85 protein-coding genes, 3 tRNA genes, 1 pseudogene and 1 riboswitch are annotated in these 96,322 nt (G+C 71.3%); of the genes and pseudogenes, 50 read left to right on the top strand and 39 right to left on the bottom strand.

Annotation, left to right across the window (positions count from 1 at the left end):
- Positions 1 to 141: 141 nt before the first annotated feature.
- The 8 genes from AAD528_RS07890 to AAD528_RS07925 all read left to right on the top strand — a co-directional run bounded on the left by AAD528_RS07890 (position 142) and on the right by AAD528_RS07925 (position 5,408).
- Positions 142 to 1,158, top strand: a complete 1,017-nt coding sequence (locus AAD528_RS07890; RefSeq protein ID WP_345751525.1) for a hypothetical protein — start codon at positions 142 to 144, stop codon at positions 1,156 to 1,158.
- A gap of 45 nt (positions 1,159 to 1,203) precedes the next feature.
- On the top strand, positions 1,204 to 1,995 hold the full coding sequence (locus AAD528_RS07895; RefSeq protein WP_345751526.1) for an inositol monophosphatase family protein: 792 nt from the start codon (positions 1,204 to 1,206) through the stop codon (positions 1,993 to 1,995).
- A gap of 257 nt (positions 1,996 to 2,252) precedes the next feature.
- Complete coding sequence (locus AAD528_RS07900; protein ID WP_345751527.1) at positions 2,253 to 3,458, top strand: M23 family metallopeptidase; 1,206 nt, start codon at positions 2,253 to 2,255, stop codon at positions 3,456 to 3,458.
- 81 nt (positions 3,459 to 3,539) lie between these two features.
- A tRNA-Thr gene (locus tag AAD528_RS07905) sits at positions 3,540 to 3,611 on the top strand.
- Positions 3,612 to 3,638: 27 nt separating this feature from the next.
- Positions 3,639 to 3,712 (top strand) — tRNA-Met (locus AAD528_RS07910).
- Between the two features lie 393 nt (positions 3,713 to 4,105).
- The gene (locus AAD528_RS07915; protein ID WP_345751528.1) at positions 4,106 to 4,375 is read left to right on the top strand and encodes a hypothetical protein; all 270 of its coding nucleotides are present in this window, start codon (positions 4,106 to 4,108) and stop codon (positions 4,373 to 4,375) included.
- Positions 4,372 to 4,602 carry a hypothetical protein gene (locus AAD528_RS07920; RefSeq protein ID WP_345751529.1) on the top strand — a complete coding sequence of 77 codons (231 nt, stop codon included), beginning with the start codon at positions 4,372 to 4,374 and terminating at the stop codon, positions 4,600 to 4,602. Before AAD528_RS07915 ends, AAD528_RS07920 begins: the two co-directional genes overlap by 4 nt.
- Before the next feature lie 26 nt (positions 4,603 to 4,628).
- The gene (locus AAD528_RS07925) at positions 4,629 to 5,408 is read left to right on the top strand and encodes a thioesterase family protein (protein WP_345751530.1); all 780 of its coding nucleotides are present in this window, start codon (positions 4,629 to 4,631) and stop codon (positions 5,406 to 5,408) included.
- Between the two features lie 16 nt (positions 5,409 to 5,424).
- Here AAD528_RS07925 and AAD528_RS07930 read toward each other — a convergent pair whose 3' ends face one another.
- A complete protein-coding gene (locus AAD528_RS07930; protein WP_345751531.1) occupies positions 5,425 to 5,991 on the bottom strand; it encodes a hypothetical protein in 567 nt (188 codons plus the stop codon).
- A gap of 12 nt (positions 5,992 to 6,003) precedes the next feature.
- Entirely contained in the window at positions 6,004 to 7,152 is a 1,149-nt protein-coding gene (locus AAD528_RS07935) for a zinc-dependent alcohol dehydrogenase (RefSeq protein ID WP_345751532.1), read from the bottom strand.
- Between the two features lie 147 nt (positions 7,153 to 7,299).
- Between AAD528_RS07935 and AAD528_RS07940 the strand changes: the two genes are divergently transcribed.
- The 7 genes from AAD528_RS07940 to AAD528_RS07970 all read left to right on the top strand — a co-directional run bounded on the left by AAD528_RS07940 (position 7,300) and on the right by AAD528_RS07970 (position 18,703).
- Entirely contained in the window at positions 7,300 to 9,924 is a 2,625-nt protein-coding gene (locus AAD528_RS07940) for a helix-turn-helix transcriptional regulator (protein WP_345751533.1), read from the top strand.
- A gap of 192 nt (positions 9,925 to 10,116) precedes the next feature.
- The gene (locus AAD528_RS07945; RefSeq protein WP_345751534.1) at positions 10,117 to 13,038 is read left to right on the top strand and encodes a right-handed parallel beta-helix repeat-containing protein; all 2,922 of its coding nucleotides are present in this window, start codon (positions 10,117 to 10,119) and stop codon (positions 13,036 to 13,038) included.
- Between the two features lie 30 nt (positions 13,039 to 13,068).
- The gene (locus tag AAD528_RS07950) at positions 13,069 to 13,716 is read left to right on the top strand and encodes a hypothetical protein (protein WP_345751535.1); all 648 of its coding nucleotides are present in this window, start codon (positions 13,069 to 13,071) and stop codon (positions 13,714 to 13,716) included.
- The gene (locus tag AAD528_RS07955) at positions 13,716 to 14,696 is read left to right on the top strand and encodes a hypothetical protein (RefSeq protein WP_345751536.1); all 981 of its coding nucleotides are present in this window, start codon (positions 13,716 to 13,718) and stop codon (positions 14,694 to 14,696) included. Before AAD528_RS07950 ends, AAD528_RS07955 begins: the two co-directional genes overlap by 1 nt.
- A 385-nt stretch (positions 14,697 to 15,081) precedes the next feature.
- Positions 15,082 to 15,804, top strand: coding sequence for an alternate-type signal peptide domain-containing protein (locus AAD528_RS07960; protein WP_345751537.1), 723 nt, complete (start codon positions 15,082 to 15,084; stop codon positions 15,802 to 15,804).
- A gap of 118 nt (positions 15,805 to 15,922) precedes the next feature.
- Positions 15,923 to 17,857, top strand: coding sequence for a signal peptidase I (locus AAD528_RS07965; RefSeq protein WP_345751538.1), 1,935 nt, complete (start codon positions 15,923 to 15,925; stop codon positions 17,855 to 17,857).
- Between the two features lie 42 nt (positions 17,858 to 17,899).
- Positions 17,900 to 18,703, top strand: coding sequence for a sulfite exporter TauE/SafE family protein (locus AAD528_RS07970; RefSeq protein ID WP_345751539.1), 804 nt, complete (start codon positions 17,900 to 17,902; stop codon positions 18,701 to 18,703).
- Positions 18,704 to 18,740: 37 nt separating this feature from the next.
- On the opposite strand, the gene AAD528_RS07975 is transcribed toward AAD528_RS07970, so the two are convergent.
- Complete coding sequence (locus tag AAD528_RS07975) at positions 18,741 to 19,220, bottom strand: FBP domain-containing protein (RefSeq protein ID WP_345751540.1); 480 nt, start codon at positions 19,218 to 19,220, stop codon at positions 18,741 to 18,743.
- Positions 19,221 to 19,420: 200 nt separating this feature from the next.
- On the opposite strand from AAD528_RS07975, the gene AAD528_RS07980 reads away from it, so the two are divergent.
- The 4 genes from AAD528_RS07980 to AAD528_RS07995 are packed head-to-tail and all read left to right on the top strand — an operon-like array spanning position 19,421 to position 21,821.
- A complete protein-coding gene (locus tag AAD528_RS07980) occupies positions 19,421 to 19,867 on the top strand; it encodes an FAS1-like dehydratase domain-containing protein (RefSeq protein WP_345751541.1) in 447 nt (148 codons plus the stop codon).
- Complete coding sequence (locus AAD528_RS07985) at positions 19,864 to 20,268, top strand: MaoC/PaaZ C-terminal domain-containing protein (RefSeq protein ID WP_345751542.1); 405 nt, start codon at positions 19,864 to 19,866, stop codon at positions 20,266 to 20,268. The genes AAD528_RS07980 and AAD528_RS07985 overlap by 4 nt, the downstream gene beginning before the upstream one ends.
- On the top strand, positions 20,268 to 21,407 hold the full coding sequence (locus tag AAD528_RS07990) for a UDP-N-acetylmuramate dehydrogenase (protein WP_345751543.1): 1,140 nt from the start codon (positions 20,268 to 20,270) through the stop codon (positions 21,405 to 21,407). Before AAD528_RS07985 ends, AAD528_RS07990 begins: the two co-directional genes overlap by 1 nt.
- 18 nt (positions 21,408 to 21,425) lie before the next feature.
- Positions 21,426 to 21,821: a VOC family protein gene (locus AAD528_RS07995; protein ID WP_345751544.1), complete on the top strand. Its 396-nt coding sequence runs from the start codon at positions 21,426 to 21,428 to the stop codon at positions 21,819 to 21,821.
- A gap of 1 nt (position 21,822) precedes the next feature.
- Here the strand turns inward: AAD528_RS07995 and AAD528_RS08000 are convergent, their stop codons facing one another.
- Both AAD528_RS08000 and AAD528_RS08005 read right to left on the bottom strand, forming a co-directional pair.
- Positions 21,823 to 23,292, bottom strand: coding sequence for an MATE family efflux transporter (locus tag AAD528_RS08000; RefSeq protein WP_345751545.1), 1,470 nt, complete (start codon positions 23,290 to 23,292; stop codon positions 21,823 to 21,825).
- Positions 23,293 to 23,452: 160 nt separating this feature from the next.
- Entirely contained in the window at positions 23,453 to 24,652 is a 1,200-nt protein-coding gene (locus AAD528_RS08005) for a pyridoxal phosphate-dependent aminotransferase (protein WP_345751546.1), read from the bottom strand.
- A gap of 242 nt (positions 24,653 to 24,894) precedes the next feature.
- Between AAD528_RS08005 and AAD528_RS08010 the strand changes: the two genes are divergently transcribed.
- The 5 genes from AAD528_RS08010 to nusG all read left to right on the top strand — a co-directional run bounded on the left by AAD528_RS08010 (position 24,895) and on the right by nusG (position 33,688).
- Positions 24,895 to 26,358, top strand: coding sequence for an NAD-dependent succinate-semialdehyde dehydrogenase (locus tag AAD528_RS08010; RefSeq protein ID WP_345751547.1), 1,464 nt, complete (start codon positions 24,895 to 24,897; stop codon positions 26,356 to 26,358).
- Positions 26,359 to 26,599: 241 nt separating this feature from the next.
- On the top strand, positions 26,600 to 31,966 hold the full coding sequence (locus tag AAD528_RS08015; RefSeq protein ID WP_345751548.1) for a carboxypeptidase regulatory-like domain-containing protein: 5,367 nt from the start codon (positions 26,600 to 26,602) through the stop codon (positions 31,964 to 31,966).
- 224 nt (positions 31,967 to 32,190) lie between these two features.
- Positions 32,191 to 32,263: transfer RNA gene (locus AAD528_RS08020), tRNA-Trp, on the top strand.
- A 35-nt stretch (positions 32,264 to 32,298) separates the two neighbouring features.
- A complete protein-coding gene (gene secE / locus AAD528_RS08025) occupies positions 32,299 to 32,559 on the top strand; it encodes a preprotein translocase subunit SecE (RefSeq protein WP_345751549.1) in 261 nt (86 codons plus the stop codon).
- A 94-nt stretch (positions 32,560 to 32,653) separates the two neighbouring features.
- The gene (gene nusG, locus AAD528_RS08030) at positions 32,654 to 33,688 is read left to right on the top strand and encodes a transcription termination/antitermination protein NusG (protein WP_345751550.1); all 1,035 of its coding nucleotides are present in this window, start codon (positions 32,654 to 32,656) and stop codon (positions 33,686 to 33,688) included.
- 88 nt (positions 33,689 to 33,776) lie between these two features.
- Here nusG and AAD528_RS08035 read toward each other — a convergent pair whose 3' ends face one another.
- Entirely contained in the window at positions 33,777 to 34,394 is a 618-nt protein-coding gene (locus AAD528_RS08035; protein ID WP_345751551.1) for a TetR/AcrR family transcriptional regulator, read from the bottom strand.
- A gap of 526 nt (positions 34,395 to 34,920) precedes the next feature.
- Here AAD528_RS08035 and rplK point away from each other — a divergent pair.
- Together rplK and rplA are read left to right on the top strand one after the other, a co-directional pair.
- Positions 34,921 to 35,352, top strand: a complete 432-nt coding sequence (gene rplK, locus AAD528_RS08040; protein ID WP_345751552.1) for a 50S ribosomal protein L11 — start codon at positions 34,921 to 34,923, stop codon at positions 35,350 to 35,352.
- A 14-nt stretch (positions 35,353 to 35,366) separates the two neighbouring features.
- Positions 35,367 to 36,059, top strand: coding sequence for a 50S ribosomal protein L1 (gene rplA / locus AAD528_RS08045; RefSeq protein WP_345751553.1), 693 nt, complete (start codon positions 35,367 to 35,369; stop codon positions 36,057 to 36,059).
- A 58-nt stretch (positions 36,060 to 36,117) separates the two neighbouring features.
- Here rplA and yccX read toward each other — a convergent pair whose 3' ends face one another.
- Positions 36,118 to 36,393: an acylphosphatase gene (yccX, locus tag AAD528_RS08050; protein ID WP_345751554.1), complete on the bottom strand. Its 276-nt coding sequence runs from the start codon at positions 36,391 to 36,393 to the stop codon at positions 36,118 to 36,120.
- 58 nt (positions 36,394 to 36,451) lie between these two features.
- Entirely contained in the window at positions 36,452 to 37,132 is a 681-nt protein-coding gene (locus tag AAD528_RS08055) for a LysE/ArgO family amino acid transporter (protein WP_345751555.1), read from the bottom strand.
- Positions 37,133 to 37,211: 79 nt separating this feature from the next.
- Between AAD528_RS08055 and AAD528_RS08060 the strand changes: the two genes are divergently transcribed.
- The gene (locus tag AAD528_RS08060) at positions 37,212 to 38,099 is read left to right on the top strand and encodes a LysR family transcriptional regulator ArgP (protein WP_345751556.1); all 888 of its coding nucleotides are present in this window, start codon (positions 37,212 to 37,214) and stop codon (positions 38,097 to 38,099) included.
- Here AAD528_RS08060 and AAD528_RS08065 read toward each other — a convergent pair whose 3' ends face one another.
- Complete coding sequence (locus tag AAD528_RS08065; RefSeq protein ID WP_345751557.1) at positions 38,100 to 39,125, bottom strand: NADP-dependent oxidoreductase; 1,026 nt, start codon at positions 39,123 to 39,125, stop codon at positions 38,100 to 38,102.
- A 183-nt stretch (positions 39,126 to 39,308) separates the two neighbouring features.
- On the opposite strand from AAD528_RS08065, the gene AAD528_RS08070 reads away from it, so the two are divergent.
- The 6 genes from AAD528_RS08070 to AAD528_RS08095 all read left to right on the top strand — a co-directional run bounded on the left by AAD528_RS08070 (position 39,309) and on the right by AAD528_RS08095 (position 44,847).
- On the top strand, positions 39,309 to 39,986 hold the full coding sequence (locus tag AAD528_RS08070; RefSeq protein ID WP_345751558.1) for a YqaJ viral recombinase family protein: 678 nt from the start codon (positions 39,309 to 39,311) through the stop codon (positions 39,984 to 39,986).
- A gap of 249 nt (positions 39,987 to 40,235) precedes the next feature.
- Complete coding sequence (gene rplJ / locus AAD528_RS08075) at positions 40,236 to 40,724, top strand: 50S ribosomal protein L10 (protein ID WP_345751559.1); 489 nt, start codon at positions 40,236 to 40,238, stop codon at positions 40,722 to 40,724.
- Between the two features lie 50 nt (positions 40,725 to 40,774).
- On the top strand, positions 40,775 to 41,155 hold the full coding sequence (rplL, locus tag AAD528_RS08080; RefSeq protein WP_344001073.1) for a 50S ribosomal protein L7/L12: 381 nt from the start codon (positions 40,775 to 40,777) through the stop codon (positions 41,153 to 41,155).
- 261 nt (positions 41,156 to 41,416) lie between these two features.
- Positions 41,417 to 42,751 carry an ABC transporter substrate-binding protein gene (locus tag AAD528_RS08085; protein ID WP_345751560.1) on the top strand — a complete coding sequence of 445 codons (1,335 nt, stop codon included), beginning with the start codon at positions 41,417 to 41,419 and terminating at the stop codon, positions 42,749 to 42,751.
- Between the two features lie 9 nt (positions 42,752 to 42,760).
- Complete coding sequence (locus AAD528_RS08090) at positions 42,761 to 43,894, top strand: carbohydrate ABC transporter permease (protein ID WP_345751561.1); 1,134 nt, start codon at positions 42,761 to 42,763, stop codon at positions 43,892 to 43,894.
- On the top strand, positions 43,894 to 44,847 hold the full coding sequence (locus tag AAD528_RS08095; RefSeq protein WP_345751562.1) for a carbohydrate ABC transporter permease: 954 nt from the start codon (positions 43,894 to 43,896) through the stop codon (positions 44,845 to 44,847). Before AAD528_RS08090 ends, AAD528_RS08095 begins: the two co-directional genes overlap by 1 nt.
- Before the next feature lie 29 nt (positions 44,848 to 44,876).
- Here the strand turns inward: AAD528_RS08095 and AAD528_RS08100 are convergent, their stop codons facing one another.
- Both AAD528_RS08100 and AAD528_RS08105 read right to left on the bottom strand, forming a co-directional pair.
- Complete coding sequence (locus AAD528_RS08100) at positions 44,877 to 45,536, bottom strand: DUF305 domain-containing protein (protein ID WP_345751563.1); 660 nt, start codon at positions 45,534 to 45,536, stop codon at positions 44,877 to 44,879.
- A gap of 3 nt (positions 45,537 to 45,539) precedes the next feature.
- Positions 45,540 to 46,223 carry a thioredoxin-like domain-containing protein gene (locus AAD528_RS08105; protein ID WP_345751564.1) on the bottom strand — a complete coding sequence of 228 codons (684 nt, stop codon included), beginning with the start codon at positions 46,221 to 46,223 and terminating at the stop codon, positions 45,540 to 45,542.
- A 122-nt stretch (positions 46,224 to 46,345) separates the two neighbouring features.
- On the opposite strand from AAD528_RS08105, the gene AAD528_RS08110 reads away from it, so the two are divergent.
- Positions 46,346 to 46,990, top strand: coding sequence for a phosphatase PAP2 family protein (locus tag AAD528_RS08110; RefSeq protein ID WP_345751565.1), 645 nt, complete (start codon positions 46,346 to 46,348; stop codon positions 46,988 to 46,990).
- Positions 46,991 to 47,023: 33 nt separating this feature from the next.
- Positions 47,024 to 48,916, top strand: a complete 1,893-nt coding sequence (locus AAD528_RS08115) for a helicase HerA-like domain-containing protein (protein WP_345751566.1) — start codon at positions 47,024 to 47,026, stop codon at positions 48,914 to 48,916.
- A gap of 14 nt (positions 48,917 to 48,930) precedes the next feature.
- Here AAD528_RS08115 and AAD528_RS08120 read toward each other — a convergent pair whose 3' ends face one another.
- The 3 genes from AAD528_RS08120 to AAD528_RS08130 all read right to left on the bottom strand — a co-directional run bounded on the left by AAD528_RS08120 (position 48,931) and on the right by AAD528_RS08130 (position 53,574).
- Positions 48,931 to 49,734 (bottom strand): alpha/beta fold hydrolase, encoded by an 804-nt coding sequence (locus AAD528_RS08120; RefSeq protein WP_345751567.1) that lies wholly within the window; start codon positions 49,732 to 49,734, stop codon positions 48,931 to 48,933.
- Complete coding sequence (locus tag AAD528_RS08125) at positions 49,734 to 51,692, bottom strand: sigma-70 family RNA polymerase sigma factor (RefSeq protein WP_345751568.1); 1,959 nt, start codon at positions 51,690 to 51,692, stop codon at positions 49,734 to 49,736. Before AAD528_RS08125 ends, AAD528_RS08120 begins: the two co-directional genes overlap by 1 nt.
- Positions 51,693 to 51,924: 232 nt before the next feature.
- Positions 51,925 to 53,574 (bottom strand): sigma-70 family RNA polymerase sigma factor, encoded by a 1,650-nt coding sequence (locus AAD528_RS08130; protein WP_345751569.1) that lies wholly within the window; start codon positions 53,572 to 53,574, stop codon positions 51,925 to 51,927.
- Positions 53,575 to 53,774: 200 nt separating this feature from the next.
- Positions 53,775 to 53,858, top strand: a riboswitch (ZMP/ZTP riboswitch).
- A gap of 34 nt (positions 53,859 to 53,892) precedes the next feature.
- Here AAD528_RS08130 and glyA point away from each other — a divergent pair.
- Positions 53,893 to 55,161, top strand: coding sequence for a serine hydroxymethyltransferase (gene glyA / locus AAD528_RS08135; protein WP_345751570.1), 1,269 nt, complete (start codon positions 53,893 to 53,895; stop codon positions 55,159 to 55,161).
- Between the two features lie 17 nt (positions 55,162 to 55,178).
- Positions 55,179 to 56,060, top strand: a complete 882-nt coding sequence (locus tag AAD528_RS08140; protein WP_345751571.1) for a bifunctional methylenetetrahydrofolate dehydrogenase/methenyltetrahydrofolate cyclohydrolase — start codon at positions 55,179 to 55,181, stop codon at positions 56,058 to 56,060.
- 131 nt (positions 56,061 to 56,191) lie between these two features.
- On the opposite strand, the gene AAD528_RS08145 is transcribed toward AAD528_RS08140, so the two are convergent.
- Complete coding sequence (locus AAD528_RS08145) at positions 56,192 to 57,649, bottom strand: helix-turn-helix domain-containing protein (RefSeq protein ID WP_345751572.1); 1,458 nt, start codon at positions 57,647 to 57,649, stop codon at positions 56,192 to 56,194.
- 126 nt (positions 57,650 to 57,775) lie between these two features.
- On the opposite strand from AAD528_RS08145, the gene AAD528_RS08150 reads away from it, so the two are divergent.
- Positions 57,776 to 59,623 carry a phosphoenolpyruvate carboxykinase (GTP) gene (locus tag AAD528_RS08150; RefSeq protein WP_345751573.1) on the top strand — a complete coding sequence of 616 codons (1,848 nt, stop codon included), beginning with the start codon at positions 57,776 to 57,778 and terminating at the stop codon, positions 59,621 to 59,623.
- A gap of 380 nt (positions 59,624 to 60,003) precedes the next feature.
- Positions 60,004 to 61,176 carry a 4-hydroxybenzoate 3-monooxygenase gene (locus AAD528_RS08155; protein ID WP_345751574.1) on the top strand — a complete coding sequence of 391 codons (1,173 nt, stop codon included), beginning with the start codon at positions 60,004 to 60,006 and terminating at the stop codon, positions 61,174 to 61,176.
- Between the two features lie 229 nt (positions 61,177 to 61,405).
- Here the strand turns inward: AAD528_RS08155 and AAD528_RS08160 are convergent, their stop codons facing one another.
- From AAD528_RS08160 to AAD528_RS08175, 4 genes are read right to left on the bottom strand one after another with little or no spacing between them, the layout of a single operon-like run.
- The gene (locus AAD528_RS08160; protein ID WP_345751575.1) at positions 61,406 to 62,164 is read right to left on the bottom strand and encodes an alpha/beta hydrolase family protein; all 759 of its coding nucleotides are present in this window, start codon (positions 62,162 to 62,164) and stop codon (positions 61,406 to 61,408) included.
- Positions 62,165 to 62,205: 41 nt separating this feature from the next.
- The gene (locus AAD528_RS08165) at positions 62,206 to 62,763 is read right to left on the bottom strand and encodes a dihydrofolate reductase family protein (RefSeq protein ID WP_345751576.1); all 558 of its coding nucleotides are present in this window, start codon (positions 62,761 to 62,763) and stop codon (positions 62,206 to 62,208) included.
- Positions 62,764 to 62,792: 29 nt separating this feature from the next.
- Positions 62,793 to 64,646, bottom strand: coding sequence for an ABC transporter ATP-binding protein (locus tag AAD528_RS08170; RefSeq protein WP_345751577.1), 1,854 nt, complete (start codon positions 64,644 to 64,646; stop codon positions 62,793 to 62,795).
- On the bottom strand, positions 64,643 to 64,843 hold the full coding sequence (locus AAD528_RS08175; protein ID WP_345751578.1) for an AsnC family protein: 201 nt from the start codon (positions 64,841 to 64,843) through the stop codon (positions 64,643 to 64,645). The genes AAD528_RS08170 and AAD528_RS08175 overlap by 4 nt, the downstream gene beginning before the upstream one ends.
- Positions 64,844 to 64,971: 128 nt before the next feature.
- Between AAD528_RS08175 and AAD528_RS08180 the strand changes: the two genes are divergently transcribed.
- Together AAD528_RS08180 and AAD528_RS08185 are read left to right on the top strand one after the other, a co-directional pair.
- The gene (locus tag AAD528_RS08180; protein ID WP_345751579.1) at positions 64,972 to 65,880 is read left to right on the top strand and encodes an alpha/beta hydrolase; all 909 of its coding nucleotides are present in this window, start codon (positions 64,972 to 64,974) and stop codon (positions 65,878 to 65,880) included.
- Positions 65,877 to 66,923, top strand: coding sequence for an LLM class flavin-dependent oxidoreductase (locus AAD528_RS08185; RefSeq protein ID WP_345751580.1), 1,047 nt, complete (start codon positions 65,877 to 65,879; stop codon positions 66,921 to 66,923). Before AAD528_RS08180 ends, AAD528_RS08185 begins: the two co-directional genes overlap by 4 nt.
- 104 nt (positions 66,924 to 67,027) lie before the next feature.
- On the opposite strand, the gene AAD528_RS08190 is transcribed toward AAD528_RS08185, so the two are convergent.
- From AAD528_RS08190 to AAD528_RS08235, 10 genes are all read right to left on the bottom strand, one after another.
- Positions 67,028 to 68,587, bottom strand: coding sequence for an aldehyde dehydrogenase family protein (locus AAD528_RS08190; protein WP_345751581.1), 1,560 nt, complete (start codon positions 68,585 to 68,587; stop codon positions 67,028 to 67,030).
- A gap of 8 nt (positions 68,588 to 68,595) precedes the next feature.
- Entirely contained in the window at positions 68,596 to 69,723 is a 1,128-nt protein-coding gene (locus tag AAD528_RS08195; RefSeq protein WP_345751582.1) for a sugar phosphate isomerase/epimerase family protein, read from the bottom strand.
- Positions 69,724 to 69,749: 26 nt separating this feature from the next.
- Positions 69,750 to 70,532 carry an SDR family NAD(P)-dependent oxidoreductase gene (locus tag AAD528_RS08200; RefSeq protein WP_345751583.1) on the bottom strand — a complete coding sequence of 261 codons (783 nt, stop codon included), beginning with the start codon at positions 70,530 to 70,532 and terminating at the stop codon, positions 69,750 to 69,752.
- A 95-nt stretch (positions 70,533 to 70,627) separates the two neighbouring features.
- A complete protein-coding gene (locus AAD528_RS08205; protein ID WP_345751584.1) occupies positions 70,628 to 71,455 on the bottom strand; it encodes an SDR family NAD(P)-dependent oxidoreductase in 828 nt (275 codons plus the stop codon).
- 5 nt (positions 71,456 to 71,460) lie between these two features.
- Positions 71,461 to 72,507 carry a sugar ABC transporter substrate-binding protein gene (locus AAD528_RS08210; RefSeq protein WP_345751585.1) on the bottom strand — a complete coding sequence of 349 codons (1,047 nt, stop codon included), beginning with the start codon at positions 72,505 to 72,507 and terminating at the stop codon, positions 71,461 to 71,463.
- 47 nt (positions 72,508 to 72,554) lie between these two features.
- A complete protein-coding gene (locus AAD528_RS08215) occupies positions 72,555 to 73,535 on the bottom strand; it encodes an ABC transporter permease (protein ID WP_345751586.1) in 981 nt (326 codons plus the stop codon).
- Position 73,536: 1 nt separating this feature from the next.
- Positions 73,537 to 75,063 carry a sugar ABC transporter ATP-binding protein gene (locus tag AAD528_RS08220; protein WP_345751587.1) on the bottom strand — a complete coding sequence of 509 codons (1,527 nt, stop codon included), beginning with the start codon at positions 75,061 to 75,063 and terminating at the stop codon, positions 73,537 to 73,539.
- Positions 75,060 to 76,121, bottom strand: a complete 1,062-nt coding sequence (locus AAD528_RS08225; protein ID WP_345751588.1) for a zinc-dependent alcohol dehydrogenase — start codon at positions 76,119 to 76,121, stop codon at positions 75,060 to 75,062. The genes AAD528_RS08220 and AAD528_RS08225 overlap by 4 nt, the downstream gene beginning before the upstream one ends.
- An 11-nt stretch (positions 76,122 to 76,132) precedes the next feature.
- Complete coding sequence (locus AAD528_RS08230; protein ID WP_345751589.1) at positions 76,133 to 77,128, bottom strand: transketolase family protein; 996 nt, start codon at positions 77,126 to 77,128, stop codon at positions 76,133 to 76,135.
- A complete protein-coding gene (locus AAD528_RS08235) occupies positions 77,128 to 78,039 on the bottom strand; it encodes a transketolase (RefSeq protein WP_345751590.1) in 912 nt (303 codons plus the stop codon). The genes AAD528_RS08230 and AAD528_RS08235 overlap by 1 nt, the downstream gene beginning before the upstream one ends.
- A 235-nt stretch (positions 78,040 to 78,274) precedes the next feature.
- Here AAD528_RS08235 and AAD528_RS08240 point away from each other — a divergent pair, with 235 nt between their 5' ends.
- Positions 78,275 to 78,799: a MarR family winged helix-turn-helix transcriptional regulator gene (locus tag AAD528_RS08240; RefSeq protein ID WP_345751591.1), complete on the top strand. Its 525-nt coding sequence runs from the start codon at positions 78,275 to 78,277 to the stop codon at positions 78,797 to 78,799.
- A 24-nt stretch (positions 78,800 to 78,823) separates the two neighbouring features.
- Here the strand turns inward: AAD528_RS08240 and ggt are convergent, their stop codons facing one another.
- Positions 78,824 to 80,647 (bottom strand): gamma-glutamyltransferase, encoded by a 1,824-nt coding sequence (gene ggt / locus AAD528_RS08245; RefSeq protein ID WP_345751592.1) that lies wholly within the window; start codon positions 80,645 to 80,647, stop codon positions 78,824 to 78,826.
- Between the two features lie 209 nt (positions 80,648 to 80,856).
- On the opposite strand from ggt, the gene AAD528_RS08250 reads away from it, so the two are divergent.
- Positions 80,857 to 81,513, top strand: coding sequence for a GntR family transcriptional regulator (locus AAD528_RS08250; RefSeq protein WP_345751593.1), 657 nt, complete (start codon positions 80,857 to 80,859; stop codon positions 81,511 to 81,513).
- A 136-nt stretch (positions 81,514 to 81,649) separates the two neighbouring features.
- Here the strand turns inward: AAD528_RS08250 and AAD528_RS08255 are convergent, their stop codons facing one another.
- The 5 genes from AAD528_RS08255 to AAD528_RS08275 are packed head-to-tail and all read right to left on the bottom strand — an operon-like array spanning position 81,650 to position 86,353.
- Positions 81,650 to 82,912, bottom strand: coding sequence for an ABC transporter substrate-binding protein (locus tag AAD528_RS08255; RefSeq protein WP_345751594.1), 1,263 nt, complete (start codon positions 82,910 to 82,912; stop codon positions 81,650 to 81,652).
- 44 nt (positions 82,913 to 82,956) lie between these two features.
- The gene (locus AAD528_RS08260) at positions 82,957 to 83,979 is read right to left on the bottom strand and encodes a branched-chain amino acid ABC transporter permease (RefSeq protein WP_345751595.1); all 1,023 of its coding nucleotides are present in this window, start codon (positions 83,977 to 83,979) and stop codon (positions 82,957 to 82,959) included.
- 11 nt (positions 83,980 to 83,990) lie between these two features.
- The gene (locus AAD528_RS08265; protein WP_345751596.1) at positions 83,991 to 84,872 is read right to left on the bottom strand and encodes a branched-chain amino acid ABC transporter permease; all 882 of its coding nucleotides are present in this window, start codon (positions 84,870 to 84,872) and stop codon (positions 83,991 to 83,993) included.
- Between the two features lies 1 nt (position 84,873).
- Positions 84,874 to 85,584 (bottom strand): ABC transporter ATP-binding protein, encoded by a 711-nt coding sequence (locus AAD528_RS08270; RefSeq protein ID WP_345751597.1) that lies wholly within the window; start codon positions 85,582 to 85,584, stop codon positions 84,874 to 84,876.
- Positions 85,571 to 86,353 carry an ABC transporter ATP-binding protein gene (locus AAD528_RS08275; protein ID WP_345751598.1) on the bottom strand — a complete coding sequence of 261 codons (783 nt, stop codon included), beginning with the start codon at positions 86,351 to 86,353 and terminating at the stop codon, positions 85,571 to 85,573. The genes AAD528_RS08270 and AAD528_RS08275 overlap by 14 nt, the downstream gene beginning before the upstream one ends.
- Positions 86,354 to 86,489: 136 nt before the next feature.
- Here AAD528_RS08275 and AAD528_RS08280 point away from each other — a divergent pair.
- A pseudogene (locus AAD528_RS08280) lies at positions 86,490 to 86,909 on the top strand (NAD(P)-binding domain-containing protein); the annotation flags it as partial.
- A gap of 114 nt (positions 86,910 to 87,023) precedes the next feature.
- The gene (locus AAD528_RS08285; RefSeq protein WP_345751631.1) at positions 87,024 to 87,296 is read left to right on the top strand and encodes a DUF1932 domain-containing protein; all 273 of its coding nucleotides are present in this window, start codon (positions 87,024 to 87,026) and stop codon (positions 87,294 to 87,296) included.
- A gap of 105 nt (positions 87,297 to 87,401) precedes the next feature.
- Here AAD528_RS08285 and ligM read toward each other — a convergent pair whose 3' ends face one another.
- Positions 87,402 to 88,805: a vanillate/3-O-methylgallate O-demethylase gene (ligM, locus tag AAD528_RS08290; protein ID WP_345751599.1), complete on the bottom strand. Its 1,404-nt coding sequence runs from the start codon at positions 88,803 to 88,805 to the stop codon at positions 87,402 to 87,404.
- Between the two features lie 184 nt (positions 88,806 to 88,989).
- On the opposite strand from ligM, the gene AAD528_RS08295 reads away from it, so the two are divergent.
- The 4 genes from AAD528_RS08295 to AAD528_RS08310 are packed head-to-tail and all read left to right on the top strand — an operon-like array spanning position 88,990 to position 92,499.
- Positions 88,990 to 89,739: a PIG-L deacetylase family protein gene (locus AAD528_RS08295; RefSeq protein WP_345751600.1), complete on the top strand. Its 750-nt coding sequence runs from the start codon at positions 88,990 to 88,992 to the stop codon at positions 89,737 to 89,739.
- 13 nt (positions 89,740 to 89,752) lie between these two features.
- Entirely contained in the window at positions 89,753 to 90,457 is a 705-nt protein-coding gene (locus AAD528_RS08300) for a 4-carboxy-4-hydroxy-2-oxoadipate aldolase/oxaloacetate decarboxylase (RefSeq protein WP_345751601.1), read from the top strand.
- Positions 90,447 to 91,523, top strand: a complete 1,077-nt coding sequence (locus AAD528_RS08305; RefSeq protein WP_345751602.1) for a 4-oxalomesaconate tautomerase — start codon at positions 90,447 to 90,449, stop codon at positions 91,521 to 91,523. The genes AAD528_RS08300 and AAD528_RS08305 overlap by 11 nt, the downstream gene beginning before the upstream one ends.
- A gap of 25 nt (positions 91,524 to 91,548) precedes the next feature.
- Complete coding sequence (locus AAD528_RS08310) at positions 91,549 to 92,499, top strand: VOC family protein (RefSeq protein ID WP_345751603.1); 951 nt, start codon at positions 91,549 to 91,551, stop codon at positions 92,497 to 92,499.
- A gap of 49 nt (positions 92,500 to 92,548) precedes the next feature.
- On the opposite strand, the gene AAD528_RS08315 is transcribed toward AAD528_RS08310, so the two are convergent.
- Complete coding sequence (locus tag AAD528_RS08315; RefSeq protein ID WP_345751604.1) at positions 92,549 to 92,896, bottom strand: Fe-S protein; 348 nt, start codon at positions 92,894 to 92,896, stop codon at positions 92,549 to 92,551.
- Between the two features lie 45 nt (positions 92,897 to 92,941).
- Between AAD528_RS08315 and AAD528_RS08320 the strand changes: the two genes are divergently transcribed.
- A complete protein-coding gene (locus AAD528_RS08320; protein ID WP_345751605.1) occupies positions 92,942 to 94,342 on the top strand; it encodes a dihydrolipoyl dehydrogenase family protein in 1,401 nt (466 codons plus the stop codon).
- Positions 94,343 to 94,506: 164 nt separating this feature from the next.
- Here AAD528_RS08320 and AAD528_RS08325 read toward each other — a convergent pair whose 3' ends face one another.
- Complete coding sequence (locus tag AAD528_RS08325; RefSeq protein ID WP_345751606.1) at positions 94,507 to 95,937, bottom strand: MFS transporter; 1,431 nt, start codon at positions 95,935 to 95,937, stop codon at positions 94,507 to 94,509.
- Positions 95,938 to 96,151: 214 nt separating this feature from the next.
- On the bottom strand, positions 96,152 to 96,322 hold a 171-nt coding region (locus tag AAD528_RS08330), incomplete at its 5' end, for a 6,7-dimethyl-8-ribityllumazine synthase (RefSeq protein WP_345751632.1).

The following is a 96,322-nucleotide window of genomic DNA, read 5'->3' on the forward strand; positions in this document are numbered from 1 at the left end:
CTCACTTGCCACCCCGGACGAAGCCCCCAGGATCACCCTGGGGGCTTCGCCATCTCCCCCCTCGCGATCCTGTCGGTCGGCGCATCCTGCGTGCCAGGATGATCCCGCGGACCGCGGGGTCCGCGAGGAGAGGGGATCTCGATGTCGACTCCGAACGGCGCACCGCACGATCCGGCACCGCAGCACGTGCCGCCGCATCAGGAGACCCAGTTCCCACCGCAGCCACAGACACCCGCCGGGGGTCTGTCCGAGCAACCCGATCCGGAGCGGATGTCGAAGGTGCTGCGCGGCGCCCTCTGGATCGCCATCGGGGCGCTGATCGCCGCCGCCGTCGTGTGCGTCGTGTGGGTGCTGATCGGCCCGCAGGGCAACGAGCTCGTCGGACGCGCGTTCCTCACGATCGTGCTGCTCGCCGGCTTCTCGGGGTGCGTCCTGATGGAGGCGGGGATGGCCGACCGGCGGCCGAGCTGGCTCGTGCTGGCGAGCATGATCGGCTGGGTGCTGGTGCTGCTCGTCGGCGCCGTCAAGATCTGGACGCCGTTCCCCGTGATCGAGGGCGCGTACACCGACTTCAACGTCGTCGAGCGGATCTGGCACCTGATCCTCGCGATCGGCCTCGTTCAGCTCGCCGTGTGGACGCAGCACTTCCTCTGGAAGTCGCACCAGCGCCACGTCACGACGTTCACGCGCGCGATCGCGATCACGACCACCGTGCTCACGGCTGCGCTCGTGCTGCTCCTGCTGTTCTACCTGGCGTTCACCGACACGTTCGAGTTCCACGAGCTCTACTGGCGGATCGTCGTGGCGCTCGCGATCCTTGTGGTGGTCGGCACCCTGATGATCCCGCTGCTGAACGCCCTCTTTGCGCCCAAGAGACCGCGTCCAGTCGGTCCCACGCAGCCGCCGGCCGGCCCCGGAGGGCCGCAGCCTGTACAGCAGCAGTGGCCCACGTACGTCGACGGACGCACGCCGCTCCCGGTCCTGCCGGACGGATCGCCGGACTGGAACGCGTTCTACACGGGCGTGCCGACGGGGTACCAGGCGCCGCCCGAGTACGCGCCTCCGCGGGAGGCCCCCGCGCCGGCGTACCCGCCCGTGCCGCCGCGGCCCCCGCTGCCGCCGTACCCGGGAGAGCCCGGCCAGAGGCCGCCCCGGTGACCCCTGGGGCGCGGACTCCACCCGCGTCGCCGGTACCGTGAGGGCATGACGTCGCCGCTCGAGCTCCAGGACCTCGCTGTCGAGATCGCGACGGAGGCGGGCGAGCTCGCCCGCCGTCGCCGGACCGAGGGCGTCGCGATCGCGGCCTCGAAGTCGACCCTCGCCGACATCGTCACGGAGGCCGATCGCGAGGTCGAGGCGCTCATCCGCTCTCGCCTTGCCGTGGCGCGTCCGGATGACGGCTTCCTCGGCGAGGAGTCGGGCGACGCGGAGGGGACGAGCGGGATCACGTGGGTCGTCGATCCGATCGACGGCACCGTCAACTACGCGTTCGGCATGCCCTCCTACGCCGTGAGCATCGCGGCCGTGACCGGATCGCGGAACCCGGGGGAGTGGCGCGCGCTGGCCGGTGCCGTCCGCGCGCCGTCGTTCGGCGAGACCTTCCGGGCGGCCACGGGGGAGGGCGCGTGGCTCGACGACCGCCGCCTGTCGGTGACGACGGATGCCCCGGCGGGCGCCCTGATCGGCACGGGACTCGGCTACGACCCCCGCACGCACGCGGGCGACCTCGAGACGCTGTCGCGCGTCATGCCGCTGGCGCGCGACATCCGTCGGATCGGCGCCGCGTCGCTCGACCTGGCGTTCGTCGCGGCCGGCCGCCTCGACGCGTACTTCGAGCGCGGCCTGCAGCCCTGGGACATCGCGGCCGGGCGGCTGCTCGTGGACGAGGCGGGCGGCCGCTCGGGATGGTTTGAACCGGACGAATTCGGTCGCTCCATGGCGATCGTCGCGGGCCCGGAACTGTACGAGCGCCTGCGCGAGCGCATCCTCGGCTGAGAAGGGATTGCCTCGCTGCGCGGACGCGGTGAGCTCCTCCCGCCGAGCGGGAAGATCGCACATGGCGTTTTCAGCACTAAGGGGATAGTGTTTATCCAATCGTTACTCTGTCACCCGAGACGGAATGACGGCTCCCGTACTGACGCGCCGCCCCCCGCGATGCACTTCGTGGCGCCTACCCGAAAGTCCTTTCTGTGCCCTTCGACGTCTCTCCGGCTGAGTCCGCGCCCACGCGCCGCTCACGCCGCGTCGCGGCTGTGCGCCCTGCCCCCGAGGCGCCGCTGACGCGGCGCGAGCGCCGCGCGCTCGCGCCCCAGAACGCGATGCATGCCCCCGAGCCGCTTCCCGACGTGCTCGCCGAGTCCGCTCCGGCCGTCGTCGTGACGCCCGTCGTCCACGCGACGCGTCGGTCGTCGCGCGCGGTGTCGGTGCCGCCCGTGCCGGTGCCCGCCGGGCCGGTGCTGCACGTCACCCTGCCGTCTGCGGAGGCCGCGCCGCTCGCCGCCGAGGAGCCGGTGGTCGAGGTCATCGAAGCCGCGTCGACGACGACCGCGCCGGACGAGCCCGTCGACCTGTTCATCGAGGCCGCTCGCGCCCTCAACTTCACGGGCGAGACCCCTCTCGCCGCATCGGATGAGCCGCGTCCCGCGATGAAGCCCGCGGCACCGCGCAGCAGCACCCCCCGCACGCGCCACTCGGGCGTCCGCCGCGTCGCGACGCTGACGGCCTCGATCGGAGCGTTCGGCGTCGTCGGCCTGCTCGCCGTCGGCATGACGACCCCGTTCTCGGCGCTCGCGTCGACCAAGAGCGCTTCGGCGCCCGGCACGTCCATTGCCGCGGGCGCCGACGACGACGACATCCAGGCCTTCGTCGCTCCGGCCCAGGTCGAGAACGCGCAGATCGAGCGCTCGAGCGGGTACGAGGCGACCACGTTCGCCGAGATGGCCGAGGTCTCGGGCATCAACACGGCCGGCGCCTTCTACGTCAACGACCCGACGGCCGACATCCAGTGGCCCATCGTCGTGGGCACGAGCAAGTCGTTCGGCTTCGGCCAGCGCTGGGGGCGCCTGCACGAGGGCATCGACTTCACCCCGGGCGCGGGCGCGCCGGTGCAGGCGATCGCCGGGGGCACGGTGCGCATCGGCTCGTACGGCGCCTACGGCAACAACGTCTACATCGACCACGTCATCGACGGCCAGAGGATCACGAGCCACTACGCGCACATGCAGGACGGCTCGATCCGCGTCACCGAGGGGCAGCACGTCGAGGTCGGCGATGTCATCGGCCTCGTGGGCAACACGGGTCGCTCGTTCGGCGCGCACCTGCACTTCGAGCTGCGCCTTCCGAGCAACCAGTCGATCGACCCGCTGCCCTGGCTGCAGGAGCACGCCGGCGTCCACTTCCCCAAGGAGGAGGACGCCGCGGAGGCGGGCAGTGTGGCAGGCGAGGCCGACGGCGAGTGAGACTCGCGCGGGCGGGCGCTCGGTTCGAGTCCCGGCCGTGAGGATGATATCCTCGTGTGGTTGCCCCGGCGTGGGTGGCACGCCCCGATAGCTCAGTGGCAGAGCACTTCCATGGTAAGGAAGGGGTCGTCAGTTCAATCCTGACTCGGGGCTCTCCGCATCTCGCGACCGAGATGCGATGGCAGGGTAGCTCAGTTGGTGAGAGCGCACGACTCATAATCGTGAGGTCGCGGGTTCAAGCCCCGCTCCTGCTACAGATAAGGCCCTCGCTCCGGCGAGGGCCTTACGCGTTCCCGAGGGCGTCTGCTGGCTACGTCGGAGCCGGACTGCGGCCCCCGGCCTATCGTTCGCTCAAGATCGCGTGAAGCGTCTCAGACAGCGGGATCGAGGGGTTCCGCGGGCGGGTCATGCTGCGCCAGCATGAGGCGCGGCGCGAGATCCCCGCGCGCCGTGTGCACAGACGACCTGCGCTGTCCCAGGCGCGGTCGACGAGAGAGACGAGCGGCCCAGCCCATGCCCTTCACCCGCACGAACGCCATCGCCCCGATCCGCCCCGTCGTCGAACGCGGCGCAGCCCGCGCCTAGCGCCCCGGGCGCGGGGCGGCAACCCCCTGCGTTCGCCGCCCTCTCCGTTGCATCGTGAGGACATGAGCGACAGCACTGCGGGCATCCCCGAGAGCGGGGCGAACGGGAAGGGTCTCCCCGAGGAGAATGACGCCGCTGGGCCGGATGGCCCTCACGCGGCGGGCGACACCTTGGGCGGCGCCGAGACACCGACCGGCAACGATGGCACGATGGGCGCCGACGCGCCGGCGGGCGACGCCTCCCTCGCGGACGGCGACCCGGACGCGGCGGCGTTGCCGGATGGCGCCGACGCGCCGAGCGAGGTTTATGGCGAAGACGAGGTCGGAACGTGACCGCGCGCGAGGAACGACGAGACCCCGATGGCGAGGCCGCGCGCCTGGACCACGAGGACGCCGACCGCCTCGCGATCGAGCACGGCGAGACCGACTTCGCCGGCTTCGCGGAGCCGGCCGGGGACGACCGTCCCACCACGCCCACCGAGGAGGCGGCGCTGAGCGAGCGCGACCTCGGGGAGGGCGACGTGCCGGAGGACGACCGGTCGCGTCCCCGTCCATCGTGAGCGGCTGCCGCTGACAGAATGACCGGATGAGCGACGGCGCGTACTACCTCCCCGAGTCCGCGTCGAGGTTCCGCCCGACGCAGCACGTCGGCGGCGGGTGGAATCCGGATGAGCAGCATGTCGCGCCGGGCATGGGACTGCTCGCGCATGCGATCGAGAGGGATCGCGACGCGCGGCGCGACGACGGACTGCGGCTGACACGGTTCTCCTGCGAGATCCTCGGCACGATGCCGCTGGAGACGGTCGATGTGTCCGTCACCGTGCTGCGCGCGGGCCGCACGATCGAGCTCGTCGAGGCCCGGCTCGGGCAGGACGGACGCACGTCCCTGATCGCCCGCGCCTGGCTCGCCCAGGCATTCGACACAGCGCGCTTCGCGGGTACGCCGCTGCCGACGGTCCCGCCGCTCGACGAGGTGCCGGAATGGGACGCCACGGCGCGGTGGCCCGGCGGATTCGTGGCGTCGATGGAGGCCCGGCGCATCGAGCACGAGCCGGGACGCGCCACCTTCTGGATGCGGCCGCGGTTCGGTCTCATCCAGGGAGTGCCCGTGAGTCCGGTCGCCCGGCTGCTCGGCATCGTCGACCTCGCGAACGGCGTCACTCCGCGCGCGGCGTCGGACGACGTCGTCTACCCCAATCTGGATCTCGCGGCCCACCTGATCCGGGCGCCCCGCGGCGAGTGGATCGGCTTCGACACCACCGTGTCGTTCGGGCCGGATGGCGCGGGCGTCACGATGAGCGTGCTCCACGACGAGGACGGTCCGGTCGGCACGGTGACGCAGGGCCTCACGGTCCGCCCGCGCTGATCATCCGGGACAGGTGTCAGCGTCGCCCGAGCGCCTTGCGCGCGAGTGCGATCACGCCCCACGCGGCGAGCAGCCAGGGACCGGCGACCAGGATCGGGTCCAGCCATTGGTGCTTCACGTCCGCGCGTCCGCGACCGAGCCGCGACGTGATCCCGTGGCGGCGCCGCTCGCTGAGCACCCCGGTCTCGGCGAGGGGATTGTCCGGGTGGCCGGTGAAGAGCGAGGCGAGGCTGCTCTCCACGGCGTCCACGCGGTCGCCCAGGAGGAGCAGCAGCCAGTGCGCCGCGCGGCCCTCGCTGAACCGGGCGTAGGCGAAGCGTCGGATGGCACCCGACACGCCGTGCAGGGGAGCGGACGTCCCGAACACGGGAGTCAGCCGCGCGTGCTCGATCGACCGCTCCCGCGGTGTGCGCTCCGGCTGCTGCTCGGGTTCCTCCCAGTGCGCCCCGGTCTCGCCGGGCGCGTAGCGCTGCTTGGGGTAGGACGGGCGATCGGCGGGGTCCAGATCGGCGCCCCAGCCGGGAATGCGGGCGCGCAGCTCCGCGGCCGACCAGTGCCTCGGGTCTTCGGCGGTGTACGGCATGTCGTTCTCCTCTCAGGCCGCGCTCGGCACGATCACGGGCTTGATGCAGCCGTCGAGCTTGGCCGAGAAGATGTGGTACCCCTCGGCGATGTCTTCGAGCGGCAGCCGGTGCGTGATGATCTCGCTCGGCTTGAGGTACCCGTTCCTGATGTGCTCGAGCAGGCGCGGCCACTGCCGCTTCACCGGGCACTGGTTCATCCGGAGCGTGAGTCCCTTGTTCATCGCGTCGCCGAACTTCACCGCCGAGAACATCGGCCCGTACGCTCCCATCACCGACACGTTGCCGCCCTTGCGCACCGAATCGATGGCCCAGTTCAGCGCGATGGGCGAGCCGCCCTGCAGCTTGAGCTTCGCCGCCGTGATGTGCTGGGTGAGGTTTCCGTCGGCCTCGGCCCCCACGGCGTCGATCGCGACGTCGGCGCCGAGGTGATCCGTGGCCTTCTTCAGCGCCACGACGATGTCGTCGTACTCGCCGAAGTGCATCGTCTCGGCGTGCGCGAACTCGCGCGCCTTGGCGAGGCGGTTCTCGAGGTGATCCACCACGATCACGCGCCCCGCGCCCATGAGCCATGACGACTTGGCCGCGAACAGGCCTACGGGACCGGCGCCGAACACGACGACCGTGTCGCCCTCCGCGATGTCGCCGAGCTGCGCGCCGAAGTAGCCCGTGGGCAGCGCGTCCGTCAGCATGAGCGCGTCCTCGTCGTCCAGCCAGTCCGGGATGACGCTGGGCCCGACATCCGCGAACGGCACGCGCACGTACTCGGCCTGGCCGCCGTCGTACCCGCCGCACGTGTGCGAGTACCCGTAGATGCCGCCGATCGCCGTGGCGTTCGGGTTGACGTTGTGGCAGTTCGAGTACAGGCCGCGCGCGCAGAACCAGCACGATCCGCAGTACACGTTGAACGGCACTATGACGCGGTCGCCGACCTGCAGGCTCTGCACCGACGATCCGACCTCCTCGACCACGCCGATGAACTCATGGCCGAACGTCGTCCCGATCCGGGTGTCGGGCATCATGCCGTGGTAGAGATGCAGGTCGGATCCGCAGATCGCGGCGCGCGTGACCCGCACGATCGCGTCGTTCGGATGCTCGATCGGCGGGATGTCCTTCTCCTCCACCCGCACCCGGAACGGACCCCGGTACACCATCGCCTTCATCTGCGCCCCTCTCTCGCATTGACCCGGACAGCGTCCTTCGGCGTCTCGAGCGCCTCAACCCGCTTGCCATCCGCCTCGGATTGTGCAGTCGGGCGGAGGGTCCGAGCGGCGCTCGCGGCCCGCGCGCCCGTGAGTAGTGTGAGCGCCATGTCGGAGTCCTTGTTCGCAGACCTGCGGGACGACGCGGTGGAGTACCTGCGGTCCGGCGTGAGCGTGAGCCTGTCCGGGCTGCCCGGCAGCGGGCGCAGCGCGCTGCTGCGCGCCGTGGTGGAGCAGATCGCCGGGGCGGGTTGGGAGACGGTGGAGATCCACGGCAGCCCCGCCCTGCGCTCGAGGCCGCTCGAGGCGCTCGCGGTGGCCGGCCTGCTCGACAGCCGGGCCCCGGGCGCGGGAACGCCCGTGTCGACCGCGGTCGCGGCCCTCCACCGCGCGATCGCGGGAGAGCGCACCGTGCTCGTCATCGACGATGCGGACCTGATGGACGAGACCTCGGCGGGCGCCATCGTCGCCGCGCTGCATGATCGCCCGGTGCCGCTGCTGTCGTCCACCGTGATCGCGCGCATCGTCCCGGAGTTCTCGCTCGCCGCCTTCGTGCGACCAGGAGTGCGCCTGGTGATGCCGCCGCTCGCCTTCGGCGACGCGACCGAGCTGATCGAGCAGCTGTGCGGGGGACCGGTCGCGGTCGAGACCGCGGCCCGCATCCACGCCAAGTCGGGTGGGCTGCCGGGGCTCATGGAGGCGATCATCGACAACGGCCTGCGCGAGGGGCTCATCGCCGAGCGCGGCGGCATGTGGCGAGGTGCTCCCACGATGTGGTCGCCCCGGCTGGCCGGCGTCGTGGAGCCGTTCCTGCAGGGGCTCGCGCCCTCGCAGCTCGATGCGCTGCTGAAGCTGTCCCTCGTCGGGGCCGTCGACGTGAGCGTCGCCCGGCAGCTGGTCGCGTGGGGCGACGTCGAAGCCCTCGACGAACGCGGTCTGCTCGCATTCGCATCGGCCGACGGCGCGGTCACGCTGAGCGTGTACCCGCCGCTGCTGTCGGAGCATCTGAGCCGCGACCGGATGGGTGCCCGCCGCATGCGCGTGCTCGACGAGATCGATGCGACGCTCGCGGATCGACGTGCACCGGATCGCCCGCGTCCGCCGATCGCGCCCGGCGCGCTCGATGCGGCGGGACAGGGGGGATACCTGCCGCGCCGGGGTCTCGGCAGGCCCGCGACCGAGGACGCCGAGAATCGCAGCTCGCTCGATGCGACGCTGAACCGGATGGTCTACGAGCGCCTCACGGCCGAGTCGCTCGTGCGCAAGGCCGAGTGGCAGCGGCGGCAGGACGCGCCCGCGGCGATCGCGTACGCGGTCTCGCTGATGGCGCTGGGCGGCGACCGCGGCGAGATCGACTCGGTGCTCGCGACGCCGTCGGCGCGATGCGACGAGAAGGATCGTGCGCTGCTCTCCGTCTGGCGTGCCCTCGTCCTCGCGTCGGCTCCGGGAGGCATGGACCGCGCCCGCGCCTTCCTCGCCGCCGAGCGCGAACACGCCGGGGAATGGGCGGGCCTGCTGGACGCGAACCTCGCGCATCTCGCGTACGTGTACGAGGCGACGGACCCGGACGAACCGCTGCCGGAGCCCCCCGACGGGGCACCGCCGATGGTCGCGGGCACGATCCGGACAGTGCGCGCCGAGCAGCTGCTCGCGCTCGGTCGCCCGGCGGCGGCGCTGGACGAGCTCGACCTGATCGATGACGAGGACCCTTCGCTCCTGCAGGGGGCCGCACCGCTCCGGACGCTCGCGCTCGTGCTCGCGGGCGATCTGCTCGCCGCCGAGGAGGAGGCACGCGGGCGCTTCGACGAGGGCATCTCCCGACTCGATCCCGACGCCATCACCGCATACGGCTACGCGCTCGCGCTGATTCTCGTGCTGCGGGGCGATGACGCGAGCCTGCGCGACCACGTCGGCATCCTGCTCTCGGTCGGCTACACGCCCCTTCGCCACAGTCACTTCCACCTCGGCGCACTCGTGGCCGCGGGTCGCGTGGCGGCGGGGATCGGTCGAAAGGCCACGGCGCGCTCCATCGCCGACCAGGCCGACCGTGTGGTGCCGACGATCGGCCCGCTTCCGCTGATGACCTCGATCCAGGCGCGCGCGCACGCGCGCCTGGCGGCGGGCGACGCGCCGCCCGCCGTCGCCGGGGACCTGTGGGCGGCGGCCGAGGAGGCGGTGGGCCGCGGGTACGCGGTCAACGCGCTGATGCTCGCCGTGCGCTGCCTCGAGCTGGACCCGGACCGCTCGCGCGTCGACCGGATGAGCGAGTGGGGCGCGGGCGCGGAACCGGGCGGCCTCGCGGGCGTGCTCGTCGAGTACGGACGTGCCCTCGCCGGATCGGCTGTGGCCGAGATGCTGCCGGTGGCCGACGAGCTCGCCCGGCTCGGGTACGCGGGCTGGTCGATCCGGGTGCAGATCGCGGCGGCCGCCCTCGCATCACGAACCGGCGAGGCCGACGACGCCGAGATCGCCCGGCGCGTGCGCGAGCAGGCCGAACGGCTCGGAGGCGCGTACCCCGCGCTCGTCCGGCCCCTGCTGCAGGAGCACGCGCTCACCGCTCGGGAGCGCGAGATCGCACAGCTCGCGGCCCAGGGGATGAGCAACGGCGAGATCGCCAGGAAGCTCGTCGTCAGCACGCGCACGGTCGAGAACCACCTGTACCGCGTGTTCCAGAAGCTGCGGGTCGAGGGGCGTCACCAGCTCGCTGCGGCTCTCGAGGGCACCGCGTCGTAGGCGGCCGGCCTACTCAGACCGCTTCGCGCCGAGCGGCTCCGGTGGCCGAGCGCCACTCAGGCGCGCCCGCTGCGCCACTGCACCGGACGCGGGCGCCCGCGCGTGCGCGGAACCCGGCATTGGATGGGTATCGGCCGCACCCGGCCGAGAACTCGACAGCCCCCCGCACACGGGGCAGGAGCGCACACACCCATGGACATCCTTCACACCCGCCGCGATCTCCGCCGCAGCCGTCGACGCACGCGCCTCCTGGCCGCAGGGGCGATCGCCGCGGTCTCCGCGGTGGCCTCGATCCTCGTCCCCGTCGTGCTCGCGTCTCCCGCGTCCGCCGTGACGAACATCGTCGTCGACTCGCTCGAGTGGGGTGGCGAGGACGCCGCCCCGGGCGACGGCGCCTGCGCCACGGCCGACACGCTGCTGGCCGATCCGGAGTGCACGCTGCGCGCCGCGATCGAGGAGTCGAACGCGCTCGCCCTCGGGGCGGGCGAGGTGCTGATCACCGTCGACGAGAGCATCCCGGTGGGCAGTCGGCTGGGGGACATCCCGAACGTCAACGCCGACAAGATGATCACCACGCGCATCACCGCCCAGGACGCCTACGGGGCGTACTTCCACGTCACGTCGCCCGTCACGATCGACCTCGGGCACCGCATCCAGGTGAACGGCTCGGTCACGCTGCTGGGCGCGGGAAGCGACTCCTACGAGGCCGCGGCGTTCTACCTCGACGGGCCCGACATCACCGTCCAGAACGCCGACATGGTGCTCTCGCCGGGCTCGTCGTTCGTGATCGGTCCCGACGCCGAGCGCGTCGTCATCGACGGCGACACGGGCGGCGGCAAGGGCGTCGTCGCCACGACCGCGAACTACAGCCCCGAGCGCTTCGTCGTGTTCCGCGAGGGGGTCAGCGACGTGACGGTGCGCGACTACGAGGTGTCGGGCTACTACGACAGCACCGTCGACGGCGGGATCTTCGTCTTCGACAGCTACGATCCGGATCAGGCGATGCGCGACATCGTCATCGAGCACGTGGACGTGCTCTACTCGAGCGGCACGACGTGCAGCGCCAGCAACGGATCCGGCTGCCGGACGCGGCTCACCAACTTCTGGCGTGACACTGCCGGCCCCACGTGGACGGACAACACGATCGACGGACTGACGTTCCGCCACATGCGGGTCGAGAACATGACGGGGCAGTACGCGTTTCAGCTCGGCTCCCCCGGAAACCTGACGGGCAGCAACTCCGCCGACATCACCGACCTGGTCATCGAGGACAACGTGTTCACGGACAACCAGGGCTACGGCACGGGTCGCGACTACGCGTTCATCACGCTGCCGTACGGAGACCGCCTGCACGGCACCAGCACGATCGCACGCAACACGTTCGTGCGGGCCGAGAGCGGCAACACGTTCGCGATCGCGCGGTACGGCGCCGAGTCCGCATCCTCGGTGGTCCCGTCGGGCCTGACCGTGGCGGACAACCACTTCGACGGCTACAGCGACGTCACGATCCGGCTGCAGAAGACGGGTCTGGTCACGGTCGAGGGCAACACCTTCGGCACGCGCACGGCGTCGCAGGCGGCCCCGGGCACGGCGGAGGAGACCTCCGACACGCGGGTGATGCTGGACAACTACGACGACTCCGCGAACGAGGCCGTCCAGACCTGGACCCCCTCTGGGGCCGCGGCCGTCCCGCAGGGGGCGATCCCACAGGGCGCGCTGCGCGTGGAGCCGCCGGCGTCGACGCTTCCCGTGTGCACGGCGGTCGTCGATGCGACCGAGCCGGCGCCGTCCGGCGAGACGACGGCCGCGGCGGAGCCCGTCACTCTTCAGCTGTACTGGACCGCCGGGGACACCGCCGAGGTCCATCTCGGCGAGGTGAGGGACGTTCCCGGCGGCAGCGCGAAGCTGGCGTTCTCGCTGCCGGTGGGGGCCGTGACCCTGCCGAACGGCACCGCGCAGGCGGTGGACCCCGTCACGGGCGTCGTCTCCGGCTTCGTGCGGCTGCAGACGCAGGTCGAGGGCCTCGGGCAGCTCGAGTCGTCCCAGTACTCCCGTGTCGTTCCCGTGACGGGCAACTGCCGTCCCGCGCTCACCCTGAATCAGGCCGACGGTCAGCACGACCCCACCCTGGGCCGGGACCTCCACTTCACGCTCACCAGCTCGATCCCGCTGGACGCGGCGACCGTCACCCCGGCGGCGTTCCAGGCGACGGCGAGCGCCACGGCGGACACGATCGACGCGTCCCGACTCGACGTGCGGGTCGTCCGCGTCGACCCCGTGGCCGGCAGCGACGGCATGTCCTTCGACGTCGTCGTGCGGGTGGACGACTCCGCGGATGTGACCATCGCGCTTGCCGCGGACCGGGTCGCCTCCCCGAGCGGACTCACGAACAAGGATGCGGCCTCGAGCACGGATGCGCGGATCGCCTTCGTGAACCCGCTTCAGGTCGATCCCGCGGCGTTCGACCTGGTCGCGGGCGAGCCTCACGGCCGGACGTTCACGCTGCGGCTCAGGGCCGGTGCACCGGAGCCGACGGCGGACCTGGCGTTCGCCACCGTCATCGCGCAGCCGGAGGGCACGCCGGAGCTCCACACCTCCGCCGATCCCGTGATCGCCGCGCACGCCGACGAGTCCGACGTCGTCACCGTGACCGCCGATGCGGGCTCCGTGACCGCGGGCACCCACGTGACCATCTCGTTCACGGTCGCCTCCGACGACGCGAACTACGACGGTCTCGTCGTTCCCCGGGTGACGCCGAAGCTGTACGCGACGGATCCGGCGATCCAGATCGTCAAGAGCGCGTACGTCGATGTGACCGACGTCTCCACGCCCGAGGCCATCGAGGCGACGGGCACGCTCGCGCCGACCGGCGGACGGCTGCTCGACGGCCAGCTCGTGTACTTCGTGTACACCGTCACCAACCTGTCGCAGGATGACTGGGAGACGACGCTCACCGACATCACGGTGACCGATTCGGACGAGCGGCTGGGCGAGGACGGCGTCATCGGCACGATCCCTCAGCTGCGGCGCGGCGAATCCCTCAAGCTGTCCGCCTCGGGCGCCCTGATCCCGGAGGACACCACTCAGGCCGCTCCCGCCCCGGCGGGTGAGTGACCGCGCGAGCGGCACGCTGAAGGAGTGGACATGAAACTCACCGCACGACGCGCACCCTGGGTCGCGGCGGTCGGCGCGTTCGCCGGCACCGCGATCCTCGCCGGCGCCGTCACCTACGCGCTGTGGAGCGCCGCCGCGCCGTTCGCGACCGGGTCGATCACGGCCGGGGACCTCGACCTGACGGTCGGGGAGGCGACCTGGCGGCAGACCACGCCCGGCGTCGCCTCTCCCGCCTCGGGCGGGCTCGGCGAGACGCCGGCGGACTTCCTCTCGATGCCCGGCGACGAGGTGGAGATCCGCATCCCCGTCACGACCGAGCTGACCGGCGACAATCTCGTCGGCGCCCTGACCGTCGGCTTCGCCGATGCCGGCGTCGTCACCGACGGCGTGACCGCGACCTTCCACGTGGAGGACGGACACGGCGCGCAGGTGGCGCCGCTGTCGGGCGACGTCCCGCTCGGCGGGGCCGCATCGCCCGACCGCCTGGTCGGCTCCGATGCCGGCGTGACGTCCGAGTGGGTGCTGGTGGTCTCGGTCGAGGTCGGCGGCGACTACGTCTGGATGGCCCCGGATGCGGAGCAGCCCGACGAGGCCGGGCAGTGGACCGTGGGCGACCTGAGTGTGCGCCTCGAGCAGGTGCGCGCCGGCGACGGCCTCGCGGACCGAGGAGGTGCGTGATGACGATCCGGATGAGCCGCCGCGTGCGGCTCCTGGTGGGCGGTGCGGCCGCCGGGGCGATGGTCGGCGTGCTGTCCTGCGGGCTCGTGAGCGGCGCGCAGGCGCTGTGGGCGCTGAACCAGGTGCAGGAGACCGCCCCCGTGAACGAGGGCGCCGTGCAGTTCGGCGCGCAGCCGCTCGGCGACGTCGGTGCGGCGGAGTTCTCGGCCGACGGGGGCGCCGTGCACGTGCGTCTGCCGGGCACCGTGATCGCCCAGGTCGTCGGTCAGACGGGCGGAGGCTCCGGTCCCGTGATCTGGCGCTTCCAGGCACGCGGATGGGCCCAGGGCATCGCCGGCATCGACTTCGACGTCGCGCCGGTCGAGCAGGTCGCGAAGGACGGCTCGACGACCAGCCTGGCGGAGGGCCGCGGCCGCGCGAACACGCTGCTCGCGCGCTCGACGGCGAAGATCTATCCGGCCGCGGTGAACGGCGACTGCTCGCAGGTCCCGGAGACCCCCGAGGGCGACGCGCGCGACGTGATCGTGTACGAGGGCCGGGAACGCACGCTGCAGGAGCCCGAGGCGTACACGGGCGCGGAGACGGTGCAGGACTGGTGCGTCGCGATCGCATACGACGCCCCGCCGGACGGGCTGTACGTCAACGACGTCGCGGTCGATGCCACGGGCGACGACGGTCGCTCGATCAGCGGCCTCGACCGATGGGCGAGCGCCGTGGGCGTCCCGCCGTCGCTCGAGCCCGCGGGGGAGTACGTCAACAGCGCGGAGACCTCCGGCACGGGCGTGGACGGCTCCGAGGCGAGCGACGCCACCGAGTGGCGGTCGATGCTGTATCCCGACCCGTCCAACGAGCCCGATCTGGTGATCGCGCTGGATCCCCTCGTCACCACCACGCGTCCTGATGTCCGGGCGGGCGATCGCTACGTCCCGGCGCAGGTCTCCCGACCCGCCACCGAGCCGGAGGTTCCGGCGGAGGGATAGGGGCGCGACGGCGGCGGTCCCTGACGCCCCGAACGCCCCGGAGATGCGACCCGGTCTGTGTGCGGACCGGGTCGCATCGGCGTCTCCGGACGCCGTGGCGCCGGCATCCCGGGTGGCCCGGCCCTCGTCATACTCATGCACTCGCATGCATCCCCCATCCGCGCCGCCCGGGTACTCACTCGGCCCCGGATGGCTCGCTCAGGCCCGTCGACAGCTCGGATGTGCGCTCCTCCCGCTGGTTTCCTTGAAGTGTCGCGAGGGAAGAACCCCGGATGAGAGGGAAGATCCAGCTCGGATCCCTCGCCCCACGACTTCTCCCGGCGCCGCCGGAGAGACCGATTGAGAATCGCCTCGCGCAGAGGCAGCGGAAGGAAAGAAGAACACCATGGACACCAACGGCGCCACCGTCATCGTGACCGAGGAGCGCAAGCGTCGTCGCGGCCTGATCTGGGTCGGGCTCGGCGCGGTCGCGCTGCTGTCGGGCGGCTCGACGTTCGCCCTGTGGAGCGCCACCGACGCGTTCGCCGGCGGCGACATCACGGCCGGTGACCTGAACCTCGTCAACGCCGCGGACACCGCGTTCTACGACGTCACGCCCGGACGCGCGGACGGGAAGGCCGAGATCCCCGGCACCGACGGGTCGCAGCCGGGCCACACGATCGACGACGGCACGTGGCGCATCGTCCCCGGCGACATCGTCGCCGCGGCCTTCACGGCCGACGTGACGCTGGAGGGCGACAACCTCGTCGGCCGGCTCGCGATCGACGGCCTCGACGAGAGCGCCCTGGCCAACACCGGCATGACGTACACGTACGAGATCTATCAGGCCGGCACGAAGCTGATCGACGAGACCGCGCTGCCCGCCACGGGCGACGCCACGCTGCTGTACCTCTCGGCTCCGCAGACCGGCCAGGAGGCGGGCGTGCAGGACGCCGATGGCACCACCGTGTACGCGATGGCCGACGAGACCGAGGAGATCACGGTCGTCGTCTACGGCGAGTTCGATGAGGCGACCGCGGGCCGCGACCAGGCGACGGTCACCGACACGCTCGCCGGCACCGCGCTGACGCTCGAGCAGGTGCGCGACACCGGCACCCAGTTCGAGTGACCCAGACCGCCGCGGCGCCGGGATCCCCCTCCCGGCGCCGCGGCTCTGGCCATCCGGGCCCCAGGCCCTTCCCCCAGAACCTCCCGGCGCACCGCGCCGCACCCCCGAGGAGAACCCCATGACCACGCGAGCGAACGGCGGTCGCGCGCTGACGCGCGTCCCCACGCTGCACGACTCGCCCTGGCGGATCGCGGCTCACGCCGCGGCCGTCGCGGTCGGGGCGGCCCTCCTCGTGCTCGTCGTCGCGATCCTCGTGATCCCCCGCCTCGCCGGCGGCACCAGTCTCACCATCCTCACCGGCTCGATGGAGCCGAACCTCCGGCCCGGGGACGTCGTCGTCACCCGCGGCATCGACGAGGCCGACGTCTGCGCCGGCGTCGCGATCGGCGACATCATCACCTACCTCCCGCGCCCCGACGACCCCGCGCTCATCACGCACCGCGTGATCGGCAAGACGATCGGCACCTACGAGGACGGCACCGACTGCCGCCTGATCACGCAGGGCGATGCCAACAGCGCACCCGACGAGCCGGTCTCGCCCGCGCAGGTGCGCGGCGTCTTCCTCTACGGCGTGCCGCAGCTCGGCTGGCTGCGCAACTGGGTCGCCGACAACCAGATCGCCGTGATCATCGGCGCGCTCGTCGGGCTCGGCGCCCTGTGGATCTGGGACGGCATGCGCCCGCCCCGCACCCGGGTCATCACGACCGCCGCTCCCGCTGCAGGGTCGACGACCGGTCCCACGACGGCGGCGCCCCTCGCGGACGACCGCGAATACGACCTGCGCCTGCGCGAGCTGGCGATCCGGGAGCGCGAGGTCGCGGTCCGCGAGACGGAGATCGCGGTGCTGCTCGGAGTTCCCGCCGCGCTCACGACCGCTCCGGTCCGCCCCGACACCGACGTCCATGCCGACCCGCGCACGCGAGGCACTGAGCGAGCGGAGCGTGACGAAGTGAGCGACCGCATCGTCGTCGGGCCGGCGGGATCGGCGTGGTCCGAACCGCACCCCGCGTCCGGGGTGCGCGTGGCCGGCCTCAGCCGCAGCGGCCGCGCGCTCGCCGGGCTGCTGGCGCTCATCATCCTGCTCGTCGCCGCGTACGGCGTCGTCAGCGCCTCGGGCGCGACGGTGTTCGGCGCGGCGACCGGCGCGGACGTCCTCGGGGGAGGGTCCGTCCGCGCCGGATCCGGGGGCGCGTACCCCGTCGCGCCCGCCGAAGCGCCGGGGGCGGCGACGTCGGTCTCGGGGGAGACCGCCGCCGTCCCCGGTGACACCTCGTCCGGCGAGGCCGCGATCGTCGCCGCCTGGGACGGGCCGACGGTCCACCTCGACTGGCGCGGCGACGGCGTGGCGACCGCCGAGGCGAGCTTCGTCGGGGACCGCGTCGCCTCTCCCGGCGACCGCGTCGCGCGCGCGCTTCGGATCGGCAACGCCGGCCCGGCGGCGGCCGTGATGACCGTGTCGCTCGGCCTGGCCGAGGAGATCAACTCCGCCAACCCCGAGCTCGGCGAGCGCATCGAGCTGTTCTGGAGCGCGGGCGGCGTCGAGGGGGCGGCGACCTTCGCGCGGCTGCGCGCGCTCGACGACGGCGGGGCCGTCGTCGTCGCCGAGGTGAGGGTGCCGCAGGGCGCGGAGACGACCGTGACCATGGGCTTCGCGATGCCGGCGGATGTCGGCGACCAGGGGGCGCTGTCCTCCGACACCGTGCTCTCCTTCGATGTGATCGCCCGCATGCAGGGCGACACGGGCGAGCCCGCGGAGCCCGTCGCCGATGAGCTGCCGCCTCTCCTGGCCGTCACGGGATCCGACGCGGCGCTGCTGATCGGGCTCGCGGCGGTGGGCGGCCTCATCCTGCTGGCCGGGCTGATCTTCCTGTTCGCCCGTCGCGCGCGCCGCTGCGACCACTGCGGCGCCCGCATCGCGCGAGACGAGCCGTGGGTCACGCTGCACCGAGAGGACGGCCGCCGGCAGACGCTCTGCCTCGCCTGCGCGCCGACCGGCACGCTCGGCACGGGTGCGCGCGGGCCGGGTGCGCGCGGGCCGGGTGCGCGCGGCTGATCGCGTCCGCGGACGGGCGCGGCGAACGATAGCGTGGAGCCGATGATCGACGTGCTGCGCTCCCGCGGACCCCGGGCCCTGCTGACTTTTGCGGCCATCGGCCTCCTGTCCGGATTCCTGTCCGGCCTCTTCGGCGTGGGCGGGGGCACGGTGATCGTTCCGCTGCTGGTGATGCTCGCCGCCTTCGGCCAGAAGCTCGCCTCCGGCACCTCCTCGGCCGCGATCATCCCGACGGCCGCGGTCGGCGTCATCTCCTATGCCGTGCACGGCGACGTGGACTGGATCGCCGCGCTGCTGCTCGCCGCGGGCGCCGTCGTCGGCGCCCAGATCGGCACGCGGCTCCTGCACCGGCTGTCCGAGCCCGTGCTGCGGTGGATCTTCGTGGGCTTCCTCGTCGTGGTCATGATCAGCCTGTTCTTCGTCATCCCGTCGCGCGACGCCGTCCTGGAGCTGACGTTCTGGTCCGGCGCGGCGCTCGTGCTGACCGGCCTCGTCACCGGCGTGATGTCGGGACTCATCGGGGTCGGCGGCGGCATCATCGTCGTGCCGGTGCTGATCCTTTTGTTCGGCGCCAGCGACCTGGTCGCCAAGGGCACGTCGCTGCTGATGATGATCCCCACGACGATGTCCGGCACAATCGGCAACATCCGGCACAAGAACGTCGACCTGGTCGCCGGGCTCGGGATCGGCATCGCGGCGTGCCTCACGACGCCGCTGGGCGCGATCGTCGCGGGCGCGGTCGATCCGCAGGTCGCCAACCTCCTGTTCGTGATCTTCCTGATCGTCCTGACGATCCAGATGACCCAGCGCGCGATCCGGGCGGGCCGGAAGCCCAAGGGCGACTGACCCCGGCGGGAGCCCTTCACCGCTCGGGATGATCTGATCAGAGACCGCGGGCGAACGCGCGCACGTGCTCGCCCAGGCGACGGATGCGCTCCGCGCGCGCGGCCTCGCGATCGAAGCCCTCGTACGCCAGCGGCGGCAGCTTGCGCACGACCGCGGAGCAGCCGAAGTTCGCGCACACCAGCGTGCCGACGGTGTCGCCCTTCCGCCCGGCGGGCCCGGTCCTGCGCGCCGCGAAGAACTGCACGTCGTTCGTGAGCAGCACGTCGTCGCACCACGAGCACTGCGCCCGGGCGCTCGTTCGCTGCTCGGCCTGCTGCAGCAGCATGCCGACCGGGCGCCCATCCAGCTCGACGACCGCGTACGCGCGGCGCGGGAACTTCGGATCGGCCCAGCCGAGGTAGTCGAGGCGGTCCCAGGCGATTTCGGCGAACCCGGGGGGCAGCGAGAGGTCGGAGACCTCCTTGCGGCTGGCGTTGACGAAGGAGGCGCGGACGTCGCGCTCGGTGAGGGGAAGCATGGGGGTGTCCTTGAGGTGAGTGACTGAGAGAGAAGGAGGGAGTGGGCGCGCGTCAGCCCAAGCCGGCGCGAGCAGCGCCGACGACCTCCTCCGCCCCGATGGGGCCTCGAACTACCGGGAACACGTCCGCCACGATACCGCCCTGGGCCGACCGCATGGCGGGCGAGGTCGCCGTGAGGGGCGGTCGATAGGATGAGCCGGTGCCAGTGAATCCCGAACTGCAGGGGCGTGAGTTCCCGCCGACGCAGCCCTACCTGGTCGGACGCGAGAAGGTGCGCGAGTTCGCGCGCGCCGTGTTCGCCGACGCCCCCGAGCACCACGACCCCGAGGCCGCCCGCGCGCTGGGCTACGCCGACGTGGTCGCCCCGCCGACGTTCGCCATGGTGATCCAGGACCTGACGCTGCAGCAGCTGCTCGCCGAGCCGGACTCGGGCATCGCGCTCGAGCGCACGATCCACGCCAAGCAGAGCTTCCGCTGGACCCGGCCGATCGTCGCGGGCGACGAGGTCACCGGCCGGATCGCCGTCACGGGACTGCGCGCCATGGGCGCCGGCGCGATGGTCACGAGCGAGACCGAGATCACGGCCGCCGACGGCGGCCACATCGTGACCGCCACGTCCGTGCTGCTGATCGGAGGCGAGGAATGACCGAGCTGACCGTGGGCGACGTCGTCGCCGAGCGCACCGTCCACCTCACGCGCGAGTCGCTCGTGCGCTACGCGGGTGCGTCGGGCGACTTCAACCCGATCCACTACCGCGACGACGTCGCCGCGCGCGTGGGCCTCGACGGCGTGCTCGCGCACGGAATGCTCACGATGGGCCTTGCGGTCTCCACGATCGGGGAGTGGCTGGGAGACGCCGGCCGGATCCTCGAGTACGGCGTGAACTTCAGCAAGCCCGTCGTGGTCGACCCCGACGCGGGCGCCGACGTCCAGGTCACCGCCAAGATCGGCCAGGTCGACGACGAGACGGCGCGCATCGACCTCACGGTCACGGCCGCCGGCGCGACCGTGCTCGGCAAGGCGCAGGTGCGCGTCCGGAGGGCGTGATGCCCGAGGTCGCGCCGATCCCGCTGCGGGATCTCACGACGCTGCGCGTGGGCGGCGCGCCCGAGCGCATGATCGACGCGCGCACTCGCGACGAGCTGGTCGCGGCGCTGCGCGACGTCTGGGCGGATGCCGCCGAGCCCTGGTTGGTGCTCGGCGGGGGCTCCAACCTGCTCGCGGGCGACGAGCCGTTCCCGGGCACGGTGATCCGGATCCTGACGTCCGGCTTCGAGGAGGTGCCGGGCGCCCGCGACGGGTTCGCGCGGATCCGGATCGAGGCGGGCCAGAACTGGGACGAGCTGGTCGCGTGGAGCGTGGCTCAGGGGCTGAGCGGCATCGAGGCGATGTCGGGCATCCCGGGCACCGCCGGAGCGGCGCCGATCCAGAACGTCGGCGCGTACGGCCAGGAGATCGTGCAGACGCTCGTGGAGGTCGATCTCCTCGACGAGGAGACGGGAGACGTGTCCACGGTGCCCGCCGGCGAGCTGGGGCTCGGTCCCCGCACGTCCGTCCTCAAGCACCACTACGGATCGGTCGCCCCGCGCTCGGCCGTGGTGCTCTCGCTCACGCTCGACCTCGCGCGCGTGGGGCACGAGCCGCGCCCGGTGGCGGACGCGCGCCTGCGCTCGGCGCTGGGGCTCGCGCCGGATGCCGCGGTGTCGGTCGCGTGGATCCGCGACACCGTGCTCGCGATCCGCGCCGGCAAGGGCATGGTCCTGAGCGAGCCGGATCACGACACGCACAGCGCCGGATCGTTCTTCAACAACCCGATCGTGACGGAGGCGGTCGCGCGCACGCTCCCGGCCGAGTGCCCGCGCTGGCCGCTGACGCCGGCGATGGACGCGGTGTCGGTCATCCCGCTGTCGCAGTGGGACGGATACGTCCCGCCGCCGGCGCAGACCGAGACGCGGGTGAAGATCAGCGCCGCGTGGCTGATCGAGAACGCGGGGCTGCCGAAGGGCTTCGGCCTGCCGCGCTCGCGCGCCACGCTGTCGACCAAGCACACTCTCGCGCTGACCAACCGCGGGGGAGCGACGGCCGAAGAGGTCGCTGCGCTGGCGCGCTTCGTGCAGAGCCGCGTCGCCGCCGAGTTCGGCATCGTGCTGATGCCCGAGCCGGTGCTGGTGGGCGTCGAGCTGTAGCAGCGATAGCGTCGGCCCATGTCCGCGCCCGTCCCGTACCTGTTCTTCCCCGCCACCGCCCGCGAGGCGCTCGAGTTCTACCACGGCGTGTTCGGCGGCGAGCTGACGCTGCACACGTTCGCCGACTTCGGACGCGACGACGGCCCGCCCGACGCGATCGCGCATGGCATCCTCGCCGGGCCGGTCGACCTGTTCGGCTCCGACGTGGCGGACGACGAGGAGCCGCTGCGCACGCGGGGGCTGTCGTTCGCGCTGCTCGGCGCGGCCGATCCGGCCACGCTCGAGCGCTGGTTCGCGGCGCTCTCCGACGGGGGAGACGTGGTCGATCCGCTCGTCGAGCGGCCCTGGGGCGCGCACGACGGCACGGTCGTGGACCGCTTCGGCGTGCGCTGGCTCGTCGGCTACGAGGACTGACTCAGCGCACGCGCCGGATGCCGCGCTTCGGCTTCACGACCGGGATCGGCGCCGTCACGACCGCGTCGACCACCATGGAGCCGTCCGTCGGGCCGATGATCGGGATCGTCGTCGTGGCGGTGACCTCGATCGGATTCACCGTCATGCCGCCGAGGCGGCGGTACTCGCGCACGTAGGCCGGCACCAGCAGCGCGACGGCGCCGAGCCACGCCAGCGGATTGCTGAGCGCGACGCCGATGAATCCCATCGCGCCGCCGAGCGCGATCGCCGCCCCGGCGCGCATCACGAGCTCGACGATGCCGGTCACGGTCGGGATCAGCGTGTGGCCGAGCCCCTGCAGCGCGCCGCGGATGACGAACAGCACGCCCAGCAGCGTGTACGTCGCGCCGTTCACGATCAGCATGCCGTGCGCGAGCTCGACGACCGCATCCGATCCGTCGCCGATGAACACGCGCACGATCGAGGCGCCCAGCACGATCATGAAGACGCCGAGCAGGCCCGCCGCGATCAGCGCGAGCCAGGTCGCCTGGATGACGCCGCGCCGGATGCGATCCGGCCTGCGGGCGCCGAGGTTCTGCGCGGCGTACATCGACACCGCCAGGCCCAGCGACTGCAGGAACGCGATCGCGAGGCTGTCGACGCGCGATCCGGTCGTGTACGCGGCGACGGCATCCGTCCCGAGCGTGTTGAGCGCGACCTGCACCGTGATCGTGCCGATCGCGATGATCGACGCCTGGAAGCCCATCGGCAGGCCCAGTCGCAGGTGCTCGCGCAGGTCGTGGCGTGCGGCGCTCCAGTCCTCGCGGCGCACGTGCAGCACCGGCAGGCGCCGCCGCACGTACTCGAGGCACATCAGGACCGACAGTGTCTGCGCGAGCACGGTCGCGAGCGCCGCGCCGGCGACGCCCCACCCGAAGGCGCCGACGAAGGCCAGCACGAGCCCGATGTTGAGGCCGCACGAGATCGTGAGGAACACGAGCGGTGTGCGCGAGTCGCCGATCGCGCGGATGATCGCGGCGAGGTAGTTGAAGAACATCATCGCGCCCGCACCCAGGAAGCTGATCTGGGTGAAGGTCGTCGCCTCCGCCATCAGCTCGTCCGGTGTCTGCATGAGAGCGAGCGCCGGGCCGGAGATCAGCGGGGCGAGCGCCGTGATCACGACCGTGACGACGGCGGTCAGGATCGTGCCGGCTGCGACCGAGCGCCGGACGGCCGCGTGATCGCGCGCGCCGAAGGCCTGCGCCGTCGGGATCGCGAAGCCGCTCGTGAGGCCCCAGGCGAAGCCCAGCAGCAGGAAGAGCAGGCTGCCGGTCGCGCCGACGGCGGCGAGGGACTCGACGCCGAGGTAGCGGCCGACCACGATCGTGTCGGCGATCTGGTACACCTGCTGGACCACGTTGCCGATCAGCAGCGGCACGGAGAACGCCAGGATGACGCGCCACGGGGATCCCGTGATGAGTGATTGAGACATGAGCGATTCGAGGAGAGAAGAAGTTATGCGGTGAGGAGGTGATCGGGAGCTCGGCCCCTGTGCGAGCGAAGCGCTGCCGGCGATGGAGCCTGCGACAGCGCCCTCGCTCGCAAGGGAGCCGCTTGCGGCCCCGCAGCGTGCGAGATGCGAGCGCAGCGAGCTAAGAGAAGAGCTTCTGGAGGCGCTGGACGCCCTCGAGCAGCGCGTCGTCGCCGAGGGCGTACGACAGGCGGAGATATCCCGAGGGGCCGAAGGCCTCGCCCGGGACGACCGCGACCTCGGCCTCGTCGAGGATGAGATCCGCCAGCTCCAGGGTAGTCGTCGGGGTGCGGCCCGCCCACTCGCGGCCCAGCAGGCCGCGCACGTCCGGGTACGCGTAGAACGCGCCGAGCGGGTTCGGCACCTCCACCCCCGGGATCTTCGCCAGCTCGTCGACGATGAGCCGGCGGCGGCGGTCGAACGCGGTGCGCATCTCCTCGGCCTCGACCTGCGAGCCCGTCAGCGCCGCGAGGGCGGCGCGCTGGGCGACGTTGTTGACGTTGCTGGACAGGTGCGACTGCAGGTTCGCGGCGAGGGCGATCGCGTCGGTCGGGCCGACCATCCAGCCCACGCGCCAGCCCGTCATGGCGTAGGTCTTCGCCACGCCGTTGACGAGGATCGTCTGCTCCGCGAGCTCGGGGACGGCCTCCACGATGGAGGCGGCGCGGACGCCCTCGTACGTGAGGTTCTGGTAGATCTCGTCGCTGATCACCCAGATGCCGTGCGCGAGTGCCCACTCGCCGATCGCCTTCGTCTCCTCCGGCGTGTAGACGGATCCGGTCGGGTTCGACGGCGAGACGAACACCAGCACGGTGGTGCGGTCGGTGCGTGCGGCCTCGAGCTGGGTGACCGTGACCTTGTAATCCTGATCGGCGCCGGCGAACACCTCGACCGGGACGCCGTCGGCGAGGCGGATCGCCTCGGGATAGGTGGTCCAGTACGGCGCGGGCAGCAGCACCTCGTCGCCGGGGTTCACCACCGCCTGGAACGCCTGGTACACGGCCTGCTTGCCGCCGTTGGTGACGACGACGCGGGAGGCGGGGATCTCGAGACCCGAGTCGCGCAGGGTCTTGGCGGCGATCGCCTCGCGCAGGGCCGGCAGGCCCGCGGCCGGTGTGTACCGGAAGTTCGCCGGGTCCTGGAGCGCCTCGGCCGCGGCGTCGACGACGAACGCGGGGGTGGGGAAGTCCGGCTCGCCCGCCGCGTAGGAGATGATCGCCTTGCCCTCGGCCTTCAGGGCCTTCGCCTTGGCATCCACCTTCAGCGTGGCGGATTCGGCGATGGCGGAGAGCTTGCGGGAGAGCGGGGCGCGGTCGGTCACACGCACGAGCGTAGTAGGCCTCCCCGCGCGCGGCGACCTCGTCGACGCGCCATGGAGCACGAGGTGTCGGCCTCCGCGGCATATGTACGGAAGCACACTCCGAATCGCCGATGGTGGTCGTTGGTTCACATGCATCGGATGGTCGGCGGGCGTAATCTCGCCCGTGTAGGGACGGCCGCCGTCGTCGGTGTCGACGACTGGGAACAGGCGCCCGCCCATCCGATCCGAACCGGAGGACGACCGTGAACGAACGCGAGAAGGCGCTGCTGGCCGAGGTGGAGACCCGCCTGTTCATCGGCGGCGAGTGGGTGGACTCCTCTTCGGGGAGGACCTTCGAGGTGCGCGACCCGGCGACGAACGAGGTCATCGCGCAGGTGGCGGACGGCACCGCCGAGGATGGCATCCGCGCGCTCGACGCCGCCGTGGCCGTGCAGGACGAGTGGGCGAACACCCCGCCGCGCGTGCGCAGCGACATCCTGCGTCGCGCGTTCGATCTGGTGCGCGAGCGCGCCGACGACGTGGCCCTGCTGATGACCATCGAGATGGGCAAGCCGCTGGCCGAGGCGAAGGGCGAGGTCGCCTACGGCAACGAGTTCAACCGCTGGTTCAGCGAGGAGGCCGTGCGCATCTCGGGCCGCTACGGCGCCAATCCCGAGGGCACCGGTCGCATCATCGTGTCGCAGCGCCCGGTGGGCCCGTCGTTCTTCATCACGCCGTGGAACTTTCCGTTCGCGATGGCCACGCGCAAGATCGCGCCCGCGCTCGCCGCGGGTTGCACCGTGGTGATCAAGCCCCCGCAGCTGACGCCGCTCACGACCCTGTTCTTCACGCAGCTCCTGGTTGAGGCGGGCCTGCCCGAGGGCGTCGTGAACGTCATCACCTCGGCGTCCTCGAGCCGCGTGTCGGCGCCGATCATCGCCGACCCGCGCCTGCGGAAGCTCTCGTTCACCGGATCGACCGAGGTCGGCCGCAAGCTCATCGCGCAGGCCGCCGAGGGCGTGCTGCGCGTGTCGATGGAGCTCGGCGGCAACGCCCCGTTCGTGATCTTCGAGGACGCCGACCTCGACAAGGCCGTGACCGGTGCCATGCAGGCGAAGTTCCGCAACATCGGCCAGGCGTGCACGGCCGCGAACCGCTTCATCGTGCACGAGTCGGTCGCCGAGGAGTTCGCGAACCGGATCGCCGAGCGCGTGAAGCAGATGAAGATCGGCCGAGGCACGGAGGAGGGGGTCGAGATCGGCCCGCTCATCGACGCCGACGCGGTGGACAAGGCCGCCGAGCTGGTGGCTGACGCCACCGAGCGCGGCGCGACCGTGGTCGCCGGCGGCGAGAAGCTCGACGGCCCCGGCACGTTCTACCAGCCGACCGTCGTCACGGGCGTCCAGCCGGGCAGCGCCATCCTGCGCGAGGAGATCTTCGGCCCGGTGCTCGCGATCGCCACGTTCACGACCGAGGACGATGCCGTGCGCCTGGCCAACGACACCGAGTACGGCCTGGTCTCATACGTGTATACGGAGGATCTGCAGCGCGGGCACCGGATGATCGAGCGCCTCGAGACCGGGATGATGGGCCTCAACGCGGGCGTGGTCTCGAACGCGGCCGCGCCCTTCGGCGGCGTGAAGCAGTCTGGCGTGGGCCGCGAGGGCGGATTCGAGGGCATCCACGAATACCTCTCGACGAAGTACACATTCCTCCCGAACGGCTGACTTTCACTTTCGTTCTCGGCGGCGCCGTGGGGTCTCGACCCTGCGGCGCCGCCGTCGTCTTCCGGAATCCCGGTTGATTCATCCCATTCACTGGAATAGACGCTCCGATATCGGATATTCCTCGTTGCCGTGCGGAGATATCGCTCGATATCTTTCACAAGCTGGCAATTCCCCCGAAGCGCCGCCGTTCGAATCCGAACGTCCCATTCCCCCAGTCCCCCCGGTGCGAGGAATTCCTTTCGTGAGCGCTGTCCTGCGCGGCCGTTTCGGCCGCTATCTCTCCCTGCTTGTCGTCGGATTCCTCCTGGCATCCGGCTTCTCTCTCCAGGCCGCGCCAGCGCACGCCGCGGCGACCGGAACGATCTCCGGCGTCGTGACGCTGCCGGACGGCAGCCCTGCGGATGATGTCCAGCTCGACTTGTATCGCGTGTTCGACGAAGGCGATGGCGCGCGGAGCGAATGGGTCGACGGCATGTCGACCGATGCGCTGGGCCGCTACGCGTTCGGACGGCTCGAGGCGGGAGCGTACAGGTTGTACGTCAGCGCCGGCGGCAACGTCATCACCGGATGGTGGGGCGGCGGTGCGGACGAGTCGGCCGCGCACCCGATCCCGCTGACGGCCGGGGAGCAGCTGTCCGGCATCGATGTCCAGCTCGAGGCGGGCGCGACGATCTCCGGACAAGTCACCTCTGACGATGGCCAGGCCATCGCGGACGTCGAAGTGAGGGCATACGCCTGGCGTGAGGACGAGGACTACGCCGAGGGCGGATACTTCTCCGGCGCGCAGTCGGTCTACACCGGCGAAGACGGGCGCTACGCGATCCAGGGCCTTTCGGAAGGCTCGTACACCCTGCGGTTCCGCGACTACAACGGCGGGAACGTGGCCGAGTGGTGGGGTGATGTCGCCGAGCAGGCGGACGCGACGCGCTTCACTGTCGGAGCGGGTTCGGACCTGACCAGCTATGACGCGACGCTCGCGCGTGCCGCGAAGATCTCCGGCCGTGTGACCTCCGCCGACGGTGCAGGCATTGGCGGAGTCGAGGTGGCGGCATACGTCTGGCGCGAGGACGAGGGCTACGACGAAGGTGGCTACTTCTCCAGCACGCAGTCGGCATCCACCGACGAGGATGGCCGGTTCACAGTCGGCAGCCTGTCCCACGGTTCCTACACGCTGCGATTCGATGACTACAACGGCGAGTACGTGAGCGAGTGGTGGGGTGATGTCGCCGAGCAGACGGACTCTGTCCGATTCGACGTCGAAGCGGGGGTGGACCTGACCGGCTACGACGCGACTCTGGTGCGCGCCGGACGGATTTCCGGATTCGTCGCCCTTCCGTCCGCCGACGCGAGTGGATATGTCGATCTGTATCGCCTCGACACGTCGTCGCCGGACTACCAGGCGTGGCTGGATGGCGACTCGTCGGACGGATCTCCGCTAGAGCCGCCGATGACGTCGGTGAACAACGCCAGCGTGGACAGTGAGAGTGGCTCCTACGAATTCGGGGGACTCGCCGCGGGAAGCTACCTCGTCCAGTTCTCGGCATGGGATCAGGGATCGGGTGACCCGCTCCTCGGTGAGTGGTGGCAGGGCGCACAAGGAGCACGTGAGGCGACCCCGGTCGTGGTCGAGCCAGGCGCGACGACCTCGTCCATAGACGGTGAGATCCGCCGCGGCGGCACCATCTCGGGTTTCGTCCTTCACCCGGATGGCAGCGCTCCCGCGTCGGGCGAGGTGTACCTCGTCGACCGTGCTGGCATCGAGATCGCAACCGACTGGATCTCAGATCAACCCGATGAGTGGTCCGGTCGAGGGCCGGGAGAGTTCCGCTTCAGCGCGGTGCCCGCGGGCGACTACACGCTGCGGTTCACTGGTGACGGCATCGTGCCGTCGTTCTATGGACCGGCGTCCGACGAGTCGCAGGCCGAGTACATCTCGGTCACGGAGGGGGGCGTCGTCGATCTCGGCGAGATCGAGACGCTGCAGCCGGGCCGCATCACGGGCGTCGTGACCGATCCGGCAGGTGACCCCGTCGCGGGCGCCTGGGTGGAGCTCGGCGGCGTCGAGGAGGAGTTCCCCCAGGCGATCCTCGAGGGAGCGGGAGGCGGGAACGGACAGACGGAGGCCGACGAGTCCGGCCGCTTCGTGATCGAGAACGTCATCCCGGGCCGCTACACGATCAAGGTGCGCGGCGACGGCTTCGCGAGTCAGTGGCTCGGAGGCGTCAACGACTGGAGCGACGTGGAGACGTTCTTCGATGTCGAGCCGGGAGCGACAACGACACAGGATGTCGCCCTTCAGGGCGGGATCGCAGTGACGGCGGAGGTCGTGGGCGCGCCTGCGGGCTGGACGACCGCGAACCTCGTCGATCGTCAGGGCAACCAACGAGCCTGGACCCAATTCGACCAGTCTGGCGAGATCCGCTTCGAGGGCGTCGTGCCCGGAACCTACACGCTGTGGTTCCAGTCAGACGACGACGCGATCGCGTCGCAGTACCTGGGAGGCACCGCCGAACTCTCTCGCGCCCGGACCTTCACGGTCCCGTCGACGGGATTCGATCTCGGCCGGGTCGAACTCGCGCCGACAGCGGGCGTCGTCACGGGCCGCGTCACCGATGACCTGGGTGCCCCGATCCGTGATGCATATGTCTTCGTCATGCCGTCGGCCGCAGGAGATGAGAACGGGCGAGCGGGCTTGTGGACCGACGCGCAGGGCTACTACCGAGTCCCGCTGCTCTCCGGTGATTACACGGTTCGCGCCGATGCATGGACACAGGAGGACGGCTCCGGATACGCGACGCGGTGGCTCGGCGGCGCGATGGACTCCGCAGAGGCGGACACCTTCTCTTTGACGGGCGACACGACACTGCAGACGATCGTTCTGCCGCGACACGCCGTGCTCACCGGGGTGGCCCGGAACCTGGCCGGCATGCCGATGTCGGACATCCAGGTGTCCGTCAATACCGCTGACGGGTATGGCTACAAGCTGTTCACTGACGCGGACGGGACCTTCCGCCTCACACACCTCGATCCCGGCGTGCCGCTTCGGGTCGGCTTCCGTCCCTACAGCGACAGCGAATTCGTCGAGCAGTGGTGGCAGAGGGCGCCCAGCGAGGACGAGGCGACGCCAGTGAACTTCCGCCCCGGTGAGACGGAGTCCCTCGAATTCGTACTGCTTGCGCCTGGCGAGATCGAGACGCCTCCGCTCGCCATCGAGGGTTCGCAGCCGCGGATCTCGGGCACCCCGATGGTGGGCGAGACGCTCACCGCCGAAGCCGGCGCGTGGTCGCCGGCGGGCGTGACGTTCGCCTACGAGTGGCTGCGCGACGGCGAGGCGATCGCCGGTGCGACTGCGTCGACGTACTCGCTGACAGCGGACGACTCCGGCAAGCGGATCGCCGTGCGGGTGGTCGGCTCCAAGGCGGGGCTGTCGGATGTCGTGGAGCAGAGCGAGCAGACGGATGTCATTGCTCCGGCGACGCTGGCGTCCGCTGTCCCGACCGTCACCGGATCCGCGACCGTCGGGGCGACCCTGACGGCCGTCGCGGGCGCGTGGACGACGGGTACGGCGTTCGTGTACCAGTGGCTCGCCGATGACGTGGCGATCGCGGGTGCGACGAAGTCGACGCACGTGCTCACCGTGGCCGAGGCCGGCAAGAAGATCTCGGTCGAGGTGTCCGGTTCGAAGGCGGGCTATGCCCCCGCGTCGAGGAAGAGCGTGCAGACGGCTGCGGTCGTGCTGCCGGCGCTGACCACGGCGGTGCCGACGATCACGGGTGCCGTCACGGTCGGCTCGACCCTCACGGCCGTTACTGGCACGTGGACGACGGGCACGGCCTTCGCGTACCAGTGGCTCGCCGACGGCGTCGCCATCACGGGCGCGACGGGCGGCACGTACGCGCTGTCGGCGACGGACGCGGGCAAGAAGATCACCGTCACCGTGTCGGGATCCAAGGTCGGCTACGCACCCGCGTCGAAGACGAGTGCCCCGACCGACGCTGTCGCCCTGGCGACGCTGACGGCCGCGGTGCCGACGATCACCGGCGCCATCACAGTGGGCTCGACGCTCACCGCCGTCACGGGCACGTGGACGACCGGCACGGCGTTCACCTACCAGTGGTTTGCGGACGACGTCGTCATCGCCGGTGCGACGAAGGCGACGTACGCGCTCACCGCGGCGGACGCCGGGAAGAAGATCTCGGTGGAGGTCGCGGGTTCGAAGGCGGGCTATGCCCCGGCGTCGAAGAAGAGCGTGCAGACGGCCGCGGTCACCCTGCTGACGCTCACCACGGCGACGCCGACGATCACCGGCACCACCACGGTGGGGTCGACCCTGACTGCGGTCACCGGCATGTGGACGACGGGCGCGACGTTCGCGTACCGGTGGCTCGCCGACGACGCGGCGATCAGCGGCGCGACGGCGTCGACGTATGTGCTCACGGCGGCCGACGCCGGGAAGAAGATCTCGGTCGAGGTGTCGGGTTCGAAGACGGGCTATGCCCCGGCATCGAAGAAGAGCGCCCAGACGGCCGCGGTCGCGCTGCCGAGCCTCACGGCCGCGACGCCGACGATCACCGGCACCACCACGGTGGGATCGACGCTGACGGCGAAGCCCGGCACGTGGACCACCGGCACGGCGTTCGCCTACCAGTGGCTGCGTGACGGCACGGCGATCTCCGGGGCGACCGCGTCGACGTACACGCTCACCGCGTCCGACGCAGGCAAGAAGATCTCGGTCACCGTGACGGGATCCAAGATCGGCTACGCGTCCGCACCGAAGAACAGCACGCAGACCGCGGGGATCACCCTGCCGGCGCTCGCCGCGGCGACCCCGACGATCACCGGCACGGTGAAGGTGGGTTCGACGCTGACGGCGAAGGCGGGCACGTGGACCACCGGCACGGCGTTCACGTACCAGTGGCTGCGCAACGGCGTCGCGATCACCGGGGCCACCAAGTCGACGTACGTCCTGACGGCGTCGGATGGCAGCAAGAAGATCTCGGTGAAGGTCACCGGATCCAAGTCGGGTTACACGTCGGTGGCGAAGACGAGCGCGCAGACCGCCGCGGTGGCGCTGCTCACGCTGACGGCTCCGACGCCGACGATCACGGGCACGACGAAGGTCGGCTCGACGCTGACGGCGAAGGCGGGTACGTGGACGAGCGGCACGACGCTCACGTACCAGTGGCTGCGTGACGGCAAGAGCATCACGGGTGCGACGAAGTCCGCCTACAAGCTCACGACGTCGGATGCCGCCAGGAAGGTCTCGGTGAAGGTCACCGGATCCAAGGCCGGATACGCAACTGCGGCCAAGACGAGCAAGGTGACCGCCGCGGTGACGCCGGCGACGCTGACGGCGGCGACGCCGACCATCAGCGGCACGACCAAGGCCGGGTACACGCTCACCGCCAAGGCCGGCACCTGGACGAGCGGAGCCACGCTCAAGTACCAGTGGCTACGCGACGGCAAAGCGATCTCGGGAGCGACGAGGTCGACGTACAAGCTGACCTCGACCGACCGCGCGCACAAGATCACCGTCAAGGTGACCGGATCCAAGACCGGCTACACGACCGTGTCGAAGACGAGCGCGGCCAAGACGATATCGAAGTGATCCCCGCCGGACGGGGCGCCCGGGCAGTAGTCCGAGCGCCCCGTCCGGCGTGTCCCGGGGGAGCGCGGCCGAACCCGGCCCGCCACGCGCGGGGCGGGCCCCGGTTCGCGGGCCTTCGGGCCATGCCGTATGCTTGTCCATGCAGTTGTCGTCTGCATTCTTTCGCCGTGCCCGGGATCCGGATCGGTGGGAATCAGATGACCCAGGGGTCCGCTCGGATCTCTAGGGCGGTAGCTCAATTGGCAGAGCAGCGGTCTCCAAAACCGCAGGTTGCAGGTTCGATTCCTGTCCGCCCTGCGCGTCAGCGTCAGCTGACTCACGAAAGGCAGTCAATGGTCCAGGACGCAGCGAGCGGCGACATCGTCGCGGCAGGCACGAGTGGCGAGAAGAAGCCCGGCTTCTTCGCGCGGATCGTGATCTTCTTCCGCCAGGTCATCGCCGAGCTCCGCAAGGTCGTCACGCCGACCCGTTCGGAGCTGCTGAAGTTCACCGCGGTCGTGCTGGGCTTCGTCGTGGTCATGATGGCTCTGGTCTACGGCCTCGACTATCTCTTCTCGTGGGTCACGACGGTCGTCTTCGGAGTCCCTGCCTGATCTGCTGACGCACCGCTCGTTCTGTCGGACCGACAGGGGAGCACGCGGATGAGCACACCGCTCATCCGCCGCTGAACGGAAGAGATGAACGCCAGTGTCTGAAAAGCACGTCGACGACGCCGACTGGGCGCCGGCAGCCGAGCAGTCGAGCGAGGAGGACGAGGCCCAGGAGGGCAACGTCCTGTACTCCAACTCCCACGCCAGCGACTCCGCCGAACACCTCGCGATGCACCTCGACGGATCGGACGACGTCGACGAGGAAGACACGAACGACGACGAAGACATCGAGATCGACGACCCGGAGGCTGACGCGATCGTGAACGACGCCCTGCACATCGACGAGACCGACGAGGTCGAGGCCGCGGCCGAGGTCCTGAGCGACTCGACCCAGGAGGAGGCCGCCGAGCGCGAGGCCGCCGAGGCCGAGGAGGTCACCCCCTACGACGGGCCCGACGTGAACGGCGACGACGACGCCGTGGACGCGGACGCCGCCGAGGGCGACGAGGACCCCTACGAGACGTTCCGCCAGGAGCTGCGCTCGCTCGAGGGCAAGTGGTATGTGATCCACTCGTACGCCGGCTTCGAGCGCAAGGTGAAGGCCAACATCGAGCAGCGCAAGTCGACGCTCGAGGTCGAGGACGACATCTACCAGGTCGAGGTCCCCATGGAGGACGTCGTCGAGATCAAGAACGGCCAGCGCAAGATGGTCACGCGCGTGCGCATCCCCGGCTACGTGCTGGTGCGCATGGAGCTGAACGAGGACACCTGGTCGGTCGTGCGCCACACCCCGGGCGTCACCGGCTTCGTGGGCAACGCCCACAACCCGACGCCGCTGCGCTTCGAGGAGGCCTTCAACATGCTGAAGCCCCTCGTCGAGATCAAGGAGGCGCAGGCCCAGGCGAAGGGCGGCGCCCCCAAGGGCCAGGCCACGCAGGCCCGTGTCATCCCCGCCGAGGTCGACTTCGAGACGGGCGAGACGATCACGATCAAGGAGGGCTCGTTCGCGGGTCTCCCCGGCACGATCAGCGAGATCAAGCCGGAGAGCGGCAAGCTCACCGTCCTCGTCTCGCTCTTCGAGCGCGAGACCCCGGTCGAGCTGTCGTTCGACCAGGTCACCAAGATGGTCTGAGCCTCGGCGACGAGGCTCTGTCACGACGCCCTGCGACTGCGGTCGCGGGGCGTCGTCGCGTCCGGCGCGTGGTGCCGGCGGCCGCCGGTCAGCGCAGGACCGCGGCGAGCAGCCGGGCCGCGGTGCCCTGCAGTCGCGCTGGCGAGTCGAGGTCACCACGCAGGAAGGCGATCAGGGCGTTGAGGAACGCCCCGTCGACGAGCGCATACGCCTCGTCGCGCTCGATCGCGATCTCGCGCCCGGCGAGATCGGCGTAGCGGCGCAGGACGGTCCACACCATGTCGGTCAGCAGCGCGTCGATGGCCACGATCGTGTCGCGGAAGCCCTCCTCGTACATCGCCTGCGTGCGCAGGTCGTACCAGAGTCGATGCATGTCGGCGTCGTCCTGCAGCGTCGAGGCCATCTCGGCCGCGAATCCATCGGCGAGCTCGGAGGCGGTCGTCGCGGTCGCCACGACCGGGTCGTACCGGCGGGCGCACTCCGACTTGTACTGCCACACCGCGTGCGCGATCAGGTCGTCCTTGTCCCGGAAGTAGTAGTGCAGCACGCCGTGCGACAGCCCCACTCGGGCGGCGATGTCGCGCAGTCCTGTGCGGGCGAAGCCGCCGTCGGCGATCGCGGAGAGGGCGGCGTCGGCGAGCTCGCTGCGACGGGCCGCGAACTTGTCGACCTTCGCCTTCTGGGCACGTTCGGTGACGGTGCTCATGCTGACTCCTCGCCCTTGTTGCGCCCGATCATACGCCCGGACGCGCGGCGCGGGATCCCGTTTCTGGACACCCATCCAGAAAATCCTTGCCAGCTGTCCAAGATTGTGATCTGCTGTGGGCAGCTGCTCTCGAAGCAGCTGCGGGGCGGGTACAGACTGCTGCGATCCTGGCGGGAGATGTCGCGCGCATCAGGTGGCGCGCGCGAGTGCGGGTGCGTCGGGCGCAGGGGGTCATCACCCGGGGGCGGTCGTGATCGCTGATATCGAAGAGAAGGTGCGGCTCACCATTGCCGCAGACCTCCTCGCTCGGGGGAGCTGAGGCGACCACGACCGATGCCCCCGTGCTCAGGTCGACCGGGGCACGCCCAGCGAGCCGCGGCGTGTCGACATCCGCCCCGATCCTCGCGTAGTATGGGGAGGTTGCTCGTGTGTGCCGTCACGCGCGAGCGCAGCACCGCGGCTCGGGATGTCCGGGCGAGCGGGAGAGCGGATGCAACCGGCATCCGCTCGACGAGAGGAAGAGGAAATGGCACCGAAGAAGAAGGTGACCGGCCTGATCAAGCTTCAGATCAACGCCGGTGCAGCCAACCCGGCGCCGCCGATCGGCCCCGCCCTGGGTCAGCACGGCGTCAACATCATGGAGTTCTGCAAGGCGTACAACGCCGCGACCGAGTCGCAGCGCGGCAACGTCATCCCCGTGGAGATCACCGTCTACGAGGACCGCAGCTTCACGTTCGTTCTGAAGACCCCGCCTGCCGCGGAGCTCATCAAGAAGGCGGCCGGCCTGCCCAAGGGCTCGGCCACGCCGCACACGGTCAAGGTCGGCAAGCTCACCAAGGAGCAGGTCATCGAGATCGCCAAGACGAAGCAGCCCGACCTGAACGCGAACGACATCGAGGCCGCCTCGAAGATCATCGCCGGCACCGCCCGCTCCATGGGCATCACGGTCGAGGACTGAGGGGGATCACCAACATGGCTACCAAGTCCAAGGCTTACGCCGCCGCCGTCGAGAAGCTCGAGGCCGGCAGGTTCTACACGCCCACCGAGGCCGTCGCCCTCGCGAAGGAGACGGGTTCGAAGAAGTTCGACTCGACCGTCGAGGTCGCGCTGAAGCTCTCGGTCGACCCGCGCAAGGCGGACCAGATGGTGCGCGGCACCGTCATGCTGCCGCACGGCACGGGCAAGACCGCCCGCGTCATCGTCTTCGCCAACGGCCCCGCGGCCGAGGCCGCCATCGCGGCCGGCGCTGACGAGGTCGGCGGCGCCGAGCTGATCGAGAAGGTCGCCGCCGGCTGGACCGACTTCGACGCGGCCGTCGCCGTGCCGGAGCTCATGGGCCAGGTCGGTCGTCTGGGCAAGGTGCTCGGCCCCCGCGGCCTGATGCCGAACCCTAAGACCGGCACCGTGACCCCCAACCCGGCCAAGGCCGTGGAGGAGATCAAGGGCGGCAAGATCGAGTTCCGCGTCGACAAGCACGCCAACGTGCACTTCATCGTCGGCAAGGCCTCGTTCTCGGCCGAGCAGCTCGACGAGAACATCGCCGCGGCTCTCGACGAGATCGTGCGCCTGAAGCCGTCCAGCTCGAAGGGCCGTTACATCCAGAAGGGCGCCGTGTCGACCACGTTCGGCCCCGGCATCCCGCTGGACGTCAACGTCATCGCGTAACGCACGCGTCGCAGAAGGGGCTCCGCCGTCAGGCGGGGCCCCTTCTGCGTAGCCGGGATCAGGCCGTCCGACGGATCTCGAAGCCGTCGGCGCCCGTCGGTTCCGCGGGCGCGGCGTCGACCGCCTCGACCCTGGCACCGGGCGGGCCCTCCGCCATCCAGGCGAGAAGTGCGTCGACCGCGTCCGGCTCTCCCTCCGCCACCGCCTCGACGGATCCGTCCCGGCGGTTGCGCACCCAGCCCGTCACGCCGAGGCGGCGGGCCTGCGTGCGCGTCTGGAACCGGTACCCGACGCCCTGCACCCGACCGCGGACCATCACGTGGACATGCTTCACCGCGTCTCCCTCCGGTCGCTCAGCGAGGCATGGGTCCATCGTGGACCCGCGACCGCGATCAGGCCACTGCGAGACCCGCGGCCAGGGCGAGCATCGCGACGGCGATGAAGCCGTCCAGGATCCGCCACGCGCGCGGCGAGCGCAGCCAGCGCGCGGCGAAGCGCGCCGCGACCGTCATCAGCGAGAACCAGATCGCGCTGCCGGCCACCGCGCCGGCCCCGAAGATCCAGCGCAGATCGCCGTAGCCCGCCGACACCGAGCCCACGAGGAAGACGGTGTCGAGGTACGCGTGCGGATTCAGCCACGTGATCGCCAGGCACGACAGGATCGCCGGCGCGAGGGTGCGCGCGGGCGCGGTCTGCGTCGCCCGGACGAGCGTCGCGACGCCGCCCGTGCCGGATGAGACCGGCGCGGCCGGAGCGGCAGCGGGCTCGTCCACCACGATCGACTGCTCCTGCGGGCGCAGCGCCCGCCACGCCGCTGCGAGCCCGTACGCCGCGAGGAACGCCACGCCACCCCAGCGCACGAGCTCGAAGATCCACGGCAGGTGACGCACGACCGCCCCGAAACCCGCGACGCCGGTGGCGATCAGGATCACGTCGCTCACCAGGCACGTCACCGCGAGCGCGACGACGTGCTGGCGCTTCACGCCCATCCGGAGGAGGAAGACGTTCTGGGCGCCGGGGGCGATGATCAGGGAGAGGCAGAGGCCGAGGCCGGCCAGGAACGCGGTGAGCACATTCCGACGGTAGGAGCGGGCGTGCGAAGATCAAAAGCGAGGTTCATGATTCTTCGCTCGATTAAGGACGGCTTCATTCATGTGGATCGCTCCGGATCTCGCCGCGACGGTCGCCGCGATCGTCGACGAGGGCAGCCTGGACGGCGCCGCGCGGCGCCTGCGCATCACCCCCTCGGCCGTGAGCCAGCGCCTCCGCGCGCTCGAGGGCCAGCTCGGGCGCGTGCTCGTCGTCCGCGCGAAGCCCGCCCGCGCCACGGAGGCCGGCGCCGTGGTGGTGCGGCTCGCGCGCCAGTACGCCCTGCTGGGCCACGACGCGGGCGTCGAGCTCGGCCTCGAGGGACCGGGGCGCATGCACGTGCCCATCGCGGTGAACTCCGATTCGCTCGCCACCTGGTTCCTGCCCGCGCTGCAGCCGGTGCTCCGCGTGCACGACGTCTCGCTCGAGCTGCATCGGGACGACCAGGACCACACGGCCGCGCTGCTCGAGGCGGGCACCGTGACGGCCGCCGTGACGTCGCAGCAGGACCCGATCGCCGGATGCGCGGTCACGCCGCTCGGCGCCACGGTCTACCACCCGGTCGCGTCCCCCGAGTTCGTGGAGCGCTGGTTCCCGGCCGGGTCGACGCTCGACGCGCTGTCCGCCGCTCCGGTGGTCGACTACGACCGCAGCGACGACCTGCAGACCGAGTGGCTCGTCGCGCGCGGCGTGGACCCCTCGCGTCCGCCGCGCCACTACGTGCCGGCGTCCGAGGACTTCGCGACCGCCGTGCGGCTCGGGTTCGGCTGGGGGCTGCTGCCGCCCATGCAGTCCCAGGCGTCGCTCGAGGCGGGTCGGCTGATCCGGATCGACGGCCCCAGCATCTCAGTCCCGCTGTACTGGCAGCAGTGGAACCTGCGCTCGCCTCTCCTCGCCGACATCCGCGAGGCCGTCGTGACGGCCGCCCGCGCGGCGCTCGACCACGACTGATCAGCCGTCGGTGACGCGCAGCACGAGCTTGCCGCGCGTGTGGCCCGCCTCGAGCTGGCGGTGCGCGGCGGCCGCCTCGTCGAGGTCGAAGACCCGCTCGACGTAGACCTGGATCGCCCCCGAGTCGAGCAGGCGGCCGATCGTGGCGAGCGCGGCGCCGTCGGGTGTCACCGTGAACGAGGTCGCGCGCGCCCCGGCCGACGCGGCCGCCTCGGCGTACTCCGGCCAGCTTCCTGGCGGCACCACGATGACCAGCCCTCCCGGGCGCAGCACGCTGAGCGAGCGCGGTCCGGTCGTGGAGCCGACGAGGTCGATCACGACGTCGACGTCGCTCACCACGTCCTCGAAGCGGGTGGTGGTGTAGTCGACCACCACGTGCGCGCCCAGATCGCGCAGCCAGGTGCCGTTCTCGGTCGAGGTGGTGGCCGTCACGTGCGCGCCGAAGTAGGTCGCGAACTGCACCGCGAAGTGGCCGACCCCCCCCGAGCCCGCGTGGATGAGGATCCGCTGGCCCTCGTGCGCTCGCGCGGTCTCGACCACGAGCTGCCACGCCGTGAGCGCCGCCAGCGGCACGGCGGCCGCCTCGGCGTGCGAGAGCGAGAGCGGCTTCGCGGCGAGCGAGCGGGACGACGCCACCACGTACTCCGCATAGCTGCCCGGCGTGCGCGGGACGGCCGTCATGCCGTAGACCGCGGTGCCGGGCGGGAGCGGATGGGCCTCGTACGGCGCGGCGACCACGACGCCCGAGAAGTCGAACCCCGGCACCGCCGGGTAGGCGCCGATCGCGGGCGTCACCCCGGCACCCGCACGCGTGCGGGCGTCGACCGCGTTCACCCCCGCTGCGACGACCCGCACGAGCACCTCGTCCATGACGGGCGTCGGCACCGGGACCGTGTCGATCCTCAGCACGGACGGATCTCCGGGGGCGTCGAACACGACGGCGCGCATGTGCGTGGGCGGCTCGGCGAGCGGCTCATGGAGCGTCGCCGGCCTCGGGGCGGTGGTGCGTGCCGGCCGGAATCTCATCGGTCGTCCCCTTCTCGGCGTCTCGGGCGGCCCCGCGCAGACCGCGCGACCGTTCGTGGCTCGAGTCAATCGGGTGAATGTCTCGCGGGTGTTTCGGCGGTGCAACAGATGCGCGCGGCGCCCGGGTCCCCGCGCGCGGCGTTGCGGACGGGCGGCGTCGGCGACCGGAGTTAGGGTCGATGGGTGACCCCCGAACTGCAGACCCGGATCCTCGCGGACTCCCGCGACCGGGTCGCGTGGCTGCGGGCTCGCGCCCGGGGCATCACGGCGACGGACGTCGCATCGCTGACCGCGAGCGACCGGTCGATCGCGCGAGCCGCGGACCAGAAGCTCATGGGGTCGCGCTTCTCGGGCAACGCCTACACGGATCACGGCCGGCGCCGGGAGCCCGAGATCGCCGCGTGGGTCGCCGCGACGCACGGCATCCAGCCCTCCAGCGCGCTGTTCCATGCGGTCGTCGAGAAGCGCCACCTCGCCACTCCCGACGGCATCGGCGTCGACGCGCACGGCCGCGTCTCGCTCGCCGAGATCAAGACCACGAACAAGACGTGGCGCTCCATCCCGCGCAGCTACCTGCGCCAGGTGTGGTGGCAGCAGCACGTGCTCGGCGCCGAGCGCACGCTGTTCGTCTGGGAGGAGCACCGCGACTTCCAGCCGATGCACGACGAGCCCAAGTCGACGTGGATCGAGCGCGACGACCGGGAGATCGCCCAGCTGGTGCGCCTCGCCACGCGCCTCATCGACGAGCTCTATCAGCGCACGACCGGCAAGGTCGTCGAGGTCGCGCCGCCGGCTCCCGCGTCGAACCGCGACCGCCTGCGCGAGCGCGACATGTTCCGCGCCCTCGCGCTCTCCGACTGAGCGCGCAGCCGGTCGGGGACCGCCGCGGGCCGTGCTAAGCTTGTCGAAGCCGAAGACCGCCGGTCATCGTCACGCGCTTGCGCAGGACGATCGAAGCACTGCTCAGCAGGGGCCCGCGCAGGTGTCACGAACGAAATCCGATCTGGATCCACGCTCCGTGCGCTTGCGCCGGAGCGTTTTGCTTTGTGTGGGTGGGCTCGGTCGGTGCCTCACCGCCGTGGGGCATCTCGTACACACCAAGGAGTGACCATGGCGCAGAAGGATGCATCGGTCAACGAGCTCACGAAGTCTTTCGAGAGCTCGAACGCCGTCCTGCTGACCGAGTACCGCGGTCTGACGGTTGCCCAGCTCAAGCAGCTGCGCAACAACATCCGTCAGGACGCGGAGTACGCCGTGGTGAAGAACACGCTGACGAAGATCGCCGCCAAGGCCGCGGGCTTCGACTCGCTGGACGACGACCTCAAGGGCCCGTCGGCCATCGCGTTCGTGCACGGTGACTTCGTCACCACCGCGAAGGCGCTGCGTGACTTCGCCAAGGCGAACCCGCTTCTCGTGATCAAGGGCGGAGTGTTCGAGGGCAAGGCCCTCTCCGCCGACGAGGTCAACACGTACGCCTCGCTCGAGAGCCGTGAGGTTCTGCTGGCGAAGGCTGCGGGCATGATGAAGGCCACGATGGGCAAGGCCGCGGCCACCATCGATGCTCTTCGCGAGAAGCTCGAGACCGCCCAGGCCGCGTAAGCAGCCGGCGTTTCATCCCACAAACCACATATCTATCTAGGAGATACATCATGGCGAAGCTCACCACCGAGGAGCTGCTCGAGCAGTTCTCCGAACTGACCCTCATCGAGCTCAGCGAGTTCGTGAAGGCGTTCGAGGAGAAGTTCGAGGTCACCGCTGCCGCTCCCGTCGCCGTCGCCGGTGCCGGCGGTGGCGCGGCCGCCGAGGAGGTCGAGGAGAAGGACTCGTTCGACGTCATCCTCGAGGCCGCCGGCGACAAGAAGATCCAGGTCATCAAGACCGTCCGCGAGCTCACCTCGCTGGGCCTCGGCGAGGCCAAGGCCGTCGTCGACGGTGCCCCGAAGGCCGTGCTCGAGGGCGCGAACAAGGAGACCGCCGAGAAGGCCAAGGAGGCCCTCGAGGCCGCCGGCGCCACGGTGACCCTCAAGTAATCCATGAGCATCCGCTCCAGCGGATGCGACCATCCAACGCTGTTGGATTCGCCGGTCCGTTCGGATCGGCACGAAAGCCCCGGGATCTCCCGGGGCTTTCGTCGTCTCGGGCGCGCGCGGCGCGATCCGGGTCGTGACACTCCCGTGACGGGCGGATCGTTGTCCGCCGCCACGGGGCCTACTAGTGTCAGCGGCACAAGACCTCCGAAGGCGGGGGAAGGACGCGCGGCCCGATCGCGCGACGACAGACTGGAGCAGACGATGTCGACTGCACTGCGTAAGAGGCTCATCCTCTCGACCACCGGGCTGGGGATCACCGTGCTCGCGCTCGCGGGCTGCACGGGCGGTCCCGGTGTGACGGGTGGCGGCGAAGGCGGGGGCGGCGGCGAAGGCGGATCCCAGGTCACCGTGTACGGCACGATCATCGACGCGGAGGCGGAGCTCCTCGAGCAGTCCTGGGCGGACTGGGAGGAGGAGAACGACATCGACATCGTATACGAGGGCTCGCAGGAGTTCGAGGCGCAGATCGCGGTGCGCGCGCAGGGCGGCAACCCGCCGGACCTCGCGATCTTCCCCCAGCCGGGCCTGCTGGCCGACATGGCGAGCCGCGGCTACCTGCTCGAGGCCCCCGAGGGCGTCGTGAGCAACCTCCGCGACAACTGGGCCGAGGACTGGGAGGGCTACGCCAGCTTCGACGGCAAGATCTACGGCGCGCCCCTCATGGCGAGCGTGAAGGGCTGGATCTGGTACCAGCCGAGCGTGTTCGAGGAGAACGGCTGGGAGATCCCGACCGACTGGCAGGGACTGCTCGACCTCACGCAGGAGATGCGCGACAAGACCGGCGCGGCCCCGTGGTGCGCGGGCTTCGGATCCGACGCGGCCACCGGATGGCCCGGCACCGACTGGATCGAGGACCTCGTCCTGCGCCAGGCCGGCCCGGACGTGTACGACCAGTGGGTCGCGAACGAGGTGCCGTTCACCGATCCGCAGATCCAGAGCGCGTTCGACGAGACCGCGAAGATCCTGCTCGACCCCGAGTACGTCAACGCCGGCTTCGGCGATGTCGCCTCGATCGGCACGGTGCCCTTCGGCGACGTCGCGACGGCGCTGGTCGAAGGCGACTGCCTGCTGACCCACCAGGCCTCGTTCCTGGACGGCTTCATCGTGGAGGCCGGCGGCGAGGTCGCCGAGGACGGCGACGTCTGGGCGTTCATGCTGCCGCCGTACGACGCGAGCGCCGAGGGCGAGGTCGTCACCGGCGGCGGCGAGATCGTCGGCGCGTTCAGCGACGACGAGGCCGTGGTCAAGGTGCAGGAGTACCTCTCCAGCCCCGAGTGGGCGAACTCCCGCGTCTCGCTCGGCGGCGTGATCAGCGCCAACAAGGGCCTCGACCCGGAGAACGCGCAGAGCGCCATCCTGCAGGAGGCCATCGGGATCCTGCAGAACGAGGAGACCACGTTCCGCTTCGACGGCTCCGACCTGATGCCGTCGGTCGTCGGCGCGGGCTCCTTCTGGCAGGGCATGCGCGACTGGGTGAACGGCACGCCGACGCCGCAGGTGCTCGAGCAGATCGAATCCGGCTGGCCGGCCGAGTAGCAGCCGACCATGGCGTCCTTCCTCGAATGGCTGAGCACGCTGTCGCCGTGGCTCGAGATCCCGATCATCATCGGGGTGTTCGTCGCCGCGGTCGCCGTCCTGCTGTTCTTCATCGAGATCGCGCCGCGCGCGGGCCGGATGTACACGCTCATCCGGCTCGCCGCGTGCGTTCTCCTGCCGCTGCTGGTGATGTGGCTCCTGCAGTCGTACTCGTGGGCGATCGCGGCCGCGGGCGTGCTCGGCGCGCTCTTCTTCTGGCTCGACCTGCGCTCGCGCGGCGGAGCCGGATCGCTGTTCCAGCTGTTCGGGTTCCTGGCGCCGGCCCTGATCCTGCTGCTCGTGGGACTCGTGTTCCCCGTGATCCAGACGTTCGTCCAGTCGATGCTGAACTCCCGGGGCACGACCTTCGTGGGCATCGACAACTTCGTCTGGATCTTCACGCAGCCGCAGGGCATCCGGACGATCGTGAACACGATCATCTGGGTGCTGATCGCGCCGATCGTCTCCACCGTGATCGGGCTCGTGTACGCGTACTTCATCGACAAGACGCGGGGTGAGAAGGTCTACAAGATCCTCGTGTTCCTGCCGATGGCGATCTCGTTCGTGGGCGCGTCGATCATCTGGCGCTTCATGTACACGTCCCGCCCGGCCGACGCCGAGCAGATCGGCTTCGTGAACCAGATCCTGGTCTGGCTCGGGGGCAGCCCCGTGCCGTTCCTGCAGGTGGAGCCGTGGAACACGCTGTTCCTGATCATCGTGTTCGTCTGGATCTACACGGGCTTCGCGATGGTCGTGCTGTCCGCCGCGATCAAGGGCGTGCCGAACGAGCAGCTGGAGGCCGCCGAGCTCGACGGCGCGAACGCCTACGAGCGGTTCATGAACGTCGTGGTGCCCGGCATCCGGCCCTCGCTCATCGTGGTCCTCACGACGATCGCGATCGCGTCGATGAAGATCTTCGACATCGTCCGCACCATGACCGCGGGCGCGAACGACACGTCGGTGATCGCGAACGAGATGTACCAGCAGTTCCGCAGCTTCGAGCCCGGGCGCTCGGCGGCGTACGCCGTCATCCTGTTCATCCTCGTGCTGCCGCTGGTCATCTACAACGCCAGACAGCTGCGCGCTCAGAGGGAGGTGCGCTGATGGCCGCCACAGAGGAGATCGTGGCGTCGACGCAGGCGGTCACGACGGCCCGGCCGTCACAGAAGCCCGTGCTCGGCGACACCAAGCGGCGGCTGACCTCGCCGTGGGCGACGATCGCCGCCCTCGTGATCGCCGCGATCTGGACGATCCCGACGTTCGGCGTGCTCGTGTCGTCGTTCCGGCCGCGCACGCAGATCGAGCGGACCGGGTGGTGGACCGCCCTGCAGAACTGGGGCTGGACCGCCGACAACTACATCGAGGCGCTCAGCACGAGCACCGGCGGCCTGACGTTGCTCGGCGCGTTCGTGAACTCGTTCGCGATCACGCTGCCGGCGGCGATCATCCCGCTGATCATCGCGACCCTGGCGGCGTACGGCTTCGCCTGGGTCGAGTTCCGCGGTCGGAACCTGCTGTTCGTGCTGGTGTTCGCGCTGCAGATCGTGCCGATCCAGATGGCGTTCATCCCGCTGCTGCAGCTGTTCTCGCGCGGCGAGCTGTTCGGGTTCCCGGTGATCCAGGCGTTCGGATCGGCCGGCTACGCGCAGGTCTGGGTCGCGCACACGATCTTCGGCCTGCCGCTGGCGATCTTCCTGCTGCACAACTTCATCTCGCAGATCCCGGGCGAGGTGATCGAGGCGGCGCGCGTGGACGGGGCGGGGCACGGTCAGATCTTCTTCCGGATCGTGCTGCCGCTGAGCATGCCGGCCATCGCATCGTTCGCGATCTTCCAGTTCCTCTGGGTCTGGAACGACCTGCTCGTCGCGCTGATCTTCGCGGACGGCAACGTCGCGCCGATCACGAAGCTGCTGGCGCAGATGTCCGGATCGCGCGGCGAGGACTGGCACCTGCTGACGGCCGGCGCGTTCATCGCGATCATCGTGCCGCTGCTGGTGTTCCTGTTCCTGCAGCGCTACTTCGTGCGCGGCCTGCTGGCAGGCTCCGCGAAGGGCTGAAACCGCCGCCCGCGGCTGGGGATCCGTCCTCAGCCGCAGGCGAGGCGGGTCTGCACCGACTCCAGGGCCTGGATCTCGCGCTGCTGCGACTCCGCCATGCCGCCCGCGGTGCGGGCGACGCGGGGGTCGCTGCCGAGACGCTGGACGGCGTCGACCATCTCGAGCGCGCCGGCGTGGTGGCGGATCATCAGATCGGTGAAGAGGCAGTCCCGCTCGGTGCCGGTCGCGGTGCGCAGGGCGGCGAGATCCGCGTCGCCGGCCATGCCCATCGCGGCGCGCAGCTCGTCCTCGGTCGCGGGCTCCGCGCCCGATCCGCCGTGATCGTGCCCGCCGTCCGCGGACATCCACTGCATGATCGGATCCGAGCCGCGCTGCGGCACACCCCAGTCCTCGATCCAGTCGAACATCTGGCCCGACTGCTGCGACTGTGCCGTGGCGATGTCGTACGAGATGAGACGGAGCTCGTCGTCGTCCGTCGCGCGGTACTGGATCATCGCCATCTCGACGGCCTGCGCGTGATGCATCTGCATGTCGCGCGCGAAGCCGATGTCGGCGGCGTTCGGCCCGGACGGCGCCTGCCCGAACGTGGAGAAGCGGCCGACCGCGAACGCGAGACCGGCGACGAGCACCACCGCGAGGGCGGCCAGCGCCCATGCCGGCGGGCGTCCGGAACGCTCCTCGTCAGCCACGGATCAGAGCTTGCCGGGGCCCTCGATGCCCGTGCACGAGGCGCCGAGCTCGGGCGCGGTGCCGCCCTGCCAGTACTCCTCGATGAACTGGGCGATGCGGGGGTCGTCCACGGAGTCGACCTTGAGCTGGTGCTCCCAGGCGCTCACCGCGATCGGGGTGTCCATCCCCGGGTACGGCGACACGAGCGCGTACGTGCGCGGCGCGAGGGCGCGCAGGGCGTCGAGGTCTCCGCCCGTGATCTGCTCGGGGTCGTACGTGATCCATACCGCGCCGTGCTCGAGCGCGTGCACCGCGTTCTCGTTCTGCTGGGGCTGGTCGTAGATGCCGCAGCTCAGCCACGCGCTGTTGTGCGGTCCGCCGGCGGGCGGGGTCTGCTCGTACTCCACGACGCCCTCGACGTGGTCCGACTCGAGCTCGAACGTCTGAACGCCCTCGATCTCGGCGCCCTCGCTGCCCGCGGTGTAGGTCTTGGGGGCGAATACGATCGACGCGATCACGATCGCGGCCACGGCGAGCACCGCGACGCCGCCGAGGACCCACCAGAGCAGCTTGCCGCGCTGTCGCTTCTTCAGCTGGCGCTGGTACTCGGCGAGCTTCTCCTGCCGCTTCGCCTCGCGCTGCTGCTTGACGGTCTGCTCGATATGGGCCTGGCGCGCAGGATTGCCGGACTGCTTCTGAGGGGACACGCCCCAATCCTATTCGCGAGCATGCAGGGAGTCGTGTACGCGACCTCCGAGATCCCTATGACCGCGTAGGATCTGAGGCTTCCGATCGGCGCGCGACGCCGGCACTCGAGAGGCGGACCCGGATGGACGCGCGGCGCGAGCGCCGGACCTGGCTGTGGTGGGGAATCGGCCTGCTCGCGGCGGGCCTTGCGCTCGGCGCCGCGCTGCTGCTCCCGGGCGCCGATCCGACCGCGTTCGACCTGTGGTGGGACGGCGTGCTCTCGGCGACGCCCGACGGCCCCGCGCTGCAGCTGTCGCTGTTCATGGACGCGGTCGGCGGGGGGCGGATCGCCACGCTCTGGCTGCCCCTGTTCCTCGTCGCGGTCCTGCTCGCGGCGAGACGACCCTGGGCCGCCGGATACGTCGTGGTCGCCTCCCTCGCGAGCGCGGGCGTCGTGCAGATCCTGAAGCACGTGCTGGGCCGTGCGCGCCCCGAGGACATCCTCGTGACGGTGGACGTCGGATCCTTCCCGTCGGGGCACGTCGCGAACGCCGCGACGCTCACGCTCGCGCTGTGGATCGTGCTGCCGCGCGCGTGGGTCGCCGCGCTCGCCGCGTGCTGGATCGCGCTCATGGCGTTCGCGCGCACCTACCTCTCGGCGCACTGGCTCACGGACACGGCCGGCGGGGCGCTCATCGGAGCGGGCGTCGCGCTGCTGGTCGCCGTCGCGTTCGCGCGCGGCCTGCGCGCCGAAGGGCGCGTGCGGCGACCGCGCCGTCGGCCCTGACCGGCGCGGATGGCCGTCGCTAGGCTGACAGCCATGAGCGCCGAGAAGGACCCCGCCGTCGTGGCCGCCGAGGCCGAGCTCGCCCGCCTGCAGGCCGAGGCGGAGGCCGCGGAGGCGGCGCTCCGCGCGGCGGAGGCGAAGGCGCGTCTGGCGGCGGCGCAGGCCGCCGCGGCCCAGGAGGCGGCGGGCGCTGCTGGCGCCGACCCGCAGACCGCCCCGGCCGATCCGGAGCCCGGGGTCGATGCCCAGGTGCCGGCCGCCGAGGCGCCGGCACCCGCCCCGCCCGCCGAGCCTGCGACCACGGCGTCGGCCGGGCCGCTGGACGCGGATGCCGTGCGCGCGATCGCGACGGGCTACGCGTTCGAGGGGGAGACACTCGACCTCGGCGCCCTCGTGAACGGCGATCCGGTGGCGGAGGCGCAGATCCGGATCCCGCTGGGCATGCTGAACCGCCACGGCCTCGTGGCAGGGGCGACCGGCACGGGCAAGACGCGCACGCTGCAGGGCCTCGCCGAGCAGCTCGCGGCCAAGGGCGTGCCGGTGTTCGCGGCGGACATCAAGGGCGACCTGTCGGGCATGGCGACGCCCGGCGAGCCGAGCGACAAGCTGCTCGCGCGCACCCGCGGCATCGGCCAGGACTGGACGCCCGCCGCCGCGGCGGTCGAGTACTTCGCGCTCGGCGGGCTCGGCAAGGGCGTGCCGGTGCGCGCGACCGTCACGGGCTTCGGCCCGCTGCTGCTGTCGAAGGTGCTCGGCCTGAACGACACGCAGGAGTCGAGCCTCGGGCTCGTCTTCCACTACGCCGACAAGAACGGCCTGCCGCTGGTCGACCTCGAGGATCTGCGCGCCGTGCTGATGTACCTCACGAGCGACGAGGGCAAGCCCGAGCTCAAGGAGCTCGGCGGCCTCTCGAGCGCGACCGCGGGGGTCATCCTGCGCGAGCTCATCACGTTCGCCGAGGGCGGCGCCGACGTCTTCTTCGGCGAGCCCGAGTTCGACGTGGCCGACTTTCTCCGCCACGCCGGCGACGGTCGCGGCATCGTGTCGCTGCTCGAGGTGCCGGGCGTCGCGAACCGGCCCGAGCTGTACTCGACGTTCCTGATGTACCTGCTCGCCGAGCTGTTCGAGATCCTGCCCGAGGTCGGCGACCCCGACAAGCCGAAGCTCGTCTTCTTCTTCGACGAGGCGCACCTGCTGTTCAACAGCGCGTCGAGCGACTTCCTGGCCGCGATCACCCAGACCGTTCGGCTGATCCGCTCGAAGGGCGTGGGCGTCTTCTTCGTCACCCAGACGCCCAAGGACGTGCACGAGGACGTGCTCGCCCAGCTCGGCTCGCGCGTGCAGCACCAGCTGCGCGCGTTCACGCCGGACGACGCGAAGGCGCTGCGCGCCACGGTCGGCACCTACCCGCGGTCGGGCTACGACCTCGAGCGCGTGCTGCAGGAGCTCGGCACGGGCGAGGCGATCGTCACGGTGATGAGCGAGAAGGGCGCCCCGACGCCCGTCGCGTGGACCCGCGTGCGGGCCCCGCAGGGCCTCATGCAGCCGACGCCGGATGCGCAGATCGACGCCGCGATCGCCGCGTCCCCCCTGCTGCCGCGGTACGGCGAGCGCGTCGATCGCGAGTCGTCGTACGAGATCCTGACGGCGAAGATGAACGCCGCCGAGGCGGCGCAGCGGCAGGCCGAGGCGGACGCGGAGCTCGCGCGCCAGCGCGCCGAGATCGAGAAGGCGGATGCCGCGGCCGAGAAGAAGGCGCGGCAGGAGTACGAGCGGCTCGTGAAGAAGACCTCGGGCGGCGGACGGACGCGCACGTCGTCGCGCGCGGAGAAGTCCACGCTCGAGAAGGTGCTCGGATCGCGCACGACGCAGACCCTGCTCAACGGCGTGATCCGCGGCATGTTCGGCACCGGTCGCCGCCGCTGAGGGATGCGGCGGCGCTAGACCGGCTCGCCGTCCAGGAAGCGGCCGACGATGCGCGCGGCGGGGCCGCCCTCGATCAGGATGCCGTGCCGGCCGTCCGGGATGACGGCGAGCTCGGCGTCATCGATGCGGTCGTGCAGCAGCCACGCATGGTCCAGCGGTGCGATCGCGTCGGCCGCGCCGTGCACGATGAGCGTGGGGGCGGCGACGGCGTGCAGCTGGTCGAGCGCGTCGTGACGCCGGCTCGCACGGAAGTGCCGGCCGCGGGCGTTGGGATCGCCGGTGATCGCGAGCAGATGCAGGAACCACTCGGGGTGCTTCGTGAAGAACAGCTCGGCGATGCGGGAGCGGTCCCCCGAGCGCAGCGCCTCCTCCACGGCGGGCGTGCGGCCCGAGCCGTGCGCATCGCCGGCGGATGTGGATGCGAGCACCAGTCGGCGCACGCGATCCGGCGCGTCGATCGCGAGCCACTGCGCGACGCGCCCGCCCATCGAATGGCCGACGACGTCGGCGCGGTCGACACCGGCGGCATCCAGGATCGCCACCACGTCCTGAGCGAACATCCGGGTCTCGTACCGGTCGACGGCACCCAGGTCGCTGGCGCCCGTGCCGCGGTGATCGAACACGATCAGGCGCCGCCCGCTGCCGTCCACCCGGGAGTACAGCAGCTCGGCGGCGATGCGCCAGGACACGTGCTCGACGGCCTGGCCGGCGATCAGGATGACCGGATCGCCCTCGCCGGCCGTCCAGTAGGCCAGCGGCGTGCCGTCGGATGCGATGGCCGTGCCGCGTTCAGGGCCGCGGGAGCTTCCCGCGACCATCAGCGCGCGTTGGCAAGCTCGCCGACCGTGCCGAGATCGCGCACCGTTCCATCCGGTGCCGTGACGGAGACGCGATCCGTCGGATCGGTCCACGTGAGGTCGATGGCGAAGACGGCGGTGCCGTCGTCCTCCAGGCGGTAGGGCTGGACCTTGGTCGCGACCAGGATCAAGCTGTCCTTCTCGACGTCCTCGACCGACACGACGAGGCAGGAGTCGCTCTGCGCCCAGGGCCACCAGCCGCCGTCGCATCCCGGGGCCGGCGGCTCGGTCGCGGGCGGAGTGGGGGACACCGTCGGGGTGGGCGTCGGCGTCGGGGTGGGGGACGCGGTCGGCGTGACCGTGGGCGTCGGCGTGGGCTCGGCGAGCAGCAGGGCACGCAGGTCCCAGAGCTCGCTCAGGCGACGGGTCGCGATGCCCTCGCTGTCGTCGACGTACGAGACCTCGATGGTGACGTCGGCGAGCGCCTGGTCCCGCGTCAGCGCGAACACGAGCGTGCCGGCGCCGTCGGCGTCGAGCGTCGTGTGCGCCAGCGCCTCCTGCGAGGCGACCGCGACCGCGAGCGGCACGCCGACGGAGAAGCCGCCGTCGCCGGAGGCGGCGTCGGACACCGCGAACGCCTGCACCTCGCGATCCGGGGACCCCGTGACGCCCAGCACGACGTCGCCGCTCTCGGAGCGCGCGCCCGAGGTCAAGGCCAGCGGGGTCGTCTCGGGTGCGGGCGGCGTGGTCGGCGGCGGCGCGGGGGCCGAGGTCTCGGGCGCCGGGGGCGCAGGCGTCGAGGGGCGCGGCAGCGGCGTGGACTCGGGCGAAGCGGGGTCCTCGGTCGGCTCCGGCGTCGGGGTGCCGTCCGGGGCCGGGGTGCCGTCGATCAGCTCGGGCGAGGCTTCCACCTCGGTGGAGGGAGGCGCCGCGTCGTCGGCGGTGGGCGCGGTGAGCGGCGATCCGCCGCCCGGGAACAGCCCGAGGGAGGCCGCGACCACGATGCCCGCGACCGTCAGCGCGGCCACGCCGGCGGCGATCAGGCCGCCCACGGTCCAGGGCGAGGTCGATCCGCCGCCGTTCCCGCCGGCTGCTCCCGCGGTGGCGCCACCGGCCGCGACCACGGCGCCCTCGACGACGCTCGACGGCATGGCGGCCAGCGCGACGGCCGCGACGTCGTCGCGCTGCAGCGCGGCGAGGTACGAGGCGGTCGCGGCGACGCCGATCGTGACGGGAAGCAGCACGAGCGCCAGCCGGCTCCCGACCTCCTGCGCCTCGCCGGCGACGGTCGTGCATCGGGTGCAGTCGGCGAGGTGGGCGTCGAGCCGGCTCTGGTTGCGGGCACCGAGGTTGCCGCGCGTGTGCGCTCCGAGGTGCTCGATCGCCCAGCGGCACTCCGAGCCCTCGACGGACGCGTTCAGGTGGGCCTGGATCCATGCCTCGCGGAGGCCCTCGCGGGCGCGCGACGACAGCTGAGCCACGGCGACGGGCGTCATCCCTAGCAGTGGGGCGATCTGCGCGGGGCCCCGCTGCTCGATCTCCGTGTACCAGAGCACCTCCTGCCAGCGCGTGGGCAGGCTGCGGAACGCGGTGTGCGTCAGGTCGCGGTCGACCGCGGAGTCCGCGGCCTCATCCGTCGTCTCGGGATCCGCGAGCGTGTCGAGTTCGTCGATCGCGGTATCGCGCGAGGCGCGTCCCCACGCCGCAGCCGTGTTGCGGATCGCGGTGAACAGATAGGCGCGGAACGATCCGCTCGGTCCGCCGCCGCGGCGGATCGCCTGGAAGATGCGGACGTAGGCCTCCTGCACCAGATCGTCCGGATCGATCGTGCTCGAGACCGCCCGGGCGACGACCACGCCGGAGCGGTAGTGGCGGCGCCACAGCTCGCCGAAGGCCCCGGTGTCGCCCGAGCGCGAACGCAGCACGAGGTCGGCGTCGGGCGCCGCCTCGGGAGCGTCGGGGAACTGGTGCACGGTCATCTCACTCATTGTCTCTGTTCGCGAGGTCAGGACGCCACTGACAGACCCGCCTTTCGGGTGATTCTGCGCTGTGAGCGAGTTGTCTGAGCGTCATCGAGGAATCCGGCGGAACCGGCGTCATAGATCCGGTCCCGCCGCGTCTCATGGGCGAGAGCGCGCATGGGGCTCGGGAGCATCTCGGGGGAGGGGCTCCCGGGGCCCTTGCGCTCTCCGGCGTCAGGTCGGCAGGCGGTCAGCCGAGGAGCCCGTCCAGCACACCGTGGCCGCCGCCTACGGAGACGCCCAGGCCGATCCCGCCGACCTTCAGGCCGAGCTCCACGCCGGCCTTCCCCTCGGCCTCGACTTCGACGAGCGCGCCGGCCGCGCCCTCGTCCGTCGTGGCGTCCGCATCGCGTCCGGCGTCGCCGCGTCCCGCCGTGACATCCACCCGGCCGACGCTCGGCACCTCCACGCGAGCCGAAGCGCCCTTGCCGGCCGTCACCTCGGCCTGCGCGCCACCCGGGGCCTTCACGCTCACGGTCGCGCCGCCACCCGCCTTCACCTCGGCCTCGCCCAGGCCGGGGACGTCGACGCGCCCGGCGGCGCCCTTGTCGTCGACCGACGCGGAGACCGCCGGAGCGACCGGGGCGGACGCCGGGGGCGGCGTCGCACGAGCGGCGGCGGGGGTGGAGACGCGTGCGTTCGAAGCCGCGGTCGGTGCACCCTCGGGCAAGTCGGCCGCGCCGCCCCTGCCGGAGGTCGGCGTGCCCGGCGCCGGATCGCCGAGCGCCGGGATCGCCGCGGGATCCGCGGGCGAGGACACCGGACCCGCGGACGGCTGGGAAGCGGGCCGCACATCCGCGTCGCTCGGGGCATCCGCCGGCGCGGCGACCGCCGCCGGGGTCTCGGCCGTCGTGGCGGCATCGGCCGGCGCGGTGGTCGGCACGATCGTCACAGCCAGCAGCGCTCCGGCCAGTCCCGCGGAGGTCACGCCGGTGCCGACCAGGCCGCCCAGCGAGAACGTCCCCGCCGACACCGCCGTGCCGCCCGCTGCGGCACCGCCCGCCGCCGCGCCCGACGGCATGGCCGCGAGCGCCACGACCGCGGCGCCGCCGCGCTCGAGCGAGGCGAGGTAGGACGCGGTGGCCGTGACGCCGATCGCGAGCGGCAGCAGCGCGAGGGCGAGCCGGCTGCCGACCTCCTGCGCCTCGGTCGCCAGCAGCGCGCAGCGGCCGCAGTCCTCGAGGTGCGCCTCGATGCGCGCGCGATTGCGGCCGGCCAGGTTGCCGCGGGCGTGGGCGCCCAGGTGCTCGACCGTCCAGCGGCACTCCGATCCGTCGCCGAGCGCGGTGATATGCACCTGGATCCACGCCTCGCGCAGGCCCTCGCGTGCGCGGAACGCGAGCTGCTTGACCGCGCCCGCCTTCATCCCGAGCCGGGAGGCGGCCTCGCCATGGCCGAGCCCCTCGACCTCGGTGTACCAGAGCACCTCCTGCCAGCGGGTCGGCAGGCTGCGGAACGCCCGGTGGGTGAGGCCGCGGTCCAGCTCCTCGAGCCGCGCCTCGTCGGTGGAGGCCGGATCCGCGAGCGTGTCGAGCTCGTCGATCGCCGACTCGCGGCGGCCGCGTCCCCACGACGCCGCGGTGTTGCGGATCGCGGTGAACAGGTATGCGCGGAACGCGCCGGTGGGTCCGCCGCCTCGCCGGATCGCCTGGAAGATGCGCGTGAACGCCTCCTGCACGAGGTCATCCGGATCGATGCTCGACGTCACCGAACGGGCGACGGCGATCCCGGCGGCATGATGGCGGCGCCACAGCTCTCCGTACGCGCGTGCGTCGCCCGAGCGGGAGCGCAGCACCAGATCGGCGTCGGTGGCGGTCGGGTCGTCGGCGGCTTCGGACACGTCGGGTCTCGCTTCGGGGGAGCGGCGGTGAGGCGCGAGGGGATTCGCATCGACTCGGATCGGTCGGGTCCGATCTCGGTACCACCATTGTGGGGGTACGCACCATCTCCCGCGAGCGGTGCCCGGGCAGCGGACGGACGCGGTGTGCAGACTGCCGCAGGGCTCCGTCGCCCTGCCGCCCGGAGCGGCACCCTGTAGACTCGCGGTGTCGCGACTGGCGTTGAGGTGGGCCACCACCGGGAAGCGACCGAGACGGCATTCGACCGCACGCCTGGGCCGATGCGAGATACCCATCCCGAACGTCGTCTGGAGATCGCCATGACCGATCCGCTGTTCAACGCCCCCCTCGCCGAGGTCGATCCGGAGATCGCGCAGGTGCTGCAGCGCGAGCTCGACCGCCAGCGCGGGTTCCTCGAGATGATCGCGTCCGAGAACTTCGTGCCGGTCTCGGTGCTCGAGTCCCAGGGCTCGGTGCTCACCAACAAGTACGCCGAGGGCTACCCGGGCCGCCGCTACTACGGCGGCTGCGAGGAGGTCGACGTCGCGGAGGAGCTCGCGATCGAGCGCGCCAAGGCGCTGTTCGGGGCGAAGTTCGCGAACGTCCAGCCGCACTCGGGCGCCTCGGCCAACGCCGCCGTGCTGCACGCGATCGCGCGCCCCGGCGACACGATCCTGGGACTGTCGCTCGACCACGGCGGCCACCTCACGCACGGCATGAAGATCAACTTCTCGGGCCGCCTGTACGACATCGTCGCGTACGGCGTGGACGCCGAGACCTCGCTCGTCGACATGGACGAGGTGCGTCGCCTCGCCGTCGAGCACAAGCCGAAGGTCATCATCGCCGGCTGGTCCGCCTACCCCCGACAGCTCGACTTCGCCGCCTTCCGCGCGATCGCCGACGAGGTCGGCGCGCTGCTGTGGGTCGATATGGCGCACTTCGCGGGGCTCGTGGCCGCGGGCCTGCACCCGAACCCCGTGCCGCACGCGCACGTCGTGTCGTCGACCGTGCACAAGACGATCGGCGGCCCGCGCTCGGGCTTCATCCTGTCCGACGACGCCGAGATCGCGAAGAAGATCAACTCCGCGGTGTTCCCGGGTCAGCAGGGCGGCCCGCTCATGCACGTGATCGCGGCCAAGGCGACCGCCTTCAAGCTCGCCGCGACCGACGCGTTCAGGGACCGCCAGGAGCGCACGCTGCGCGGCGCGCGGATCCTCGCCGAGCGCCTCTCCCGGCAGGATGTGGCGGACGCCGGCATCGCGATCCGCTCGGGCGGCACCGACGTGCACCTCGTGCTCGTCGACCTGCGCGACGCGGCGATCGACGGCAAGCAGGCCGAGGACCTCTTGCACGAGATCCGCATCACCGTCAACCGCAACTCGGTGCCGAACGACCCGCGCCCGCCCATGACGACGTCGGGCCTGCGCATCGGCACACCCGCGCTCGCGACGCGCGGCTTCGGCGACGAGGAGTTCACCGAGGTGGCCGATGTGATCGCGCTCGCCCTGCAGCCGCGCGCGGACATCCCGGCCCTGCGTGAGCGGGTGGCCCGCCTGGCGGAATCCTTCCCGCTGTACCCCGGCCTCTGATCGGTAGGCTCCGGATCATGCCTGCAGAGAAGCTGGATGGGGTCGCCACCGCGAAGGCGATCAAGGACGAACTGGCGCAGCGGATCGCCGCGCTCAAGGAGAAGGGCGTCACGCCCGGCATCGCGACGGTGCTGGTGGGCGCCGACCCGGCGTCGCAGCTGTACGTCGGGATGAAGCACAAGCAGTCCGAGGCGATCGGGATGAACTCGATCCAGCGGGAGCTGCCCGCCGACGCGACGCAGGAGCAGGTCGAGGAGCTGATCGACGCGCTCAACGCCGACCCGACGTGCCACGGCTACATCGTGCAGCTGCCGCTGCCGAAGCATCTGGACACCGACGCGATCCTCGAGCGCATCGACCCCGCGAAGGACGCCGACGGCCTGCACCCGACGAATCTCGGCCGCCTCGTGCTGAACGTCAACGAGCCGATCGCGACACCGCTGCCGTGCACGCCCCGGGGAGTGATCGAGCTGCTCACGCGCAACGGGTACGACCTGAAGGGCAAGCACGTCGTGGTGGTCGGCCGTGGCGTCACGATCGGTCGCCCGATGGGCCTGCTGCTCACGCGCCGCGACGTCAACGCCACCGTGACGCAGGTGCACACGGGCACGCCGGACATGGGGCCGTACCTGCGCCAGGCCGACGTGATCGTCGCCGGCGCGGGCGTGAAGCACCTGATCACGGCCGCGGACGTCAAGCCGGGAGCCGCCGTGCTGGATGTCGGCGTGACGCGGGAGCAGGATCCCGAGACAGGCAGGTCGAAGGTCTACGGCGACGTGCATCCGGATGTCGCGGACGTCGCGGGCTTCCTGTCGCCGAACCCGGGCGGCGTCGGCCCGATGACCGTCGCGCTGCTGATGACCAACGTGGTCGAGGCGGCGGAGCGCTCGATCGCCTAGCGCGCGGTCTGTTCGCGCGCTCCGCGCGCCGGCTGCACGACGCAGGACGCGGATCCGGATTCCGCCGCGGCACGCCGACGCCAGCCTCGGCCGTCACATTCGCTCCTGCGTTGTGCAGCCGGAGGCGGGGGCTACGCGTCCTGGTGGCGGTCGAGGAACTCGTAGACCGCGGTCTCGTCCACGCCCGGGAAGGCGCCGCGGGGGAGCGGCGCGAACATGTGGGTGTGCACGCGCGCGCTCGGCCAGGCGCGGCCCTTCCAGCGATCCGACTGATCCGAGGGCGCGCGCCGGCAGCAGCTCTCGTCGGGGCAGGTGGAGATCTCGCGGTTCTGCGTCTCACGGCCGCGCCACCACTTCGCGTCGTCGAAGCGCACGCCCACGGTGATCGAGAATCCGCCGCGATCGCTCGTGCCGGTCTGCGTCGAGCACCAGAACGTGCCCGTGGGGGTGTCCGTGTACTGGTAGTGCTCGGTCGTGCGGTTCTGCTGGTCGAACGCGTCGCGCGCGGCGAACTTCCGGCACACGATCTGGCCCTCCACGGATCCGGTCACGTCCTCGGGCAGCGGCAGGCCGTCGTTCTCGTACACGCGCTCGATCTGCCCGGCCTCGCCCACGCGCAGGAAGTGCAGCGGCATGCCCATGTGGTGGGTCATCAGGTTGGTCATGCGCATCGCGGCGGCCTCGTGCGTCACGCCGAATGCGTCGCGGAAGTCCTCGACCGCGAGGTTGCGGTCCCTCTTCGCCTGCTGCAGGAACGCGACGGAGCCGCTCTGCGGCATGAGGCAGCACGCCGCGTAGTAGTTGATCTCGAGCCGCTGCTGCAGGAAGTCGGCGTACGAGGTGGGCGGCTTGTGCCCGAGCAGGCGGTGGGCCATGGCCTGCAGCGCCATCGAGCGCAGGCCGTGGCCGCCGGGGATCGAGGCGGGCGGGAGATAGATCCGGCCGTTCTCGAGGTCGGTGATGGATCGGGTCGACGGCGGCAGATCGTTCGCGTAGATCAGGGAGAAGCCGAGCTGCTCGGCCATGATGCTCACGGAGCGGTGCGTCAGCGCGCCCTGCGTGTGGCCGGCGGCGCGCAGCTGCTTCTCGGCCAGCTGCTCGAGCTCGGGCAGGTAGTTGTCGAGGCTGCGCATCCGCAGGCGCAGCTCGGTGTTGGCGCGGCGGGCCTCCTCGGGGGTCGCGATCGCCTCGCTCTCGCGGCGCTGCAGCTCGCGGTGCAGGCCCAGGACCGACTCGATCGTCTCGTCCGAGAGCGTCTTCGTCACCTTGATCGGCGCGATCCCGAGGCTGCGGAACACCGAGCTCGACTGCACCCGCTCGAGCTCGATCTCGAGCGCCGCGCGCCGGTTCGGCGGCTCGCCCGAGATGAGGTCCGTGACGCTCGCGTGCGTGGCCGCGGCGATCGACTGCAGAAGCGAGAGCTTGGGCTCGCGCTTGCCGTTCTCGATCAGGCTGAGCTGGCTGCCGGCCACACCGACCGCGGCGCCGAGCTCGTCGAGCGTGAAGCCCTGTTGCAGCCGGTAGTGCCGGATGCGGTGCCCGAGGGTCTTCAGCTCGATGCCGGCCTTCTGATCGTCCCGGGGGGTCATTCCTTGATGCTAGCGAAAGAACCGGGATTCTTTTGGCCCTCGCCACCCGAAAACGCCGCGGCCCCGGGGTGATCCTGGGTAAGCCCCCCGCAACTCTCCCCCGGGAAAGACGGTTAGGAACAACGCATGGCCATCATCGAGAGCCCCACCGCCCGCGCGACGTCTCCCTTCGACGCGTTCGGCGCCCAGCCCGCGATCGACGGACCGGGCATGGCCGCCCTCGTCGCCTGGGTCGAGGAGATCGCGGCGCTCACGCAGCCGGATCGGATCCACTGGGTCGACGGCTCGGCGGAGGAGAACGACGCGCTCCTGGCGCAGATGGTCGCGGACGGCACGCTCATCAAGCTGAACGACGCCAAGCGCCCCGGCTCCTACCTCGCGCGTTCGGACGAAGGCGACGTCGCCCGCCTCGAGTCCCGCACGTTCATCTGCTCCGAGAAGCAGGAAGACGCCGGACCCACGAACAACTGGGCCGAGCCCGCGGAGATGCGCGCCACGCTGCGCCCGCTGTTCGAGGGCTCCATGCGGGGTCGCACGATGTTCGTCGTGCCCTTCTCGATGGGCAAGGTCGGGGGGCCGATCTCGCAGCTCGGCGTGCAGCTCACCGACAGCCCCTACGCCGTCGCCTCGATCGAGGTCATGACGCGCGTCGGCGCGGAGGTCACGGAGCTCATCGCACAGGGCACGCCGTGGGTGCGGACGGTCCACTCGGTGGGATCGCCGCTGCACGACGGCGCCGAGGACGTCGCGTGGCCCAGCAACGGCGAGAAGTACATCGTCCACTTCCCCGACACGCTCGAGGTCTGGTCGTTCGGCTCCGGATACGGCGGCAACGCGATCCTGGCGAAGAAGTGCTACGCCCTGCGCATCGCCTCGGTGCTCGGCCGCGACCAGGGCTGGATGGCCGAGCACATGCTCCTCATCCGCGTGATCGACCCCAAGGGGCAGGCGTACCACGTGGCCGCCGCGTTCCCGTCGGCCTGCGGCAAGACCAACCTCGCGATGCTGCGCCCCACCATCCCCGGCTGGACGGTCGAGACCCTCGGCGACGACATCACCTGGATCCGACCCGGGGAGGACGGGCGCCTGTACGCCATCAACCCCGAGGCCGGCTTCTTCGGCGTCGCCCCCGGCACGGGCGAGTCGACCAACGTCACGGCGGTCGAGACGCTCTGGGGCAACGTCCTGTTCACGAACGTCGCGCTCACGGACGACGGCGACGTGTGGTGGGAGGGACTCACGGACGAGGCGCCCGCGCACCTCATCGACTGGCGCGGCGAGGACTGGACGCCCGACGCGGACCGTCCCGCCGCCCATCCCAACTCGCGCTTCACCGTCTCCGCCGCCCAGGCGCCGTCCATCGCGGACGACTGGGAGGAGGCCGTGCCGCTCGACGTCATCCTGTTCGGCGGCCGCCGCGCGACCAACGTGCCGCTCGTCGTCGAGGCGTTCAACTGGGAGCACGGCGTGTTCCTCGGCTCGAACATCTCTTCCGAGCGCACCGCCGCCGCCGAGGGCAAGGTCGGCGAGCTGCGCCGCGACCCGTTCGCCATGATGCCCTTCTGCGGCTACAACATGGCCGACTACTTCGCGCACTGGCTCGAGATGGGCGACCTCGCCGAGCACCTGCCGAAGGTGTACCAGGTGAACTGGTTCCGCCGCGGCGCCGACGGCCGCTTCCTGTGGCCCGGGTTCGGCGACAACTCGCGCGTGATCGACTGGATCATCCGCCGCCTGCAGGGGGAGACGGAGGCCGTCGTGACCCCGATCGGCCTCGTGCCCGCGCCCGGCTCGCTGAACCTGGACGGCATCGAGGTGCCGCAGCAGGACCTCGACGAGCTCTTCGCGATCGACGCCGACGCGTGGCTCGAGGAGGCGGATCTGACCGAGGAGTTCTACGACCTCTTCGGCGACCGCACCCCGGCCGAGCTGCGCGCGCAGCTGGACGCGCTGCGCGATCGGCTGCGCTCATGATGCGCCCGTAGGGCGCCCACAGACCGCGAAGGACGGACCGCACTCGGTCCTTCGCCCGCGAACGATCCGGATCAGCGCCGCACACGCCCCGGTCGAACGCGACACAGAAACGGCCCGCCCCTGTCTTCCGATCCGGGGGCGGGCCGTTCATCTCCTCTCCTTCGTTTCGCACGCTGTGGGCCCGCAGGCGACGCCCTGGCGAGCGAGGGCGCTGTCGCTGCGCTCAACGCTCGCTTCGCTCGCACAGGTCTCTTCAGACGCGCTTCGCCCCCGTGGCGCGGCCGCGCCCTGCACGATGGGGGTCGGATCGGTGAGGCCCCGACTGTGACAGGCTCGGAGAGGCGCGATCGGCGACGGAGCCGACGCCGAGGAGGACACGGATGACCGAGCGCACCGCCGTCGCGATCGTGGGAGCGGGGCCCGCGGGGCTCCTGCTCTCGCACCTGCTGGACGCGGAGGGCATCGCGTCGATCGTGATCGACAGCCGGTCGCGCGAGGAGATCGAGACGACGATCCGCGCGGGCATCCTCGAACAGGGGACCGTCGAGATCCTGGACTCCACGGGCGCGTCGGATCGGGTGCGCACCGCCGGTGTTCGTCACGACGGCATCGAGCTGCGCTTCGACGGCGAGGGGCACCGCATCGACTTCGCCTCGACCGTCGGACGCGGCGTGTGGCTGTACCCGCAGCACGAGGTGCTGAAGGATCTGATCGCCGCACGCCTGGCCGCGGGGCAGGATCTGCGCTTCGGAGTCGGCGCGGTGGCGGTCGAGGATGTCGAGACCGACCGTCCTCGGGTGATCGCGACCGGACCGGATGGCGAGCGGATCGAGATCGAGGCGGACGTCGTCGTCGGGGCCGACGGATCGCGGGGTGCGACGCGCGAGGTCGTGACCGGATCGCATGGGGGCTTCTATCGCGAGTACCCGTTCGCGTGGTTCGGTGTGCTGTGCGAGGCGCCGCCGTCCGCCGACGAGCTCATCTACAGCAGCTCTCCCGACGGGTTCGCGTTGATCAGCCAGCGCAGCGCGACCGTGCAGCGGATGTACTTCCAGTGCGACCCCGAGGAGGACCCGGAGCGATTCTCCGAGCGCGAGCTCTGGGACATCCTGCAGGCGCGTGTGCCGGGCACCACGCTGCGGGAGGGGCGCATCTTCCAGCGCGATGTGCTGCGGTTCCGCAGCTTCGTGGCGCACGAGCTGCGCCGCGGCCGCGCCGTGCTCGTGGGCGACGCGGCGCACACCGTGCCGCCGACCGGGGCGAAGGGCATGAACCTCGCCGTGGCCGACGTCGTGCTGCTCGCCGACGCGCTGCGCGCCCTGCTGGCCGAGCGGGACGAGCGGCCGCTCGACGCCTATCCGGAGCGGGCGCTGAAGCGCATCTGGAAGGCCCAGCACTTCTCGTGGTGGATGACGAGCATGCTGCACGTCGCGCCGGACGCGACGGACTTCGACCGCCGCCGCCAGCTCGGCGAGCTGCGCAGCGTGGTGGAGTCCGAACCCGGCCGCGCCTACCTCGCCGAGGCGTACACGGGCTGGCCGCTCGAGCGCTGAGACCGCACCGCCCACGTGAGACTGCAGCGCGCACGCGAGACTGCAGCGCGCACGCGAGACAGCAGCGCGCACGCGAGACTGCAGCGCGCACGCGAGACCGCAGCGCCCACGTGAGACTGCAGCGCGCACGCGAGACAGCAGTGGCGACGTGCGGTCTCGGCGGAGGGATGCGGTCTCGCCGGCGAGGTGCGCAAGGCCGACCTGCGGGCGCGCGGGCAGAAGCCCTGAGTCAGCCCAGGTAGGCGCCCGCCCACGCGCCGATGATGCGCGCGGCGCGCGCCGCGTGGCCCTTGCCCGTGAGGAAGTGATCCGTCGCCTCGAGGTCGATGAAGCTGCGCGGATGGTGCGCGGCGAAGAAGATCTCCTGCGCGTTCCTGATCGGCACCATGGTGTCGTCGGGGGAGTGCAGGATCAGCAGGGGCTTGCGCAGGCGCTCGATCACCTCGGACAGGTCGGTGCGGCGCAGGTCGTCGATGAAGCCGCGGCGCAGCGTGAGCTCGCGCCCGCCGATGCGCCACTCGGCCTCGCCCTGCGCCATCACGAGGTCGACGATGTGCTCGAAGTTGTGCTCGGCGTGCTGCGGCTCGTACGGCGCGCCGACCGTGGCGAGCGCCCGGACGTCTGGGCACTGCTCGGCCGCGGCCAGCACCGCCGCGCCGCCGAACGAGTGGCCGACCAGCAGGGAGACCGGGGTGCCGCGCCCGGCCATCATCCGGGTCGCCGCGATGGTGTCGGCGACCTTCAGCGAGAACGAGCTGTCGGCCCAGTCGCCGCCCGAGTCGCCGAGGCCGAGGTTGTCGAAGCGCAGCATGCCGATGCCGTCGGCCGCGAGCGCCTTCGAGACCCGGGACGCCGCCGGGCTGTCCTTGCCCAGGGTCAGGCCGTGGCTGAACACACCCCAGCCGCGCACCTCTCCCTCGGGGATCTCGAGCACCCCCGCCAGGGTGGGACCCGACGTGGAGGGGAACTGGATCGGCTCACTCGTCATGCCGACCATCGTGCCAGCCGCGCCCGCCGTCGCGCGCGAGGTCAGCCCGTGCGGTCCTCGGTGAGCCCGCCCACCACGCGGTAGCGCGCGGCGATGAACGCGCGGTTCCGCGTCGCCTCGAGCAGCTCGAGATCGAGCCGGCGCGGCAGGATGGGGGCGCCCGCGCCGAGCGTGACCGGGGCGATGTACGCGATCACCTCGTCGAGCAGTCCGGCGTCGGCGAACGCGCCCGCCAGCTCGCCGCCGCCGACGACCCAGAGATCCCTGCCGCCCGCCGCCGCGACCATCTGCTCGTGCACCGCGCGCACGTCGCCCGAGGCGAAGCGGACGTCCGCGCCCTCGAACGGCGGCACGTCCAGGTCGCGCGTCGTCATGACCCAGGCGGGCACCGTGTAGAACCACTGGTCGGGGAAGTGCTCGCGCACCCACGTGTAAGTGGTCGAGCCCATGACGATCGCGCCGATGCCCGCGATGAAGTCGTCGTAGTTCAGCGGCCCGGCCTGATCCTGGTCCTGCCGCAGCAGCCAGTCGAGCGACTGATCCGGATCGGCCAGGAAGCCGTCGAGCGTCGTCGCCGTGTAGTAGAGGAGCTTGGTCACCCGCCCAGTGTGGCGCGGGCCTCGGACATTCAGACCAGCAGCTGGTGCCGCGCGAGGTCGCGGTAGAGGGGGACGCTCGCGACGAGCTCGGAGTGCGTGCCCTGCCCGATCACCTCGCCGCGGTCGAGCACGACGATGCGGTCGCTGTCGATGACCGTCGAGAGGCGGTGCGCGATCACCAGCAGCGTGCGGCCCTCGGCGACCGCGTCGATCGCGTCGCGCATGAGCTGCTCGTTGAGGCCGTCGAGCGACGAGGTCGACTCGTCCAGGAGCAGGATCGGCGGGGCCGCGAGCAGGGCGCGTGCGATCGCGAGTCGCTGGCGCTCGCCGCCCGACAGCATGACGCCGTCCTCGCCGACGGGGGTGTCGACCCCCGTGGGCGAGCGGTCGATCACGCTCCCGAGATTCACGGCGCGCAGCACCCGCTCGCAGTCGGCGTCGGATGCGTCGGGCGACGCGAGGCGCAGGTTGTCGGCGATCGTGCCGGCGAGCGTCGGGGCATCCTGCTCGACGTAGCCGAAGCGCGCGCGCAGCTCGTCGCGCGACAGCTCGCGCACATCCTGTCCGTCGAGCTCGATGCGGCCCGCCGTGGGGTCGTAGAACCGCTCCAGGAGCGACAGGATGGTCGACTTGCCCGCGCCGCTCGGACCGACGAGCGCGACGCGCGCGCCGCGGGGCACGTCGAACGAGACGCCGCGCAGCACGTCGTCGGGCGTGGCCGACTCGTCGAGCGGCACGTGAGCCTCGCGCTCGGCCTGCTCCCGCGCCGCGACGGCGGCCGCGGGGTAGCGGAAGCGCACGTCGCGGAACGCGATCGCCGCGGCGTCGGGCACCGGAGCCGCGGCGCGCGGGGCGCCGTCGGTCGCGGTCTCGTCGGGGAGATCCAGGATCTCCTGGATCCGTCCGAGCGCGCCGAGCGCCTGGCCGACGCTCGCGATCGCGCCGAACGCCGAGGCGAGCGGCATCACCAGCAGGAACAGGAACATCACGAACGTCACGAGACTCGACACCGCCACGGCGCCCGAGGCGACGCGCATGCCGCCGACGCCGAGCACGACGAGCATGGACGCCTGCAGCGCGATCCCGGCGATCGGCACGACGAGCGCCGAGGCCTTCGCGACCTCGACGCCGGCATCGTACGCCTCGGACGCCTTCTCGCTCACCGCCTTCTCCTCGCGCGATGCGGCGCCGGCCGCGCGGATCGTCCGCACGGCGCCGATCGCGCGCTCGATGCCGCTCGTGAGCTCGCCGACGCGCTCCTGCTGGCGGGCGGTGGCGCGGCGCATCCGCCCGCTCAGCGACACGACCGCGACCACGCTGATCCCGAGCACGCCGGCGATCGAGAGCAGCAGGATCGGATCGATCACCAGCATCGCGACGAGCGCGCCCACGAACAGCAGCACGCTGCCGACGCTGTCGGCGAGGCCCTGCGTCAGCACGGCATAGAGCATGGTCGTGTCGGTGCCGACGCGCGAGACCAGGTCGCCCGTGCGCCGAGCGTCGAACTCCGAGATCGGCAGGTGCAGGATGCGGGCGATCAGGCGGCGGCGGCTCGACAGCACGACCGCCGTGCCCGTGCGCTGCAGCAGGAAGTGCTGGTAGGCGCTGATCGCCGACGACACGATCACGAACGCCACGAGCGACCACACCAGCACGCCGAGCGGCTCGCTCGCCTGCACCCGCTCGATCACCTGGCCGATCAGCAGCGGCTGGACGAGCGTCGTCACCGCCGCGAGCACGCTCAGGATCGAGACCCACACGAGCACGCGCTTGTGCTCGAAGATGAACGGCAGCAGCTGCCGGAATGTCGCGCGGGGGCCGTCGTCCCTGCGGGGGCGGGCGAATGGACTGCGGCGGGTGCGGGTGTCGGACACGGTGCTCATTTTCGGCCGAACTTCTTGTGTGCCGCCTGCTTGGTGATCCCGAGCGCCGTCGCGATGGCCTCCCAGGAGTATCCGTGCACGCGGGCGCGGCGCACCTGCGCCTCCTCCTCGCGGCTCAGCTCGCGTCGCTGCTCCGCGATGCGGAACAGTGCGGGGATCGGCTCATCCGGATCGGTCGCCTGGGCGGTCTCGGTCATGACGTCAACTGTAGTTGACGTTCGGGTGCCGGACAAATCGGGCGCGGCGACTCCCGCTCGGTGGAGACCCGTGCGCGACGGGCTCCCGGAGCGTGGGATTCTCGAGACACCCGAGAGGAAGGACGCCGATGTCCGGACTGCCCGCCGACGCCTGGGCGACGCTGCGCGCGCACGCGCGCACCTTCACCCCCGAGGCGATCGCCGAACAGCGCACGCTGCTCGGCGAGATCCTCGGCGACATCCGCGCGCCCCACGTCGAGCGCGACGTGGCGTACGGGGAGGACGAGCGCCAGCGGTTCGACCTGCACGCGCTCGAGCCGCTCGAGCCCGGCGCCGCGCGGCCGATCATCCTGTTCGTGCACGGCGGCGGATTCGTCGGCGGGGACAAGCGCGATCCGGTGCTGCCGTTCTTCGACAACGTCGGCGCATGGGCGGCCGGACTCGGCTGGATCGCCGCGACCATGACGTACCGGCGCGCGCCGGATCACGTCTGGCCGGCCGGCGCGCAGGACGTCGGATCCGCCGTGCGGCGGCTGCGCGAGGACGCGCCGGCGGTCGGCGGGGATCCGGATCGCATCGTGCTGTTCGGTCACTCGGCGGGCGCCGCGCATGTCGCGGGGTACATCGCGGGGCATGGTGGACCGGTCTCCGGAGGCATCGCGGGCGTCGCGCTGCAGTCGGGCATCTACGACCCGGTCACCGCGGACGACGAGATCGCCGCCATGGTCGCGTTGTACTACGGCGACGACCGCGCCGCGCGCTCGCCGCTGGCCGCGCTCGCCGCGTCCCGCCTGCCGCTGTTCATCGGCACGGGCGAGCACGATCCGCTGGCGTTCCAGCGCCAGGCCGCCGCGGCCGTCGTCGCGGTCCTGGCCGAGCGCGGCGCGCTGCCGTTCGCTCACGTCGCGCCGGGCCACAGCCACTTCACGAGCGTGCTGAGCCTCGGCGCGGACGAGACGTTCGGCGCGGTCGTGGCGCGATTCATCCGCCGGGCCCTGGGCGACTCCCCGGCCGCACACGAAGGAGCGCCCGCATGACGGGGAGCACGGCGATCGAGTTCGGCCTCTTCGACTGGGTGGACGCCTCCGGGCGGGACACAGCGACGCACTACGACGAGCGGATCGCGCTCGTTCGCCGGGCGGACGCGAGAGGATTCGGCCGCTATCACGTCGCCGAGCACCACGGCACGCCGCTCGGGCTCGCGTCGTCTCCCGCCGTGTGGCTGGCGGCGGTCGCCCGGGAGACCTCGCGCATCCGCCTCGTGCCGACGACGTTCATCGTGCCGCTGTACGACCCGCTGCGCCTCGTGCAGGAGATCGGCATGCTCGACCAGCTCTCGCACGGCCGGCTCGAGATCGGCATCGGCAAGGGCTCCTCGCCGATCGAGGCCGGCTTCTTCGGCTTCGATCGCGAGGAGATGGCGGAGCGCTACGCCGCCCACACGCCCGCGATCCTCGCGGCGCTGGAGACGGGCGTGTTCACGGACCCGCGCACGGGGGAGCGGACGGAGCTGTTCGTCCGGCCGCGCGCGGTGCCGGAGGTCTGGTACCCGACCGGCAACCCGGATTCGGTCACCCAGGCGGCGTCGCGCGGGCAGAACGCGATCTTCGGCTTCGCGTTCAGGTCGCCGCCGCTGGAGGTGATCCGCGAGCATCGCGAGCTGTACTTCGCCGAGCGGGCGCGGGCGGCGGCGGAGCGCTCGGATGCCGCGACGCCGCGCTTCGGCATCATGCGCCACGTCGTCGTGGCCGACACGGACGACGAGGCCTTCGCCCTCGCGCGCGCCGCGTTCGACGAGCACTTCGACAGCTTCTCGCACCTGTGGCGACGCGCCCAGGCCGGGCAGTACGAGCAGACGCCGGACGTGCACGACCTGGTCGACCGTCACCTGTTCTTCGTGGGATCGGCCGAGACCGTGCGCGAGCAGGTGGCGCACGTGATCGCCCGGACCGGCATCAACTACCTCGCCGGCGCGTTCGCATGGGGCGGTCTCCCGCACGAGGCCGCGCTGCGGTCGCTCGAGCTGTTCGACGAGCACGTCATCCCGGCCGTGACGACAGGGTCGGCCGGGGCCCGCTGATCCGCGAGACCTCGTTCACGCCACGAGACCGCAGCGGAGCGCTGCGGTCTCGTGGCGGCGATGCGGTCTCGTGGATCGCGGGGTCGCCGGGGTGAGGGCGGGCGTCAGTGCGCCATGGCCTTGAGGGCCTCCTCGTCGAGCGTGGCGATCGAGTGGGTGTCCTGGAAGTCGCGGACGCCGTCGATGCCCTGCTCGCGGCCCATGCCCGACTGCTTCACGCCGCCGAACGGCGCGCGCAGGTCGAGGCGGTTGGCGCCGTGGTCGTTGATCCACACGTAGCCGCACTGCAGGCGGGAGCCGATGCGCTGCGCGGTGTCGGGGCTGGAGGTCCAGACCGAGCCGCCCAGGCCCGCCCACGTGTCGTTCGCGGCCGCGATCGCCTCGTCCTCGGAGTCGAACGGGATGATCGGGATCACCGGGCCGAACTGCTCCATCGTCACGACGCGCAGCGAGGGATCCGGATCGATCACGAGTGCCGGGCGCAGGAAGTTGCCGCCCTCCAGCTCGCCGCCGGGCAGCTCACCGTACTCCCGCACCTCGGCGCCGGCGTCCTTCGCCTCCTGGATGATCTCCTCGACGAACGCCTTCTGCGCCGGCTGGTGCAGCGGGCCCATCGTTGTGCCCTCGTCCAGGCCGTAGCCGAGCACGACCTTCTGCAGGCGCGCCTCGAGCGCCGCGACGAGCTCCTCCTGCCGCGAGCGATGCACGTACACGCGCTTGGCGTTCATGCAGATCTGACCCGTGGTGTCGTAGATCGCGCCGAACAGGCGGTCGACGTGCGTGTCGTCGAGCACGGCGTCCTCTGCGATCACCGCCGCGTCGTTGCCGCCCAGCTCGAGCGTCACGCGCGTGAGCGTCTTGGACGCCATCTCCATCATCCGCTTGCCGCCGTTGACGCTGCCGGTGAACGACAGCTTCGCGACATCGGGGTTCTGGATCAGGGCCGACATGTTCTCGTCCTTGCCCGTCACGACGTTCAGCACGCCCGCGGGCAGCTTCGCCGCGACGCGCTGCACCAGCCGCGCGGTGGCGAGCGGCGCGGATGCCGGCGGCTTGACGACGACCGTGTTGCCCGCGAGCAGCGCGTTCGGGAGGGCCGCCCCGAGGATCGCGATGGGCCAGTTGAACGGCACGATGATCGACACGACGCCCAGCGGCGAGTGCTGCACCTGCGTGGTGACCGGGATGCCGGGCGCGGGCGAGAGCGTCGTGCCCTCGTCGACCTGATCGGCGACGCCGAGCGTGACGTTCCAGCGGATCTCGAACACGAGCGCGTCGATCCACGCCTCCATCCGGATCTTGCCGTTCTCCTGCGACAGGATCGCGGCGTCCGTGTCGCGGTCGTCCGCGATGCCGGCGATGGCCTCGGCCATCGCCGCCGCGCGCTCCTGCGCGGAGAGCGCGGACCAGGCGGGGAACGCGGCCTTCGCCGCGGCGACCGCGTCTGCCACGTCCTGGGCTGACGCAGAGGCGGCCTCGCCGACGATGACGCCGGGCTTGCCCGGGTCGGCGATCTTCACGACCTCGTCCGTGAAGCGCTCCTCGCCGCCGATGTACAGGGCCGTGCGGACGGCCGTCTGCGTCTCGGCCGATCCGACCTCGGTGTCCGACGCCGAGCCGTCTGCGGCGTCCGTGCTGACGACCGCGTCCTGGGTGTCCGTCATGGGATCACTCACCTCTCTGTGTGTGCTGCGGGTGCGTTCGCGCCCGCGGGGTCATGCGCTGCGGGTGCTCCCGCATCGGGTGGTTCCGGCGCGGGGGCGCCGGGGGGAATACGGGTCTCGGGATCAGTGTGTGCCACGAACGGATCGGAGACAATATCGTCGCCAGGATCCGTTCCCGATCCACTCCCATTCGCCGGGGCGACGCCGTCCGAGGCCCGCGCGCGGGCGAGGCGCGCGGCCCTGCGGCCGGGGGCGCTCGCGGCCCAGCCGGCCCGGATGAGCCGCGCCGCGTCATCGACGAGGAGCAGCCCGTCGACGTAGGGCTCCCGCCAGATCGCCAGCGCGTCGCGCGCCGGTGGCGGCAGGATCGCGGCGCTGAACGCCTCCACGCCCCATCGCCCGGCATAGCCGTCGTCGAGGGCGCGGCGCACCACACCGGCGACGTCCACCGATCCGCGCGACAGCCTGCCGCGTCCGGACTGGCCGAGCTCGAGGAACGCCAGCCGCGGCAGGGCCGTGCGGATCGCCGCGGAGACGTCCTCCTCCTCGACCGCCATGTGGAACGTGTCGAGATGGATCCTCAGGTGGGGCGAGCCGCTCGCCTCCGCATAGGCCATCGCCTGCTCGGCGGTGTTGATCATGGCGGTCTCGTACCGGTTCAGCACCTCGAACACGACGGTCACCCCGCGCTCGTGTGCGCGATCGGCGACCTCGCCGAGGGCCGCGGCCGAGCGCTCCCGCGCGTCCCGCGGCACCTGCGTGGGCGAGCGCCCGAACAGCCCGTACGGCACGCCGTTGAGCTGATCCGACCCGAGCGCCGCCGCGACCTCGACCATCCGGTCCAGCGCGGACACGCCCGCGGCGCGCACCTCCGGATCGGGCGAGGACACGTCCGCGTCGGGCGTCTGGCCCGCGATGGGAATCGCCGACAGGCCCCGCGCCTCGCAGAGCCTGCGGAAGCCCGGCGCGTCGAAGACGTCCGGATCCACCGGCGGGAGGACCACCCGTCGGAACCCGCGCGCGGCGATGCCGTCGAGCGCGGCGGTGAGCACGTCCGAGCCCGGGTCGGCCAGCACCACGTTGAGGTGGCACGCGACATCGAGGCCGGCGGGCAGCTCTTCGGGGATGGCGGACATCCGGTTCTCCTCTCGCCGCGTCCGGCTCAGAACACCGGCAGGTCGAGGCGCTGCTTGAAGACGGAGTAGCCGTCGTCGACGCTCACCACGGTGCCGTTGATGACGCGCGACTCGTCCGACGCGAGGAAGGCCACGACGTCCGCGATCTCCTCGGGATCCGTGAGCCTGCCGCGCAGCTGCTCGGCCGCGAACGTGGCCTTCAGCTCCTCGCTGAACTGGTTGATGATCGGCGTGGCCACGCGGCCCGGCGTGATCGCCACGGCCCGGATGCCGTGCTCAGCGAGCTCGTACGCCGCCGAGCGGGTGAACGAGATGACGGCGGCCTTCGCGGCGCTGTAGCTGAACGCAAGCTCGGCGGCCTGCTCGCCGTAGACCGACGACGTGCTGATGATCACGCCGCCCGTGCCCTGCTTCGCCATCTGCCGGCCGGCCGCGACGATGCCGTAGTAGACGCCGTTCTGATCGACCTTGATCATCGGCTCGTAGTCCTTGACCACGTCGTGCTCGAGCAGCGGCGCGCCGCCCGCGATGCCGGCGTTGTTGAAGATCACGTGCACGGCGCCGAAGACCTCGACGGCCTTGGCCACCATCGCCTCGACGTCGGCGAACACCGACACGTCGACCGCCGTGGCCGCCGCCGCGCCGGGGAAGCCGGCCTCCTCGACCTCGGCGACCACCTGCTCGGCGCGCGCCGGGTCGATGTCGGCGACGAGCACCTTGGCGCCCTCGCGCACGAACTTGTGCACGGTCGCGCGTCCGATGCCGCTCGCGCCGCCGGTGATGATGGCGACCTTGCCGTCGAGTCTCATGTGTGTCTCCTCGGTGATGTGTCTGTCGTGCGTGATGGGTGGGGACCGGAGGGGAGGGAGCGTGCGGCCTCCCCTCCGGATCCCCGGAGCGGATGTCAGAAGGCGGTGTGCGAGAGCGCCACCGCGCCGCCGTCGACCGCCAGGATCGCCCCGGTCACGAAGGCCGAGGCCGGCGAGACCAGGAAGAGCATCGGTCCCTGGATCTCGGGCATCGTCCCCATCCGGCCGAGGGGGATCGTCGAGGCCCACTCGGCCTCGAACTCGGGCGAGATCTCGGTCTTGCCGTCGCCGATCCGGGTGCCCTTGAAAGGGCCCGGCGCGACGGCGTTGACCCGGATGCCTCGGGGCGCGAGCTCGAGCGCGGTCTGGCGCACGAAGTTCAGGATCGCCGCCTTCGTCGCCACGTAGGCGTACGACACCATGGGGTCGGTGCGCATGCCGGCGGTGGACGCGGTGACGAGGATGCGCCCGCCGCGATCGAGCACGCGCGCCGCGGCGCGCACGGTCTCGAACGTGCCGGTGAGGTTGGTGCCGACCACCTCGTCCCACTCCGCGTCGGAGTAGTCGGCCAGGCGCCCATCGGCGCGGTAGCTCGCACCGCCCGCGATGCCCGCGTTCGCGACCACCACGGTGGGGCGGCCGACCTCGCGGACCACGCGGTCCAGCACCGCATCGACCGCACCGCGGACGGCGACGTCGACGGCGAAGCCGTGCGCCGTGCCGCCCGAGGCCGCGATGCCCGAGACCACATCGGCGACACGCGCCTCGCTGCGACCCAGCACGACGACCGTCGCGCCCGCGGCCGCGTACATCTCGGCCGCGGCCTGACCGATCCCGCTCGACGCGCCCGTCACCACGACGAGGTCGCCGCTCAGGTCGAACAGGCCGGCGATGTCCGGCCTCGTCTGCAGCTGCGTGCTCATCCGGATCAGAGAGTCGGCTCGAACGAGTCGACGTTGCTGCGGTCGATCAGCTCGGCGGGCAGCTCGATGAAGTTCTCCTCGGGCAGCGTCGCGCTGTCGCGGTAGTCGTTCATGATGTCGATGACCTGGTCGACCACGCCGATCCAGTCCTGCGCCATGGAGCCGTACATCGGGCCGTTCTTCTTGATCTCGACCGTCGTCTCCTTCAGCGCGTCGACGCCCGTGACGAAGATGTCGTCGCGGCCGGCCTCGTTGATGGCCTTCACGGCGCCGAGCGCCGCGTCGTCCCATCCGACCCACACGGCGTCCAGGCCGTCGGGGTTGGCCTGCAGGTAGTCCTGCACGAAGTTCAGCGCCTCGGTGCGTCCCGTGCCGGGGTTGAGGGCCTGCTTCATCTCGCCGCCCGCGATGTTGGCGCCCTTCTCCTCGAGCAGGTCGAGCGCCAGGTTGCTGCGGGTCATGATGCCGATGTGGGGATCGTGGCCGATCACCATGACGTCCTTGCCCTCGAGCGAGCCGCCGACGGCCTCTTCGAGGGCGCCGACGGTCGCCTCGGCCATCTGCTGCTGGCTGAAGGTGACGTCGACCGCGTATGCGTCGTTCGCCTCGACGCCGCCGTCGATCGAGAAGATCGGGATGCCGGCGTCCGCCGCGGCCCGCTCGATCACCGCGGTCTGGCGCGGGTCCGGGAATCCGGCGAGGATGGCGTCCGCGCCGTTGGAGATCTGGTTCTGGATCTCGGTCGTGATCTCGTCGTAGTTGAACTCGCTGGTGTCGAGCGTGACCTCCCAGTCGTCCTCCTTGTTGCCCGCCTCGACGAAGTAATCGAGCGTGAGCTTGCCGCCGGGGGTGCCGTAGCCGGCGGTGAACGCGGCGACCTTGAAGACGCCGTCGTCGCCCATGCCGTTCTCCTTGGTCTCTCCCGCCGCGCCGGCCGGGGCGGCGCCGCCGCCTCCCTGGCCGGTGTCGACCGAGCAGCCGGCCAGCGCCGCGACGGCGAACAGGCCGACGCCGGCGGCGGCGAGGGGCTTGAGGATCCTGTGTGCGTGCATCGTGAACTCCCTTGTCTGAGATGCGGGTACTGCTGGTGGGGGTGGGGTCAGGTGTTCTTGTTCTTCAGGCCGGACAGCAGCACGGCGCCGATGATGATCGCGCCGATCAGCACCTGCTGGATGTACGTGTTGATGCCGACGAGGTTGAGGCCGTTCTGCACGACGCCGATGATCGCGACGCCGATGAGCGTGCCGCCGATGTTCGCCTGCCCGGAGCGGAGCAGGGTCATGCCGAGGAACACCGCGGCGACGGCGAACATCATCCGGTCGTCGGCCGCGTGCGGCCCGGCGCTGCCGAGACGGCTGACGAGCACGACGCCGGCGAGGGCCGAGAGCCCGCCCGCGGCGACGAACGCGAAGAACCGGGTGGGGCGCACGCTCACGCCGGAGAGCCGGGCGACCTCGGCGTTGCCGCCGATCGCGTACCAGCGCCGGCCGAGCGTGGTGAAGCGCAGGACGAGCCACACGATGATCGAGATGACGACCGCGTAGATCACGGGCGCGGGGATGCCGTTGATGCGCATCTGCCCGACGATGTTGAACTCCTCGGCCCAGCCGTAGATGTTCGTGCCGTCCGTGATGAGCAGATTCAGCCCGCCGACGGCCGTCATGGTCGCGAGCGTGGCGACGAACGCGGAGATGTTCAGGAACGCGACGAGCGCTCCGTTGACCGCTCCGACCACGATCCCGACACCGATGCCCGCGAGGATCGCGACGGCGAGGTTCGCGCCGCCGACGAGCAGTGCGCCCGCCATCGCGCCGCCGAGGGTCGCGGTCATGCCGACCGAGAGATCGAAGTCGCCGACGACCATGACGATGGTCTGCGCGACCGCGACGATCGTGAGGATGGCCACGGCGTTGAGGATGTTCGTGAGATTCGACGCGGAGGCGAACCGGCCGCCGCTCGCGATCGCGAAGACGACGATCAGCACGACGAGCGCCACGATCGTGCTCGACTGCCAGATCAGCTGCGTGAAGCTCTTGCGGTCAGTGCCGACGGCCTGCACCGTGAGGGTCTCGGTCACCATGTCAGGCGTCCCTTCCGTAAGCGTGGGTGAGAATCTGCTCGTCCGTGGCGCTCGCCGCGTCGAGCTCGCCGGCGATCCGCCCCTCGTGCATGACGAGGATCCGGTCGGACAGGCCGATGAGCTCCGGCAGCTCGCTGCTGACCGCGATCACGGCCATGCCGTCGGCCGCGAGCTCCCGGATGAGGCGGTAGATCTCCGCCTTGGTGCCGACGTCGATGCCGCGCGTGGGCTCGTCCATCAGCAGGACCTGCGGGCCGCGCGCGAGGATCTTCGCGAGCACGACCTTCTGCTGGTTTCCGCCCGAGAGCTGGCCGACGTCCTGCCGGTGCCCGGCCGCCTTGATCCTGAGGTTCGCCATCGCCTCCTTCGCGAGGGCGGTGATGCGCGTCCCCGACACGAGACCCGCCCGGCTGACCCGGCCGAGGTTGGCGATCGCGATGTTCTCGGTGATGGGGGCGGACAGGATGACGCCCTGGCTGCGCCGCTCCTCCGGGACGAGCGCGATGCCCGCCTCGAGAGCGCGGCCCACGCCGCCCCCGACCTCCGCGCCCGCCACCGCGACGCGTCCGGCCGAGCGCTTCTGCGCGCCGGCGAGCAGTCGCAGCAGCTCGCTGCGGCCCGATCCCGCCAGTCCGCCGACGCCGAGCACCTCGCCCGCGCGCAGCTGGAAGGACACCTCGGAGACGCGGCGCCCCGACAGCCCCGAGACGGCGAGGACCACGTCCTCGCGCGCGGTGTCGCGCCGGGGGTACAGCTCGCTCTGCTCGCGGCCCACCATCTTCGAGATCACCTCGTCGATCGACGACTCGGACACCGGCTTCGTCACGATGGTCTGGCCGTTGCGCATGACCGTGAGGCGGTCGCACAGTTCGAAGACCTCCTCGAGGCGGTGCGAGACGTACACGATCGCGACGCCCTCGTCCCGCAGCCCCCGCAGCACGGCGAACAGGTCGCCGATCTCCGTGTCGGTGAGCGAGGCCGTCGGCTCGTCCAGGATCAGCACGCGCGCGTCCATCGCGAGGGCCCGCGCGATCGACACCATCGTCTGCTTCACGGGGGACAGGTCGCCCGCGAGCGCGCGCAGGGGGATCCTCTGGTTGAGCCGGTCCAGCAGCGCCTGCGCGCGCTGGCGCATCGCCCGGCCGCGCACGACCCCCAGGGTCGACGGCGCGCCCTCGGTCAGGAGGATGTTCTCGGCGACGCTGATCGTGGGCACGATCGAGAGCTCCTGGTAGAGCGCGACCACGCCCGACCGGTTGGCGGCGCGCACGCTCGAGAAGTCCGCGGGCTCGCCGCCGAAGGTGACGCTGCCCTCGTCGTGCGAGTACAGGCCCGTGATGATCTTGATGAGCGTCGACTTGCCGGCGCCGTTCTCGCCGAGCAGCGCGTGGATCTCGCCCGGCAGAACCGACAGGTCGACGCCGCGGAGCGCGGCGACGCCCTCGAACGACTTCGTGATGCCGGTCGCCTCGAGCGCGGGCGTCGCCTGGACCGAGACCGCGGGCGCCATCGCCGTGTCGGCGCTCACGCCGCGTCCTCGATCCGGTTGCAGCGGATGACCACCTTCGGGTGCCGGCCGCTGACGTGCTCCTCGAACGCCGCCGCCGCATCCTCGAGGTCGAACACCGCGGCCGTGAGCTCGTCGAGATCGAGGTGGGGCAGGAGCTGCAGGGCACGAGGGAACGCGTACGGGGAGACGAAGACGCCCGTGATCGTGAGCTCCTTGAGATACAGGTGGTCGGACAGGTGCAGCGGCATCTCGAAGTCGTCGGGGTACATCGCGCCGTAGATCACGGTCGCGCCCTTCGCGGCGATGTCCAGCAGTCCTCGCACGGCCCGCGTCGATCCGGACGCGTCGATCACGATGTCGTAGCCGCGGCCCTCCGTGATCTCCGCCGCACGGGCCGCCTGGTCCTCGCCGACCGGGTCGATCACGAACTCGGCGCCGTGCCGCAGCGCCATCTCGCGCCGCTCCGCGATCGGCTCGATCAGCGTGAGCGATGTGGCTCCGTGGCGCTTCATGACCTGCAGCGCCAGCTGGCCGATCGGACCGCCGCCGCAGATCGCGACGCGGTCGCCGACGCGGATGCGCGTCTTGTCGGCGATCCGCACCGCGACGCTGGTCGGTTCGAGCAGACACCCCTGCAGCAGAGACACCGAGTCGGGCAGACGGTGCACCTGCGACTCGTGCCACGTGATCGTCTCGGCCATGCCGGGGCGGTTGTAGTCCTGGATGTGCTCGCAGAACTGCTGGCGCCCATCCACGCACGCGCGGCACGTCCCGCAGAACTTCAGGAAGTTGCCCGACACGCGATCGCCGACCCGCAGCCCGTTGCGCGTCGCGCGCTCGCCGAGCGCCTCGACGATCCCCGAGATCTCGTGGCCGAGCCCGATGGGCACGTCGGTGCCGAAGAAGCCCTCCGCGAGGTGGGGATCGGATCCGCAGATCGCCGCGTACGCGACGCGGATCCGCACGTCGTCGGGCCCGAGATCGGGCTCGGGGAAGTCCACGACCCCGATGCGGCCTCGCGTGCCCTCGTCGGGGTCGCGCAGGCTGCCGATCTTCGTGACGGCGACGGTCCTCATCCCGGCCTCCCTCAGACCGCGGCCGGCTCGGCGGCGGCGGCGCGGGTGGCCGGGCCCACGGCGCGATGCAGCGCCGCGACCGTGGCCGAGAGGCCGTAGCCGTGCTTGTCGCGCAGCTGCTCGTCCTCGCCGAAGCCCGCGTAGACCTGCGGGATGCCGAGCCGCTCGAACGACTCCAGGCGGATGCCGCGGTCGGCGACCACATCGGCCACGCGCGAGGCGAGGCCGCCGTACGCGAGGTGGTCCTCCAGGACCACGAAGCGCCCGCCGGTCTCGGCGGCGCAGCGCTCGATCAGGTCGGCGTCGATCGGCTTGAGCGTGAACATGTCCACGACGCGCACGGACACGCCGTCCTCGGCGAGCTGCTCGGCGGCATCCAGCGCCTGCGCGACCGTGGTGCCGTGCGTGAACAGCGTCACGTCCGAGCCGTCGCGCGCGACGATGCCCTTGCCGATCCGGATCTCGTGCTGTCCCTGCTCGTACAGGACCTTGTCCTTCTTGCCGACCGCGAGGCGGATGTAGATGGGCCCCTGCATGTCCATCGACTGCCGGATGATCTCGCCGACCATGGCGGGGTCGCCGATCGACGTGACGGTCATGTTGGTGAGCGAGCACATCAGGCTCAGGTCCTCGACCGCGTAGTGCGTCGATCCGCCGTTGCCGACGAGGCCGCCGTGCGTGCCGATGATCTTGACCGGCAGGTTCGGGTAGCAGACGTCGGTGCGCACCTGCTCCAGCGCGCGCATCGAGAGGAAGGGCAGCATGCCCGAGACGACGGGGATGTTGCCGTCGTAGGCGAGCCCGGCGGCGATGCCGACGCACACCTGCTCCGCGAGCCCCACGTCGACGAACCGGTCGGGGTACTTGTCGCGGAACTCGACGAGCGTGGCGCCGATGTCGGGGGTCAGCACCCAGAGGTTCTCGTGCGTCTCGCCGAGCTCGGCGAGCGTGGAGCCGATGACGGATCGGGCGGAGAGCATCTCTCCGAAGGTGAAGGTGACGGGCATCAGCGGGCCTCCTGCTCGGTCGTGACGGGCGCGATGTCTGCGGCGGTGGTGCCGCGGCTCGCGTCCAGGGCGGCGAGCGCGCGCTCGAGGTCGGCGGCGCCCAGCGAGCCGGCGTGCCAGGCCAGGTTGCGCTCCATGAAGTCGACGCCCTTGCCCTTGACCGTCTCGCAGATGACGACGGTGGGCACGTCGCTGTCGGGGGAGGGCAGGCGGTCGATCGCGTCGACGAGCTGGCCCATGTCGTGGCCGTCGACCTCGATGACGTTCCAGCCGAACGCGCGCCACTTGTCGGGATACGGCTCGAACATGACCCGCTCCTCGGCGAAGCTCGTCATGAGCTGGCGGTTGCGGTCCACGAACGCCACGAGGTTGCCGAGCTTCTGGCTGCGGCCGGCCATCACGCCCTCCCACACCGAGCCCTCGCCCGTCTCGCCGTCGCCCAGCAGGGTCACGACCCGGTGCTGCTCGCCGCGGTGACGCGCGCTCAGCGCCATCCCGACGGCGAGCGGCAGGCCGTGCCCGAGCGACCCGGTCGACGCCTCGACGCCCGGAAGCTGCACCTTGCAGGGATGCATGCCGTACGCGCTGTCGAGCTGGCCGTAGGTGTCGACGATCTCGTCGTAGGAGAAGAACCCGCGCATCGCCATCGCGATGTACATGCAGACCGCGGCGTGTCCCTTGCTTAGGACGAATCGGTCGCGCGCCGGGTTGGCGAGGTCAGCTGGGTCGACCCGCAGGCCGTGGTGGAAGAGCACCGTCAGGATGTCGGCGACCGACAGGTCGCCGCCGATGTGGACGGCCCCTTCGTACGTGCCGCAGAGCTCGAGCAGCTTGCGCCGCAGCTCGTATGCCAGGTCCGTCAGCTCCGCGACGCTGTGCCGCTCGCCGGTGTCCAGGACTGTGCCGGTCATCTCACGCCTCCTAGGCCCGGAGTCGCCGACGTCACCCGCGGATGTCGTCGTCGACCCTCGCACTGCCCGGAGCCCTCGTCGGCCCCGGTGAGAGCGAACGTAGCAGGATCGTGTTTAGGTGTAAACAGGAATGTCCATAAACTTGTTGACGCGCTTCGTCATGGACGGGTGAACGCCCGGAGGTCTGCCAGACTGTGCGCACATTCACGGCTAAGGCCGTGGGGAGGGGGCCGACATGGACCGGGCCGTGGAGACCGAGGGCGCCGCGAACGACGCGGCGCGACGGCACGCAGCTCCCGCCGGGGCCGTCACGGAGCCGCTGTCCGACGTGCTCGAACCCGACGGCTTCACGCCACGGCTCCTGGCACTGCTGTCGAACGCACTCGTGTGGCGCGAGTCTCACGAGCTGCGGCGGCGGTTCGGCCTCGGGACCAACGACTGGCGCGTGATCTCCGCGATCGCGACCCGCCCCGGTGCGTCGGCGACCGAGGTGTCGGACTTCCTCGACGTGAACAAGGCCGTGGTCTCCAAGAGCGTGAACACCCTCCTCGGGCGGGGGATGCTGCTGCTGTCGGACGGTCCGCGCGGCTCGCGCCCCATGTACCTCAGCGAGGACGGCGCCGAGATGCATCACCTCATGCGGCCCGTCTCGGTGCGCGGTCAGGAGATCATCCTGGACGGCGTCTCGGCGGCGGAGGCCGAGCGCTTCAACGCGCTGCTGCGCGACATGCTCACCCGGATCCGGGCGGACGCCGGCTGACGGCGCCCGCGCGACGGGCAGGCGTCAACGCGCCGGCTTGACCACCATCGCCGAGCCGCCGCCGCGCCGCACGGGTTCGGCCGCCGCGATCATCCGGCCGTCGCGCCGGAACTCGATCGCGGTGGCCGCGCCGATCTCCGCCGCCGAGGTGAAGGAGTCGCCCGACGGCGTGAGCTGGTGACCGTACGGCGTCAGGTCATCGCGGTACGCCGTGATGAACTCGGGCTCGGCCGTCACGGCCGCGGTGTTCCGCTGCGACGCGCGCGGGGCCGCGATGGCCTCGGGGAGGGTCATGCCGAGATCCACGCGGTTCAGGATCGTCTGCAGCACCGTGGTGATGATGGTGGATCCGCCGGGCGATCCGAGCGCCAGGAACGGATCACCGTCCCTCAGGATGATGGTCGGCGACATCGAGGAGCGCGGGCGCTTGCCCGGCTCGATCCGGTTCGGATCGTCGGGGTCGTACACGGTGGAGAAGTCGGTCAGCTCGTTGTTGAGCAGGAAGCCGCGACCGGGCACCGTGATGCCGGATCCGCCGGTCTGCTCGATCGTGAGCGTGTATTCCGCGACGTCGCCCCATCTGTCCGCGACGGTGAGGTTGGTGGTCGAGATGTTCTCGGTGTCCTTGTCGTCGGCGGGCGCCCCGGATCCCGTCTCGCACACGCCGTCGTACGAGCGCACATCGCCGGGCGCCACGGGCTTGGTCGCCGCATGCAGCGGATCGATCTCGCAGGCGCGCTCGCGGCCGAACAGCGGATCGGTCAGCGCCGCGGTCGGGACGTCCACGGATGCGGGATCGCCGACGTACTCGGCGCGGTCCGCGAAGGCGAGGGCGCTCGCCTCGAGATAGCGGTGCAGCGCGTCCGGGGTGGACATGTCGGACAGCTCGGCGGTGTCCAGGATGTTCAGCGCCTCGCCCACCGTGGTGCCGCCGCTGCTCGACGGCGCCATGCCGTAGACGTCCAGGTCGCGGTACTCCACGTGCGTCGGCGCCTGGTCGAGCGCGCGGTATCCGGCGAGGTCGGCCGTCGTCATGTGGCCGACCGGCACCGGCAGCGTCGTGCCGTCGCTGACCGGCGGCGCCTGGACCGTCTTCGCGATCTCGGCGGCGAGGCGACCGGTGTAGAAGGCGTCGGCGCCGCGCTTGGCGAGGAGGCGGTAGGTCGCGGCCAGGTCGTGGTTGCGGAAGACGCTGCCGACGGTGGGCGCGTCGCCGCCCGGCAGGAACAGCTCGCGCGTCGACGTGAACGCCTCGAAGCGGACCCTGTTGTCGAGCGTCTGCTGGCGGAACGTCGGATCCACGACGAAGCCGCGCGTGGCCACCTTGATGGCCGGCTTCAGAGCCTCGCCGAGGCTCAGCGTGCCCCAGCGCTCGAGCGCGCGCTCCCACGTGGCCGGCGTCCCCGGCACGCCCACGGACACGCCGCTCGTGACGAGCTCGGGCGTGAACGGGTACGGCTGGCCCGTCGCCGGATCGATGAACGCGTCGCGCGGCATGGCCGCCGGCGCGGTCTCGCGGCCGTCGATCGTGCCGACCTTCCCCTTCCTCGCGTCGTAGTACACGAAGTACCCGCCGCCGCCGATGCCGGCGCTGTACGGCTCGGTCACGCCGAGCGTCGCGGCCGCGGCCACGGCCGCGTCGGCCGCGTTGCCGCCCCTGCGCAGCACCTCGATCGCCGCGGCGGAGGCATCCGGATCCACCGTGCTCACGGCGCCGCCGTAGCCGGTGGCGGTCGCCGTCCTGCCCGTCTCCCGCGGATGCGCGGAGGCGGGACTCGCGGCGACGACGCCCGCGCACAGGGCCAGGACGGCCGCCGCGGCGGCCCATCGACGTCCGAGGTGGGGCATGATTCCTCCCGGGGCATTCGGGCTGCGGTCGGTCCGGCCACGGCGCTGGATGGATGCCAGCATATTGACCGCGCTCCGCGATGCCCAGGGGTCGCCGTCTCGCGGCGACGCGGCGCGGCTTTGTGCACAGGATCTGCGACGATCCGGTCGACATCTTGCAGAATGGGCGTCAGCCCGCTCTCCGGGTGAGCCAGCTGCAAGGGGGAACCGTGTCGACGACGACCGAGGCGACCACCGACGCGGGTCAGCACGACCTGACCGCGCGCGTCCGCGACGCGATCCTGCGCGGCGACTTCGCGCCGCACCAGCGGCTGATCGAGGCCGACCTGAGCGACCGGTTCGAGGCGAGTCGCGCCGCCGTCCGCACGGCGCTCATGAACCTCGCCGGCGAGGGCCTCGTCGAGCGGCTGCCCAACCGCGGCGCCCGTGTGCGGGCCATCAGCGTGGAGGAGGCGATCGAGATCGTCGAGGTGCGCATGGGGCTCGAGGAGCTCTGCGCGCGCAAGGCGGCCGAGAACCTCTCCGACGAGGACGCCGCCGACCTCACCGAGCTGCGCGAGCAGATCCGTGCCGCGGCGAGGGAGCGGGATCTCGTCCGGTACGCGTCGCTGAACCAGGACATGGATCGCCGCATCCGCGATCTCAGCGGCCACGCGACGGCGACGCAGCTGCTCGAGCGGCTGCTGGCGCAGTCGGCGCGCCACCAGTTCCGCCTGGCGTATCACCCTGGCCGCATCGACCAGTCGGCTCCCGAGCACATCGCGATCATCGACGCCGTGCTCGCGCGCGAGCCCGAGGCCGCGGCCGATGCCACGAGACGCCACCTCCAGGGCATCGTCGCCCTCCTGGCGGGTCTTCCCCTCTGAGAAACCTCTCGCACGCTTCGTGGCCGCAGGCGGCACCCTCGCGAGGGAGGCGCTGTCGCCTCGCTCGCACGGGGGCACGGGTTCTGGCACGACGAAGGGGGCCCGGCGTGACGCCGGACCCCCTCCGCGGATCGGGTCACTCGAACGTGTCGGCGTTCGCGTAGCCCTGGCCGTTGAAGCGCTGCACGACGACCGACGACACGGCGGGCTGGCCGTCCTTCGTCGTGTCGATCGAGGTGCCCTCGAGCATCAGCGGGGCGGTGAAGCCCGAGATGTCCGTGAGCGCCGCCATGAAGCTCTCGCGCGTGGGCTCCTCCATGTTCGAGAAGGCCTCCTCGAGGGTGGCGCCGACCATGTAGCTCCACATGCAGTGCGGGAAGTCGGGCTTCGTGGTGTAGTCGCCCGAGAACTCCTCGAGGGCCGAGAGGAAGGTCGTGACGTCCTCGTCCTCGGCGAACGCGGGGCTCTGCGGGGCCTTCGCGAACGACACCGAGTAGAACCCGTCGTCGGCGTTCGCGCCGGCGGGGGTCAGGATCCCGCCCGGGCTCGACGTGTTGGACGGCAGGAACCAGCTGGGCGTCCACGACAGCTCGCGCGCCTTCTCGATCGTGCTGATCGTCAGCGGCGTGATCGACATCGCGTTGAAGAACACGTCCGCGCCGCTGGCCGCCAGCTCGGTCAGCTGGGCGTCGACCGACGTGTCGGTCGCCTCGTACGTGAGCTCCTCGACGACCTCGATGTTGTCCGCGCCCTCGATGGCCGACTTGAAGCCCTCGACGTATCCCTTGCCGTAGTCGTCGTTCTGCGACAGGATCGCGACCTTGTGCTCGTCCGACGAGCCGGCGAGCAGCTCGCCGAACGCGGCGCCCTCGTTCTGGTAGATCGGCACGAAGCCCAGCTGCCAGGGGCTCTGCTCCCGGTCGCTGAACAGCGGGTCGCCCGTCATGACGAGCACCTGCGGCACCTCCTCGTCGATCGCCGCGTCGCGGTAGGCCCGGTTGGTCGGCGTGCCGAGGCCCGAGGTGAACGCGAACACGTTCGCCTGGTTCTGCTGGAAGTTCGTCAGCGCCTTCTGCGGGTCGTACACGTCGTCGTACGCCTCGACCGTGACCTCGCGCGTCTTGCCGTCGCCGAACTCGATCGGGCCGGCCTGGCCGAAGTAGGCCACGAGGCCCGCGACCGTGCAGTTGCCGGGGCCGGCCGTCCCGCCCGACAGCGGCGTCGTGACGCCGAGGGTGATGCTGTCGTCGGTGATGCCGGGGCTGGCGGCGACCTCGCCGTCGCCGCTCGGCTCGGGCCCGGCCTCGGCGCCGCGGCTGCAACCCGCGAGCGCGAGTGCGACGACCGAGCCCATGGCGACGATGCCGACGGCCTTCACCGCCTTGCTGCGCATGTTCATGCTGTACCTCCTGGTGTGTCGGATGTATCCGGGGTGGGGACTGGTTACTGCGTCTTCTGGTCCTGGGGCGCGGGCGCGTGCGCCGCGCGATCGCCGCCGCGCCGGTGCGTGAGGCGGCGGATGACGCGCGGCAGGCTCGCGATGCCGCCCGGCAGGACGAACAGCACGACGAGCAGGATGACGCCCTGCAGGAGCGACGTGAGCGTCGCGTCGATCTCGTTCGTCACGTTCGGAACGAGCACGTAGTACACGCCGCCGATGATCGATCCGGCGATGCTCCCGGCGCCGCCGATGACCATCGACGCGAGGAGGCTGATCGAGTGGTGGAACGCGAGAGTCTCGGGAGAGGTGTACTGCACCACGACCATGTAGAGGAAGCCGCTGACGCCGCCGATCATGGCCGCGATGGTGAAGGCCATCACCTTGTACCGGTACGGCGAGATGCCCATCGACGAGGCGACGGCCTCGTTCTCCTTGACGATCGCGAGGGCCCGGCCGAACTTGCCGCGCACCAGGTTGTACACGAGCGCGAACACGACGGCCGCGATCGCGAGCACGATGTAGTACTGCCAGATGTCGTCCAGGTCGCTGCCGAACCAGTCGGGCGCCGAGGAGAACCGCGCCGAGGTGCCCTGCGAGCCGCCGGTCCAGTCGGCCAGGCGCTTCGCGAGCGGGACGCCGATGATCGGCAGCGCGATGGTGACCATGGCGATCGCGAGCCCGCCGAGGCGCGCGGCCGCGAGCGCGACGATGTAGCCGACGACGCCGGGGATGAGCACGGCCAGCACGAGCACCACGGCGATGTTCCAGCCCTCGGTGACGCCGTACGCCGTGACGTAGGCGCCGAGTCCGAGGAAGAAGATCTGGCCGAGGGACACCTGGCCCGTGTAGCCCATGATGACGTTGAGGCCGAGCACCCCGACGGCGAAGACGCCGATGCGGGCGAGGGCCTGGTTCGTGGCGGGGTCGAGGTTCCACGGCGCGAAGACGAGCAGCAGCGCGATCACCACGGCCACGCCGATGCGCACCCAGCGGTTCTTCCAGAGCGCGGTGCCGTTCACAGACATGATTCTCTCCATCAGACGCGCACCACCGTCTTGCGGCCGAACAGGCCCTGCGGCCGGATCAGCAGCACCACGAACAGCAGGATGAACGGCACGGCGATCTTCAGGTCGTGGCCGATGAACGGCACGTAGACGGCCGCCAGGTTCTCGAGCACGCCGATCAGCCACGCGGCGACCACGACGCCGATCGGGCTCGTCGCGCCGCCCAGGATCACGGCGGCCAGGGCGTAGACGAGCGCGCCGTCGAGCATGCCGGGCGTGAGCGACAGCCGCGGCGCGACGAGCGCCCCGGCGACCGCGCCGAGGGCGGCCGCGAGGCCCCATCCGATCATCAGCAGGCGGCCGACCGGCAGGCCCGAGAACGACGACGAGCGCGGGTTGTCGGCGACGGCCCGCAGCGCGAGGCCGACCTTGGTCTTCTGGAACAGCAGCTGCAGCAGCACCATGATCGCGGCGATGGTCAGGAAGGTGCCGAGCGAGCGCCAGCTGACCGCAGCACCCAGCACCGAGAAGGAGTCGCCGGGGAACAGCGAGGGGAACTGCAGGTTGTTGTACGACCAGATCCAGCCGCACACGCCGGTGATGAGGGTCAGCAGGCCGACGGTCACGACCACGGCGGTGTCGGGATCGCCGCCCTCGAACCGGCGCATCAGCAGCCGCTCGATCACGGCGCCGAGCGCGAACGACAGGACGATCGCGATCAGGATCGCCAGGATCAGCGGCACCCCGAGGCGGAGGAACGCGTACGACAGGTAGGCGGACAGCACCGCCATGCCGCCCTGCGCGAAGTTGATCATGCCGGTCGACTGGTTCACGATCACGATCGCCAGCGCGAGGGCCGCGTAGATCGAGCCCATGGCGAGGCCGTCGACGACGAGTTGGATGAAGGTGCCCACGTCAGCCTCCCAGGTACGCGCGACGGATCTCGTCCCGGCCCTTCAGCTCGGCCGACGTGCCCGTCAGGACGCTGCGACCGGTCTCGAGCACCGTGGCGGTGTCGACGATGCTGAAGGCGAGATTGGCGTTCTGCTCGACCACGAGCATCGCGATGCCCGACTCCCGGCGCAGCCGGCGGATGGCCTCGTAGACGTTCTTCGCGGTGCTCGGCGCGAGGCCCAGCGACGGCTCGTCCAGCAGCAGCAGGCGCGGCTTCGCCATGAACGCGCGGCCCACCGCGAGCATCTGCTGCTCACCGCCCGACAGCGCGGAGGCGTTGGACCCGATCCGCTCCTTCAGGTTCGGGAACAGCTCGAGCAGGTAGTCGATGTCGGCGGCGAGGGCGCGGCGATCCCTGCGCAGGTAGGCGCCGACCAGGAGGTTCTCGCGCACCGTGAGGTTCGGCAGCGTGCCGCGGCCCTCGGGCACGTGGGCGATGCCGCGCGCCGCGACCTGGTCGGGGCGCAGGCCCCGGATGTCCTGGCCGTCGAACACGATCCGGCCGGTGGTGCGCACCACACCGCTGATCGCGCGCAGGGTGGTGGTCTTGCCGGCGCCGTTCGCGCCCAGGATGCCCACCGCGCCGCCGTCGGGCACGCTCAGCGACACGCTCTCGAGCACCTGGACCGGCCCGTAGGACGCCGTGACGTCCTCCAGCTCAAGCAGCGTCATCCGCGGCCTCCTTGCCGATGTAGGCCTCGATCACGCGAGGGTCGGCCTGCGCCTCGGCGGCCGTGCCCTCCATGAGCTTGCGGCCGTGGTCGAGCACGACGACGCGGTCGGTCAGGGCCGAGATCAGGCCCATGTGGTGCTCGACGATCACGACGGTCACGTCGGCATTCGCCCGGAGATCCCGCACGGTCTGGATGAAGCGCTCCACCTCCCCGTGCGACAGGCCGGCCGCGGGCTCGTCCAGCAGCAGCAGGCGGGGACGCGACAGAAGGGCGCGGCACAGCTCGATGCCCTTGTGCAGGCCGTGCGACAGCTCGTCGGCGGGCAGGTGCGCGGCCCAGCCGAGACCGTGCGCCTCGAGCAGCTCGACCGCCTCGCTGCGCAGCTCGCGCTCGCGGCGGCCGGTGGGCGGCACCCGCAGCGACCACGCGAGCGGACCGCCCGGCAGCCGCATGTGCCCGCCGAGCAGGACGTTCTCGAGCACCGTCGCGTGCAGCTGCAGCGCCGGGTGCTGGAAGGTGCGCGCGAGACCATGCCCCGCCAGGCGCGACGGGTGCAGCCCGCTCACCGGGGCGTCATCGATCGCGATCGATCCCGACGTGGGGCGGTAGTGCCCGCTGATGCAGTTGAACAGCGAGGTCTTGCCGGCTCCGTTGGGGCCGACGAGTCCGAGGATCTCGCCGGGCTCCACATCGAAGCCGACGTCCTGCAGCACCGTCACGCCTCCGAATCGGAGGCCGAGGTCCTGCAGCGTGAGTCGAGCGGCCATCGCCTCAGTCTTCCGTGCGTCCTTGCAGTGGGTCGAGAGCGGCGCGCCCGCGGATCGTGCCGCGTTCGGGTGGAGCGCCGATGCTCCCGTACCGGAAGGCTAATGGACATCGCGGCGGAAGTGTCAACAATCGTGGCGCGAATCTGAACCCGGACGTAGGGTGTCCGGCATGACGCGGATCGCGGTGATGGGACTCGGCGAGGCCGGCAGCCTGTACGCGCGTGGCCTGGCAGGGGCGGGCGCGGATGTGGCGGGATACGACCCGTACGTGGACGTGTCGGCCACCGGCATCGCGCAGCGGGCGCGGCTCGCGGAGTGCGTCGCGGGCGCCGACGTCGTGCTGAGCCTGGTCGGCGCGCGCGCGTCCCTCGGCGCCGCGCGCGACGCGGTGCAGTTCATGGCGCCGGGCGCCCTGCTCGCGGACCTCAACACGGCCTCGCCCGAGACGAAGGAGCGGGTGGCGACGATCGCCCGCGATGCGGGGATGCGGATCACGGACGTCGCGGTGCTCGCCCCGGTACCGCGCGCCGAGCACCGCACGCCGCTGCTCGCCAGCGGCGACGCGGCCGAGGACTTCGCCGCGCTGATCCGCCCCTTCGGCGTGCCGGTGGACGTCGCGCCGGGCGGCATCGGCGACGCCGCGCGGCTGAAGCTGCTGCGGGCCGTGTTCATGAAGGGCCTCGCGGCGCTCGTGATCGAGGGGCTGGAGGCCGCTCGTGCGACGGGAGCGGAGGACTGGCTCCGCGCGCAGATCGCGGATGAACTCGGAGCGGACGGCGACGACGTCGTCGAGCGCCTCGTCGCGGGCACCTACAAGCACGCCGAGCGCCGCGAGCACGAGATGCGCGACGCCCTCGGGGTGCTCGCCGACGCCGGCACTCCGGACGACATGACGCGCGCCACGCACGCCTGGCTGGCGCGCATCCTCGCGGACGCGCGATGACCGCGCGGCCCGCCCGCTCGACCCCGTTCCACACGGAAAGGGTGCCTTCGGCACCGAATGAGCGCTCATTCGGTGCCGAAGGCACCCGAAGGCCGGTTCGGCCGCTTACAGCGCGCCGGTGGACCGCCAGCCGCCCTGGTAGGTCTCGCGGGCGACGGTCGCGTACGGCACGGGGCTGACGATCGCGCGCACCTCGATCTGCTTGTGCGGCTCGACCGTGGTCTTGCCCGATCCGCCGTCCGGCTCGCCCCACACGACGCGGACCTCGGCGCCCTCGGGGACGTCGCGGTCGACGGTCGCGAGCGACAGGCCGCGCTTCTCGTTCGCGGTCACGCCCGTGAACAGCGACAGGCCGATGTTGGTGCCGTCCGCGTCGATCACGGAGTCGAAGTTGCTGGACCCGTAGTTCGCGTTGGGCAGGTCGAAGAACTGGTAGCCCTCGCTGTCGCGGTCGATCACCGAGGTCAGGATCTTCGCGAGGTCCTCGTCGTTCCACGCGAGCGTGACCTTGCGACGCTGCTGCTCGCCGTCGATCTTCTCGAGCGCGTCGCGCCCGATGAAGTCGTGGTCGAACTTCACGAACGAGCCGTAGCCGAGCTCCCACGGGTTCAGGTAGTAGTCCTCGATGTTCTCGGACACGAACGACCCGGCGATGGCGTTGATCGCCTCGTAGCTGTTCGTCGGCAGCCACTCGCGGTAGGCGCGCTCGCCCTCGCTGGAGTAGATCGCCGGCAGCGGCGAGGGGATCCATCCCGACTCGAGCGTGTTGGACGAGTAGGCGCGGGATCCGCAGGGCTCGATGCCGAACTCGGCGCCCGCCTCGAGGATGGCGTCGCGGATCAGGCCGTGGTCCTCGTACGGGCCCCAGAGCTCGAGACCCGGCGCGCCGGCCATGCCGTGGCGGAGGGTGCGCACCTGCCTGCCCGCGACCTCGAGGTGGCCCATGTGGAAGAAGCGCACCTTCTCGAGCGTGCCGCCGTTGAGCTTCTCGATGATGTCCCACGCGCGCGGGCCCTGGATCTGGAACCGGTAGTACTCGCGGTGCACGGCCTGGCCGTAGGGGCGCGAGGGGGAGCGGTCGTCATAGCGGAACTCGACGTCGTAGCCGCCGGTCTCGGCGTGGAACTGCAGCCAGTTGGCGCCCGGCGCGCGGCCGACGTACACGTAGTCGAGGTCGGCCTCGCGGAACAGGATGCCGTCGCCGATCACGCCGCCGTTCGAGGCCGTGGGCACGAACTGCTTGGCCGTGTCGACCGCGAAGTTCGAGAAGCTGTTGATGCCCGTGTCGCTCAGCAGCTTCAGCGCGTCGGGACCCGAGACGAAGAAGTTGACCATGTGGTGCGTCTGGTCGTAGAGCACGGCCGTCTCCCGCCACGCCTTCTGCTCGCGCCGCCAGTTGCTGAACTCGCTCGGCACCACGGGGTAGATGTAGGTGCCCAGGCGCGAGTTGCGCAGCATCTCCACCGTGTTTCCGCGCTCGTCGAGCAGCTCCTGCAGATTGTTCGCCATGGATTTCCCTCCGGATCGGACGTCGTCGTCGGCGGCAGACTCTCATGGATCCGGCGATATGGCTATATGCATAGGGAAAAATCTTCCACGTTTGCGTCACCAGGATTGTCAACAATCTTGACCCGGATCGATCCGGGCTGGTTCACTGCAGGGAGCAGTCGTCGCACGAACGAACGGATGATCCATGCCCGACCCCTCGCTCCTCGTCGTCAGCGCCCATGCCGGAGACTTCGTCTGGCGCGCGGGCGGCGCGATCGCCGCCGCCGCGCTGCGCGGCGAGCGGGCCACGGTCGTGTGCCTGTCGTACGGCGAGCGCGGCGAGTCCGCGAGCCAGTGGCTGGCGGGCAAGCCGCTCGACGAGATCAAGGCGATCCGCCGCGCGGAGGCCGAGGCGGCCGCGGAGGCGCTCGGCGCCCGGATCGAGTTCCTCGACCTGGGCGACTACCCGCTGCTCGAGAGCCCGGAGGCCGTGCAGAAGCTCGTCGACGTGTTCCGCCGTGTGCAGCCCACGGTGGTGCTGACCCACCCGCTCGCCGATCCCTACAACGGCGACCACCCGGCCGCGGCGCGCATGGCGCTGCAGGCCCGCGTGCTCGCACAGGCGATCGGGGTGGCGAACTCCGACGGCTCGTACCCCACCAAGGACGAGATCATCGGCGCCCCGCCCGTGTTCTTCTTCGAGCCGCACCAGCCGGAGCAGTCCGACTTCAAGCCCAACGTGCTGCTCGACATCACGGAGGCGTTCGGGCGCAAGAAGGCCGCGATGGAGTGCCTGCCGGCCCAGAAGCACATGTGGGAGTACTACACGGCCCTCGCGGTGCGCCGCGGCGTGCAGGTCAAGCGCAACGCCGGCCCCAACCTGGGCCTGCCGCACGAGACCATGGGCGAGGCGTACATGCGCTACTACCCGCAGGTCACGTCGGTCCTGGACTGAGAGACGGATCCGGATGAGCGAGCTCGGCATCGTCGTCACCGACATCGACCGCGCGGACACCGCGACCGCGGACGCCCTCGCGGTGCACGGCGTCGCGACCGTGCACGAGGCGATGGGGCGCGTCGGTCTCGCGGGCCCGTCGATCCGGCCCGTCCAGCACGGCGCGCGCGTGGCCGGCACCGCCGTGACGGTGCTCAGCTGGCCCGGCGACAACCTGATGATCCACGCCGCGATCGAGCAGTGCCGCGAGGGCGACGTCCTGGTCGTCGCGACGACGTCGCCCACGACCGACGGGGCGTTCGGCGACCTGTTCGCGACCGCGCTCAAGGCCCGCGGCGTGCGCGGCCTCGTGACCGCCACCGGCGTGCGCGACACGCAGGACCTGCGCGACATGGGCTTCCCGGTCTGGTCGCACGGCGTGCACTCGCAGGGCACGGTCAAGGCGACCGCCGGATCCGTGAACGTCCCGGTCGTCGTGGACGGCATGCTGGTGCACCCCGGCGACGTCGTGATCGCCGACGACGACGGCGTGGTGTGCGTGCCGCGTCTCGAGGCCGGAGCGGCGCTCGCCGCGGCCGAGGCGCGCGTGGCGAAGGAGGAGGCGGATCGCGCCGCATACGGCAGCGGCGCGGAGCTGAGCCTCGATCGCAAGGGCCTGCGCGCGCTGCTGTCCGAGCTCGGCGTCCGATACGTGAGCCAGGCCGAGCATGGCCGGTGACGGCATCCGCTGCACGCTGATGCGCGGCGGAACTTCGAAGGGCGCGTACTTCCTCGCCTCCGACCTGCCCGCCGACGAGGCGGAGCGCGACGACCTGCTGCTGCGGATCATGGGCACGCCCGATCCGCGCCAGATCGACGGGCTCGGCGGGGCGCATCCGCTGACCTCGAAGGTCGCCGTCGTCTCGCCGTCCGCCGATCCGGACGCCGACGTCGACTACCTGTTCCTGCAGCTGGGCGTCGACGAGGCGTTCGTCACCGACAGGCAGAACTGCGGCAACATCCTCGCCGGCATCGGCCCGTTCGCGGTCGAGCGCGGGCTCGTGCTCGCGACGGGGCATCGCACGAGCGTGCGGATCCGGATGGTCAACACCGGCAGCATCGCGACCGCGACGTTCGCGACACCCGGCGGGCTGGTCGACTACGACGGAGAGCTGGCCATCGACGGCGTCCCCGGCACGGCCGGCGCCATCTCGCTGGACTTCGAGGGCACGGCGGGATCCTCCACCGGGTCGCTCTTCCCGACCGGTGCCGCCGCCGACGACGTCGACGGCACCGCCGTGACCTGCGTCGACAACGGCATGCCGACCGTGCTCATCCGCGCCTCCGACGTGGGGCTGGAAGGCGACGAGGATCCCGCCGCGCTCGAGGCCGACGCCGCGCTCAAGGAGCGGCTCGAGCGGATCCGGTTCGCCGCCGCCGAGCTCATGGGCCTGGGTGACGTGAGCGAGGCCACCGTGCCGAAGATGGTGCTGGTGAGTGCGCCGCGGCACGGCGGCGCGATCGCGACGCGCAGCTTCCTGCCGCACCGCGTGCACACCTCGATCGGCGTGCTCGGCGCGCTCACGGTCGCCGCCGGCGTGCTGGCCGACGGATCCGTCGGGCGCGACCTCGCCGCGATCCCGGCGGAGGGCGATCCGTTCGTCGTCGAGCATCCGACGGGGCACTTCGACGTCGACGTGACGCTCGAGGGATCCGGATCCGACGCGGCCGTCACCCGCTCGGCCGCCCTGCGCACCGCCCGCAAGATCTTCGAGGGCACGGTCTTCCCGCGCCCGCGTCTCTAACCCCCTGCTGTCAGAGAGGACCGCCATGACCGACCACACCGCCTTCGACGTCGCGCATCTCGCGAACGTCGAGCTGTACACGCCGAAGTTCGACGAGAGCCTCTGGTTCTTCCGCGACCTGCTCGCGATGCGCGTCGTCGCGGAGCAGGGCGACTCCGTCTACCTGCGCACGTGGGACGACTACGAGCTCTACACGATCAAGCTCACCAGGCGCGACGCAGCGGGCGTGGGCCGCACGTCGTTCCGCGCGTCCAGCCAGGAGGCGCTGGACCGCCGCGTGGCCGCGATCGAGGAGATGGGCCTGGGCGACGGCTGGGTCGACGGGGAGGTCGGCACGGGACGGACGTTCCGCTTCCGCGACCCCGACGGGCACGAGATGGGGATCTACTACGAGACCGAGCGCTACACGGCGTCGGACGAGGACCGCCCCGCGCTCAAGAACCAGGCCTCGGCGTTCCCCGGTCGCGGCGTGAACGCTCGCCGGATCGACCACATCAACTACCTCGCGAAGGACGTCGAGGCCAACGGCGAATTCCTCGCCAAGGCGCTCGGCATGCGCGAGTCGGAGCGCATCCGCAACGACGACGGGCGCTTCGCCGCGTGGTGGTTCCACTTCTCGCTGAAGTCGTACGACGTCGTGTACTCGGACGACTGGACCAAGCACGGCAACCGCCTGCACCACATCGCGTTCGCCCCCGACACGCGCGAGGACATCCTGAAGGCCGCCGACATCTTCCTCGAGAACGGCATCCACATCGAGTCCGGCCCGCACAAGCACACCATCAACCAGACGTTCTTCCTGTACGTCTGGGAGCCCGGCGGCAACCGCATCGAGTTCGCCAACGCCGGCGCCCGCCTGCTGCTCGACCCGGACCAGCCCGTGGTCGAGTGGTCGCAGGAGGAGCGCAAGAAGGGCCAGGCGTGGGGCATGAAGACGATCGAGAGCTTCCACACGCACGGGACGCCCCTGGTCTGACCCGCTTCGCGAAACGGGCTGAGCGAGCGCAGCGGGTCGAAGCCGGGCTCTACCAGATGACGGCGATGGCGACGTTGGCGAGCGTGAGGATGCCGATCAGCCAGAAGGTCCAGGCGGGCAGCGGAGTGCCCTTCCTGGCACGGGCCGTGCCGATCCCGAGCAGGGCCCCGATCACGATCAGGATGACCAGCTTGATGCCGATCTTCATGTAGTCGAGGTCCTCGACCGCCCACGGCGCCGAGAGGGCGAGGCCGGCGACCAGCGCGATCACCATGCCGAGCGTCATGAGCCGGGTCGGCTGGTAGCGGCGGGCGGCGGCCTCGACGACCCACGCGCCGAACAGGATGGCGAATCCGAGCAGGTGGATGACGATGACCACGTCGCGCAGCGTTTCCATGGTTTCACGGTATCGCGGGCCCCGCGCCGGCGTTACGTTCGGCACATGACGGTGCGTGAGACGGATGTGGTGGTCATCGGCGCGGGCCCGGTCGGCGAGAACGTCGCCGACCGCGCCGTGCGCGGCGGGCTCGAGGCGGTGATCGTCGAGTCCGAGCTGGTCGGCGGCGAGTGCTCGTACTGGGCGTGCATGCCCTCCAAGGCGCTGCTGCGCCCGGGCGCCGCGCTGCGGGCCGCGCAGGCGGTCGCCGGCGTGACGGGCGGATCGCTCGAGCCCGAGGCGATCCTGCGGCGACGCGACGGGTTCGCCGCGAACTGGGACGACTCCGGTCAGGTGCGCTGGCTCGAGTCGGCCGGGATCGCGCTGGTGCGCGGGCGCGGACGCGTCGCGGGGGAGCGGCGCGTGATCGTGGCGGGCGAGGACGGCGAGTCCGAGCTCGTCGCGCGGCACGCCGTCGTGATCGCGACCGGCAGCGAGGCGCGGCTCCCCGGCATCCCGGGCCTGCGCGAGGCGAAGCCGTGGACGAGCCGCGAGGCGACCTCCGCGCAGACGATCCCGCCGCGCCTGGCCGTGCTCGGCGGGGGCGTCGTCGCGGTCGAGGTGGCGACCATGTTCGCCGACCTCGGCAGCGAGGTGACGCTGCTCTCGCGCAGCCCCCTGCTGCGCTCGCTCGAGCCGTTCGCCGGCGAGGCGGTGCGCGACGCGCTCCGCTCCCGCGGCGTCACGGTGCGCGAGGACGCGAGCCCGACCGAGGTGACGCGTCAGGACGACGGGTCCGTCGTCATCCGGTTCGCGGACGGATCCGTGAGCGCGGACGAGATCGTCGTCGCGGCCGGACGGCGGGCCCGCCTGCACGACCTCGGCGTCGACGAGCTGCTCGGCGACAAGGGCCTGCTCGACGTCGACGACACCCTGCGCGTGCGCGGCTCCGACTGGCTGTACGCCGTCGGCGACGCCGCGGGCCGCGTGCTGCTCACGCACCAGGGGAAGTACGAGGCCCGCGCCGCCGGCGACGTGATCGCCGCGCGCGCGAAGGGCGAGGAGGTCGACGACGCGCCGTGGGGCCGCCACGTCGCGACCGCGGATCACGCCGCGGTGCCGCAGGTCGTGTTCACGGATCCCGAGGTCGCCTCCGCCGGCCTCACCGCCGCGCAGGCGGAGGAGCGCGGGCTGCGCGTCCGTGTCGTCGACTATGACCTCGCGAACGTCGCGGGGGCCGGTCTCGTGGCCGACGACTACGCGGGCCGCGCCCGCGCCGTGGTCGACGAGGACCGCGGCGTGCTGTTGGGCCTCACGCTCGTCGGCCCGGGCGTGGGCGAGCAGATCCACGCGGCGACGATCGCGATCGCCGGCGAGGTGCCGCTCGCCCGCCTGTGGCACGCCGTCCCGTCCTACCCGACGCTCAGCGAGTTCTGGCTCCGCCTGCTCGAGGCCTATGGCCTGTGAGCCCCTGCCCCTGTCCTGTCCCTGCCCTGTCTGAGAACACGTGCTCTCAGCGAGCACACGCCAGATCTGTGCAGATTCGGCGTGCCGCCGCTGAGAGGACGTGTTCTCGGAGACGGGATCGGCCCTCCCGAGGGTCGCGAGAGGGCCGATTCGGATTCAGCGGGTCAGAGGACGGTCGCCTCCGCGGCCACCAGGCCCTCGTCGTAGTCGACGTCCTTCGTCTCGCGCGAGAGCAGCAGCGCGATCAGGGTGAGCACGCCGGCGCCCGAGAGGTACAGGCCCACGAGCCATGGGTTGCCGCCGCCCCACGCCCACAGCACCACGGCCACGAGCGGGGCCAGCGCGGCGCCGAGGATCGACGAGACGTTGTACGCCACGGCCGAGCCGGTGTAGCGCACGTTGGTCGGGAACAGCTCGGGCAGCAGCGCGCCCATCGGCCCGAACGTCGAGCCCATCAGCGCGAAGCCGATGATGAGGAACACGACCGTGAGCGGCATGGTCGCGGCGCCCTGCGGCAGCAGGAACACCGGGAACAGCGCTCCGAACACGATGATGCCGATCGTGACGCCGATGAGGAGCTTGCGGCGTCCGATCCGGTCGGCGATCGGACCGGCGAGCACCGTGAACAGACCGAAGAACACCACGCCGACGATCTGCATGAGCACGAACTGGACGTAGCTGAAGCCGAGGCCGGGCACCCACGGGCCGGCGACGGCCGCGTCGTAGGTCTCGGGCGCGACGGGGGCCTTCGTGCCGTAGGAGAGCATGAAGCTCGTCAGCAGGTAGAACAGCACGTACGTCGCCAGCATGATGAACGTGCCGAGGATGAGCTGCTTCCAGTAGCGACGGAACGCCTCGCCGAGCGGGAAGCGCTTGATCGCGCCCTGCGTCGACGCCTTCTCGAACGTCGACGACTCGACGAGCTTCAGGCGCACCCACAGGCCGATGATGACCATGACGGCCGAGAACAGGAACGGGATCCGCCAGCCCCACGAGAGGAACGCCTCGGAGGGAGCGCCGGCCTCGCCGGGGATCGAGAAGTTGATGATCAGGAACAGCCCGTTGGCGATGATGAAGCCGATCGGCGCGCCCAGCTGGGGGAACGTGCCGTACAGCGCGCGCTTGCCACGCGGGGCGTTCTCGGTCGCGACGAGCGCGGCGCCCGACCACTCGCCGCCGAGGGCGAAGCCCTGCGACAGGCGCAGGATGAGCAGCAGGATGCCGGCCCACACGCCGATCTCGTTGTAGGTCGGGAGGACGCCGATCAGGAACGTCGCGATTCCCATCACGAGCAGCGACGCGACGAGCGTCGCCTTGCGGCCGATGCGGTCGCCGAAGTGGCCGAACGCGATGGCGCCGACCGGGCGCGCGACCATCGCGGCGCCGAACGTCGCGAACGAGACGAGCAGCGAGGTCGTCGGGTCGGCGGCGGGGAAGAACAGCGACGGGAACACGAGCACGGCGGCCGTGGCGTACGCGTAGAAGTCGTAGAACTCGATCGTGGTGCCGATGAGGCTCGCCGTGATCACGCGCGAGCGCGAGTTGGCGGGCTTGGCGGCGGCGCCCGCGGAGGGGCTCTGAGCAGCGGTGGTCATCTGAATGCCTGTCTGGGGAACAACGAAAGGGGACGTCGCCGAAGGAGGTCGGCGGTGCAGGATGACATTCTATTGGGGGGCGAATTCAACAATTGCCCATCTGCGCGCTTCGATCCCGCACTCCGCTGAGCACTTCGCATTCTGCTGATGGATGACGGCGGGGACCCGGCGTTCTGCCGAGTCCCCGCGCCGAAAGAACGGATCCGCGCCCGCGTCAGTCCACCTCGTCCGCGAGGCGCAGCGCGCGCAGCTCGCGCAGCGTGAGGGCCGTGCGCAGCGCGGCGTCGGCCGCCTCGGCGCCCTTGTCCTCCTTGGAGCCCTCGAGACCCGCACGATCCAGGCCCTGCTGCTCGTCGTCCAGAGTCAGGACGCCGAAGCCCACGGG

The sequence above is a fragment of the Microbacterium rhizophilum genome, assembly GCF_039605615.1.
GTDB classification, from domain to species: domain Bacteria; phylum Actinomycetota; class Actinomycetes; order Actinomycetales; family Microbacteriaceae; genus Microbacterium; species Microbacterium rhizophilus.

What these genes read in the sequence shown, in the direction of transcription:
- AAD528_RS07890 (WP_345751525.1), top strand. Translation starts at nt 142, where the DNA reads ATGTCGACTCCGAACGGCGCACCGCACGATCCGGCACCGCAGCACGTG.
- AAD528_RS07895 (WP_345751526.1), top strand. Translation starts at nt 1,204, where the DNA reads ATGACGTCGCCGCTCGAGCTCCAGGACCTCGCTGTCGAGATCGCGACG.
- AAD528_RS07915 (WP_345751528.1), top strand. Translation starts at nt 4,106, where the DNA reads ATGAGCGACAGCACTGCGGGCATCCCCGAGAGCGGGGCGAACGGGAAG.
- AAD528_RS07925 (WP_345751530.1), top strand. Translation starts at nt 4,629, where the DNA reads ATGAGCGACGGCGCGTACTACCTCCCCGAGTCCGCGTCGAGGTTCCGC.
- AAD528_RS07930 (WP_345751531.1), bottom strand. Translation starts at nt 5,991, where the DNA reads ATGCCGTACACCGCCGAAGACCCGAGGCACTGGTCGGCCGCGGAGCTG.
- AAD528_RS07935 (WP_345751532.1), bottom strand. Translation starts at nt 7,152, where the DNA reads ATGAAGGCGATGGTGTACCGGGGTCCGTTCCGGGTGCGGGTGGAGGAG.
- AAD528_RS07940 (WP_345751533.1), top strand. Translation starts at nt 7,300, where the DNA reads ATGTCGGAGTCCTTGTTCGCAGACCTGCGGGACGACGCGGTGGAGTAC.
- AAD528_RS07945 (WP_345751534.1), top strand. Translation starts at nt 10,117, where the DNA reads ATGGACATCCTTCACACCCGCCGCGATCTCCGCCGCAGCCGTCGACGC.
- AAD528_RS07950 (WP_345751535.1), top strand. Translation starts at nt 13,069, where the DNA reads ATGAAACTCACCGCACGACGCGCACCCTGGGTCGCGGCGGTCGGCGCG.
- AAD528_RS07955 (WP_345751536.1), top strand. Translation starts at nt 13,716, where the DNA reads ATGACGATCCGGATGAGCCGCCGCGTGCGGCTCCTGGTGGGCGGTGCG.
- AAD528_RS07960 (WP_345751537.1), top strand. Translation starts at nt 15,082, where the DNA reads ATGGACACCAACGGCGCCACCGTCATCGTGACCGAGGAGCGCAAGCGT.
- AAD528_RS07965 (WP_345751538.1), top strand. Translation starts at nt 15,923, where the DNA reads ATGACCACGCGAGCGAACGGCGGTCGCGCGCTGACGCGCGTCCCCACG.
- AAD528_RS07970 (WP_345751539.1), top strand. Translation starts at nt 17,900, where the DNA reads ATGATCGACGTGCTGCGCTCCCGCGGACCCCGGGCCCTGCTGACTTTT.
- AAD528_RS07975 (WP_345751540.1), bottom strand. Translation starts at nt 19,220, where the DNA reads ATGCTTCCCCTCACCGAGCGCGACGTCCGCGCCTCCTTCGTCAACGCC.
- AAD528_RS07985 (WP_345751542.1), top strand. Translation starts at nt 19,864, where the DNA reads ATGACCGAGCTGACCGTGGGCGACGTCGTCGCCGAGCGCACCGTCCAC.
- AAD528_RS07990 (WP_345751543.1), top strand. Translation starts at nt 20,268, where the DNA reads ATGCCCGAGGTCGCGCCGATCCCGCTGCGGGATCTCACGACGCTGCGC.
- AAD528_RS07995 (WP_345751544.1), top strand. Translation starts at nt 21,426, where the DNA reads ATGTCCGCGCCCGTCCCGTACCTGTTCTTCCCCGCCACCGCCCGCGAG.
- AAD528_RS08000 (WP_345751545.1), bottom strand. Translation starts at nt 23,292, where the DNA reads ATGTCTCAATCACTCATCACGGGATCCCCGTGGCGCGTCATCCTGGCG.
- secE (WP_345751549.1), top strand. Translation starts at nt 32,299, where the DNA reads ATGGTCCAGGACGCAGCGAGCGGCGACATCGTCGCGGCAGGCACGAGT.
- AAD528_RS08035 (WP_345751551.1), bottom strand. Translation starts at nt 34,394, where the DNA reads ATGAGCACCGTCACCGAACGTGCCCAGAAGGCGAAGGTCGACAAGTTC.
- rplK (WP_345751552.1), top strand. Translation starts at nt 34,921, where the DNA reads ATGGCACCGAAGAAGAAGGTGACCGGCCTGATCAAGCTTCAGATCAAC.
- rplA (WP_345751553.1), top strand. Translation starts at nt 35,367, where the DNA reads ATGGCTACCAAGTCCAAGGCTTACGCCGCCGCCGTCGAGAAGCTCGAG.
- AAD528_RS08060 (WP_345751556.1), top strand. Translation starts at nt 37,212, where the DNA reads ATGTGGATCGCTCCGGATCTCGCCGCGACGGTCGCCGCGATCGTCGAC.
- AAD528_RS08065 (WP_345751557.1), bottom strand. Translation starts at nt 39,125, where the DNA reads ATGAGATTCCGGCCGGCACGCACCACCGCCCCGAGGCCGGCGACGCTC.
- rplJ (WP_345751559.1), top strand. Translation starts at nt 40,236, where the DNA reads ATGGCGCAGAAGGATGCATCGGTCAACGAGCTCACGAAGTCTTTCGAG.
- rplL (WP_344001073.1), top strand. Translation starts at nt 40,775, where the DNA reads ATGGCGAAGCTCACCACCGAGGAGCTGCTCGAGCAGTTCTCCGAACTG.
- AAD528_RS08085 (WP_345751560.1), top strand. Translation starts at nt 41,417, where the DNA reads ATGTCGACTGCACTGCGTAAGAGGCTCATCCTCTCGACCACCGGGCTG.
- AAD528_RS08090 (WP_345751561.1), top strand. Translation starts at nt 42,761, where the DNA reads ATGGCGTCCTTCCTCGAATGGCTGAGCACGCTGTCGCCGTGGCTCGAG.
- AAD528_RS08095 (WP_345751562.1), top strand. Translation starts at nt 43,894, where the DNA reads ATGGCCGCCACAGAGGAGATCGTGGCGTCGACGCAGGCGGTCACGACG.
- AAD528_RS08110 (WP_345751565.1), top strand. Translation starts at nt 46,346, where the DNA reads ATGGACGCGCGGCGCGAGCGCCGGACCTGGCTGTGGTGGGGAATCGGC.
- AAD528_RS08115 (WP_345751566.1), top strand. Translation starts at nt 47,024, where the DNA reads ATGAGCGCCGAGAAGGACCCCGCCGTCGTGGCCGCCGAGGCCGAGCTC.
- AAD528_RS08120 (WP_345751567.1), bottom strand. Translation starts at nt 49,734, where the DNA reads ATGGTCGCGGGAAGCTCCCGCGGCCCTGAACGCGGCACGGCCATCGCA.
- AAD528_RS08125 (WP_345751568.1), bottom strand. Translation starts at nt 51,692, where the DNA reads ATGACCGTGCACCAGTTCCCCGACGCTCCCGAGGCGGCGCCCGACGCC.
- glyA (WP_345751570.1), top strand. Translation starts at nt 53,893, where the DNA reads ATGACCGATCCGCTGTTCAACGCCCCCCTCGCCGAGGTCGATCCGGAG.
- AAD528_RS08140 (WP_345751571.1), top strand. Translation starts at nt 55,179, where the DNA reads ATGCCTGCAGAGAAGCTGGATGGGGTCGCCACCGCGAAGGCGATCAAG.
- AAD528_RS08145 (WP_345751572.1), bottom strand. Translation starts at nt 57,649, where the DNA reads ATGACCCCCCGGGACGATCAGAAGGCCGGCATCGAGCTGAAGACCCTC.
- AAD528_RS08150 (WP_345751573.1), top strand. Translation starts at nt 57,776, where the DNA reads ATGGCCATCATCGAGAGCCCCACCGCCCGCGCGACGTCTCCCTTCGAC.
- AAD528_RS08155 (WP_345751574.1), top strand. Translation starts at nt 60,004, where the DNA reads ATGACCGAGCGCACCGCCGTCGCGATCGTGGGAGCGGGGCCCGCGGGG.
- AAD528_RS08160 (WP_345751575.1), bottom strand. Translation starts at nt 62,164, where the DNA reads ATGACGAGTGAGCCGATCCAGTTCCCCTCCACGTCGGGTCCCACCCTG.
- AAD528_RS08170 (WP_345751577.1), bottom strand. Translation starts at nt 64,646, where the DNA reads ATGAGCACCGTGTCCGACACCCGCACCCGCCGCAGTCCATTCGCCCGC.
- AAD528_RS08175 (WP_345751578.1), bottom strand. Translation starts at nt 64,843, where the DNA reads ATGACCGAGACCGCCCAGGCGACCGATCCGGATGAGCCGATCCCCGCA.
- AAD528_RS08180 (WP_345751579.1), top strand. Translation starts at nt 64,972, where the DNA reads ATGTCCGGACTGCCCGCCGACGCCTGGGCGACGCTGCGCGCGCACGCG.
- AAD528_RS08185 (WP_345751580.1), top strand. Translation starts at nt 65,877, where the DNA reads ATGACGGGGAGCACGGCGATCGAGTTCGGCCTCTTCGACTGGGTGGAC.
- AAD528_RS08190 (WP_345751581.1), bottom strand. Translation starts at nt 68,587, where the DNA reads ATGACGGACACCCAGGACGCGGTCGTCAGCACGGACGCCGCAGACGGC.
- AAD528_RS08195 (WP_345751582.1), bottom strand. Translation starts at nt 69,723, where the DNA reads ATGTCCGCCATCCCCGAAGAGCTGCCCGCCGGCCTCGATGTCGCGTGC.
- AAD528_RS08200 (WP_345751583.1), bottom strand. Translation starts at nt 70,532, where the DNA reads ATGAGACTCGACGGCAAGGTCGCCATCATCACCGGCGGCGCGAGCGGC.
- AAD528_RS08205 (WP_345751584.1), bottom strand. Translation starts at nt 71,455, where the DNA reads ATGAGCACGCAGCTGCAGACGAGGCCGGACATCGCCGGCCTGTTCGAC.
- AAD528_RS08210 (WP_345751585.1), bottom strand. Translation starts at nt 72,507, where the DNA reads ATGCACGCACACAGGATCCTCAAGCCCCTCGCCGCCGCCGGCGTCGGC.
- AAD528_RS08215 (WP_345751586.1), bottom strand. Translation starts at nt 73,535, where the DNA reads ATGGTGACCGAGACCCTCACGGTGCAGGCCGTCGGCACTGACCGCAAG.
- AAD528_RS08225 (WP_345751588.1), bottom strand. Translation starts at nt 76,121, where the DNA reads ATGAGGACCGTCGCCGTCACGAAGATCGGCAGCCTGCGCGACCCCGAC.
- AAD528_RS08230 (WP_345751589.1), bottom strand. Translation starts at nt 77,128, where the DNA reads ATGCCCGTCACCTTCACCTTCGGAGAGATGCTCTCCGCCCGATCCGTC.
- AAD528_RS08235 (WP_345751590.1), bottom strand. Translation starts at nt 78,039, where the DNA reads ATGACCGGCACAGTCCTGGACACCGGCGAGCGGCACAGCGTCGCGGAG.
- AAD528_RS08240 (WP_345751591.1), top strand. Translation starts at nt 78,275, where the DNA reads ATGGACCGGGCCGTGGAGACCGAGGGCGCCGCGAACGACGCGGCGCGA.
- ggt (WP_345751592.1), bottom strand. Translation starts at nt 80,647, where the DNA reads ATGCCCCACCTCGGACGTCGATGGGCCGCCGCGGCGGCCGTCCTGGCC.
- AAD528_RS08255 (WP_345751594.1), bottom strand. Translation starts at nt 82,912, where the DNA reads ATGAACATGCGCAGCAAGGCGGTGAAGGCCGTCGGCATCGTCGCCATG.
- AAD528_RS08260 (WP_345751595.1), bottom strand. Translation starts at nt 83,979, where the DNA reads ATGTCTGTGAACGGCACCGCGCTCTGGAAGAACCGCTGGGTGCGCATC.
- AAD528_RS08270 (WP_345751597.1), bottom strand. Translation starts at nt 85,584, where the DNA reads ATGACGCTGCTTGAGCTGGAGGACGTCACGGCGTCCTACGGGCCGGTC.
- AAD528_RS08275 (WP_345751598.1), bottom strand. Translation starts at nt 86,353, where the DNA reads ATGGCCGCTCGACTCACGCTGCAGGACCTCGGCCTCCGATTCGGAGGC.
- AAD528_RS08285 (WP_345751631.1), top strand. Translation starts at nt 87,024, where the DNA reads ATGAAGGGCCTCGCGGCGCTCGTGATCGAGGGGCTGGAGGCCGCTCGT.
- ligM (WP_345751599.1), bottom strand. Translation starts at nt 88,805, where the DNA reads ATGGCGAACAATCTGCAGGAGCTGCTCGACGAGCGCGGAAACACGGTG.
- AAD528_RS08295 (WP_345751600.1), top strand. Translation starts at nt 88,990, where the DNA reads ATGCCCGACCCCTCGCTCCTCGTCGTCAGCGCCCATGCCGGAGACTTC.
- AAD528_RS08300 (WP_345751601.1), top strand. Translation starts at nt 89,753, where the DNA reads ATGAGCGAGCTCGGCATCGTCGTCACCGACATCGACCGCGCGGACACC.
- AAD528_RS08305 (WP_345751602.1), top strand. Translation starts at nt 90,447, where the DNA reads ATGGCCGGTGACGGCATCCGCTGCACGCTGATGCGCGGCGGAACTTCG.
- AAD528_RS08310 (WP_345751603.1), top strand. Translation starts at nt 91,549, where the DNA reads ATGACCGACCACACCGCCTTCGACGTCGCGCATCTCGCGAACGTCGAG.
- AAD528_RS08315 (WP_345751604.1), bottom strand. Translation starts at nt 92,896, where the DNA reads ATGGAAACGCTGCGCGACGTGGTCATCGTCATCCACCTGCTCGGATTC.
- AAD528_RS08320 (WP_345751605.1), top strand. Translation starts at nt 92,942, where the DNA reads ATGACGGTGCGTGAGACGGATGTGGTGGTCATCGGCGCGGGCCCGGTC.
- AAD528_RS08325 (WP_345751606.1), bottom strand. Translation starts at nt 95,937, where the DNA reads ATGACCACCGCTGCTCAGAGCCCCTCCGCGGGCGCCGCCGCCAAGCCC.